General features: G+C 60.2%; 81 protein-coding genes, 1 other RNA gene and 1 pseudogene (1 of these 83 only partly in view). 55 read left to right on the top strand and 28 right to left on the bottom strand.

Going from position 1 to position 92,492, the window contains the following annotated elements; all coding sequences use genetic code 11:
- Nucleotides 1-309: 309 nt before the first annotated feature.
- Together ssrA and D0T11_RS08060 are read right to left on the bottom strand one after the other, a co-directional pair.
- Nucleotides 310-681: a transfer-messenger RNA gene (gene ssrA, locus D0T11_RS08065) on the bottom strand.
- Nucleotides 682-851: 170 nt separating this feature from the next.
- Nucleotides 852-3,017 (bottom strand): prolyl oligopeptidase family serine peptidase, encoded by a 2,166-nt coding sequence (locus tag D0T11_RS08060; RefSeq protein ID WP_119655267.1) that lies wholly within the window; start codon nucleotides 3,015-3,017, stop codon nucleotides 852-854.
- A 255-nt stretch (nucleotides 3,018-3,272) separates the two neighbouring features.
- On the opposite strand from D0T11_RS08060, the gene dnaX reads away from it, so the two are divergent.
- From dnaX to D0T11_RS08040, 4 genes are all read left to right on the top strand, one after another.
- On the top strand, nucleotides 3,273-5,435 hold the full coding sequence (dnaX, locus tag D0T11_RS08055; RefSeq protein WP_119655266.1) for a DNA polymerase III subunit gamma/tau: 2,163 nt from the start codon (nucleotides 3,273-3,275) through the stop codon (nucleotides 5,433-5,435).
- Between the two features lie 277 nt (nucleotides 5,436-5,712).
- The gene (locus tag D0T11_RS08050; RefSeq protein ID WP_245990675.1) at nucleotides 5,713-8,745 is read left to right on the top strand and encodes a M16 family metallopeptidase; all 3,033 of its coding nucleotides are present in this window, start codon (nucleotides 5,713-5,715) and stop codon (nucleotides 8,743-8,745) included.
- 243 nt (nucleotides 8,746-8,988) lie between these two features.
- Nucleotides 8,989-10,251, top strand: a complete 1,263-nt coding sequence (gene icd / locus D0T11_RS08045) for an NADP-dependent isocitrate dehydrogenase (protein WP_119655265.1) — start codon at nucleotides 8,989-8,991, stop codon at nucleotides 10,249-10,251.
- Nucleotides 10,252-10,334: 83 nt separating this feature from the next.
- Nucleotides 10,335-11,984 carry a P-loop ATPase, Sll1717 family gene (locus D0T11_RS08040; protein ID WP_182888306.1) on the top strand — a complete coding sequence of 550 codons (1,650 nt, stop codon included), beginning with the start codon at nucleotides 10,335-10,337 and terminating at the stop codon, nucleotides 11,982-11,984.
- A 182-nt stretch (nucleotides 11,985-12,166) separates the two neighbouring features.
- Here D0T11_RS08040 and D0T11_RS08035 read toward each other — a convergent pair whose 3' ends face one another.
- Entirely contained in the window at nucleotides 12,167-13,213 is a 1,047-nt protein-coding gene (locus tag D0T11_RS08035; protein WP_119655263.1) for a mechanosensitive ion channel family protein, read from the bottom strand.
- 140 nt (nucleotides 13,214-13,353) lie between these two features.
- Here D0T11_RS08035 and D0T11_RS08030 point away from each other — a divergent pair, with 140 nt between their 5' ends.
- The 3 genes from D0T11_RS08030 to D0T11_RS08020 all read left to right on the top strand — a co-directional run bounded on the left by D0T11_RS08030 (nucleotide 13,354) and on the right by D0T11_RS08020 (nucleotide 15,855).
- Nucleotides 13,354-13,650 carry a DUF202 domain-containing protein gene (locus D0T11_RS08030; RefSeq protein WP_119655262.1) on the top strand — a complete coding sequence of 99 codons (297 nt, stop codon included), beginning with the start codon at nucleotides 13,354-13,356 and terminating at the stop codon, nucleotides 13,648-13,650.
- A gap of 298 nt (nucleotides 13,651-13,948) precedes the next feature.
- Entirely contained in the window at nucleotides 13,949-14,800 is an 852-nt protein-coding gene (locus tag D0T11_RS08025) for a M12 family metallopeptidase (RefSeq protein WP_119655274.1), read from the top strand.
- A gap of 152 nt (nucleotides 14,801-14,952) precedes the next feature.
- Complete coding sequence (locus tag D0T11_RS08020) at nucleotides 14,953-15,855, top strand: glycoside hydrolase family 16 protein (protein ID WP_182888305.1); 903 nt, start codon at nucleotides 14,953-14,955, stop codon at nucleotides 15,853-15,855.
- Nucleotides 15,856-15,865: 10 nt separating this feature from the next.
- On the opposite strand, the gene D0T11_RS08015 is transcribed toward D0T11_RS08020, so the two are convergent.
- Nucleotides 15,866-16,387, bottom strand: a complete 522-nt coding sequence (locus D0T11_RS08015) for a DinB family protein (protein ID WP_119655260.1) — start codon at nucleotides 16,385-16,387, stop codon at nucleotides 15,866-15,868.
- Between the two features lie 120 nt (nucleotides 16,388-16,507).
- Here D0T11_RS08015 and D0T11_RS08010 point away from each other — a divergent pair, with 120 nt between their 5' ends.
- The 3 genes from D0T11_RS08010 (at nucleotide 16,508) to D0T11_RS08000 (ending at nucleotide 20,053) form a co-directional block, all read left to right on the top strand.
- Nucleotides 16,508-17,707 (top strand): pyridoxal phosphate-dependent aminotransferase, encoded by a 1,200-nt coding sequence (locus D0T11_RS08010; RefSeq protein ID WP_119655259.1) that lies wholly within the window; start codon nucleotides 16,508-16,510, stop codon nucleotides 17,705-17,707.
- 135 nt (nucleotides 17,708-17,842) lie between these two features.
- Nucleotides 17,843-18,337, top strand: a complete 495-nt coding sequence (locus D0T11_RS08005; protein WP_147374572.1) for a hypothetical protein — start codon at nucleotides 17,843-17,845, stop codon at nucleotides 18,335-18,337.
- Nucleotides 18,338-18,508: 171 nt separating this feature from the next.
- Nucleotides 18,509-20,053 (top strand): serine hydrolase, encoded by a 1,545-nt coding sequence (locus D0T11_RS08000; RefSeq protein ID WP_119655257.1) that lies wholly within the window; start codon nucleotides 18,509-18,511, stop codon nucleotides 20,051-20,053.
- 194 nt (nucleotides 20,054-20,247) lie between these two features.
- On the opposite strand, the gene D0T11_RS07995 is transcribed toward D0T11_RS08000, so the two are convergent.
- A complete protein-coding gene (locus tag D0T11_RS07995) occupies nucleotides 20,248-21,294 on the bottom strand; it encodes an NAD(P)-dependent alcohol dehydrogenase (RefSeq protein ID WP_119655256.1) in 1,047 nt (348 codons plus the stop codon).
- A 170-nt stretch (nucleotides 21,295-21,464) separates the two neighbouring features.
- Between D0T11_RS07995 and D0T11_RS07990 the strand changes: the two genes are divergently transcribed.
- Entirely contained in the window at nucleotides 21,465-22,127 is a 663-nt protein-coding gene (locus D0T11_RS07990; RefSeq protein ID WP_119655255.1) for a cytochrome b/b6 domain-containing protein, read from the top strand.
- A 117-nt stretch (nucleotides 22,128-22,244) separates the two neighbouring features.
- On the opposite strand, the gene D0T11_RS07985 is transcribed toward D0T11_RS07990, so the two are convergent.
- Nucleotides 22,245-22,976, bottom strand: coding sequence for a DUF1990 domain-containing protein (locus tag D0T11_RS07985; protein WP_119655254.1), 732 nt, complete (start codon nucleotides 22,974-22,976; stop codon nucleotides 22,245-22,247).
- The gene (locus D0T11_RS07980; protein ID WP_119655253.1) at nucleotides 22,966-23,535 is read right to left on the bottom strand and encodes a DUF1990 domain-containing protein; all 570 of its coding nucleotides are present in this window, start codon (nucleotides 23,533-23,535) and stop codon (nucleotides 22,966-22,968) included. The genes D0T11_RS07985 and D0T11_RS07980 overlap by 11 nt, the downstream gene beginning before the upstream one ends.
- A gap of 113 nt (nucleotides 23,536-23,648) precedes the next feature.
- Between D0T11_RS07980 and nfi the strand changes: the two genes are divergently transcribed.
- Nucleotides 23,649-24,335, top strand: a complete 687-nt coding sequence (gene nfi, locus D0T11_RS07975; RefSeq protein ID WP_119655252.1) for a deoxyribonuclease V — start codon at nucleotides 23,649-23,651, stop codon at nucleotides 24,333-24,335.
- Between the two features lie 14 nt (nucleotides 24,336-24,349).
- Here the strand turns inward: nfi and D0T11_RS07970 are convergent, their stop codons facing one another.
- The gene (locus D0T11_RS07970) at nucleotides 24,350-25,288 is read right to left on the bottom strand and encodes a glutamate--tRNA ligase family protein (protein ID WP_119655251.1); all 939 of its coding nucleotides are present in this window, start codon (nucleotides 25,286-25,288) and stop codon (nucleotides 24,350-24,352) included.
- Nucleotides 25,289-25,455: 167 nt separating this feature from the next.
- On the opposite strand from D0T11_RS07970, the gene D0T11_RS07965 reads away from it, so the two are divergent.
- From D0T11_RS07965 to D0T11_RS07955, 3 genes are all read left to right on the top strand, one after another.
- The gene (locus D0T11_RS07965) at nucleotides 25,456-26,169 is read left to right on the top strand and encodes a pirin family protein (RefSeq protein WP_119655250.1); all 714 of its coding nucleotides are present in this window, start codon (nucleotides 25,456-25,458) and stop codon (nucleotides 26,167-26,169) included.
- A gap of 901 nt (nucleotides 26,170-27,070) precedes the next feature.
- Nucleotides 27,071-29,596: a S9 family peptidase gene (locus D0T11_RS07960; protein ID WP_119655249.1), complete on the top strand. Its 2,526-nt coding sequence runs from the start codon at nucleotides 27,071-27,073 to the stop codon at nucleotides 29,594-29,596.
- A gap of 355 nt (nucleotides 29,597-29,951) precedes the next feature.
- Nucleotides 29,952-30,551 (top strand): HupE/UreJ family protein, encoded by a 600-nt coding sequence (locus D0T11_RS07955; protein WP_119655248.1) that lies wholly within the window; start codon nucleotides 29,952-29,954, stop codon nucleotides 30,549-30,551.
- A gap of 96 nt (nucleotides 30,552-30,647) precedes the next feature.
- On the opposite strand, the gene D0T11_RS07950 is transcribed toward D0T11_RS07955, so the two are convergent.
- Complete coding sequence (locus D0T11_RS07950; protein WP_119655247.1) at nucleotides 30,648-31,796, bottom strand: hypothetical protein; 1,149 nt, start codon at nucleotides 31,794-31,796, stop codon at nucleotides 30,648-30,650.
- Nucleotides 31,797-32,289: 493 nt separating this feature from the next.
- On the opposite strand from D0T11_RS07950, the gene D0T11_RS07945 reads away from it, so the two are divergent.
- The 3 genes from D0T11_RS07945 to D0T11_RS07935 all read left to right on the top strand — a co-directional run bounded on the left by D0T11_RS07945 (nucleotide 32,290) and on the right by D0T11_RS07935 (nucleotide 35,650).
- Nucleotides 32,290-34,653 (top strand): M1 family metallopeptidase, encoded by a 2,364-nt coding sequence (locus D0T11_RS07945; protein WP_119655246.1) that lies wholly within the window; start codon nucleotides 32,290-32,292, stop codon nucleotides 34,651-34,653.
- Between the two features lie 66 nt (nucleotides 34,654-34,719).
- Nucleotides 34,720-35,238 carry a HEAT repeat domain-containing protein gene (locus D0T11_RS07940; protein ID WP_119655245.1) on the top strand — a complete coding sequence of 173 codons (519 nt, stop codon included), beginning with the start codon at nucleotides 34,720-34,722 and terminating at the stop codon, nucleotides 35,236-35,238.
- 37 nt (nucleotides 35,239-35,275) lie between these two features.
- A complete protein-coding gene (locus tag D0T11_RS07935; protein WP_119655244.1) occupies nucleotides 35,276-35,650 on the top strand; it encodes a PH domain-containing protein in 375 nt (124 codons plus the stop codon).
- Nucleotides 35,651-35,683: 33 nt separating this feature from the next.
- Here D0T11_RS07935 and D0T11_RS07930 read toward each other — a convergent pair whose 3' ends face one another.
- Together D0T11_RS07930 and D0T11_RS07925 are read right to left on the bottom strand one after the other, a co-directional pair.
- Nucleotides 35,684-37,066: an NAD(P)/FAD-dependent oxidoreductase gene (locus D0T11_RS07930; protein WP_119655243.1), complete on the bottom strand. Its 1,383-nt coding sequence runs from the start codon at nucleotides 37,064-37,066 to the stop codon at nucleotides 35,684-35,686.
- 89 nt (nucleotides 37,067-37,155) lie between these two features.
- Nucleotides 37,156-37,824: a carboxypeptidase-like regulatory domain-containing protein gene (locus D0T11_RS07925; RefSeq protein ID WP_182888304.1), complete on the bottom strand. Its 669-nt coding sequence runs from the start codon at nucleotides 37,822-37,824 to the stop codon at nucleotides 37,156-37,158.
- Nucleotides 37,825-37,956: 132 nt separating this feature from the next.
- On the opposite strand from D0T11_RS07925, the gene D0T11_RS07920 reads away from it, so the two are divergent.
- The 4 genes from D0T11_RS07920 to D0T11_RS07905 all read left to right on the top strand — a co-directional run bounded on the left by D0T11_RS07920 (nucleotide 37,957) and on the right by D0T11_RS07905 (nucleotide 40,147).
- Entirely contained in the window at nucleotides 37,957-38,346 is a 390-nt protein-coding gene (locus tag D0T11_RS07920; RefSeq protein ID WP_119655241.1) for an ArsR/SmtB family transcription factor, read from the top strand.
- A gap of 77 nt (nucleotides 38,347-38,423) precedes the next feature.
- Nucleotides 38,424-38,750: a (2Fe-2S) ferredoxin domain-containing protein gene (locus D0T11_RS07915; protein ID WP_147374571.1), complete on the top strand. Its 327-nt coding sequence runs from the start codon at nucleotides 38,424-38,426 to the stop codon at nucleotides 38,748-38,750.
- Nucleotide 38,751: 1 nt separating this feature from the next.
- A complete protein-coding gene (locus D0T11_RS07910; protein ID WP_147374570.1) occupies nucleotides 38,752-39,429 on the top strand; it encodes a hypothetical protein in 678 nt (225 codons plus the stop codon).
- Between the two features lie 19 nt (nucleotides 39,430-39,448).
- Nucleotides 39,449-40,147 (top strand): YjjG family noncanonical pyrimidine nucleotidase, encoded by a 699-nt coding sequence (locus D0T11_RS07905; RefSeq protein WP_119655273.1) that lies wholly within the window; start codon nucleotides 39,449-39,451, stop codon nucleotides 40,145-40,147.
- A gap of 253 nt (nucleotides 40,148-40,400) precedes the next feature.
- Here the strand turns inward: D0T11_RS07905 and D0T11_RS07900 are convergent, their stop codons facing one another.
- On the bottom strand, nucleotides 40,401-40,859 hold the full coding sequence (locus tag D0T11_RS07900) for an SIMPL domain-containing protein (RefSeq protein ID WP_119655238.1): 459 nt from the start codon (nucleotides 40,857-40,859) through the stop codon (nucleotides 40,401-40,403).
- 86 nt (nucleotides 40,860-40,945) lie between these two features.
- On the opposite strand from D0T11_RS07900, the gene D0T11_RS07895 reads away from it, so the two are divergent.
- Nucleotides 40,946-41,497 (top strand): hypothetical protein, encoded by a 552-nt coding sequence (locus D0T11_RS07895; protein WP_119655237.1) that lies wholly within the window; start codon nucleotides 40,946-40,948, stop codon nucleotides 41,495-41,497.
- A gap of 89 nt (nucleotides 41,498-41,586) precedes the next feature.
- Here D0T11_RS07895 and D0T11_RS07890 read toward each other — a convergent pair whose 3' ends face one another.
- Nucleotides 41,587-43,785, bottom strand: coding sequence for a T9SS type A sorting domain-containing protein (locus D0T11_RS07890; protein ID WP_119655236.1), 2,199 nt, complete (start codon nucleotides 43,783-43,785; stop codon nucleotides 41,587-41,589).
- A 446-nt stretch (nucleotides 43,786-44,231) separates the two neighbouring features.
- Here D0T11_RS07890 and D0T11_RS07885 point away from each other — a divergent pair, with 446 nt between their 5' ends.
- Together D0T11_RS07885 and pruA are read left to right on the top strand one after the other, a co-directional pair.
- On the top strand, nucleotides 44,232-44,909 hold the full coding sequence (locus D0T11_RS07885; RefSeq protein ID WP_119655235.1) for an SOS response-associated peptidase: 678 nt from the start codon (nucleotides 44,232-44,234) through the stop codon (nucleotides 44,907-44,909).
- 171 nt (nucleotides 44,910-45,080) lie between these two features.
- Nucleotides 45,081-46,745 (top strand): L-glutamate gamma-semialdehyde dehydrogenase, encoded by a 1,665-nt coding sequence (gene pruA / locus D0T11_RS07880; RefSeq protein WP_119655234.1) that lies wholly within the window; start codon nucleotides 45,081-45,083, stop codon nucleotides 46,743-46,745.
- A 100-nt stretch (nucleotides 46,746-46,845) separates the two neighbouring features.
- Here pruA and D0T11_RS07875 read toward each other — a convergent pair whose 3' ends face one another.
- From D0T11_RS07875 to D0T11_RS07865, 3 genes are all read right to left on the bottom strand, one after another.
- Nucleotides 46,846-47,451 (bottom strand): Uma2 family endonuclease, encoded by a 606-nt coding sequence (locus tag D0T11_RS07875; protein WP_119655233.1) that lies wholly within the window; start codon nucleotides 47,449-47,451, stop codon nucleotides 46,846-46,848.
- A gap of 103 nt (nucleotides 47,452-47,554) precedes the next feature.
- A complete protein-coding gene (locus D0T11_RS07870; RefSeq protein WP_119655232.1) occupies nucleotides 47,555-48,283 on the bottom strand; it encodes a LytR/AlgR family response regulator transcription factor in 729 nt (242 codons plus the stop codon).
- Between the two features lie 111 nt (nucleotides 48,284-48,394).
- The gene (locus D0T11_RS07865; protein WP_119655231.1) at nucleotides 48,395-49,435 is read right to left on the bottom strand and encodes a sensor histidine kinase; all 1,041 of its coding nucleotides are present in this window, start codon (nucleotides 49,433-49,435) and stop codon (nucleotides 48,395-48,397) included.
- Between the two features lie 205 nt (nucleotides 49,436-49,640).
- Here D0T11_RS07865 and D0T11_RS07860 point away from each other — a divergent pair, with 205 nt between their 5' ends.
- Complete coding sequence (locus D0T11_RS07860) at nucleotides 49,641-52,058, top strand: TonB-dependent receptor (protein ID WP_119655230.1); 2,418 nt, start codon at nucleotides 49,641-49,643, stop codon at nucleotides 52,056-52,058.
- A gap of 42 nt (nucleotides 52,059-52,100) precedes the next feature.
- Here D0T11_RS07860 and D0T11_RS07855 read toward each other — a convergent pair whose 3' ends face one another.
- Entirely contained in the window at nucleotides 52,101-52,727 is a 627-nt protein-coding gene (locus tag D0T11_RS07855) for a Uma2 family endonuclease (RefSeq protein WP_119655229.1), read from the bottom strand.
- Between the two features lie 132 nt (nucleotides 52,728-52,859).
- Between D0T11_RS07855 and D0T11_RS07850 the strand changes: the two genes are divergently transcribed.
- From D0T11_RS07850 to D0T11_RS07800, 11 genes are all read left to right on the top strand, one after another.
- A complete protein-coding gene (locus tag D0T11_RS07850; protein ID WP_119655228.1) occupies nucleotides 52,860-53,252 on the top strand; it encodes an NADH-quinone oxidoreductase subunit A in 393 nt (130 codons plus the stop codon).
- A 77-nt stretch (nucleotides 53,253-53,329) separates the two neighbouring features.
- Nucleotides 53,330-53,884, top strand: a complete 555-nt coding sequence (locus D0T11_RS07845; RefSeq protein ID WP_088465376.1) for an NADH-quinone oxidoreductase subunit B — start codon at nucleotides 53,330-53,332, stop codon at nucleotides 53,882-53,884.
- A 92-nt stretch (nucleotides 53,885-53,976) separates the two neighbouring features.
- Nucleotides 53,977-54,540: an NADH-quinone oxidoreductase subunit C gene (locus D0T11_RS07840; protein WP_119655227.1), complete on the top strand. Its 564-nt coding sequence runs from the start codon at nucleotides 53,977-53,979 to the stop codon at nucleotides 54,538-54,540.
- A 114-nt stretch (nucleotides 54,541-54,654) separates the two neighbouring features.
- Nucleotides 54,655-55,923, top strand: a complete 1,269-nt coding sequence (locus D0T11_RS07835; RefSeq protein ID WP_119655226.1) for an NADH-quinone oxidoreductase subunit D — start codon at nucleotides 54,655-54,657, stop codon at nucleotides 55,921-55,923.
- A gap of 19 nt (nucleotides 55,924-55,942) precedes the next feature.
- A complete protein-coding gene (locus D0T11_RS07830; RefSeq protein WP_119655225.1) occupies nucleotides 55,943-56,512 on the top strand; it encodes an NADH-quinone oxidoreductase subunit NuoE family protein in 570 nt (189 codons plus the stop codon).
- Nucleotides 56,513-56,636: 124 nt separating this feature from the next.
- Complete coding sequence (gene nuoF / locus D0T11_RS07825) at nucleotides 56,637-57,977, top strand: NADH-quinone oxidoreductase subunit NuoF (protein WP_119655224.1); 1,341 nt, start codon at nucleotides 56,637-56,639, stop codon at nucleotides 57,975-57,977.
- 121 nt (nucleotides 57,978-58,098) lie between these two features.
- Nucleotides 58,099-59,103: a 2Fe-2S iron-sulfur cluster-binding protein gene (locus tag D0T11_RS07820; RefSeq protein ID WP_119655223.1), complete on the top strand. Its 1,005-nt coding sequence runs from the start codon at nucleotides 58,099-58,101 to the stop codon at nucleotides 59,101-59,103.
- Between the two features lie 87 nt (nucleotides 59,104-59,190).
- Nucleotides 59,191-60,270 (top strand): NADH-quinone oxidoreductase subunit NuoH, encoded by a 1,080-nt coding sequence (nuoH, locus tag D0T11_RS07815; RefSeq protein ID WP_119655222.1) that lies wholly within the window; start codon nucleotides 59,191-59,193, stop codon nucleotides 60,268-60,270.
- A gap of 60 nt (nucleotides 60,271-60,330) precedes the next feature.
- The gene (locus D0T11_RS07810) at nucleotides 60,331-60,894 is read left to right on the top strand and encodes a NuoI/complex I 23 kDa subunit family protein (protein ID WP_119655221.1); all 564 of its coding nucleotides are present in this window, start codon (nucleotides 60,331-60,333) and stop codon (nucleotides 60,892-60,894) included.
- Between the two features lie 99 nt (nucleotides 60,895-60,993).
- Nucleotides 60,994-61,506 (top strand): NADH-quinone oxidoreductase subunit J family protein, encoded by a 513-nt coding sequence (locus tag D0T11_RS07805; protein WP_119655220.1) that lies wholly within the window; start codon nucleotides 60,994-60,996, stop codon nucleotides 61,504-61,506.
- A gap of 11 nt (nucleotides 61,507-61,517) precedes the next feature.
- Nucleotides 61,518-62,051: a YegJ family protein gene (locus D0T11_RS07800; RefSeq protein ID WP_147374569.1), complete on the top strand. Its 534-nt coding sequence runs from the start codon at nucleotides 61,518-61,520 to the stop codon at nucleotides 62,049-62,051.
- 46 nt (nucleotides 62,052-62,097) lie between these two features.
- Here the strand turns inward: D0T11_RS07800 and D0T11_RS07795 are convergent, their stop codons facing one another.
- The 3 genes from D0T11_RS07795 to D0T11_RS07785 form a co-directional block, all read right to left on the bottom strand.
- Nucleotides 62,098-62,481, bottom strand: coding sequence for a hypothetical protein (locus tag D0T11_RS07795; protein ID WP_182888303.1), 384 nt, complete (start codon nucleotides 62,479-62,481; stop codon nucleotides 62,098-62,100).
- A 99-nt stretch (nucleotides 62,482-62,580) separates the two neighbouring features.
- The gene (locus D0T11_RS07790) at nucleotides 62,581-63,189 is read right to left on the bottom strand and encodes an RNA polymerase sigma factor (RefSeq protein WP_245990670.1); all 609 of its coding nucleotides are present in this window, start codon (nucleotides 63,187-63,189) and stop codon (nucleotides 62,581-62,583) included.
- Between the two features lie 366 nt (nucleotides 63,190-63,555).
- A complete protein-coding gene (locus D0T11_RS07785; RefSeq protein ID WP_119655217.1) occupies nucleotides 63,556-64,017 on the bottom strand; it encodes a MaoC family dehydratase in 462 nt (153 codons plus the stop codon).
- A gap of 248 nt (nucleotides 64,018-64,265) precedes the next feature.
- Here D0T11_RS07785 and nuoK point away from each other — a divergent pair, with 248 nt between their 5' ends.
- The 6 genes from nuoK (at nucleotide 64,266) to D0T11_RS07760 (ending at nucleotide 71,690) form a co-directional block, all read left to right on the top strand.
- Nucleotides 64,266-64,598, top strand: a complete 333-nt coding sequence (gene nuoK, locus D0T11_RS07780) for an NADH-quinone oxidoreductase subunit NuoK (protein ID WP_119655272.1) — start codon at nucleotides 64,266-64,268, stop codon at nucleotides 64,596-64,598.
- A 166-nt stretch (nucleotides 64,599-64,764) separates the two neighbouring features.
- Nucleotides 64,765-66,720, top strand: a complete 1,956-nt coding sequence (nuoL, locus tag D0T11_RS07775) for an NADH-quinone oxidoreductase subunit L (protein ID WP_119655216.1) — start codon at nucleotides 64,765-64,767, stop codon at nucleotides 66,718-66,720.
- Between the two features lie 14 nt (nucleotides 66,721-66,734).
- Complete coding sequence (locus tag D0T11_RS22055) at nucleotides 66,735-67,349, top strand: hypothetical protein (RefSeq protein ID WP_147374568.1); 615 nt, start codon at nucleotides 66,735-66,737, stop codon at nucleotides 67,347-67,349.
- 55 nt (nucleotides 67,350-67,404) lie between these two features.
- Nucleotides 67,405-68,874, top strand: coding sequence for a complex I subunit 4 family protein (locus D0T11_RS07770; RefSeq protein WP_119655215.1), 1,470 nt, complete (start codon nucleotides 67,405-67,407; stop codon nucleotides 68,872-68,874).
- Between the two features lie 97 nt (nucleotides 68,875-68,971).
- Nucleotides 68,972-70,381 carry an NADH-quinone oxidoreductase subunit N gene (locus D0T11_RS07765; RefSeq protein ID WP_119655214.1) on the top strand — a complete coding sequence of 470 codons (1,410 nt, stop codon included), beginning with the start codon at nucleotides 68,972-68,974 and terminating at the stop codon, nucleotides 70,379-70,381.
- Nucleotides 70,382-70,586: 205 nt separating this feature from the next.
- A complete protein-coding gene (locus D0T11_RS07760; RefSeq protein WP_119655213.1) occupies nucleotides 70,587-71,690 on the top strand; it encodes a S41 family peptidase in 1,104 nt (367 codons plus the stop codon).
- 166 nt (nucleotides 71,691-71,856) lie between these two features.
- Here the strand turns inward: D0T11_RS07760 and D0T11_RS07755 are convergent, their stop codons facing one another.
- On the bottom strand, nucleotides 71,857-73,179 hold the full coding sequence (locus D0T11_RS07755; RefSeq protein WP_182888302.1) for an OmpA family protein: 1,323 nt from the start codon (nucleotides 73,177-73,179) through the stop codon (nucleotides 71,857-71,859).
- A 157-nt stretch (nucleotides 73,180-73,336) separates the two neighbouring features.
- Entirely contained in the window at nucleotides 73,337-74,128 is a 792-nt protein-coding gene (locus tag D0T11_RS07750) for a 3'-5' exonuclease (protein ID WP_119655211.1), read from the bottom strand.
- Nucleotides 74,129-74,399: 271 nt separating this feature from the next.
- Here D0T11_RS07750 and D0T11_RS07745 point away from each other — a divergent pair, with 271 nt between their 5' ends.
- Nucleotides 74,400-75,434, top strand: a complete 1,035-nt coding sequence (locus D0T11_RS07745; protein WP_220473709.1) for a phytanoyl-CoA dioxygenase family protein — start codon at nucleotides 74,400-74,402, stop codon at nucleotides 75,432-75,434.
- Nucleotides 75,435-75,486: 52 nt separating this feature from the next.
- Here the strand turns inward: D0T11_RS07745 and D0T11_RS22050 are convergent, their stop codons facing one another.
- The 5 genes and pseudogenes from D0T11_RS22050 to aspS form a co-directional block, all read right to left on the bottom strand.
- Entirely contained in the window at nucleotides 75,487-75,912 is a 426-nt protein-coding gene (locus D0T11_RS22050) for a hypothetical protein (protein ID WP_147374567.1), read from the bottom strand.
- 10 nt (nucleotides 75,913-75,922) lie between these two features.
- Nucleotides 75,923-76,126, bottom strand: a pseudogene (locus D0T11_RS07735) (amino acid--tRNA ligase-related protein); the annotation flags it as partial.
- Nucleotides 76,127-76,132: 6 nt separating this feature from the next.
- Complete coding sequence (locus tag D0T11_RS07730) at nucleotides 76,133-76,597, bottom strand: hypothetical protein (protein ID WP_119655208.1); 465 nt, start codon at nucleotides 76,595-76,597, stop codon at nucleotides 76,133-76,135.
- A gap of 1 nt (nucleotide 76,598) precedes the next feature.
- Nucleotides 76,599-76,802, bottom strand: coding sequence for a hypothetical protein (locus D0T11_RS07725; protein WP_119655207.1), 204 nt, complete (start codon nucleotides 76,800-76,802; stop codon nucleotides 76,599-76,601).
- A gap of 92 nt (nucleotides 76,803-76,894) precedes the next feature.
- Nucleotides 76,895-78,658 carry an aspartate--tRNA ligase gene (aspS, locus tag D0T11_RS07720; protein ID WP_119655206.1) on the bottom strand — a complete coding sequence of 588 codons (1,764 nt, stop codon included), beginning with the start codon at nucleotides 78,656-78,658 and terminating at the stop codon, nucleotides 76,895-76,897.
- A gap of 247 nt (nucleotides 78,659-78,905) precedes the next feature.
- Here aspS and D0T11_RS07715 point away from each other — a divergent pair, with 247 nt between their 5' ends.
- The 8 genes from D0T11_RS07715 to D0T11_RS07680 all read left to right on the top strand — a co-directional run bounded on the left by D0T11_RS07715 (nucleotide 78,906) and on the right by D0T11_RS07680 (nucleotide 89,114).
- A complete protein-coding gene (locus tag D0T11_RS07715; protein ID WP_119655205.1) occupies nucleotides 78,906-79,805 on the top strand; it encodes an ABC transporter ATP-binding protein in 900 nt (299 codons plus the stop codon).
- A gap of 198 nt (nucleotides 79,806-80,003) precedes the next feature.
- Nucleotides 80,004-83,621 (top strand): ABC transporter permease/M1 family aminopeptidase, encoded by a 3,618-nt coding sequence (locus tag D0T11_RS07710; RefSeq protein WP_119655204.1) that lies wholly within the window; start codon nucleotides 80,004-80,006, stop codon nucleotides 83,619-83,621.
- A 231-nt stretch (nucleotides 83,622-83,852) separates the two neighbouring features.
- Nucleotides 83,853-84,311, top strand: a complete 459-nt coding sequence (locus D0T11_RS07705; RefSeq protein ID WP_119655203.1) for a T9SS type A sorting domain-containing protein — start codon at nucleotides 83,853-83,855, stop codon at nucleotides 84,309-84,311.
- A 144-nt stretch (nucleotides 84,312-84,455) separates the two neighbouring features.
- Nucleotides 84,456-85,025, top strand: coding sequence for a hypothetical protein (locus D0T11_RS07700; protein ID WP_147374566.1), 570 nt, complete (start codon nucleotides 84,456-84,458; stop codon nucleotides 85,023-85,025).
- A 143-nt stretch (nucleotides 85,026-85,168) separates the two neighbouring features.
- Nucleotides 85,169-85,615 carry a nucleoside deaminase gene (locus tag D0T11_RS07695; protein WP_182888301.1) on the top strand — a complete coding sequence of 149 codons (447 nt, stop codon included), beginning with the start codon at nucleotides 85,169-85,171 and terminating at the stop codon, nucleotides 85,613-85,615.
- A 120-nt stretch (nucleotides 85,616-85,735) separates the two neighbouring features.
- Nucleotides 85,736-86,341, top strand: coding sequence for a superoxide dismutase (locus D0T11_RS07690; protein WP_119655201.1), 606 nt, complete (start codon nucleotides 85,736-85,738; stop codon nucleotides 86,339-86,341).
- Between the two features lie 169 nt (nucleotides 86,342-86,510).
- Nucleotides 86,511-87,620: an alkene reductase gene (locus D0T11_RS07685; RefSeq protein WP_119655200.1), complete on the top strand. Its 1,110-nt coding sequence runs from the start codon at nucleotides 86,511-86,513 to the stop codon at nucleotides 87,618-87,620.
- A gap of 204 nt (nucleotides 87,621-87,824) precedes the next feature.
- Nucleotides 87,825-89,114 carry a nucleoside permease gene (locus tag D0T11_RS07680; protein WP_119655199.1) on the top strand — a complete coding sequence of 430 codons (1,290 nt, stop codon included), beginning with the start codon at nucleotides 87,825-87,827 and terminating at the stop codon, nucleotides 89,112-89,114.
- Between the two features lie 280 nt (nucleotides 89,115-89,394).
- On the opposite strand, the gene D0T11_RS07675 is transcribed toward D0T11_RS07680, so the two are convergent.
- The gene (locus D0T11_RS07675; protein ID WP_119655198.1) at nucleotides 89,395-89,814 is read right to left on the bottom strand and encodes a nucleoside-diphosphate kinase; all 420 of its coding nucleotides are present in this window, start codon (nucleotides 89,812-89,814) and stop codon (nucleotides 89,395-89,397) included.
- 235 nt (nucleotides 89,815-90,049) lie between these two features.
- On the opposite strand from D0T11_RS07675, the gene D0T11_RS07670 reads away from it, so the two are divergent.
- From D0T11_RS07670 to D0T11_RS07660, 3 genes are all read left to right on the top strand, one after another.
- Complete coding sequence (locus D0T11_RS07670) at nucleotides 90,050-91,093, top strand: DHH family phosphoesterase (RefSeq protein WP_119655197.1); 1,044 nt, start codon at nucleotides 90,050-90,052, stop codon at nucleotides 91,091-91,093.
- Between the two features lie 51 nt (nucleotides 91,094-91,144).
- Nucleotides 91,145-92,197 carry an FKBP-type peptidyl-prolyl cis-trans isomerase gene (locus tag D0T11_RS07665; protein WP_119655196.1) on the top strand — a complete coding sequence of 351 codons (1,053 nt, stop codon included), beginning with the start codon at nucleotides 91,145-91,147 and terminating at the stop codon, nucleotides 92,195-92,197.
- A gap of 113 nt (nucleotides 92,198-92,310) precedes the next feature.
- On the top strand, nucleotides 92,311-92,492 hold the 5' end (the start) of the coding sequence (locus tag D0T11_RS07660) for an FKBP-type peptidyl-prolyl cis-trans isomerase (protein WP_119655195.1). 328 nt of this gene lie beyond the right edge of the window; 182 of the gene's 510 nt are visible here — the first part of the coding sequence; its start codon is at nucleotides 92,311-92,313; its stop codon lies beyond the right edge, outside the window.

Below are 92,492 nucleotides of genomic sequence, written 5' to 3'. Positions count from 1 at the left end.
GGAAAACCTGGCCACCTTACGCAAGCTCACCCTGCAAGTGCTCACCCAACAACGCGACGGCTTAAGTCTGGCTAAACGGCGCGTGAAAGCGGCCTACGACATTCACTACCTCAAACAAATCCTCACGTAGGCTTCATGCGTTTGCCCTGGCGGTCAATCAGAGAAACGCCAAATTTTAAACATCTGCAAATACTTATTTTTCAGCCATTTACTCAAGCTCAACCTCCATCGGGCTTGCTGGCTTGGCCCGGCGGATGGGCAACAAAAAACCCCGCCGGCCGGGGCCGACGGGGTTTTTGCATCGTTCAGAAGTGGAGCTGCAGAGATTCGAACTCTGGTCCAGACAAGGAAGGCGTCGAGTTTTCTACGTGTGTATCTATGCTTGGATTTTCGTGGGAAGCCAGGCGCACATCAGGCCCTTGATTTCCCCTTATCTGTTTGAGTTTCGCCCGTGGGTCACAGTGCCCCACGAACTATCCCAACTCTTACGACGCCCCGAACTCACCCGTGAGCAGGATTACGGGTGCGGGACGATGGCAATTACTTAGTACCTAGACTAAGCAGCCATGGCGTAGCTATACTCGCCAGTTATTGTTTGGACAACTTTTTTTACGGGAGATTCATCCAACTCCCGACACGCTTACTCGCGACATGCACAAGCTGTCAATTCCGGTCAGCCCCAGTTGTGAAAGAACGATACCCGCCACCAATAGCGGGGTGCGAATGTACGCACGCTGCCGGAGAAACGTTGCGTGGGACCAAAAATGTTCCGGTGCGGGTTCGCGGTGAAATAGAAAGTATGGCAGAACGCACAGCCGCCCCAGCTGTGGTTTCTGCTTTCCCCGCCCGGCCTACTTCGCGGCTATGGTGCGGGGCTGGAAGGAGGGATGACCTGCTTGCCAGAGCGCGAAAGCGTACATATTGGCGAAGTTGCGGAACGTAACCTGCTTGTCTTCGGTGAAGTGGCCGTTATCGTAGTTGACCTGAAGGAGTACGGGCCGGCCGGAGGTGCTGGCCGCCTGCAACGCAGCCGCAAACTTGCCGGGCTGCCACACAATCACGCGCGGATCATTCATTCCCCCCACGCACAGCACGGCGGGGTAGCGGGTGCCCGGTTTTACGTGCTGAAAGGCATCCATTTCGTAGAGGCCCATGCACTGCACCGAGTCCTTCACGGTTCCGAACTCGGGGGCATTCACGGGGCCGTTGGGCGAGTTTTCCATGCGCAGGGCGTTGGAGCAGCTCACGTTGCTGATGGCGGCGGCGAACAAATCGGGGCGCTCGGTGATGGCGCGGCCAATGAGGATGCCACCCGCGCTGGTTCCCTCGCCAATGAGGTGGCGGGGGCTGGTGTAGCGGTTCTTCACCAGGTATTCGCCACAGGCAATGAAGTCCCGCCAAGTATTGGGCTTGGTGGTCTGGTAGCCGGCCCGGTACCAGGCCTGGCCCTTTTCGGAGCCCCCGCGCGGGTGGGTTGCGGCCAGCACTACCCCCTGATTGAGCAGAGCCAGCATCCGGCGGCTGAAATAAGGCGTGGCGGAGATACCGTAGGCCCCGTAGCCCGTCATGAAGCACACCGCCTTGCCATCCTTCTTGAGGTCCTTGCGGTAAATCAACGACAGGGGCACTAGGGTGCCGTCGTGGCCGGGCACTTCCAGCTCTTCCACCACCAAGTCGTCGGTGCCGGGGTAGCGGGCTTTCATATCGAAGGGGCTGAGCACCATTTTGCGGGTTTCCGGTGCGTAGTCGTACACCGTTTCGGGGCGGTTCCAGGTAGAAACGTAGGTAAACAGCTCGTTGCTGTGGGCCGCGTCGTAGGGCTCCAGGCCGGCAGTACCGGTGCTGGGCATGGGCATCTGCACCCACTGCTGAATGCGCGGGTCATACTGCCGCACCGTTTCGTTTATTCCGTCGCTGAGCACCACAAACAAGTAGTCCTTGGTGGAGAGCAGCCGCGTGATGTTGCCCTCCCCTTCGGGTAGCAGTACGGTGGCCGTAGCGGGGTTGGGGTTAGCAGCATCCGTGACCAGGATGCGTCCTTTGGGGGCTCCTTTCACACTGTGCAGGTAGAGGCGGCTGCCCAGTTTGCGGAAGTCATACACACTGTCGGTGGGTGCGGACAGCCGTTTCCAGGCAATGGTGGGCTTTGCCAGGTCGGCGGGGTCGGCCAGCCAGGCATCGGCGCGCCGGTCCACGGAGGCGAGCAGGCCGTACACCTGGGTGTGGTCGTCGGCAAAGAACATGACGGGGTACTGGTCTGGTCGGATGCCCATGTCCGGGTTTTTGGCCCTCGACCACAGGTCGGGGTCGGCGGCCACGGGCTGGCCCAGGCGGTGCAGGCGGGCTTTGGTATCCAAGTTGCCCTTGGGGTCCTGGGGGTCGGTGGAGTTGTTGGGGGTGTAGAGGAAGCCGCTGCCATCGGGCAGCCAGTCGATTCCACCGCCAAATACGGCCGGAATGCTCTCGGCCCCAAGCGCCCGGGTTGCCACGGTCAGGATGCGCAGCGTGGACAGCTCGACCCCGCCCTCCTGTAGGCCAATGGCAATCAGCTGGCCGTTGGGGCTGGGCGTGAAGGCCGTCATAGCATAGGTTGTAGACTTGTCATAGGCCGTGGGGTCGAAGAGCAGCCTTTCAGGACCGGTTTTGCCCTCCCGCACGAAAAGCCGGCCCACGGTTTCGGAGGGCAGGGTTTTGCGGTAGAAGTAGCGGTTACCACGCTTTTTCACTTCCCCGTAGCGCACGGTCAGGAGCCGGTCGTAGGCCTGGAAAGTGCTGATCAGACTGTCGCGGCCCGGAATGCGGTCAAGGATCTGTTTGGTGTAGTCGGCCTGGGCCTGAAACCAGGCTTTCACTTCGGGGTTGTTCACATCTTCGAGCCAGCGGTAGTTGTCTACCACCTGTCGGCCGAAATACGTATCGGTAACCGGACGCTGCGGCGTGGCCGGGAGTGCGCGCTGGGCCCGTAGGGGGCCGGCGGCCAGCCCACCGGCCAGCAGCAACAGAACAGTGTGTTTCATAGAAGAATGAAGACTGAAGGTGAAACTCAGACCGGTCCCTCGCCCCACCTGACCCATCCGCCGGCGCTGCCCGCCGCGTGGCGCCACTTGCCAGCAGAGCCGCAGCAACTGAACGATAAATTCATATTAAATATACACAAAATTATATATAATACAAGCATATTGATTTAGCTCCGGCCGCCGCCGCCAGGGCGTTATTGGCCGGATCAGAGGCGGAATCGGGCGGGCGGTTACGTATCTTTGCCCCTAGCTCGTATGGAAAATTTCGTTGTTTCGGCCCGTAAGTACCGCCCGGCCACGTTTCGCAGCGTGGTGGGGCAGCAGCACGTCACCACCACCCTCCAGAATGCCATTGCATCGCAGCACCTGGCCCAGGCCTTCCTGTTCTGCGGCCCCCGGGGCGTGGGCAAAACCACCTGCGCCCGCATTCTGGCCAAAACCATCAACTGCGAGTTTGTGGAGGAGCACGTCCGCCAGGGCCGTAAAGTGTCGGAGCTGATTGCCGCTCAGCCCACCATCGTGCCCGACGCGCTGCTGACCGCCGCTGACCCCGACAACACGCCCTTCGAGCTGGAGGCTTGCGGCAAGTGCAGCTCCTGCCGGGCCTTCCAGGAAAACGCCTCGTTCAACGTCCACGAGCTGGACGCGGCTTCCAACAACTCCGTCGAGGACATCCGCAGTCTCGTGGAGCAGGTGCGCTACGCTCCCCAGCAGGGCCGTTACAAGGTGTACATCATCGATGAGGTGCACATGCTCTCGAATGCGGCCTTCAACGCGTTTCTGAAAACGCTGGAGGAGCCGCCGGGCTACGCCATCTTCATCCTGGCCACCACCGAGCGCCACAAAATCATCCCCACCATCCTCTCGCGCTGCCAGGTCTTCGACTTCAACCGCATCAAGGTGGATGACATCCGGGGGCATTTGCGCTATGTGGCTACCGAGGAGCAGATTCAGGCCGAGGACGACGCCCTGCACCTGCTGGCCCAGAAGGCCGACGGTGGCCTGCGCGACGCGCTGAGTATGTTCGACCAGATGGTGACCTTCTCGGGCCAGCACCTGCGCTACCAGGACGTAATTCAGAACCTGCACATTCTGGATTACGAGTACTATTTCCGGCTGATTGACGCGTTGCTGACCGAAAACCTGAGCGCCACGCTACTGCTGCTGGAAGAAGTGATGCAGAACGGGTTCGACCTGCACAACTTCGTGGTGGGCACCGCCGAGCATCTGCGCGGCCTGCTCGTGTGCAAAGACCCCGTGACGGTGCAGCTGCTGGAAGTGTCGGACAACATCCGGGCGCGCTATGTGCAACAGGCCCAGGCGGCTTCGCTGGCCTTTTTGCTATCTTCCCTGAACCTGGTCAGCCTTTGCGACCGGGAGTTCAAGCAGGCCAAAAACCAGCGCCTGCACGTCGAGCTCATGCTCATGAAGCTGGCCTACCTCAACGGGGCCGTGCAGTTTGCCCGCGACCTGAACGCCGGCCCCGCCTCCGCCAGTAACGGCGAGGCGAAAAAAAAAAGTAGCGTAAGTCCGGCCGCCACCCCAAACACCGTGGCCCCAGCACCCAACGGCCAGCTGGTAGCCGATGGCACGGCCGAAACCCCGGCCACTTACGCCAAGTCTTCATCCCAAGCCCCGGAGCCGCTGAAAAGCGAAAAACAGGAAACGAAAAACCTGGCCCACGCTCCGGCCGACCCCGAACCCATTGTGCCGGTGGAAAGCGGCGTGGAGGAGCTCCACGATACGCCCAGCATCGAGGACGAAACGGCCACCCAGGTGCCCACCACCGGCCAGCTCCGCGACACGGTGCCGCACATTGAAACCGGCCGGCCCAGCATTGCCGGCCACGAGCCGGGCCAGACGCCCGTAACGGCCGCCCCCCTGCCCCCGCCCGTTCCCAAACCCGGGATGCCGCCGCCGGGCAAGCCGCTGGGTTTGGGTACCAAGCTGCCCGGTTTGGGTCAGATGAGCGCCATGAAAGCCCAGTTGGCCCAGCAGGCGGCTGCCAATAAAGTTACAACCGAGGCCGAGCCCAGCGGCCCCGCCACGGGCCTGCCGGCCATCGACGATGCCACTTTGCAGCGCGTGTGGCAGGAGCTGACCGAGGAGCGCAAGGCCGTGAGCATGATGCACTATAGCATCCTCAAGCGCCCGGTACAGGCCAACGACCAGCACCTGATTCTGCTGCAGGTGGATAACCCGGTACAGGAAGACCAGTTCAACGAGTTCCGGGCCGATTTTCTGGGTGAACTGCGCCGCCGCTCCGGCTATCCGCGCCTCAGTGTGCAGGTGAGCGTGGTGGAGCGCCAGGAAACCGGCCGCAAGCTCTATACCGCCACCGACAAGCTGGAGTACCTGACCGAAAAGTACCCCATGCTGGCCGAGATGAAGCAGCGCCTGGGGCTGGATGCCGACTAAATCGCAGATGTTGCAGATGAAGAGGATTCGTGCTGACGGAGGATTCGTTCGGTAGGCAGATTCGTGCTGAGAACGGATTAGCGAACTGAACGCCGGCCCTTAAAACCCTATTGAACGAATCATTTTTCATCCGCAGCATCTGCAGCATCTGCGATTCTATAAGCATTTTTTCGGACTTGGGAGCCGCACGGGTGTGGCGGGGCTTTTTATTCCCGGGGGGGTCGCCTATCTTTGACGTTCTACTTCCCTTCTGCCCGCTCTCCGACCTGGTTTTCCTGTGAAAAAACCCCTTCTGCTCCTCGTTCCGGCCTTGGCTACCCTGGGCCTGACCCAGTGCCAATCCAGCAAGCCCGTTGCTTCTACCGCTCCTGCCACCGAAGCCGCCGCTACGCCTCAGCAGAAGGAGTACAAGTACCAGACCGTTGCCGGCGACCCGCTCCAGGCCCGCATCTACACCCTCGATAACGGCCTGACCGTCTATTTGTCGGATTACAAGGATGCCCCGCGCATCCAGACATACCTGGCCGTGCGGGCGGGCTCCAAGAACGACCCGGCCACCGCTACTGGTCTGGCCCACTACCTGGAGCACATGGTGTTCAAGGGCACCTCGCACCTGGGCACCCAGAACTGGGCCCAGGAAAAGCCCGAGCTGGCCAAGATTGAAGCCCTCTACGAGCAGTACCGCAGCCAGCGCGACAACCCCGTGGCCCGCCAGAAAACCTACCACCAGATCGACTCCATTTCGGGCGTCGCGGCCACTTATGCCGTGGCCAACGAGTACGACAAGGTGATGGGGGCCATCGGCTCGAAGGGCTCCAACGCCTACACGTCGGTCGAGCAGACGGTGTACCAGGAGGACATTCCGAGCAACCAGATTGAGAAGTGGGCCGCCATTCAGAGCGAGCGGCTGGGCGAAATGGTGCCCCGCCTGTTTCATACGGAGCTGGAAGCGGTGTACGAGGAGAAAAACCGCGGCCTCGATAACGACTTCAGCAAAGAGTACGAGGCGCTGAACCGCACGCTGTACAAGCAGCACCAGTACGGCACCCAGACTACCATCGGGACCATCGAGCACCTGCAAAACCCGTCGATTACGGAAATCAAGGCGTATTTCGACAAGTATTACGTGCCCAACAATGTAGCCCTGACGCTGAGCGGCGACCTGGACTACGACCAGACCATCCGGGTCATCGACAAGTACTTCGGGCAGTTGAAAGCCAAGCCGGTGCCCGCGTTTACCGTGGCCCAGGAGGCCCTGCTGACGGCCCCGGTAGTAACCAAAATCGTGGGTCCCAGCGCCGAGAACGTGATGCTGGGCTTCCGGTTTCCGGGCACCAACACGCCCGACGCGCTGGCGCTGCGCATGATCGACAAGATCCTGACCAACGGCCAGGCCGGTTTGATTGACCTCAACCTCAATCAGCAGCAGAAGGTGTTACAGGCTGCCTCGTTCACCGACCTTAACAACGACTACTCCTCCCACGTGCTCTACGCTACGCCCCGCCAGGGCCAGAAGCTGGAGGAAGTGCGCGACCTGCTGCTGGGCCAGTTGGAGAAGGTGAAGAAGGGCAACTTTCCGGAATGGCTGATTCCGGCCATCATCAACAACGAGCAACTCCAGCGCACCAAAAGCTACGAAAGCAACGAGGCCCGCGCCGGCGCGTTCGTGGCCGCCTTCGTGGCCCGCACCGACTGGAAGGACTACTTGCAGCAGTTCGAGGATTTCGGTAAACTGACCAAGGCCGATGTGATGCGCGTGGCCCAACAGTACTACGGCCCCGGCTACGCCGTGATTTACAAGCGCACCGGCGAAGACCCCAACAAGGTGAAAGTGGTGAAGCCCGCCATTACGCCCGTGCCCGTGAACCGCGAGGTAGCTTCCGACTTCTACAAGCAGGTAACGGCGCTGCCCAACCCCGAGCTGAAGCCGGTCTTCATCGACTACAAGCAGGACATCAAGGAATTCAAGCTGAATTCGGGCATCCCGGTCTACTACACCCACAACGAGGAAAACAACCTCTTCAACCTGTACTACGTGCTCGATATGGGCACTAACACCGACCCGCGCCTGGGCCTGGCCACCGACTACCTGCAATACCTGGGCACCGGCAAGTACTCAGCCGCCGAGTTGCAGCAGGAGTTTTACAAGCTCGGCTGCTCGTTCTCGGTGAGCAGCGGCCAGGACCGCACGTTCGTGAGCCTGAGCGGCCTCGACAGCAACATGGAGCCGGCCCTGCAACTGTTCGAGCAGCTCCTGCACGCCCCTAAGCCCGATGCCGCCGCCCTCAAAAACATGGTGGCCGGCGTGCTCAAGGGCCGGGCCGATGCCAAGCTCAACAAGGGCGTGATTTTGCAGCAGGCCATGGTGAACTACGCCAAGTACGGCGCGCAAAACCCCTTCACCACCCAGCTCAGCGAGAAAGAGCTCAAGGCCCTGAAGCCCGAGCAGCTCACCGCCGTCATTCAGAAGCTGCCCACGTTCCAGCACCGGGTGCTGTACTACGGGCCACGACCAGTGGATGGGTTTGCGACAGTCACGGTCAACAGTCACCCAACTGGCACGCAGCCTCACCAAACCCTAACGGCGACGGGTATAATTAATGTACTGAAACTCCACAAAACGCCCGCCACCCTTACCCCTACTCCCGCCAGCAAGGATTTCGCCGAGAAGTCGCTCGACAAGGCTAAGGTGTATTGGGTGGATTACAACATGGTGCAGGCAGAAATCCTGTTTCTGACCAAAGGACCGCTGTTTGACAAGGGCCTCGTGCCCACCACCAGCCTCTACAACGAGTACTTCGGGGGCAGCATGGGCAGCATCGTGTTTCAGGAGCTGCGCGAGAGCAAGGCCCTGGCCTACTCCGCGTCGTCGCGCTTCTCCAACGCCGATAAGGTGGGCCGCAGCTCCTACAACATGAGCTACATCGGTACCCAGGCCGACAAGCTGCCCGAGGCCATGGCCGGCATGAACACCCTGCTCAACGACATGCCCACGGCCGAAGCCAACCTCCAGATTGCCAAGGCCGCCATCCGCAACAGCATCGCCACCGAGCGCATCACCAAGTCTGATATCCTCTTCAGCTACGAGCGCGCCAAGCGCCTCGGCCTCGACTACGACCTGCGCCGCGACGTGTACGAGCAAACCGCCAACATGAGCTTCGCCGACCTGCTCCAGTTTCAGCAGGCCCGCGTGAAAGGCCAGCCCCAGACCATCCTGGTTATCGGTTCCAAAGACCGCCTCAATTTCAAGGAGCTGGCCAAGTACGGCCAGGTTCAGCAGCTTACCCTGAAAGAGATTTTCGGGTACTAGGGATGGGGTGAACGGGTAAAAAAAAGCACGTCATGCTGAGCGCAGCGGAGCGAAGTCGAAGCAGCTCTACCGCTTCGTTGTAACGCTAACCAATCGAGAGAATTACTGCTGCGGTAGAGCTGGTTCAACTTCGCTCCGCTACGCCCAGCATGACGTACTGATTTATCAAAACACCGCCCACAACCAATCAAGCAATAACCTCAAAATACCTGTCAATTAACACCTGACACCTTCTTTTCGACAATGGCAGAGAGAATCACCATCAAAAACGGCAAGCTGAATGTGCCCGATCAACCTATCATCCCCTTCATTGAGGGCGACGGCACGGGTCCGGATATTTGGGCGGCTTCCGTGCGCGTGTTCGACGCGGCAGTAGAAAAAGCCTACAACGGCAAGCGCAAGCTCCAGTGGAAAGAAGTGCTGGCCGGCGAAAAGGCCTTCAAACAAGTCAATAACTGGCTGCCCAACGAAACCCTGGACGCCTTCCGCGACTACCTGGTGGGCATCAAAGGTCCCCTGACCACGCCCGTAGGCGGCGGCATCCGGAGCCTGAACGTGGCCCTGCGCCAGGAACTCGACCTCTACGCCTGCGTGCGCCCCGTGCGCTGGTTTGAGGGCGTACCTTCCCCCGTGAAGCACCCCGAGCTGACCGATATGGTCATCTTCCGCGAAAACACCGAGGACATCTACGCCGGCATCGAGTACATGAACGGCACGCCCCAGGCCCAGAAAATGCTGGAATTCCTCCAGGATGAGATGGGCGTGAAGAAAATCCGCTTCCCCGAAACTTCTTCCTTCGGCATCAAGCCCGTGAGCAAGGAAGGCACTGAGCGCCTCGTGCGCGCGGCCATCGAGTACGCCATCGAGCACAAAAAGCCCTCCGTGACCATCGTGCACAAGGGCAACATCATGAAGTTCACCGAGGGCGCGTTCAAAACCTGGGGCTACGAGCTGGCCGAAAAGGAATTCGGCGACAAGGTGTACACCTGGGCCCAGTACGACAAAGTACTGGCCAAGCAGGGCCAGGAAGTAGCCGATGCCCAGCAGAAGCTGGCCCTCGACAGCGGTAAAATCCTCATCAAGGACAGTATCGCCGACGCCTTCTTGCAGCAAATCCTACTCCGCCCCGCCGATTACTCGGTGGTGGCTACCCTCAACCTGAACGGCGACTACATCTCCGACGCGCTGGCCGCCATCGTGGGCGGTATCGGCATTGCGCCGGGCGCCAACATCAACTACGTCACCGGCCACGCCATCTTCGAGGCCACCCACGGCACGGCCCCCAAGTACGCTGGCCTCGACAAAGTGAACCCCGGCTCGGTTATCCTCTCCGGCGCCCTTATGCTGGAGCACCTGGGCTGGAACGAAGCCGCCGACCTCATCTACAAAGGCCTCGAAGCCGCCATTGCCGCCAAGCGCGTCACCTACGACTTCGAACGCCAGATGGACGGCGCCACCCTGCTCAAATGCAGCGAATTCGCCGACGAGATTATCCAGGATATGTAGTAGCTTGGTGCAAGCCAACTACCTCAACCGGAACCCCCGCGTTGGCTGCAAGGCCGGCGCGGGGGTTTTACTTCAATACATATATGACTAAAAAATCTTTCGTCCCGAAAAAATTCCGATTCACTAAATACCAGATAATTGGATCCCCAGATGCAGAATCAGACAACAACTTCGACAAAGTTTTTATTGAACACGGTGAATTAGAAGTACTCAGAGATACAGAGAACCCAAAATGTGTAATTATAGGCCGTACTGGATCTGGCAAGTCAGCATTGATAAGACGCTTAGAAGAGTCTACAAAAAACTTAACCCGTATTCAACCCGAATCAATGTCTGTAAAATATTTAACCAACTCTAATGTACTTGGATATTTCAGAAGCATGGATGTTAATTTAAATTTTTTCTACAAAGTACTTTGGAAGCATGTTTTTATTGTAGAATTATTGAAACTTCATTTTTCGGAAGACATCAATAAGAAGGAAAATATCATAGAATCATTATACAATAAAGCCAGAAATAAGTTTGGTAAAGTCAATCCAGCTAAAGAAAGAGGGATTCAATACTTAGATAATTGGTCAAATGAATTTTGGCAAAAGACGGAGCACAGAATTAAGGAATTAGAAAAACAAGCAGAAGATAAGTTTTTAGTATCTACTGGTTTAGATAAGGCTGTATTTAATCTAAAAGGAGAAAGCACAAAAATTTTTAGCACAAAAACTACTGAAGAAATAAAATACAAAGCCGAGAAAATAATAAGTGAAATACAAGCAGAAGAATTATATGAAGTAATCAATATAATGAAGGATCTTTTGTCAACATCACAAAAGAAATATTATATAGTGATTGATGATCTAGACAAAGAATGGGCATCTCCTCAAATAGTTTATGATTTAATAACTTCAATGATTGAAGTTATTAAAGAGTTTCAAATTTTCAAAAACGCTAAAATTATTATTGCTCTCAGAGACAACCTACATCAAATGCTTTTTTCAGCAAAAGAACATAGAGGTGGACAAAGGGAAAAATTCAATATTTTATACTTAGACTTAACTTGGTCTAAACAATCTTTAAGAGAGCTTATAGACAAGAGATTAAAAATAATATCTGGTGATGTATTATCCTCTTCAAATGCTTTTGAACCCATTGGAAAAACCAAAGAATCTGGTTTTGACTATATAATTGATAGAACATTTTTAAGACCTAGAGACTTAATAACATACCTTAACAAGGTGATTCCATTAATAGATCAGAAGAGCAATATACCTAGTAGTGCAATAAAGAAGGCGGAAGCAAGATATTCTTCAGATAGACTCAATGCGCTAGAGGATGAATGGAGCGAAAATTACGGAGACATTAAAAAGTCATGTGATTTCTTAATCGGAATGTATAATGGATTTAGAATAAAAAATATAGACGAGGAACGTTTTTACAGTTTGTATACAGATGAAAGCTACGAGAAATCTTTCAAAGGAGAATTATATAGAATAACTCATTTATGGCGTCTCAATAAAATGAGATATAGCACTTTTGTTTCTGAATTATCATATATTTTATACACTGTCGGAATAATTGGAATAAAAAAATCATCTAAACATTCAATCTACTTTTTTTACAATTCAGATGAAGATATTTCTATTTCTGATTTCAATTCAGAAGCTAGGTTATATGTACATAAAGCTTTCTACTCTGTATTGAAGATAAATGTAAAAGCATTAGAAGACACTTATGTATAAATTAAATAAATTTATACATATTAGCCGACCAAATTCACTCTCTTCAGTTTACTTCTGTGTGACTTCATACTAGGTGGTTGAATGTCTCATAGGCTTCATCGGCAACACAGCCAAATTAAATCAAGAAAGGCCGCACCTTCCCACACAGGAAGGTGCGGCCTTTTCTAATTTCACCGACTAACCTAACTAACCGAATCAGCCTGCGGCTGCCGTGGCTCAGGCTGCAACTTCTCGGTTGATTTGGTCAGTTGGCGCGGCTCGGGTTTGTTGCTGGCCAGCTGCTGCCGCTGTTCCTCCGCTTCCGCCCGCACCTGGGCGCGGGACCGGGGCACCTCACCCTTGCCGGCGGGCCAGCCTTCGCGCTGGGTTTGGCGGTTGCCGTCGGTTTCCTCGGTCTGGTCGTGCCACAGGATTTGCTGGGTGGGGAAGGGCAGGTCGATGCCGGCGGCGGTGAGCTTGTTCTTGATGAGCTCGAGCACCTCGTTCTGAGAGTCCATGAAGTCGGCGCGGCGGGGGGGCTTAATCCACCAGCGGGCCCGGATATTCACGCTGCTACCGGCTAAATCCACAATCAGGGCTTCCGGGACCGGGTCGTTGAGCACGTTGGGCGCTTCCTGCATGGCCTCGATGATGAGCTTGCGGGCCGCGGCAATATCGTCGCCGTAGCCGATGCCGATATCGTATTGCAGGCGGCGCTGGTCGTAAGCCGTGTTCACCGTCACGGCGTTGATGAACAGTTCGGCGTTGGGGATAACGACGCGGCGGCCATCGTAGGTTTTGATGGTGGTAGCCCGGGTCTGGATGTTCTCCACGGTGCCCTCGAAGTCCTTGTACTTAATCTGGTCGTTGATGCGGAAAGGCTCGGTGAGCAGCAGCAGCACTCCGGCCAGGAAGTTCTGGAAGATATCCTTGAACGCAAAGCCAATAGCTACGCCGCCCACCCCGAGGGCACTCAGCAGGCTGGTAGGCGTGAAGCTGGGAATCATGATGGTGAACATCACCAGTATCCCGAAAATGAGCACGAACACGTAGGCCAGCCGGCTCAGCAGTAAGGTCAGGCTCTGGCTCTGGTGGCGGTTCTGGGCCACCCGCAACACCAGTGACCGAATCCCCCGGGCAATGAAGATGAACACCACGAGCACGACCAGCCCGATAAGCAGGTTGGGCAGTACGGCCATAAAGCTGCGGCCCATGCCGTTGAGCTTCTGCCAGGCAATAGAGAAATCCATACAGTATGAAAAAGGGGAAAAGAAGGCCGGTAGGGAAAGGCTGGTAGCATAGAACACGTAATTGCCCGGCCAATGGTTGTAGCAGCCGCTGGCTGCCGCCGCCGGGCGGCGTTGCGGCCCCCGTCTGCGTAAGAGCAGCCATGACGACTCTGCACACGGCTACGCCCCACTCTCCCCTTGAATTGCGCGACCGCCTGGCCATGGAACGCACCCGCCTGGCCAACGAACGAACCCTGCTGGCCTACCTGCGCACCGGCATGACGCTGGTTATTGCCGGTTTCTCGCTCATCAACTTCTTTCGCAACAACGTGTATGTGTGGGTGGGCGTGCTGTTTGTGCCGATGGGCGTGGTGATTTCGGTAGTGGGTTGGTTTCGCTACCGGGTACGTGCCCGCCACATCGAGCAGTACGTGGCCGCCGCCGACGCGCTGGCCTGAGTTGGGCGAGTCTGTTGCACTCCTTTTAGGTTATAGGATTTTGGCATTGCCGAGGACCGGTCGTGGACGCCTGCTTTTGATGAACCGAAGTGGCTCCCGACTGAAAAAGCCCCTTTCACCTTTGCCAGGCCGCTTTTTGGCGGTCAGAATCCTGAATTGCCCGCCGCGGAATTCATTGGGCAGGGGTCTGGAACGGGACTGAAGCCGGGCGGCAGGGAAAGATTTTTCGCCGCGATACAAAATATTCTTTTTCTTGCTGACGTTCTTTCCATACTCCACCACCAAAACCCTCTACGTCATGCAAGTACCTTCTTTTTCCATCTTGGCCTACTCGGCCTTATTTGGCACTATTTCCTTAACCAGTTGCAGCAAGGACCAGCAGGCCCGGCCGGCCCAGCCGGAGCAGCAAGCCCAGGCCCAGGCCGAGCTGGCGTACCCCAACCAGACCGGAGAATTGAAAACCGGCGAGTGGGGCGGACAGCCCGTCAGCTACCAGGAAATCAACGGCGACAAAGTGTACGAAGGCGATATTCTGCTCACCAGTGAGCAGCTGGCGACCAGCGCCGGCGGCCAGCAGCGCCCGGGCAGCGCCGGCCGCACGACCGGCCGCTGGCCCTCGGGCGTGGTGTACTACGCCATCGACCCCGCCCTGCCCAACCAGGCCCGCGTGACCGGTGCCATTGCCCATTGGCAGGCCAATTCCCCCGTGCGCTTCGTGCAGCGCACCACCCAAACCGCTTTTGTTACGTTCCGGGTGGGCTCGGGCTGCTCCTCCAACATCGGGCGCACTGGCAGTCAGCAGTACATCAACCTGGCCTCGGGCTGTAGCACGGGCAACACCATCCACGAAATCGGCCACGCTCTGGGCCTGTTTCACGAGCAGACCCGGGCCGACCGCGACGCTTTCGTCAACATCCTCACCCAGAATATTCAGTCGGGCTACGAGGGCAACTTCACCAAGTACACCGACCTGGGCTACGGCGGCACCGATTTCGGTGCCCTCGATTTCGGCTCCATCATGATGTACGGCTCTTTCTCGTTCTCCTCGAACGGCCAGCCTACCATCGTGAAGAAGGACGGTTCCACCTTCAACATTCAGCGCACCGGCCTCTCAGCCGGCGACAAGAGCGGCATCGACGTCATGTACTAGCCAGCATGAGCCGGTCGGCGCCGGCTACGTCTTCCGACGGGCGGCTTTCCTGCGGGAAGGCCGCCCGTTTTTTTTGCACCCCGCCGCCGCCGCGGTATCGGAAGCCGGTTGTTTTACGTTTAGCGCACCAGCTTTCCGTTACCCGCTCCTCAATGTTCAGCCATTACCTACCGGCCGCTGGCCGATTATTATTCCCGTGCCTCTCGCTGCTGCTACTGGCGGCCCCGGCAAGCGCTCAGAAGCGCCTGCGCTACCGCGACTGGCAGCTCGTCTGGCTCGAAGACTTCGACACCTACCGCGACGTGGCCGATATGCAGGTCCGCTCGCCCTGGAAATTTACCCCCGATACCTACCGCACCCTTATCGGCAACGCCAGGGAGGACGAATACTACGACCAGCGCGCCCTGGAGCTGCACGAGGGCAACCTCCACCTGGTGGCCCGCCCCTTGCCCGAGCCCCTGGCCTACCGGTACTCCGTGGCCGGCCGCGACACGGTCAAAATACTACACTTTGAGTCGGGCTGGCTTAGCCTGAAACCAGCACTCCAGCCCCGCCGCGACTGGGGCGATACGGCCCGCTGGCCCGGCAACCGGGGTGTGCAGTACGGACTGTTTGAAATCCGGTGCCGGCTGGGGGGCGGGGCAGGCACCTGGCCGGCCTTCTGGCTCTACAGTGGCCCCACTGAAATCGATGTGCTGGAAAGCATCAGTAGCCGCAGTTTTTCCAACAACGTGCACTGGAACCCCAGCAACGGGCCGGCCCGCTCCCGACAAGCCGAGTTTCAGGCCCGGGGCGGGGCCGACCTCACCGCCGACTTTCACACCTACGCCGTCAGCTGGACGGCCGCCGCCGTAACGTTTTACCTGGATGGCCGCCGCCTCCGGACCGTGCCTGCCACCGAACTACCCACCTTCCCCGCCCCGGCCGATATTATCGTCAACCAGGCCGTTGTTGCCGGAGCGCCTTTTAACACCTGGCCGGGCCTGCCCGGCCAGCGGCAGAGTGCCCTCATTGTGGATTACATTAAGGTGTATAAGCCCCGGACGGCCCGCTGAAGGCCATTGGTTACCGTAGACCAGCCTGCACCACCCGGGCCGTCACCAGCAGCTGGCCCACGTGGCGGGTGGTGTGCTCGGCGGCGTGTACCAGCAGCCCGATCAGGGTGCTGGGCAGCGCCTGCCGGCCCACCGGCCGGAAATCGGGCAGCGTCCTTTCGGGCGTAGCGCGCAGCAGGCCCAGCAGTTGCTCCACCGCGGCGCTGAAGCGCCCGAGCAGGACCGCCGTCGATTCGGGTGGGGTAGGGCCATTGTGTTCGGCGGCCAGGTAGGCCAGCTGAGCTTCGTTCAGGGGCTGGGCGCGGGCGTAGGTCTGCATCCGGTCGAGGACGCCGCTGAGGTGGCGCAGGTGAAAGCCCACGGAAGCCACTCCGGCCGGGCGGGCGGGCAGCAGCGCGTCAGGAAATTCGTGGAGGGCGGCGGAAAGTTCTTCGCGGGCCTGGAGCAGCGCATGGGCTATGGGCTGAAGCAGGGGCGGCACCCCGGGCAGGGGGCCACGCAGCCAGACTTCGGGTTGGGCGGGAGCCATCATGCAGCACTAACCGTTCGGGAGCCGGCAGGTTATGGCCGTGGGGGGCCGGACTACGGCGGCGGAAGGGCTTTGGTGGCCGATGCGCTGGGTTTGTGGCGGCCCCCGCCTATCTTTAAGCCCATGCTGCCACTTTCCGAGCGTGGGCTGACGCTGCCCCCCTCCCCCTACCGCAAACTCACGCCCTTCGCCGAAGCCGCCCGCCGGCGCGGCCTCACGGTGCATCCCCTCAACATCGGTCAGCCCGACATCGAAACACCCCCGCAAATGCTGGCGGCCGTGCAGCAGGCCGACATCCGGGTGCTGGAGTACGGCCCCACGGCCGGCACCGACAGCTACCGCCAGGTGCTGGCCGATTACTACCAGCAGCAGGGCCTGAAGGTAGCCGCCGACGACATTCTGGTGACGGCCGGAGGCAGCGAAGCCATTTCGTTCGCCCTGCTGGCCTGCCTCAACCCCGGCGACGAGTTCATTGTGCCCGAGCCGTTTTACGGGCCTTACGCGGGCTTCGCGGTGGCCACCGGTACCCACCTGGTGCCGGTAGCCTCTTACCTGGCAGATGACTTCGCCCTGCCGCCCATCAGCGAATTCGAGGCGAAGATTACGCCCCGCACCCGCGCCATCCTCATTTGCAGCCCCAACAACCCCACCGGCTACGTGTATAGCCGCGCCGAGCTGGAGCAGCTCCGCGACCTGTGCCTGCGCCACAACCTGTACCTGCTCTCCGACGAAGCCTACCGCGAATTTTGCTACGACGGCCGCTTCACCAGCGCCCTGGAGCTGGCCGGCGCCGAGCAGCACGTGGTCTTGCTCGACACCATTTCCAAGCGCTACAGCGCCTGCGGAGCCCGCATAGGAGCACTGGTAACGAAAAATCAGGCCCTGCGCGACGTGGTATTCAAGCTGGCGCAGCTGCGGGTGTGCCCGCCCGGCCTGGGCCAGCTGCTGGCCCAGGCCGCCGCCGACCTCCCCGCCGACTATTTCGACTACACCAAAGCCGAGTACCTGGCCCGCCGCGACCTGATGGTGCGCCGCCTGCGGGCCATGCCCGGGGTGCGCTGCCCCCTGCCGCGCGGGGCTTTCTACGTGCTCTGCCACCTGCCCGTGGACGATGCCGGCCGCTTCTGCCAATGGCTGCTGGAGGAATTCGACCTGAACGGGGAAACCCTGATGGCCTCCCCGGCGGCCGGCTTCTATGCCACTGCCGAACTGGGGCGCCAGCAGGTGCGCCTGGCCTACGTGATCCATCACGACCTCATCAACCGGGCCATGGACTGCCTGGAAATGGCCCTACATCAGTATCCGGGCCGGCAAAACGACTAGGGGCAGCACTTGCTCCCACCCGCCGTCGAACGCAAACCGGGCGCCTTGCCTAACGGCGGGGTGGGGCAGTGCCGTTTCTGCCCGTTTTGCTCCCTTTTTCGTAGTTTCTGGGCTGATTCTTGTTCCCCTTCGCCCATGAAACGACTTCTCCCCCTGCTTTTGCTGCCCCTGTTGGGGGCCGCGCCAAAGTCCTCGTTCGCCCCGCTTCGCTCCGAAACCGTCCGCCGGCTCACGCTGCGCATCGACGGCAAAACCGTGCCCGCCGACACCATCAGCTCCCGGTTCTTTCTCAGCGCCGACCGCGCCCTCCGCCTGAACATCGTGCGCGCCGACGACCCCGACGGCCAGGGCCTGAACATCATCATCGACCGGTTTCCCATCGAAACCGGCACCTACAAATTTCAGGAAATCCTGAGCGGCCGCAACCGCGACGCGTCCTACCGCTACGGCAACACGTCGGCCTACTCCAAATCCTGCTCCGACAACCCCGGGGTGGTGACCATTACGGGCGTCAACAGCGACAGGCACTGGCTGCGCGGCACCTACCGCTGCCAGGTCTGCGAGGTGGGCCGCGGGGCACGCCGGTTCACGCTGGAAGGCGAGTTCGAGTATCCGGTGGAGAAGGAGTAGCTGGAAGGCTGCGTACACATCTGTTATCCTGAGCAGCGCGAAGGAACTCATCACGTTAGTCCGAGTCGTTGCTACGATGTCGTTTTAGCGTGAGAAGCGCCTTCGCTCTGCTCAGGATGACCGTTCTTTGTTACCGCCTTTCTGCATCATCAACCTGCCTTTTCAAACCCCATGCGCTTTCCCTCCTTTCGAATAACCGCCGCTGCCGCCCTGCTGCTGGGCGCGGGCACGGCCGCCCAGGCCCAGACCACCGCCCCCAACCGCTTTATTACCGACAGCCTCGACAGCTACGTGCGGCGCGGCATGCGTCTCTGGGATATTCCGGGCCTGGCCGTGGTGGTGGTGAAGGATGGGCAGGTGGTAGCCCAGAAGGGCTTTGGCGTGCGCGAAGTGGGCAAGCCGGCCCCCGTGGATGCCCAGACGCTGTTCATGATTGCCTCCAACACCAAGCTGTTCACGGGCACGGCCCTGGCTAAGCTTGATGGGGAGAAGAAAATCAGCCTCGACGACCGGGTAACCAAATACCTGCCCGATTTCCGCCTCTACGACACCCTCAGCACCCGCCTCGTGACGGTGCGCGACCTGATGAGCCACCACCTAGGCTTCAAAACGTTTCAGGGCGACTTCACCTTCTTCAAATCCAACTTGGAGCGGGCCGACATTGTGCGCCGCATGCGCCTGATGCAGCCCACCCGTGAATTCCGCCGGGATTATGGCTACTGCAACGCGGGCTTCGTAACGGCCGGCGAAATCATTCCGGCCGCTACCGGGGGCACGAGTTGGGAAATCTACGTGCAGCAGAACCTATTGCAACCGCTGGGCATGAGCCGCACGTTCGTTTCGTCGCTTGAATTCGCCAAGCAGCCCAACATTGCGGCGGCCTACTCCAACACCTTCGGGCCGCTGGCCAAAGTGCAGTTCGATAACTGGGACAACATGGGCCCCTGCGCCAGCATGGCCTCCAACGTAACCGACCTGGCCCACTGGCTCCGCTTCCAGCTCGACAGCGGCCGCTACGAGGGCCGGCAGGTGCTACCCTGGGCGGCCCTGCGCAAAACCCGCGACGCCAACACCATCATCACCAGCCGTAAGTCGCCGGTGCTGCCTACCCATTTCGTGTCCTACGCCCTGGGCACCGAAACGGCCGACTACAACGGCCGCCAGATTTTCTGGCACACCGGCGGCGCTTCGGGGCAGGTGAGCAACGTCTGCTTCGTACCCGAAGCGGGCCTGGGCCTGGCCGTGCTCACCAACAACGACAACCAGAGCTTCTTCGAGGCCCTGCGCTACCAGATCCTCGACAGCTACCTCGGTGTGCCCTACGTCGACCGCAGCGCCCAGGCCCTGGCTCGGCGCCGCGCCGGCGAACTAGCGGCCGGCCCCGACCCCACGCTGGCCCTGGCCGCCCGCGTGGCCAAAAAGAACAAGGTCCCCCTGCCCCTCAAAGCCTACGTGGGCGAGTTCGAGAACCCACTCTTCGGCCGCATCCAGGTCACCCAGAAAGGCCAGCAGTTGCTCGTAGTCATCCCCAACCACCCCGGCCTCACCGCCACCCTCGACTACATGGACGGCCAGGAGTTCCGCGCCACTTACTCCGACCTCGTGTTCGGCGTGCTGCCCGCCAAATTTGAAGTCGAAAACGGCCAGGCAAAAAACCTGGAGCTGCGCGTGAACGACTACGTGGAGCAGGACCCTTACGTGTTCGTGAAGCGGTAAGCCTCCGCCGCTCCGTTTGCGCAATATGATGCCGTAAATTTGTAGCGCGAAGCTGGAGTTTCGCTGTCCTGCGGTTCGCGCTACAACAACCAAATAAAGGAGCCCTACGCCACCTGAACGGCTTGTTCAGGTGGCGTAGGGCTCCTTTATTATTCAGACAGTCAACTTGAAGCTGGCTGCTTACAGCTCAGAGATTACCCTTTCAGGCTCTCCATGTCGATAACGAAGCGGTACTTCACGTCGGACTTCATCATGCGCTCGTAGGCCTCGTTGATGTAGTCGATGTTGATAACTTCCACGTCGCTCATCACGTTGTGCTCGGCGCAGAAATCCAGCATTTCCTGGGTTTCCTGGATGCCGCCAATCAGCGAGCCAGCGATGCGGCGGCGCTTGGCAATCAGGTTGAAGGCGTGCAGTTGGGCCGCTTCGGGCGGAACGCCGAGCAGCACCATCGTGCCGTCGAGGCGCAGGCTGGCTACGTAGGGCATCAGGTCGATGGGGGCCGATACGGTGTTGATGATCAGGTCGAAGTAGTTACTGATGCCTTCCATCGCGCCTTTTTCCTTGGTCACCACGAACTTGTGGGCGCCGAGTTCTTTGGCATCGGCTTCCTTGCCGGGCGAGGTGCTGAGCACGGTTACTTCGCAGCCCATGGCGGCGGCGAATTTCACGGCCATGTGGCCCAACCCGCCGAGGCCGATTACAGCTACCCGGTCGCCCTTTTTGGCGTTCCACTGGCGCAGCGGCGACCAGGTGGTGATGCCGGCGCACAGCAGCGGCGCCACGCGCGACAAATCGAGCTTCTTGGACACGCGGAGCACGAATTTCTCGGTCACCACGATGTTGTTGGAGTAGCCGCCCTGGGTGGTGGAGCCGTCCTTGTCCTTGGCGCTGTAGGTGCCCACGAAGCCGTTGTCGCAGTACTGCTCCAGGCCCTCGTTGCACTCGGCGCAGTGCTGGCAGGAGTCCACCATGCAGCCCACGCCGGCCAGATCGCCCACTTTAAAGTTCTTGACGTGGGCACCCACTTCCGTTACGCGACCTACGATTTCATGGCCCGGCACCATCGGGAACATGGAGCTGCCCCACTCGTTGCGGGCCTGGTGAATGTCGGAGTGGCAAACGCCGCAGAACAGAATATCCATGCGTACGTCGTGGGGACCCACATCGCGGCGCTCGAAGCTGAAAGGAACAAGGGGTTGGTCGGCGGCGGGGGCGGCATAGCCTTGGGCTGCAATCATAATAGGCGAATTTTAAGTAGCGCACCGATCGTCCGGCACGGAACCAGCATAACCCGGCCCGGTCCCGTTTGTTCAGGCCCGGTCCCGGCCCGTTTCTTCCCGAGCCCCCGTTTGCCGCGCCCGCCGTACCTTGCTCCCCCGAATCGTTTCCCCGTTTTTCTGCTCCCCCCATGGCTCCCCAAACCTCTTCTGCCCCCCGCCCCGTTGCCGACGGACCCAAGCACAACTCGCTGGGTCTGCGCATCTGGCACTGGGCCAACTCGGGCCTCGTGCTGGCCCAGCTGATCACGATTCTATTTCTGTTCGTGATTGTGAAGGTGAAAACGCTGGCCCCCGAGTTCAGCCAAGTGTTGGCCGAAAAGGGCGTAAACCTGCCGGCCCAGGAGCTGCGCGGCCTCACCCGCATCGTGGCCCACCGCATCTGGGACTGGCATATCTGGATCGGCATCACCATCTCGTGCCTGCTGGCCTACCGCGTGCTGGTGAGTTTCCGGCAGCGCGGCGGCCAGCGCACGGCGGCCAAAATCGGAGCCATTAAGGCCCGGGCGGCGGCCGGTGAAGCCGGGGCCACCAAGGCCCTGTGGGTGCGCTACAGCTACCGCGCGTTCTACGTTGTGCTGGGCGTGATGGTGGTTACGGGCCTGATTCTGGTGTTCGAGGACTACTTCCGCAGCATTGAGCACTGGGCCAAGGAAGTGCACGAGTACACGATGTACGCCGTTATTGCCTTCGTGGTAGCCCACATCGTGGGCGTTTTCCGGGCCGAAGTAACCGAGGAGCCCGGCGTGGTATCGGCCATGATTAATGGCGGCGAGCCAGCGGAAGGCGTTTAGGATTTGACCAAGCTGTTAACCAGAACCCGGTCATCGGGAGCGGGGCGCAGGATTTTTGAACCACCTTACCTTATGGTTCACGGTCCTGCGCTCCGCTCCGGATGACCGGGTTTCTGGCTATTTCCTGTTCTTGTCCAGCTGGGCCTGCGCGTCTTCGTGGGCGGAAACAGGCTGAACGGCCGGGCCGTCGGCCGCCGGGGCCTGCCAGCCCTCACGCAGCATCCGCTCCACCTGCTGCCTAAGCCGCTTTAGCGACTGTTGGGAGAAGCGTACCTGCAACCGGCGGCCAAACAGCTTAAAGCCCAGCCAATAGAACGGGTTACGGATGCGGCCGGTCTGCGATACGGCGTGGATGTGGCACCAGACCCGGCCGGTCGTGCAGTTTTTGTGCACGATGAACTCGATCTGGCCCCGCTCGAAATGACCTTCGAGGGTGCGGTAGTTATAGCCCCACACCTGCTCTGGCCCGCCGCCGTCCGGCAGTGCCCGGGTTTCATCGGTTACGCGCCCGATGCGCACGCCAAACCAGAACGAAACGCCCAGAAACTGCGCCCGCAGCACCATCACGCGCTGGCTCAGGGGCTGGTCGGGCAGGAAGATGCCGCTGATCAGGCCCGGCGGCGGAAAAGAATAGCGGCTCAGCACCTCGCAAGCGGCAGCCCAGGAGCCCCGGGGTTCGGGCGGGCCGGGCGCTTCGGGCGGCAGCTCGGTTTCGTAGTCGTCGACGCGCCAGCCGGTGGCGGCGGTGTAGTCGGTCAGCCGGTCGGGGTCGAAATTGTAGCCGGCGCGGGTAAAGGCGTCGAGGCGGGCTTTCTGTCGTTCGTAAAGAGGAGCGGGCTTAGGCATCATGCGTAATTTGAGTACCCGATTGGCTTTGTTTTATGGTTTCCACCTGCACCGGCCCCAGCCAGAGGCCGCCGCTGAACTCGCCTACCCGCTCGCAGAAGGTTTGCCAGGTTTGCTGCTGCACCAGCCGGCCCAGGCCCAGCGTGTCGTAGGTGAAGGCGACCAACCCGTCGCGGGAGCGGGCCCAGGAGTGGATTTCGAACCGGATGGTGGCGGGCAGCGTGGCGTGGGGCCGCAGCGAGAAGCGGATGCGGCCGGCCTCGGGGTGGTTTTGCAAAGTCGCCAGCTCGAAGAAATCGGGACCCAGCTCGGTTACCCGCACGTCGCCGTTCCAGGGGCCCAGAATTTTGATGCGGAACTCGTCATCGGTTTCCAGGCAGTCGGCCGCCCCCCGCGACTTCTCAAAATCAGCCAGCAAATCGGGCGAGAAGTCGGGCAGATGGCACTTTATATGCTCGAACAGCGCCGGGGCCGACTGGCGCGGGTGCTGCACATCGAGCCAGTAGCGGCGCTCAAAAAACGGGCCGCTGCCAGTATCGGCGGGTTGTTCGGGTTTGGGCATCAGGCGGGAAAGAAAAGGTACTGCCGGCATTAACGCAGCCTGCGGCGGCGGGTTATCAGCAACCCCGCACCCGCGCTGGCAGTACACCCGGTTCACCCCGGCACCTCCCTCCTATGGCTTACTTCCGCCCTCCCGGCCCCGCGCCCGACCCGCAGCTGGTGCGCGAGTTCACCCAACTGCAAGACCAACTGCGCACCCAGGTTCGACTGGAGCCGCCCAGCAGCGAGCTGCGCTACATTGCCGGCTGCGACTCCTCGTTTCCCACGCCCGATACGGTGCTCTCAGTGTTTATCGTGTTGGAGCTGCCCTCGCTGGGCTTTATTGAGAAGGTCTACCACGTTGGGCCTGTGCCGCTGCCCTACATTCCGGGGCTGCTCTCGTTCCGCGAAGCGCCCAACCTGCTGCACGCCTACGCCAAGCTGCGCCGCCAGCCCGACATCATCATGGTCGACGGCCACGGCATTGCCCACCCGCGCCGCATGGGCATTGCCGCTCATCTGGGCGTTGAGCTCGATGTGCCCACGTTCGGGGTAGCCAAGGAGCGTCTCACGGGCGTTTACGAGGAGCCCGCCCTCACCAAAGGCAGTATCACGCCGCTCACCGACAAAAACGGCGAGCGGCTGGGCCAGGTTATCCGCAGCAAAGACAAGGTGAAGCCGCTGTTTGTGAGCCCCGGCCACCGCTGCGACCAGGCCACCGCCACCCGCCTCACCCTGGCCTGCCTGCGCGGCTACAAGCTCCCCGAGCCCACCCGCCTCGCCGACCACTGGGCCGAGGAGTTCAAAAAGGAGCTGAAGTAGGGCGCTGTTAGCTGTTAGCTGTTAGCTGTTAGCTGACTGAACGAAAGCGGTCGGCTAACAGCTAACAGCTCAGACAACGACTCGCCTGCTTCCGGCGGCAGGCTCAGCAGCCGGGCCACGGCGCGGTACACGACCTGGGGCGTACCGGCTTCGGCCAGGATACCGCGTTGCTGGCCGGTTTGGGTTGATTTGGAGAGCTTTTGACCGGCTTCGTCGAGCAACAGGCCGTGGTGCAGAAATTGGGTTTGGGCGAAGCCAGCCTGGCCGGGCAGCATCTCGGCCAGCCAGAGCTGGGCCGCTGTGCTGGGCAGCAAGTCCAGCCCCCGGACGATGAAGTTGACGCCCAGCCGCCCGTCGTCGAGCACCGAAGCTACCTGGTAGGCGGGCGTGCCGTCCTTTTTGCGCACCACGAAGTCGCCCAACTCCCGGGCCAGCGCTATGGTTTGAGAACCCTGGGCCAGGTCGGGAAACCTGACGGCGGCGGCCGGGGGCACGCGGGCACGCCAGGCGGTATCGAGCGTTTCGAGGGGCAGCGCCAGCGCCCGGCAGGTACCGGGGTAGCAGCCATCAGGCCGGTCGGCGCGGGCCAGCGCGGCGCGGGAGCAGCGGCAGGCATAGAGTCGGCCGGGGTAGGCGGCGCGGGCGGCTTGCAAAACGGTTTCGTACTCAGGCAGGCGGTGTTGCTGGGAGAAGTGCCGCTCAAAATCATCGGGGCCGGCGGGGCCGTGGTCGTAATCGAGGCCCAGCCAGTCGAGGGTCTGGAAGATATTGGTCAGGTAAGCGAGCCGAAACCGGGCGCGGTCCAGATCGTCGATGCGCAGGTGCAGCGTGCCGCCCGCCCGGCGCGTGTGCAACCAGGTAAGCGTGAAGTTGACCGCGTTGCCCAGGTGCAGAAACCCGCTGGGCGTGGGCGCAAGCCGCGCAACGACGGGAGTAGTGGATAAAAGCATCATGGCATCGGGCGAGGCTGAGAGGGCAAATTACGGCGGCCGGCCAGATTAGCCCGACCAGGCACTTGGTCCCGGCCACAACGGCCGAAGCCTGGTATTGAAAGAATCTTTTTGCACCGATTGATGTATGTACATATATTTGTCGTACCAATCACTAAATTTCTTCCGCCATGCAGACCGTTCTTCATACTGCCGACTCCCGGGGCCACGCCAACCACGGTTGGCTCAACTCTCACCACAGCTTCAGCTTCGCCGGCTACCACAACCCGGCCCGCATGCACTTCGGGGCTTTGCGGGTGCTCAATGACGATACCGTGGCCGGGGGCATGGGCTTCGGCACCCACCCGCACGACAACATGGAAATCATCAGCATCCCGCTCAGCGGCACGCTGGAGCACCAGGATAACGCCGGCAACCACGGCCTCATCCGCAGCGGCGACGTGCAGATGATGAGCGCCGGCACGGGCATCGCGCACAGCGAGAAAAACCATAGCAGCTCCGAGCAGGTGAAGTTCCTGCAAATCTGGATTATCCCGAATAAGCGCAGCGTAACGCCCCGCTACGACCAGCAGAGCTTCCGGGCTGAAGACCGGCACAACCAGTTTCAGCAGGTACTCTCGCCCTCGCCCACCGATGCAGGCGTCTGGATTCAGCAGGATGCCTGGTTTCACCTGGCCGATTTCGATGCCGGCCACGCTGCGCAGTACGAGCTAAAGAAGGCCGGCAACGGCGTGTTCGTGTTCGTGCTCGAGGGCCAGGCCACCGTGGCCGGCCAGCCCCTGGACCGCCGCGACGGCCTGGGCATCTGGGAAACCGACCAGTTCACCGTGCAGGCCACCGCCGCTACCCGCCTGCTGCTCATGGAAGTACCGATGCAGTTCTAGCCCCGGCCAGTTACAACGGCTACCTTACCAGCACAGCCCGGTTCAGGGCAGAGTGGAGTAGTTGCTTGCCCTGCGACGCCTTGCTTCAGCAAGGTTAGCGAATTGTCCGTGAAAGCATCCTACCCAATACAAATCAGCGGGTTATGAAACCTACCCGTGCTGCTTTTCCCGTGCCCTTCGTCGTCCGGCCGTGCTGGATTACCTCCGACCAGCGCCCCGTGACTCCCGGAGCGCTGGAGCGGATTTTCGAGGCCGCCTCCCTGCCAGGGCCACGAATGAGCGTCCCTGGCGCTATAATCTCCGCTCACTGACTCCGATCCGGGAGTACCCCGCGAAGTAAGGGTTGGGCACTGACCAGGGGCAGACGATGGTAATCTAGGGCCGACGGCAGGAGCAACAGGATACCGGCAGTGAAGCAGTAGGTTTCCGGCAAATCCGGGTTACGGCGATGCGCCGCCACTGACCCATCGCCGCCGTACTCACCACGAGTTGCTCCGGCCTGGCCATTTCCGGGGCGGACGGGTTGCGTCCCACTGAAGCCGTTGAATAAGTGTGGGTTCGTGTTGATACCGGAAGACGGAGTAGCGGCCCGGGTGGGTGCACCGGATACCCGGCAAGGCGTGCGTTGGCGGGTTTTTGCTACTCTGGCCATCCAGCATGAGCCGACCACCCGACATCTGCTGATGGACATTTCGCTTCCTTACTGATTCGGAGTATTAATATGATTATTCTCATAAATTAAAACAAACACCCTGGGCCTAACGCGCTTTTTCGTCCTCCGGATTCACGCTGCTTCCTGTATGATAGGAGGCTATGGATGAATAAGTTGACCCAAACAGTAGTGTTTTTGCCGGATTGTTTCGACTTTTGTGGTTGATTTTCTACCGAATACCCTTTTTCTATGAAAATACGTTGTCTCACGCTCGCCCTGTGCGCTGGCTTGGTTCGCCTGACGGTAGCGCAGGATCTTCCTTATCAGCTTCCTCCCCGGGCTCTGGTGGCTCTGGCCGACGCACCCGCATTACCCCGCGTCAGCTTCTCCTCGGACGGGGACTGGATGTTGCAGATGGACGTGCGCGAGATGCCCTCCATTTCGGAATTGAGCCAACCCGAGCTACGGCTGGCCGGTCTGCGCATCAACCCCACCACCAACGGCCCCAGCCGCGTCACCTACATTTCGGCGCTGCGCCTGCGGCAACTGCCCAACGGCAAGGAACTGCTGGTGCAGGGCCTGCCCGCCAACCCCCGCATCAGCAACGTGCAATGGTCGCCGGACAACTCCAAGCTGGCCTTCACGCACACCTCCAACACCCATGTGGAGTTGTGGATCGTGGATGTTCCCTCGGCCTCGGCGCGGCTGGTGCCCAACCTGTTTCTGAACGACGTGTTCGGGATGCCCTACGAGTGGGTATCGGACAACAAAACCATCATTGCCCGCGCCGTAGTGGGGGGGCGCGGGGCGGCCCCCAAGCCCGACGAAGCCCCTACCGGCCCGAGTGTGCAGCAGAACGTGGGCAAGGCGGCCCCCGCCCGCACTTACCAGGACCTGTTGAAAACGCCCATTGACGAGCACCTGTTCGATTATTATACCCTCACGCAGGTGGTGAAAGTAGGCCTTGATGGCCGGATGGCGCCGCTGGGGCAGCCAGGCGTGATCCAGCAGGCGACCCCTTCGCCCAACGGGCAGTACGTGCTGGTGCGCACCCGCCACCGCCCCTACTCCTATTCGCTGCCCGTGAGCCGGTTTCCGGTACGCACCCAGATTCTGAACCTGGAAGGATTGGTAGTGAAAGAAGTGGCCGATTCGCCCCTGGCCGACCAGGTGCCCACCAATTTCGATGCCGTACCCGGTGGCCCCCGCGAGTTCAGCTGGCGCGAGGATGCCCCGTCCACCCTGTTTTGGGTGGAAGCCCAGGACGGCGGCGACCCCCGCTCCGAAGCCACCGTGCGCGACAAGCTCTTCGCGCTGCCCGCCCCCTTCGACGAAAAGCCCCAGGAATTGGCTGCCCTGCCCCTGCGCTTCCGCACCATTCACTGGTCGAGCAATAAGCTGGCCCTGGTGGAAGGGTACCGCTGGGCCGACCGCAAGGAAACCACCTGGACCCTGGACCTGGCAACCAAAACGTCCTTGCTGCCGCTCTTCGAGCACTCCACCCAGGACACGTACACCCACCCGGGCAAGCCCGTGGAGCAGCGCAACGCCCAGGGCCGCCCGGTACTGCTGACCAACGCCAGCGGCGACGCTATCTACCTGATCGGCAACGGGGCCTCCCCCGAAGGTGACCGGCCGTTCGTGGATGAGCTGAACGTGCGCACCAAGAAGAGCCTGCGCTGGTGGCGTTCCGAAGCGCCGTACTACGAAATGCCCGTGGCCATCCTGGATGTCGGCAAGAACCTGTTCGTTACCCGCCGCGAGTCTCCCACCGAAGCACCCAACTACTTTTCGCGACGGGGTTCCAATCCCAAAATCACGGCCCTCAGCAGAATGTCCAACCCGTACGCGGGCCTGGGCACCTTCCAGAAGCAAGTGCTCCGCTACAAACGGGCCGATGGTGTGGAACTGACGGCCAACCTCTACCTGCCGGCCAACTACAAAAAAGAAACTGGCCCCCTGCCGACCCTGATGGAAGCCTACCCGGTGGAGTTCAAGGACAAGAAGGACGCGGGCCAGGTAAAAGGCTCCCCCTACTCGTTTCCGCGCCTGAGCTGGGGTTCGCCCATCTACTGGGTCACGCAGGGCTACGCCGTGCTTCAGGGCACGAGCATACCCATCGTGGGCGAAGGCAATCAGCAGCCCAACGACACGTACGTGGAGCAGCTCACCGCCTCCGCCAAAGCCGCCCTCGAGGAAGGGCGCCGGCTGGGAGTGGTGGATACGGCCCGGGTGGCCGTAATGGGCCACAGCTACGGCGCATTTATGACGGCCAACCTGCTGGCGCACACTAAACTTTTCAAGGCAGGCATTGCCCGCAGCGGGGCCTACAACCGCAGCCTCACACCCTTCGGCTTTCAGGGCGAGGAGCGCACCTACTGGCAGGCTCCGGAAGTGTACAGCGCCATGTCGCCGTTCAACTTCGCCCCGGCCATTACCACGCCCCTGCTGCTCATTCATGGAGAAGCCGACAACAACTCGGGTACGTTTCCGATGCAGAGCGAGCGGTTTTACGAGGCCCTGAAGGGCAACGGAGCCACCGTCCGGTACGTAACGCTGCCCGCCGAATCGCACGGCTACCAGGCCCGCGAGTCCATCATGCACATGCTGTGGGAGATGAATACCTGGCTCACTACCTACGTGAAGCAGCCGGGGGCCGCCGCTTCCGGGCCGGCCGCAGCACCGGCTCCGGCCGCTCCGGAGCAAGTGGGCCTGCCCGTAGCCACGCCCGTTGCCGTTCCGGCCAGCTTACCCGGCACTTCCCAGAACAACTAGCCCCATCCCGGCCTCACGCCGACTACGGGATATATCGTCTGACAGAGCGTTTCTCCCCCGCAGCCACCAGCGAACTGGTGGCTGCGGGGGAGAAACTTTTTTTCGGGCGTTGCCCAACCAGCCGGTTCCTGGGGCGCCGCAGCGGTGGCCGGTTCCGCTGGCATGTAGATCGATAGGACTGCCCCCCTCCCTGCTGCGGCCGCTGGCCGTTTTTCGGTGCTGGCTCGGGCACTTCAAGCGAAGATTCAGACCTTTATCCGACTTCTGCCAAAGCAGGCCGGCGACTTGTAGCGCACTGCTTCAGCCGTTGTGCGGAAGTGCTGATCTACCTTGCCCGCCCTTTGCTGCCGTTTCCATGTCCGTTTTCAGTACCTACCTCCAACTCGGCTTCCACCACATCTTCAACCTGCGCGCCTACGACCACCTGGTGTTTCTGCTGGCCCTGTGCGCGCCTTATGCATGGACGGACTGGCGGCGGGTGGTGGCCCTGGTGACGAGCTTCACCCTGGGCCACTCCGCTACGCTGGCCCTGGCCACGCTGGAAGTGGTACCGTATTCGCCCCGCCTGGTTGAGGTGCTGATTCCGGTGACCATTCTGCTGACCAGCCTGCTGAACCTGCTCCGGGCTGGCCGCAGCCCGGCCTCCAACGTGGCCCCGCCCCTCGTGCTGACCTTGCCCAACTTGTTGGCTGCTGTTTTCGGGCTGATCCACGGTTTGGGCTTTTCCAGCTATCTGCGCGGGCTGCTGGGCCACCAGAGCCGGCCGGTGCTGGAGCTGCTCAGCTTCAACGTGGGCGTGGAGCTGGGCCAGCTGCTGATTGTGGGCCTGATTCTGGGGTTGGGCTGGCTGCTGCTGCGGGGCCTGCACGTGGCCCGCCGCGACTGGCTGCTGGTAACCAGCGGCGCGGCCCTGGGCATTGCGGCGGTGCTGCTGGCCGGCCAAACGCTACCTTGAACTACGGGCAGCCAAAAAGCGGGCGAGTTAGGTTGTAACACCTTTACCCGCCCGCTCTTACTTCTTACAAGAGGCCGTTACGCTTTACCGGGCGCACTAATAGCTGCCCCGGAAATAGTAAACTTCTCCTGGTCCGTAAGCATTCTGCTGGTTCTGGGGCCAATGTGGGTCATTGTAGTTCACGAATTGCTCGCCCATCCGCTCATCATTAGAGCCAATGGTCGGGTTGAACGTTATCACCACTCCTTTCGGCAACGTTACCGAGAGGTTCAGGCGAATGTTAGGTCCAGCGTCCCGCTCTACCCAGATGTCACGGAACGTTTGGCCGTAGGAATTCAGGTACCAGTAGTAAAGCAGGCTCTGCGAGTTAATCCACTGCCCGTTCTTCACCGAGTTACGACTAGGGTTCTGCGACCAGGTTCCCAGCTGATACGGGGGCGAAGCCGGCTGATATGGGTATGTGCTGTAATTGGGCATGGGCGCAACCCAGTACTGCATCTGTAGCTCAGGGCCGCCGAGCAGCCAATGCTCAATAGCGTTGATGTCCCGTATTTTATACCGCTCCAGCCGTTCCATTGCGCCGTTGTTGCGGTTAGCCGTGGTATAGCCAGCTTCTACCTCGCCCTTTTCATTCACCCGCTCATTGCTGCCAATTACCACTACTGGCTGCTCGGGTTCCACGGCGCCATCGAGTACTTCTTCCTTGCCATCCTGGTTGAAGCTCAGAATAGACTCCACCTTCATGTCGTCGAAATCGGTGGGCAGTGCAATGACCAAGGGAGCGTAAGAATTCTCCCATTTTTCGCAGTTCACCGGCACCGAGAACTGGCACAGCGGAATGCCGGCAATAGTGCGCTGTACCCAGCTGCGCGCTTCGTCCCCGGAAACGCTTTGGCCTCTGTTCTCCGCCTGGCGCACGAACTGCCGGGTGAAGATATCCTCCAGCGTTTCGTCCCCAATCCTCCTGTCTGCTACCCGCTGATACAGCACATCGTAGTCGCCGTCGAACTGGCTGAGCGCTTCTTCGCGCAGAAAGTCGCGCAGCTTTTCGTTGCTGCCCAGCTCAACGGCCAATAGCCGCGCCAGTTGGTTCCGATCTTCCGTGGAAGTAGTTTCTGCTTCTCCATTTACGGAGGAAGCAGCAATTGAAGCCTTGGCGGGGCTTACATCCTGCTGTTCGCAGGCGGCCAGGCTGAGCCCGATAGCAGCGAGGCAAGCCAGCTGCGCAACACGTTTCTTGTTCATAAAAAAAAGATAAAAGTGAGTGGAGGGGAAAGGAAGAAGAACAGCACACTACCCGCACAGCACAAAGAGGAGTCTGCGCGTCGGACGGCACCCTGTTTTAGTTAGTTCCGGCTGCTTCCGGCACCGGCATCCGGCTACCCGGAGCTGGGCAGACACCCTTTTGCTGCTTGGATAGAACAAACCTACCAGCGCGGGTAGCTACGTCGAAAAATAGTACACCAACTCCCTCTTTACCAGTACCAAACGGCACTTTCTCCGCTCCGCGAACCGTTGCTTTACCCGGCCATAAACATCAAAGCACGCGGATGTGTATGGCCGGCCTGTATCTTGTGAGAGCATTGGCTCCCGATGGGGTCAATCAACTGCCGGGCCTGTATCTGGTGCAACCCATAATCAGTGGCTTCGTCTTTCGTCGCACGCGAAGCTGGATTAGCAGCCTTTCGCTTTCTTATTCAGGCCTTTACTGCTCTCTTTCGCTCCCCTTTCACATCCTATGCTCAAACCTACTCTGCTGGCCGCCGGGCTGGTGGCGCTGCTGACCCTGCCCGTAGCCGCCCAAAGCACCAACTCCGGTACCGATAAATTTGCCCAGCTCGAAACCCTGCTGCCCACGCCCAACAGCTACCGCACGGCTTCCGGCGCCCCCGGTACCGACTACTGGCAGCAGCGGGCCGACTACAACATCCGCGTGCGCCTCGACGACGAGAAGCAGGCCATCAGCGGCGACGAGGACATCACCTACACCAACCTCTCGCCCGATGTGCTAACCTACCTCTGGGTGCAGCTCGACCAGAACATCCTCGACAAGACATCCATTGCTGCCGCTACCCAGGTAGGCGAAATTCAACCCCGGATGCCCTTTCAGGCCATGGACTACCTTCAGCGCGGCGGGTTCGACGGGGGCTTCGTGATTTCGGAGGTGAAGCTGAAAGGCGGCCGGGGCCTGCCCTACGTCATCAACAACACCATGATGCGGGTGGACCTGCCCACGCCCCTCAAGCCCAAGCAAAGCGTTACGTTCAGCATCGGCTGGCGCTATAATATCAACGACCAGACGAAAATCAACCAGCGCAGCGGCTACGAGTATTTCCCCGAGGATAAAAACTACCTCTACGAAATTGCCCAGTTCTACCCGCGCATGGCCGTGTACTCCGACAACCAGGGCTGGCAGCACAAACAGTTTCTGGGCAACGGCGAGTTCGCTCTGCCCTTCGGCGACTACCGGGTGAGCATCACGGCCCCCGCCGACCATGTGGTGGGCGCGACGGGCGTACTCCAGAACCCCAACGACGTGCTCAGCAGCAGCCAGCGCCAGCGCCTGTCGCAGGCCGTGGGGGCCAGCAGCCCGGTCCTGATTGTGTCGCCCCAGGAGGCGGAGAAGGCCGAGCAGAGCCGCGCCAAGGGCACCAAAACCTGGACCTACGCCGCCAAAAATGTGCGTGACTTCGCCTGGGCTTCCTCGCGCAAGTTCATCTGGGATGCCATGGGCGTGAAGCAGGACGGCGTGCCGGTGCTGTGCATGAGCTACTACCCCAAGGAGGGCAACCCGCTCTGGGGCAAGTACTCCACCGAAGTCATTGCCCACACCATCAAAACCTACTCCAAGTACACCATTCCTTACGCCTACCCGGTGGCCATTTCGGTGCACGGGCCGGTGGGCGGCATGGAGTACCCGATGCTGAGCTTTAATGGCGGCCGCCCCGAAAAGGACGGCACCTACTCGGCGGAGCGCAAATACGGGATGATTTCGGTGATTATCCACGAGGTGGGCCACAACTTCTTCCCCATGATTATCAACTCCGACGAGCGGCAGTGGTCGTGGATGGATGAGGGCCTGAACTCGTTTGTGCAGTACCTCACGGAGCAGGAATGGGAGCGGGACTACCCCTCCCGCCGCGGCGACCCGGCCCAGATCGTGGCTTATATGCGCACCGATAAATCGTTGCAGACCCCGATCATGACCAATTCGGAGTCGGTGCTCCAATTCGGCAACAACGCCTACGCCAAGCCCGCCATCGGCCTCAACATGCTGCGCGAGACGATTATGGGCCGCGAGCTGTTCGACTACGCCTTCAAGGAGTACGCCCGCCGCTGGGCCTACAAGCACCCCACCCCCGCCGACTTCTTCCGCACCATGGAAGACGCCTCGGGCGTGGACCTGGACTGGTTCTGGCGCGGCTGGTTCTACTCCGTGGAGTACACCGACCTGGCCATTGCCGGCGTCAAGCAGTACCGCGTCGACTCGAAGAACCCCGACATCGAAAACGCCCGCCAGCGCGAGCTGACCAGCAAAACGCCCAAAACCATTTCGCAGCAGCGCAACGTGGCAGCCATTCCGCAGCCCCTGGTAGACCAGAAACCCCAGCTCAAGGACTTCTACAACCAGTACGACCCGCTGGCGACCACGCCCGCCGACCAGCAGCGCTACCAGCAACTGGTGAAGGGCCTGAGTGCCGAGCAGCAGCAGCGCCTGAACGGGGGCCTGAACTTCTACGAGGTGAGCCTCAAAAACCTGGGTGGCCTCACGATGCCCGTCATCGTGCAGATGACTTATGCCGACGGCCAGCAGGAAATCATGAACATCCCGGCTGAAATCTGGCGTAAGAACAACGCCGAGGTGACCAAGGTGTTCATCACCGAAAAGCCGGTGGTCAGCTTCGTGCTCGACCCCTACCAGCAGACCGCCGACACCGACCTGAGCAACAACGCCTGGCCTCAGCAGGCCGCGCCCTCGCGCTTCGAGCTGTACGAGTACCAGCAGCGCCAGCAGCCCAACCCCATGCAGCAGCAGTCGGCCCTGCAACAGAAGGAGCAGAAGCCGCTGACCACGCCCACCTCCACGGGCGGCACGAAGTAACCGGCCGTTTTTCCGTAGTTTTAGAGCAGCCGAACCCGGTGGGTCCGGCTGCTTTTTTTTATAGCTATGCCCCACTCATCTTCCAGCCTGGAAGCACTCAAGCACCAGGCCCTCGGCCCCGATCCGGAGGCGGCTTACGAAGCCTTCGAGGTGCTAACTGCTATTGGCACTGAGGAGGTAGCGCAGTTTTACCTGGGCCTGCTGGAAACAGCGGAGCGCGGGTGGCGCAACCGGGCTGCTATGGGCTTGGCGTACCTGGGCGATGAGCGCGCCGTGGCGCCGCTTTTGCAAGCCATTCAGCGGCCGGAAACCCGCGGCTACAACGGCACGATGGTGTATGCCCTCACGCAGTTTGCTTGTCGGCACTTATTGAAAGAGCTCTTCCAGATGGTCTTTCAACAGGGCTACGAAGCGCAGCTGATGGCGCTGATGGCGCTGATGGCCATTGAGGACCAGGATTTCGAATATTCCATCGAAGATGTGGCTTTCATTGAGCAGCAATGGGCCGTGGCGCAGCTGGCGCCGAGCACCTCGTTGCTAGAGTTGGGTCTGGAAAACATCGGGGAACTGGTGGAAGAGTTGTAGCTTTTCAACTTCTTTTCCACCATCCTATCCATCTACTATGGGACTTTTCGACGGTATTCTCGGCAACGCATCAGAAACTGATGCCCAAGCCATTCAGCTGGAGCTGAGCCAGCTGCTGGCCCCCGGTGAGGAGGTGCGCAAGGCCTTCTCCATCATCCGCGACCTGCTCGTGTTCACCACCAAGCGCCTGATTCTGATTGACAAGCAGGGCGTGACGGGCAAGAAGCGGGAGTATCTGAGCGTACCCTACCGCAACATCGAACGCTACTCCACCGAAACCACCGGCCACTTCGACCTTGATGCGGAGCTCAAAATCTGGGTACGCGGCATGAATGAGCCCATCACCAAAACTTTCCGGGTCGATAAAAACATCTACGACGTGAGCCGGACGCTGAGCGAGTTCACGCTGTAAACAGGATGGCCGCTCGCCCCCAACGCCCCCGGGCTACCCGCCCACCACGGCCGCGTTGGGAGCGGGTACGGGCGGATGATACTCGGGCGTGGCGGCGTTGTGCATCGCCGTAGCCAAGCCTTTGTCCTCCTTGAAATCGTAGCGCTTATAGGGCCGGATGATGAGGCGCAGGGCTTTGTCGGAGCTGAAGTAGCTGATGCCCCAGCTGATGAGCGTGACAACCTTGTTGCGGAAGCCCACCAGCGTCATCAGGTGCACGAACAGCCAGGTGAGCCAGCCGAAGAAGCCCCCGAACTGCGTGTTGCCGGGCAAATCTACCACGGCGCGGTTGCGGCCCACGATGGCCATACTGCCCTTGTTGACGTACTTGAACGGCTTGAGCGGCTCGCCCCGCAGCAGGTGCCGGAAGTTATCGGCCAGCTGCTCGGCCTGCTGAATGGCCACGGGGGCCAGCATGGGGTAGCCGCGGGGCATTTCGTCGGTGGCCAGGTTGGCCACGTCGCCGATGGCGTACACGTTGGCCAGGCCCAGCACCCGATTCTGGGTGTCCACGTTGATGCGCTTGTTGCGGGCCACCACCGTTTCGGGCAGCCCTTCGACGGCCGCCCCGTTCACGCCAGCGGCCCAAATCAGGTTTTCGGTGCGGATAAACTCGGTTTCGGAGTAGTAGAGCTTACCGGCCTCGAAACGCTGGGCGTGGGTGTTGAGGCGCAGGTGGATTCCCATGTCCTCCAGGTACTTTTTGGCCTGTACCTGCGAGTCCTTACTCATCGGCCCCAGCACCTCTGCGCCCGACTCGATGAGGTAGATTTCCATCTGCTTCAGGTCCAGTTCGGGGTAATCCTGGGGCAGCACGTCCTTGCGCATTTCGGCCAGCGAACCGCAGATTTCCACGCCCGTGGGGCCACCACCCACCACCACCACGTTCAGCAGGGCCTGGCGCTGGGCGGGGTCGTCGGTGAGCAGGGCCTTCTCGAAATTCTGGAACAGGTAGCTGCGCAGGTTCAGAGCATTGGGGATGCTCTTGATCTGCATGGCGTTCTGCTCAATGCTGTCGAGGCCGAAGAAGTTGGTGAGCGAGCCGGTAGCCAGCACGAGGTGGTCGTAGCCGATTTCGCCGATGTTGGTAACGAGCGTATTGCGCCCGGCATCCACCCGCTGCACGTCGGCCATGCGGTAAAAGAAGTTCGGCTGGCCCGCGAAAATCTTACGAATCGGGTAGGCAATGCTGTCGGCTTCCAGGGCCCCGGTAGCCACCTGATACAGCAGGGGCTGGAAGTTGTGGTAGTTGTTGCGGTCGATAACCACCACCTGAACGGGGGCGTCGGCCAGATCTTTAGCCAGCCGCAGCCCGGCAAAGCCGCAGCCAATAATTACGATACGGGGCTGGGAGGTACGCGGCAGGTTGGTGTCCATAGCAAAATCAGCAGGTCAAACAGTAGCTGTACTGCATATAGCGGCGAATGGTTGAAAGGTTGGGGTTGAGCAGTTCTTTTTTCAGCCCCTCAGTAATCCACGCCTTCTTTCTTCTTAAACTCGCCGTCTTTCACCTGCTTGATGAGCTGGAGCCAGCTGAAGGGGTTAAGCAGGGGGTTGTTGGTGGCCGGGGTGGCCCCGAAGCCCATGCGCCGCTGCTGGTCGTACTGCTGGTTTTGCAGGGTCTGGCGGTAGTTGCCCATGCTGGTGACGGGCAGGTTGTTGAACATGCGGCGCATGACCTGCTCGTTGAGCTTGTCGGCGGGGGTGCGGTCCTTTTCCGAAGGCACTTTCATGGCCAGGAAGGCTTCCTTGAACGCCCGCTCGGTGGCGTAGGGGAAAATGCGCACTTCGGGCAGGATGGTGGCGTCTTCCTTAAGCTGCACAATCACGGAGTAGCTCTGGCGCGGGTAGGCCTCGGGAATGATGACGTACTGGTTACGGTAGCCCAGGCTGCGGATGATGATACTGTCGCCGGTCAGCACGGGCAGTGAGAAGTAGCCGTACTCGTTGGTGGTAGTGCCCCGACCAGCTTTAGGCACGAAGATGGCCGCCCCGGGCACGCCCAGCAGCGAGTCGCCGGAGGCCACGATGCCCGTGAACTGCACCACCGGGCGCTGACCCTGCGCCCGGCTCCGGCCGGGCAGCAGCAGCGCCACCAGCAGGAGCAGTAAAGCAGGTAAAAAAGAAATACGCATTCGAGCCACGGAGAACATACAAGCCATTACAGACGACAAAGATACGGCACTTTCGGGGGCCGCTGCCGGGTTTCCCCTAAATTGGAGGCCCACCACCCCATTTCGGGCTCTCTTATCTGCTTTTGCCTAAAGATGCGTCTCAAACACTTTACCGTTGCATTCGGCCAGCAATTATTCAAAGCCCTCGGCGACGAGAGCCGGGTGCGCATCCTGCATTTGCTGTGGCGCAATCAGGAAATGTGCATCTCCGACCTGGAGCAGATTCTGGATTTCACCCAGACCAAAACCTCCCGGCAACTAACGTACCTGAAAAACGCGGGCCTCGTCAACTTCCGCCGCCTCGACAATTGGGTGTTCTACTTCATCAAGGATGAAGCCCAGGACTTTGTGCACCAGTTGCTGGGCTACATGGAGCGCGACCCCCAACTCACGCAAGACCAGAAAATCTACCAGACGCTCTGGTCGAACCGGGAGCTGGCCGCGTATAAGCTCCAGAACCGCCGCTGGCACGGGAATCATTGATTGGCGTTGATTCATCGTGAGTCCGTTGATTCAGCTGGCCGCTGGTTTCCTTTTTTTAGCTCTGATTAGTTGATAGCGTGAAGTCAGTAGAGAACATGACGCGCCTGTTCGTGTGTGCCGCTCAGAAGGATGAAGTGGGCCGCGACGTAGCCCGGGCCCTGAAAATAGAAGTAAAGAAGCAGGGCCTGAAAAAGCTGCTGCTGGGCGGTGAAAAGCGCAAAGTGCGCATTCAGACCTGTAGCTGCCTCGACCTGTGTAAGCAGTGCAAAAAAGGCCCCGGGGCCGCCCTGCTCATCTATCCCCACGGGACGGCCTACGGCAACGTGCGCCCCCGCGACGCGGCCGAAATCGTACACGAACATCTGGGCGAGGGCCGGGTTGTGGAAAGACTGCGCATTGATTAACATGTACTATACAGCTGGTTACTATCTGGTTATTCCCAAGCACGAGCGTGGCACGGTCAATGGGCATACTTACACTAGCCGGGTATGGTCGGTAAGCACATTCATTAGCCAACTGTATCCCGGCAATTGGGGATTTAGTTGGCAGTACAGCAAACGGCAGGTTCCCAAAAACTTTCCGCTTGTCGAGCCAGCATTAGGCAGGTTGCATGCCAGTACAACAGCACTGTTCGAACAGAATAAATATGGCGCGCCAGGGTTTTTCTTCGAGCGAAAAGATGCCCTTACGTTTCAGGAGCAGTTTTTAGTTGATCTACCTCAAGTGAAGCTGTTAGGCATTTTTCTACATGAATCGCACTTGTCAGCTGCTACCGCTGAAGTTGAACAACATTCTGCCCCTAACTGGCCGAATCTGGCGACCCTCCTGCAACAGCAAGTCCCCGAGCCTGAAGCCGGTCAGACAATTGGTTTTGACTTGCTGGGCCTATTTGATGACGGTAGTTATGAGCCTTCTTCCTACCACATTCTGGAAGAAGAATATCGCACTTTATTTGGCATCGGATTGAATGACTACGGGTTATTCACCAACGAAGCCGACTGCCAGCGTGCGGCTCCTCACACGGATAAAGTGGCCGACGAACCTGCTACCTGGTTACCTTTTAAAGTGAAACTGTTCGCCTGATTTTCCTGACATGCGCCAAATGAAAACCTACCGCCACCTCTTCTTCGACCTCGACCATACGCTCTGGGATTTCGAAACCAACGCCGACGAAACCCTGCGCCACCTGTTCGACCAGCACGATTTGAGCCGCTACGGCGCGTTTTCGGTGGAGGAGTTTATCCGGGTCTATTCCGATATCAACCACGGGTTGTGGCGGCTCTACCAGAACGGCAAAATCGGGCAGCAGCAGCTGCGCGCCACCCGCTTCCCGCGCACCTTCCTGAAGCTGGGCCTCACGGAGGCTGATTCGCCGCCCACCCTCTCGGACGAGTTTACCGATCTGCTGCCCCACAAAACGGCCGTGTTCCCCTACACCCACGAGGTACTCGACTACCTGCGCGCCAAGGGTTACCAGCTGCACCTGATTACCAACGGCTTCCGCGACATTCAGCACCTCAAGCTCCGGGCCTCCAACCTGACCGACTACTTCCAGGAAATCGTGACCTCCGAGTGTTGCGGCCACCTCAAGCCCGACACCCGCATTTTCCGGCACGCGCTGGAACGCACCGGGGCTCGGGCCGCCGAGAGCCTGATGGTGGGCGACAACCTGGAGTGCGACGTGCTCGGGGCTTACAATGCCGGCCTCGATCAGGTATACTTCAACCCCGAAAAGCGCCGCCACTTCAACGAGGTAACCTACGAAATCAGCTGCCTGAGCGAGTTGAAAGCATTCTTGTAACTCTTGTTCCTTACTCCAGACTCCAGCGCCACGGTGGTGTGCACCTGGCCGCTGAACGTCATCAGGTCGGGGGTGAGGCGGAAGCTGTGGCCCCCCATGCTTTTGCTGTACACTTCCATATTCACGTTGCCGCCCCAGCCTGATTCCGACCGCTGGCTTCCTCCCTCCTCGGTTACGGCTAATACCCGGCCGCGCTTTTGCCCTAGCTCGGCGCAGAGTTTGTCGGCTGCCCTGAGTGAGTTGCGCAGCGCAATCAGGTTAGCTTGTTGCTGAAGGCTGTCGGCCTGGGCTGGATTCGGCTGACGCGGGTGCCCAGGAGCTTCTCGATAAATTCTTCGAGCCGCGTCAGGTCCTGGAGCTTTACCGTGAGCGACTGGGTGGCCTGATAGCCCGCAAAAACTTCCTTCTCGTTGCGGTAGGGGTACTCTTTGTTGGTGGAACCGAAGCTGGTGCGAATGTCCTGATCGGTGCGTACAAACGGCCGAATGGCGGTCATTACGTCGCCGATAACGGTCTGCACTTCGACCACCGATTCCTTGAGCCGGGGCTTGGTAAACGAGACTTCGACCGTTATTTCGGCTTGGTTGGGGTAGGAAGTAACTCCCCCCAGGCCCGCCACTTTCAGGTGGGGCTGCTGGTCGTTGGGCACCAGTGAGGAAGGCACGGCGCAGCTTGCCAGCAGTAAGGCACCCAGCCAGAGAGGGAATCGCATACAAGGAAGGAATAAGGGGGAGATACCGAGAAGACCGTCGGCCGCTGTTAACGTAGCCAAAACATCTGGTAGTATACCTTTGCCCGATGATTCGACTGATTGGATTTTCGGGCCGCCGGGGCAGCGGCAAAGACACCGTTGCCCGGTTGCTGCAACAGCTCCAGCCGGAACGCCGGTGGCATATCCGCTCGGTGGGCGAACCCATCAAGGCCGTGTGCGCGGCGCTGGCCGGTGAGGGCACGGCCCCTTATTTTTCGCAGGCCGGCAAGGCCGAGCTGCTGCCCACGTTCGGGCGCACCCGGGGCGAAATGCTCCAGCAGGTGGGCCTGGCCCTGCGCCACTGGGAGCCCGCCATCTGGGTGCAGGCTTTCTTCTCGCAACTGCCCACCGACCAGCACACGCTCATTCCCGACGTACGCTTCCCCAACGAGGCCGACCTCATCCGGAGCCGCAGCGGCCTGATGCTGCGCGTGGAGGGCGACCCGCTCGGCCAGCGCGGCGACGGCACCCGCGACGACGACCATCCCAGCGAGACGGCCCTCGACGCTTATCCCCACTTCGACGCCGTGCTGCACAACTCCGGCTCCCTCCCCGACCTGGAGCGGCAGGTGCGGGAGCTGCTGGCGCGGCTCTCGTAGGTGGCGCTCAACTCGTTCCCGGCCCCTGAAATCAGGAAAGCCAACCCGCTCGCGCAGATTGGCTTTTCTGATTTCAGCAACCCGTTGGGCTAGTGCAGAACCTGCACCCGCTTATGGAACGTTTTGCCGTTGAGCGAGCAGGAGAGCGAATATATCCCCGCCGTCAGGGCACGCGTGTCAATCTGGATGCTGGTGTTGCTGCTGGTTCCTTCCTTCATGACGCGGCCCAGGTTGTCGCGTAGCGTGTAATGGAGGGTCAGTAGCTTGCCGTTCGGGCCTTTGGCGAACAAGGCGGCGGGCGGCACCACTAACTCAAAGCCCATGTTGCTGGGGTTGGGGAAAACCGACACCTCATCTTTCTCGTTCCCGATGGCCATCTGCGGCGAGTTGCTGGCGTCGAGGGCGCTATTATTCCCATCCGGCTTGTTGGTCGTATCCGTTGTTCTGTAGTAGCCCCCGGAGTTGTAAACGCCCCCCGGATTGGTATTATCGCAGGGAACGCGCAGCTTATCTCCCTTTTGTTTAGTGGAAGTAAAGTAGCTGCCATTGGGATTGGCGGTGGTGTAATACAGGTTTAGGGTCGACGACAATCCGCAGGCATTGGTCATGGTACAGGACACCGATACCGGCACGTCGTAGCGGTTGGGCGCAATAACGCTGTACGTCGCGCTGGTGCCGGTACTACTGCCCGGCAACGAGCAGCTCCATTGGTAGGTGATGGGGCCTTCCAGACTGGGCCGCGCTACGCCGGCTTCGAAATAGGCCGTTATGCCGGGGCATATGAGTTCGGTAGCCGGGGCTTTTTTCAGCACCATATTCGGTGCTCCCACCCATACCTGCCGTTGCAGGGCAACCGGCCCGGAATAGCAGCCGTCGTTGCTGGTGTAGGAGGCCTTTACGGTTACCAGGCCCTGCGCCCCGCCGTTGGCCGTCAGATTCAGAACCGGGCGGTTCATTGGGCCGGTAAACGTGCTGGTTGTAACCAGATGAGCAGGTTCTGCCGTCCATTGAACATCCGTCCCGGATGGGGCACTGTTCACATCAAAGAAAGCGTTGGTGCAAATCATATCCGACCCCGAGTAGTTGGCAATCTGCTGATTTTTCAGGTCCCGGGTGATGCCGGCCTCAAATGCAAACCACTGAAACAGCGTGGCAACGGCCCGGATGCTGAAGTTGAAGGTCACGTTGGCAATCTGGGTGGTGTTGATGCTCGTGGGGGGAACCCAGCCGTAGGAGCTGTACATGCCCGTAATGTACGGGTTTGAACCCTGCGACAAATCGTTGTCACCCCGCATGAAAGACTGGTCGCCTCCACGGTTGAAGGTTCCCATATCGCCGTAGTTCACGCCGCTAGGGAAAAAGTCTGCCAGCTGGTTCATCGTATAAAACAGGTACTTGGCCTTGTCGCGGGCGCTGGGCAGACAATGAATATCAGTCAGCAGGCCTCCCTGCTGGGCCGCCGTGGCCGCCGTCCAGCTCTGGGCCGGATAGGCCCCGCCGGGGTCGTCCTCGCACTTCCCCAGGTTGTTGTTCGAGTAGTAGGTGTTGCCCATGTCCTGCTCGTAATGGTCAGGCCGGTTGGCGGGGCACGGATGCAGGTGCGAATGGGTGTGGGCCGGCACGCTCATGTCGCCCAGCAGGTGAGCCACCCGGCCCAGCAACTGCAACGCCACGGGCTGGCCAAAGCCGGGGTTGAACTGCGGCAGGTAGTAATTGACGCGGCCACTACCGTCGGCATTGCTGATGCCTTCCAGGAAATAATTTCCTTTGTAGAGCTCGGGCAACGACGTATAGGTGATGATGTAATTGCGCACGGAGGCCTCGCCGGGCATCACAAAGGGAATGGTAACGTCGTGCGCCCCATTGCGGTCCTGGCAAAACAGGTACACGCGGGCTTTCTCCCAGGCATTGGGCGCTTTCGACGTGTAGCCAATGTTCAGCGGCGTCGACTCATAGTTCTCATTGGGGTTGTCAGCGTCCCAGAAGTGGGTAATGGACGGCGTGAAGCCTCTGGTGCCTCCGTAGCCATACACCGGGTCCTCGGAGTCTTCGCGCCAGGCCCCGATACCGATAGGATAGCTGTTGTTGAAGGGGCGGCTGTCGAGGCCCCGGCCGCGGAAGTTAAGCCCAATAGCGTCGCGCAGGGCCGGAACAGGACCGATCTGCTGCTCTAAATACAGATACGACTGTTGCACCATGTACTGATGGACCCACTCTTTGTGGGCAAACGCGGGTCGTTGGCTGAACCACAGACCGAGAAACGTCATCAGGAATAGTTTTTTTTTCATGGAGGTGAGAGGAAGTAAGTATGATAAGATGGAAGTGACTGAGCCACCCGAAATACCAGCCCAGAGCAGACTGGCTTGATCGGCTTTCGGCTCGAAAAGTAGGTAGCGAGTATCACGCCCCTATTTTTATTACACCAATCAGCGAATTCGCAGTATCACCCCCTCGCAACTGGTCATGCAACAGGCCTTACACGTTTGGGAAAGCCGCCCTTTCGCGCTGAGTTACCCGAGCACCCGCGTAGCGGAGCTCCGCCTCAGAGCGTTCTTCCCTATTGCCCCCCTGGTTTTCCTGTTCCCTCCGTAACTCCGGCCCTTTGCCCAAGCAGTGGTCAGTTGCCAGGGCGGATTGGTCAGTTGAACTGCCTGGCAACTCCGCCCTGGCAACTGATAACACCCTTCCGCCTTGGCGCGTAAAACAACGCCTCACGTTTTACCCTCCTTCCATTATGTGCGGCCGTTACTCCCTCATTTCCTCGCCGGGCCTGGTAAAAGAACGGTTCGGGGCCGATTTCACTGCCGATTTCGCCCCGACCTACAACGCCGCGCCCTCCCAACACCTGCCCGTGATTACCAACGCCGCCCCCCAGCAGGTGCGGCTCATGCAGTGGGGCTTGGTGCCGGCCTGGGTGAAGGACCGCAGCAGCGGCCCCCAGCCCATCAACGCCCGAGCCGAAACGCTGGCCGAGAAACCCTCGTTCCGGCAGCTACTCCAACGCCGCCGCTGCCTGGTACTGGCCGACAGCTTTTATGAGTGGCAGCAGAAGGAAGCCCACGGCCTGCCGCCCAAAACGCCCCACCGTATCCTGCTCACCTCGGGGCAACCCTACGCCTTCGCCGGCCTCTGGGACGAGTGGCTCGACCGCGCCACCGGCGAAATCCTGCCCACGTTCACCATCGTCACCACCGAACCTAACGCCCTGATGGCCCCGCTGCACCACCGGATGCCCGTGCTACTGGAAGGGCCCGAAGCTGAGCAAAGCTGGCTGAGCGACGCCGTTTCGGCCGCCGACCACCAAGCCCTACTCCGCCCCTACCCCGCCGAATTGATGCGCGAGTACGTTATCAGTAAGCTGGTAAATTCGCCGGCCCACAACGAGCCGGCGGTGCTGGAGCCGGCAAGTTGAGCCTGAAACCATCTGTCATTCTGAGCGGAGCGAAGGATCTTGTCCCACTTTGCATTTAATGGGATAAGGTCCTTCGCTCCGCTCAGGATGACAGACGGTTTACGCACTAACCTTGAAGCCCTACCTTTGTAGTCTAGCCTTCCACCCCACCACTCAAAACCTCTTCGTTCTATGGCCAACGCCTTTTTCAACGTTCCGCTGCCGATTAACGAGCCCGTAAAGGGTTACGCACCCGATTCGCCCGAGCGGATTGAGTTGCTCAAGACGCTCAAGGAGTTCAAGCAGCAGGAGCGCGACATTGCCATGCACATTGGCGGCCAGGAAGTACGCACGGGCAAACTTGTGCGCATGAGCCCGCCCCACGACCATAAGCACACGCTGGGCCACTTCCACCGCGGCGACGCCTCGCACGTGCAGCAGGCCATTGATGCCGCCCTGGCCGCCCGCACCGAGTGGGCCGAGCTGCCCTGGGAGCAACGCGCCGCCATTTTCCTGAAAGCCGCCGATTTGCTGGCCGGCCCCTACCGCGCCCGCCTCAATGCGGCCACCATGCTGGGCCAGAGCAAAAACGCTTTCCAGGCCGAAATTGACGCTGCCTGCGAGTTTATTGACTTCCTGCGCTTCAATGTGCACTACATGAGCGAGCTGTACAAGCAGCAGCCCGCCTCATCGCCCGGCATGTGGAACCGCCTGGAACACCGCCCTTTGGAGGGCTTCATCTTCGCCCTCACGCCCTTCAACTTCACGGCCATTGCTGGCAACCTGCCCACTTCGGCGGCCATGCTCGGCAACGTAATCGTCTGGAAGCCCGCCGACACCCAGATTTACTCGGCCCAGGTGCTGATGGAGCTGTTCAAGGAGGCTGGCGTGCCCGATGGCGTCATCAACTTAGTGTACGTGGACGGCCCGACGGCCGGCAACGTCATTTTCCAGCACCCCGACTTCGCCGGCATCCACTTCACGGGCTCGACCGGCGTGTTCCAGCACATCTGGAAAACGATTGGCGAGAACATCAGCAAGTACAAGACCTACCCGCGCATTGTGGGTGAAACCGGCGGCAAGGACTTCATTGTGGCCCACAAATCGGCCAAAGCGAAGGCGGTGGCCGTGGGAATTTCGCGCGGTGCGTTTGAATACCAGGGCCAGAAGTGCTCGGCGGCTTCGCGGGTGTACCTGCCCTCGAACCTGGCCGACGAAATCCTCGGCTACGTGAAGGAAGATCTCGCCTCATTCAAAATGGGCGACGTGGAGGACCTTTCCAACTTCATCAATGCCGTTATCGACGAGAAGTCGTTCGATAAGCTGGCCAAGTATCTCGACGCCGCTAAGGCCGACAGCAGTGTAGAAATCATTGCCGGCGGCGGCTACGACAAGTCGAAGGGCTACTTCATCGAGCCCACCGTCATCGTGACCAAGGACCCCAAGTACGTGACGATGTGCGAGGAGCTGTTCGGACCGGTAGTAACGGTATATGTGTACGAGGCCGACAAGTTCGAGGAAACCCTGGAGGTAGTCGACCAGACTTCGCCCTACGCCCTCACCGGCGCTGTTTTCTCCCAGGACCGTTACGCCATCGACCTGGCCACGCGCAAGCTGGTGCAGGCCGCTGGCAACTTCTACATCAACGACAAGCCTACCGGCGCAGTCGTGGGCCAACAGCCTTTCGGCGGCGCCCGCGCTTCCGGCACCAACGACAAGGCCGGTTCTATCCTGAACCTGCTCCGCTGGGTGTCGCCGCGCACCATCAAGGAAACCTTCGTGCCCGTGGTGGACTACCGCTACCCCTTCCTGGGAGCCGCCCCGGCCGAGGATTTAAACCGCGACAAAGGCATTTAGAACGAAGCGTTGCTTCTTCTCAGCCTGAATTGAAAACGGCCGCCCTATTTGGGGCGGTCGTTTTGCTTTCAATCCTACGTTCGCTTATCTGAGCAACAGCTTACTGTGCCGCAGGTGGCTGCGCCTGCATAGGCGTGATGTCCAGTTCGTCGTAGATGTCCGCCACCTGCATCGTCAGGCCCAGCTCGGGAATTTCCAGCACGTCGGTCAGCTCCGCCAGCGGCGTGAAGGACCACACGCCGCTTTCCTCCCGCCGGAACCACTCCACTAGACAAGTGTGCTGCGTGATGAGCACGTAGTGTTGCAACGAGGGCAGTTGCTTGTACTGGTTGAATTTCCAGCTCCGGTCGCGGTCGGCGGTGGAAGGCGACAGGATTTCGATGAGGAGCACCGGGTGGCGCACGACAAAGGGCTCGTCCACATCATCAGCATGGCCGGTCACGAGCACATCTGGATACGTGTAGTACCGGCCTTCCTGCACGGCCAGCTTCATTCCCTCGTCATACACCTTGCAGCCCCGCCCGCGCAGCCCCGCCCGCAAACTGATAACGCAGTTCTGGCGGATGGTGTGGTGCGTGGCCGATGCGCCCGACATGGCGTACACTTCGCCCTCAAAGTATTCGTGGCGCTGGTCGGCGGTTTCTTCCAGCGCCAGATATTCTTCGACCGTATAGCGGGCGGGCGCGACAGTTTGGGGCTGAGCCATTGAAGCAATGCTTGGTTTATTCCAAAGATACGCCTTTCCCTTCCGCCCCCTTTCGCCTGTGTGGCTGGCCACGAAGCGACCTTTTGTGCACCCTTTGCCCGGCTCACCGAATCAGCTGGTACAGTTGCTCGCGGTAGGTTTCGCTGACCGGAATTTCCTTCTCGCCGATGTAAATGGTGTTGCCGTCGACCATCCGGATTTTGCTCAGCGACACGATGTAGGACTTGTGCACCCGCAGAAACGGCGGCTGAGGCAGGGTTTCGGTCAGGTCCTTGAGCGTGTGGTAGGTCACCAGCCGCAGTTCGGGCAGCTGGATGGCCACGTAGTTGCTCAGGCCCTCAATGTAGAGGATATCGGCATACTCGACCCGCAGAAACTTGTTCTTGCTTTCGCCCTTCACGAACATGTGGTCGGCCGGCGCGGGCGCGGGCAGCACCGGGGCGGCGGGCGGCGGCAGGAGCACGGCGGCCACCGGGCCGGGCAGCAGGGCCAGCGCCTTTTGGGCCGCCTTGAAGAACCGCTCGAACGACACGGGCTTGAGCAGGTAGTCGACCACGTCGTTTTCGTAGCCTTCGAGGGCGTACTCGGGGTAGGCCGTGGTGAGGATGACGCGGCACTTGTTGCCCGCGAGCTTGAGGAATTGCAGGCCCGTCAGGCGGGGCATCTGGATGTCGAGAAACACCAGATCCACCCCGCCCTGCTGCACCAGCGTGAGGGCCTCGATGGGCTTGGTGGTGGTGCCCACCAGCGTCAGGAAGGGCACCTGGCTGATGTAATCGGCCAGAATAGCCAGGGCCGGCGCTTCATCATCAACAACCAGGCAACGAATCATAGGGAGCAGTGCGTGAAAAAAAAGGGGGGGGGGGGGGCAGGTAATCTAAGGCGGAAGCCAGAAACTAGTTCCTTTCCAAGGAGGGGAACTAGTTTCTGGCTTCCGCCGCACTTAGCCGGCAAGTTGCAGGGAAGTAACGAATTGTTCCTGCTCGCCTGTTTCCACGCGCAGGGTGTGGCGGCCGGGGTAGAGCAGTGCCAGCCGCCGGCGCAGGTTGGGCAGGCCCACACCGGTAGTAGCATCCTTGTGGTCGGTGGGGTCGAGGGGCTGATTACGAACTTCAAACCGCACCTCGCCGGGGCTCAGGGCCAGGTTGATGCGGACGGGATGGGCGGGGTCGTCGAGGGTACCGTGTTTGAGGGCATTTTCTACGAACGGGATGAGCAGCAGCGGCGCGATGCGGTGGCCAGCGGGGTCGCCGGCGAGTTGGAAATCCACGAAAAACTGGTCGGCGAAGCGCAGGCGGTACAGGTCGAGGTAGTTGCGCAGGTAATCGATTTCCTCGGTTAGCAGCACCTGGCCGTCCGGCGTGTCGCGGAGCATGTAGCGCATCAGGTCAGCCAGTTGGAGGATGGCGGCGGCCAGCGGCTTGGCCACGGGGTAGGCCATACTATAGAGCATATTGAGCGTGTTGTAGAGAAAGTGTGGGTTGATCTGGGTTTTGAGGAAAGCCACTTCGGCGGCCCGCTTCTCGCCCCGTAGCACCCGGTTTTCGCGCTCTTGCAGCAGCGTGGCCCGCCCGGCCCACAGCGCGGCGCTGATAACTATCATAGGAACAGCGAAATACATATTGTCGAGGACATAATACCAGACCTTGGTATCGGGCGTGTAGTTGCGGAAGCCCAGTACGGCCGGGAATATAACCTCTTCGATAAGCGCGCGCAGCCCGATAAACAGGGCCACCACGCCCAGCAGCGCCCCCGCCAACGACCATCCCCGCCCGGGCCGCAGCAGCCGCGGATACACCACGCGGTAGCACAGGTAAAACTCCAGGATGCGGATAAACAGCATGGACCCATTAAACCACACGGCCTTGGACGTGGGCGAGTTGCGGCCGATAACCAAGCCCAGCAGATTGTAGCCGCCGTAGAAAAACCAGCCCAGTAGATGCCAGTAAACTGCAGGAATGTTCGGTAATCGGGAAGAAGCCATACGGGTAGCAGATTGAGCGTTAAAACTACACCGGCCCAACCAGCGGCCCTACTTTTTTATGCCACTGCCCCGGTTTGGGATGTGAAACCAAAAAACTGCCTTTTCGGGCAGTGGCAACGGGTTTTCGGGGATTGGAATAATCTTTTTTCACGAATCGGCGCGGAAGTTCACCTTTGAACCACTCCTTTACCAAACCCGCTGCCCGATGCGCTCTGCTCCTCTCCTGCTGCCCCTGCTGCTGCTCTGCGGCCTCGCCGCCGCCCAAACTGCCCCGACTAGCGCCACTGTTACGGGCCGCGTGACGGACCCTGCAACCCGGCCGCTGAGCTTCGCTACCGCCGTACTGCTGCACCTGCCCGACTCGACCATAGCCGCCTCGCTGGCTACCACCGAGCAGGGCAGCTACACGTTTGGAAGCGTGCAGCCCGGCCGCTACTGCGTGAAAGTCTTGATGATGAGCTACCAGCCGGCCCGGAGCGCCGCCTTCGCGGTGGCTGCTGGCCAGCCCGTAACCGTGCCGCCGCTGCGGCTGGCGGCGGCGGCTACGGCCCTGGGCGAAGTGGTAGTGGCTGGCCTGCCGCCCCGGCTGGAGCAGCGCGCCGACCGTACCGTCATCAATGTGGCCCGCCTGAATACGGCCGGCACCAACGCGCTGGAAGTGCTGCAACAGGCCCCCGGCATCCGGCTCGACAAGGACGAAAACATCGTGTACCGGGGCAGCACGGGCATCAACGTGCTCATCGACGGCAAGCTTACCTATATGTCGGGTGAGGTGCTCAAAAACTACCTCAAGTCGCTGCCGGCCTCGGCCATCAGCCAGATTGAGCTACTGCCCAACCCGCCGGCCTCGATGGACGCGGCCGGTACGGCCGGGGTGCTCAACATAAAGCTGCGGCGCAACCAGTTGCCGGGCCTAAGCGGCACGGCTAACGTGGGCGGCGGTTACGGGCGCTTCGAGAAAAGCTGGGCCGGCACCAACCTGGCCTACAACGTGGGCAAAGTGCGCCTGTACGCCCGCCTTGATGGGGGCCGCTACAACTCGTTCAACCGCCTCACCATGCGCCGCCTCATCCGCGACACGCTCTTCAGCCAAGAGAACTACTGGCGGCCCCTGACCTACACCGGCAACTACGCCGCCGGGGCCGATCTGGCCCTGAACGCCCACCACAGCCTGGGTTTTGGCTTGCGCGGGTCGGGCGACCAGACCACCGCCTTGAGTACCGCCAACTCGGTGACCACCGACGAAGCCGGCCGCTTCATCGGCCGCCGCCAGCTCTTCAACCCCCAGGACGGTCACGGCTCGTCGCGGGCCCTGAACCTGAACTACCGCTGGGCCATCGATAGCACCGGCCGCGAGCTAGGGGCCGATGCCGATTTCGTGCGCTACGCCAGTGCCCAGGACCAGCAGTTTCGCAACCTAGCTTTCCGACAGGAAAACGAAGGTTCGGGCCAGGATGCCGGGCAGCTGCGGAGTACCAACTCGTCGGAAACCTCCATCCGGGCCGTTAAAATCGACTACGCGCACCCGTTCGCGGGCACCAGGTGGCGGGCTGAAACCGGGGCCAAAACCAGTTGGGTGACCTCCCGCAGCGCCATTCAGTTTGACCAGCTGGCCGGCCAGCAGTGGTTGCTTGATACGCTGCGCACCAACTCGTTTCAGTACGACGAGCACATCAGCGCCGGCTACGTCACGCTGAGCACCACGCTGGGCAAGCTGGAGCTGAAGGGCGGTCTGCGGGGCGAGCTGACCCAATCGACGGGTAATTCGCCCACCACCGGCCAGCGCGTGGCGCGGCGTTACTTTCAGCTGTTTCCGAGCGCCTTCGCCGCCTATAAAATCGATGACAACAACCAGCTCAGCGCCTCCGTCAGCCGCCGCATCACCCGGCCGGGCTACCAGGACCTCAACCCCTTCCTGCGCTACACCGACTTCTACACCGCCCACCGGGGCAATCCGTTCCTGGCGCCTTCGCTTTCGCAGTCGTTGGTGGCAAATTATATCCACAAAGATTTTCAGGTATTGAGCCTGAGCTACCTGCGCGAAACCAACGCCATGAACGAGGTGGTTACCCAAAACGACCAGACCAAAGTATCGACCACCATGCCCCGCAACCTGGGCCGGGCCAGCACCCTCACGCTCAGTTCGGGCGGCCACACCAAGCTCACCGACTGGTGGGGCATGGACAATGAGCTCGGCGGTAGCTACAACGTGGTTTCTACCGAGTTGGAGGGCCAGCGCATACGGCTGGCCCGCTTCGGCTGGTCGGCCAGCTCCAACCACACCTTCACGCTGCCCCGGCAGTACAAGCTGCTGCTAGGCGGCTACTACAACTCTCCCTCGGTACAAGGCTTGTTCTACACCCGCTCGGCGGGGCAGCTCAACCTGGGCCTCAAAAAGCAGCTGTGGGCCGAAAAAGCCAGCTTGAGCCTGCGCGTCAGCGACGTATTCGCCACCAACCGCTTCCGCAGCGACCTGCGCTACAACAACGTCAACCAGACCTGGACCAACCAGTGGGAAAGCCGCCGGGTAACGCTGACGTTCACGACCAAGCTGGGCAGCGGCAAAACCCGTAGCCAGCGCAGCGCCGGCAGCCAGGACGAGGAAGGCCGCGTGGGCCGGTAGATGGGCAGGGTGATGCGTTGAGGTTTTTGTAAAACGGCCGCCCTACCCGGGGCGGCCGTACTGCTTTTCCCGCCCGGCGTTGTCGTCCGTTACCAGCGGAATATTCAGGGTGGCGTAGATGTCGGCCAGCAGCAGCCGGGTAGCCAGTTCTGGAATTTCGGCGGCTTCCTCGGGCATCGTTAGCAGCTGGTGCTGCCAGTCGACGGTGTCGGTGGCGCGGTGGTACCAATCGACTGCCTGGTATTGCTGCGAGACTAACAGGTAATGCCGTAACGAAGGCAGTTGCTGGTAACGGAACCGCTTCCAGACCCGGTCGTAGTCGGCGGTGGAAGGCGATAGTACCTCCAGCAGCAGCACAGGATTCCGCATCGTGCGCTCGGCCTGCACGTCCTCGTCGTGGCAGGTGGCCATTACATCGGGGTAGGTGTAAAACCGCCCGTCGGCTACGGCCAGCTGCACGTTTTCGGTAAACACGCGGCAACCCCGCGTTTCAGCCGACAACAGTTGAAAGGCGCAGCGCAGAACTAGTGTGTTATGATTAGCCGTAGCTCCGGCCATTGCCCGTACTTCGCCCTGGTAAAACTCGTGCCGCTGGTCGGCGGTGGCTTCGAGGGCCATGTACTCCTCTACCGTGTAGCGGGCGGGCGACGTCGTTTGGGGCTGGACCATTTCGGGCGGGGTTGGATTCAACCAAAGATACGCCTTTGCGCCCCTACCGGCTTTCATCTTTGTTCCCAACTCCGAAGGGCCTACCTTTGCCTCCCATGCCGTCGAAAAACGGCCTTTTACCCCGTTGCTGCCATGCTGCTCGCCGCTCCCGTTCAATACCAGCCCCAGGATTTTCTGCCCATCATCGTCCAGTTCGTGCTGGCCATTGCCTTCGTGGCGTTTGCCATGACGGTTTCCCACCTCGTGGGGCCGCGCCGCAAGAGCGTGGTGAAGGATGAGGCCTTCGAGTGCGGCATCGAGTCGGTGGGCAACGCCCGCACCCCGATTTCGGTCAAATACTTCCTCACGGCCATCCTGTTCGTGCTTTTTGATGTCGAGGTAATCTTCATGTACCCCTGGGCCGTGAATTTTCGCGCCCTCGGCACCACGGGTTTCTACCAGATGCTCGTGTTCCTGACCCTGCTGATGGCCGGCTTCGGCTACGTCATCAAAAAGGGCGTTTTGCGCTGGAACGAAAGCGCTTAGGCCAAACTTTTGCCCGCCGGCCCCTGTTGGCTACCAGTGGATTCAGTCCGCTTTTTCTTCTCTGATTTTCTGTTGTTATGGATACCCGGGTTCCCGAAATTAAAACGGTAGATGCCCCCGACGGCCTCGAAGGCGCGGGCTTCTTCGCCACGTCGATGGAGAAGGTCGTGGGTATGGCCCGCGCCAACTCGCTCTGGCCTTTGCCCTTCGCCACCTCCTGCTGCGGCATCGAGTTCATGGCTACCATGGGCTCGCGCTACGACATCTCGCGTTTCGGCTCCGAGCGGCCCTCTTTCTCGCCCCGGCAGGCCGATCTGCTGATGGTGATGGGCACGATTGCCAAGAAGATGGCCCCCATCGTGAAGCAGGTGTACGAGCAGATGGCTGAACCCCGCTGGGTGCTGGCCATGGGCGCTTGCGCTTCCTCGGGCGGTATTTTTGACACTTACTCGGTGCTCCAGGGCATCGACCGCATCATCCCGGTCGATGTGTACGTGCCCGGCTGCCCGCCCCGCCCCGAGCAGGTCATCGACGGCCTGATGCGCATCCAGGACCTGGCCCGCAACGAATCCATCCGCCGCCGCAACTCGCCCGAATATCAGGCCCTGCTGGCATCGTACAACATCAAATAAGCTGCTAGCTGTCAGCTATTAGCTGTTAGCTTCCGTTGGGAGGCTCAGCACGAAAGCTAACAGCTAACAGCCAACAGCTAATAGCTTAAAACATGGCTGACCAAAACGAATCCATCCCGGCGCAGGAACAGGCCGCCGCCCAGGACCCGGCCGCGCAGCAGAACGCGCAACTGCTGGCCCTGCTGAACCGCCTGTTCGGCGAGGCGGCCTTCACCGATGTGGAAGAGTCGTATGGATTGCTGACGGTGACCACGACCCGGGAGCAGATTCACGGCATTATTGCGGGCCTGCAAAAGGACGAGGAGTTGCAGCTTAACTTCCTGACCACCCTATGCGGCATGCACTGGCCCGCGCAGGAAGGCCGCGAGTTGGGCATCGTGTACCATTTGCACAGCCTCACGCGCAACATTCGGCTGCGCCTGAAAATATTCTTCCCCATCGCCGACCCGGTAGCCCCCACCCTGACTGACCTGTACGCGGCCGCCAACTGGATGGAGCGCGAGGCCTTCGACTTCTACGGCATCATCTTCCCCGGCCACCCCAACCTGATGCGCATCCTCAACGTGGAGGACATGGACTACCACCCGATGCGCAAGGAATACGCCCTCGAAGACGGCACCCGCGAAGACAAAACCGACCAGTTCTTTGGCCGGTAACCTAGTTGTCATGCTGACGAAGGAAGCATCTTATCACGGCTTCCCTTGTCAGATTCAGCAACCCCGCTTGCGCGAACGTGAGAAGATCCTTCGCAAGCTCAGGATGACAATACAATGGCAGTAAACGACACGCTGGAAAGCACCCATAAGATAATCGAGTCGGCGCGGGAGCAGCAGCCCAACCTGAACCCGCTGGCGCCCACCGTCAACGACTTCAACCAGGAGCTCACGACCCTTAACCTGGGTCCGACGCACCCGGCTACGCACGGTATTTTCCAGAACATCCTGCAAATGGATGGGGAGCGGATTATTTCCGGCGTGCCCACCATCGGCTACATTCACCGCGCCTTCGAGAAGATTGCCGAACGCCGGCCCTTCTATCAGATTACCACGCTCACCGACCGGATGAACTACTGTTCGTCGCCCATCAACAATTTCGGGTGGCACATGACGGTGGAGAAGCTGCTGGGCGTGGAAGTGCCTAAGCGGGCCCAGTACATCCGCGTCATTCTGATGGAGCTGGCCCGCATCACCGACCACCTCATCTGCAACGGCATTCTGGGCGTGGATACGGGCGCTTTCACCGGCTTCCTGTATTTGATGGACGAGCGGGAGAAGGTGTATGAGATTTACGAGGAAGTGAGCGGCGCCCGCCTCACCACCAACATGGGCCGCGTGGGCGGTATGGAGCGCGACTTCTCCGACATTGCCATTGCTAAGCTGCGCGCTTGGCTGAAGACCTTCCCGGCCGTAATGCGCGAGTTCGAGACGATGTTCAACCGCAACCGCATCTTCATGGACCGGATTGTAGACGTGGGCGCCATTTCGGCCGAACGCGCCCTCAACTACGGCTTCACGGGTCCCAACCTGCGGGCTGCCGGCGTCGATTACGACGTGCGGGTGATGAACCCCTACTCCAGCTACCAGGACTTCGACTTTGAAATTCCGGTGGGCACCAAGGGCGACACCTACGACCGGTTCATGGTGCGCAACGAGGAAATCTGGCAGAGCCTGCGCATCATCGAGCAGGCGCTGGAAAATCTGCCCGCCGGCCCCTACCACGCCGATGCGCCCCACTTCTACCTGCCCCCCAAGCAGGCCGTGTACCAGAACATGGAGGCCCTCATCTATCACTTCAAAATTGTGATGGGTGAGATTGACGCGCCCGTGGGCGAAGTCTACCACTCGGTGGAAGGCGGTAACGGCGAGCTAGGCTTCTACCTGGTATCCGACGGTGGCCGCACGCCCTACCGCCTGCACTTCCGCCGCCCCTGCTTCATCTACTACCAGGCCTACACCGAAATGGTGGTCGGCCAGACCCTCTCCGACGCCATCGTGACGCTAAGCTCGATGAACGTAATTGCCGGGGAGCTCGACGCGTAGTTTTTCTGAATTGACTGATATGGAATCGACTGCCGTTAAGCCGCAATTTTCCGAAGCCGCCCAGGCCGAGATTGCGCGCATCTGTAAGCAATACCCCGACGACCGCCGCAAGTCGGCCATGCTGCCGGTGCTGCACATTGCCCAGGCCGAATTTGGCGGCTGGGTGAGTCCCGAAGTGCAGGACTTAGTGGCCGACGTGCTGGGCGTGAAGCCGATTGAGGTGTACGAGGTGTCGTCGTTCTACACCATGTTCAACCTCAAGCCGGTCGGCAGGCATGTGCTGGAAATTTGCCGCACGGGTCCCTGCATGCTGCGCGGTTCCGATGAGCTGACGGCCCAGCTGGAGCGCATTACGGGGGCTAAAGTAGGCGGCCCGGCTTCTGAGGATGGTCTGTTTACCTTAAAAGAAGTGGAGTGCCTGGCCGCCTGCGGCTTTGCCCCCATCGTGCAGGTGCGCGAGCAGTACTACGAGCAGCTCGACACGCCCGCAGCCGTGGACGCCATGCTGGCCGAACTGCGCAATCAGGTGCATCGCCCCGCCCTGCCCTGGGAAGAAAACGGCCTCCCGAACGCGGTAGCGCGGAATTGAGCTGTTGGCTATTAGCTGTTAGCTGTTAGCCGATTTGAAAGAGAACATTGTTCATCAGAGAATTTCTGATTGCCTACATACCTAGCTAACAGCTAAAAGCTAGCAGCTAACAGCTTAGAAAAAGATGGGACGCAAACTGCTGACCGAACATATCAACGTTGAAGGCATCGATACCCTGGACGTGTACCGCAAACACGGCGGCTACCGCTCGGTGGAGAAGGCCCTCAAGACCATGACGCCCGAGGAAGTGGTGGAGGAGGTCAAGAAGTCGGGCCTGCGGGGCCGCGGCGGCGCGGGCTTCCCAACGGGCCTTAAGTGGAGCTTCCTGGCCAAGCCCGAGGGCGTGCCGCGCCACCTGGTCTGCAACGCCGACGAATCGGAGCCGGGCACTTTCAAGGACCGGCAGCTGATGGCCAAACTGCCCCACCTGCTGATTGAGGGCATGATTACGGGTTCGTACGCGCTGGGCGCGAACACCTCGTACATCTACATCCGCGGCGAGTTGTTGTACGTGCTGCGCATCCTCGAAAAAGCCATTGCTGAAGCCTACGCGGCCGGTTTGCTGGGCAAGAACATCCTGGGTTCGGGTTACGACCTCGACCTGTATGTGCACCCCGGTGGCGGCGCGTACATCTGCGGCGAGGAAACGGCGCTGCTCGAAAGCCTGGAGGGCAAGCGGGGCAACCCGCGCAACAAGCCGCCTTTCCCGGCCGTGCAGGGCCTGTGGGCTCGCCCCACGGTAGTCAACAACGTGGAATCCATTGCCGCCGTGCCGGTGATTGTGAATGAGGGCGGCGACGAGTACGCTAAAATCGGGGTTGGCAAAAGCACCGGCACCAAGCTGATTTCGGCCTGTGGCCACCTCAACAACCCTGGCATCTACGAAATCGAGCTGGGCCTGCCCGTCGAGGAATTCATCTACTCCGATGAGTATTGCGGCGGCATCTGGAAGGGCCGCGAGTTGAAGGCCGTCGTGGCCGGCGGCTCGTCCGTGCCGATTCTGCCCAAGGAGCTCATCCTGAAAACCGCGGCCGGCGCAAACCGCCTGATGACTTACGAGTCGCTGAGCGACGGGGGCTTTGTAACGGGCACTATGCTCGGCTCGGGTGGCTTCATTGCCATGGATGAAACAACCTGCATCGTGCGCAACACCTGGAACTTCTCGCGCTTCTACCACCACGAAAGCTGCGGGCAATGCTCGCCCTGCCGTGAGGGTACGGGCTGGATGGAAAAGGTGCTCCACCGCCTCGAACACGGCCACGGCCGCATGGAGGACATCGACCTGCTGGTAAGCGTAGCCAAACAGATTGAGGGCAACACCATCTGCCCCCTCGGCGAAGCCGCCGCCTGGCCCGTAGCCGCCGCCGTGCGCCACTTCCGCGACGAGTTCGAGTGGCACGTAACCCACGCCAAGGCCGCCGCCCAGCCCGGCGCGGTGTACCCGGGGACGCTGGTAACAGTTTAAATTTACCTGTCATGCTGAGGAACGAAGCATCTTATCACCGCCGCGTTCTTCAGGATTAGTACATATCGGAGCGCGGACGTGATAAGATCCTTCGCTCTGCTCAGGATGACAAGAGAATCAAATGGCTAAAATAACCTTCGACGGCATCGAAATTGAAGTTCCCGATGGCACAACCATCCTGAACGCGGCCCGCCTGATTGGCGGCCCCATCGTGCCCCCGGCCATGTGCTACTACACGCCCCTGAAAGGCTCGGGCGGCAAGTGCCGCGCCTGCCTCGTAAAAGTGGCGGCTGGCTCGACCAAAGACCCGCGCCCCATGCCCAAGCTGGTGGCCTCGTGCATCACGACGGTGCAGGACGGCATGGTGGTGGAAAACACCATCAACGACAGTGTGCTCGACGTCCGCAAGGGTATTGTGGAGATGCTGCTCATCAACCACCCGCTCGACTGCCCGGTCTGCGACCAGGCCGGCGAGTGCGACTTGCAGAACTTCGCCTTCGAGCACGGCGTGAGTACGACCCGCTACCAGGAGGAGCGCCGCACGTTCGAAAAAATCGACATCGGCCCGCTGATTCAACTGCACATGACGCGCTGCATCCTGTGCTACCGCTGCGTGTACACCGCCGACCAGATTGCCAAGGGCGACCGGGTACACGGTGTGCTGGGCCGCGGCGACGCCGCCGAAATCGGCACCTACATCGAGAACATCATCGATAACGACTTCTCGGGCAACGTGATTGACGTGTGCCCGGTGGGCGCGCTGACCGATAAAACCTGGCGCTTTAAGTCGCGGGTGTGGTTTACGAAGCCCGTGAATGCCCACCGCGACTGCCCCAAGTGCGCGGGCAACGTGGTGCTTTGGTACAAGGGCAACGAGGTATTGCGCACCACCGCCCGCAAGGACCAGTATGGCGAGGTGAAGGAGTGGATTTGCAACGAGTGCCGCTTCGAAAAGAAGGAAACCAGCGACTGGACCATCGAAGGACCGGCCCACATCGACCGTTCTTCCGTAATTTCGGCCAACCACTACGAACTGCCCGTGCTGAACCAGTCCGTCATCGACGACCTGCCCGCCAGCACCCAGCGCGAACTGGAACAGAATCCGCCGCTGAAACTAGGTAATTAGTTGTTGGCTATTAGTTGTCGGTTGTTAGTCATTTGAAAGACCAACCTACACTAACAACTGACAACCAGCAACTGACAACTACCCCACATGCTTGAACTACCCGCCCTCGGCTGGCAATCCATCGTCATCTTCGTCGTTTTCGCGCTTTCGCTGCTGATTGCGACCTATTGCACCTACGCTGAGCGCGTAATTGCCGCGTTTCTGCAAGACCGCGTGGGGCCTGACCGGGCCGGCCCTTATGGCCTGCTCCAGCCATTGGCCGACGCTGTGAAGATGTTCACGAAGGAAGAATTCTTCCCCGGTGGTGCCAACAAGGTGCTGTTCGTGGTGGGTCCTTGCCTGGCGATGATTACGGCCTTGATGTCGTCGGCCGTGATTCCGTTCGGCAACACGATGAGCTTCGGCAACAACGCCTTTTTCCTCCAGGGAATTGAAGTGAACATCGGGATGCTCTGGATTTTTGGCGTCGTGTCGCTGGGCGTTTATGGGGTGATGATTGGCGGCTGGGCTTCCAACAATAAGTTCTCGTTGCTCGGTGCTATCCGGGCCGCTTCGCAAAACATCAGCTACGAGCTGGCCATGGGCATGTCGCTGATTGCGGTGCTCATGATTTCGGGCACGCTGAGTTTGCGCGAAATTACGCTGCAACAGTCGGTGGCCGGCGAGTGGCAGATGTGGAATATCGTGAAACAGCCAATCGGCTTCCTTATTTTCCTGGTTTGCGCTTTCGCCGAAACCAACCGCACGCCCTTCGACTTGCCCGAGTGCGAAACCGAACTGGTAGGCGGCTACCACACCGAATATTCATCGATGAAGCTGGGCTTGTACCTGTTTTCGGAGTACGTGAACATCTTCGTGGTGTCGGCCGTGATGAGCGTGCTGTACTTCGGCGGCTTCAACTTCCCCTTCCAGTACGAGTTGCGCGACTGGTTCATCAACAGCCAGAGCTGGGAGCTGAATTCGGCCCAGAACCTGATTACGCTGCTGGGCACCGTAGGCCTGTTCCTGAAGATTTTCGCCTTCATCTTTTTCTTCATGTGGATTCGCTGGACTTTGCCGCGCTTCCGCTACGACCAGCTTATGCGCCTGGGCTGGACCATTCTCATCCCGCTGGCCGTTTTCAACATCGTGCTCACCGGCGCCCTCATCCTGTTTGGGGTGATTTAAGTAATAACTCCCTCACTTTGCCGGCCTGAGCCCGCTCATACCAGCAGAAGGACCCATAGTATGCAACTCACCAACCGAGCCAAGGTATTAGAAAAGAAGCCCATGACGCTGGCTGAGCGGGCCTACCTGCCGGCCATCTTCCAGGGTCTGAGCATCACGATGCGCCACTTCTTCATGAAGAAAGCTACCGTGCGCTACCCCGAGGAAGTGCGGCCGTTTTCGGCCTTCTTCCGGGGCCTGCACGTGCTCAAGCGCGACGAGCAGGGCCGGGAGCGGTGCACCGCCTGCGGCCTGTGCGCCGTATCGTGCCCCGCCGAAGCCATTACGATGGTGGCCGGGGAGCGAAAAAAAGGCGAGGAAGGCCTCTACCGCGAGGAGAAGTACGCCATCAGCTACGAAATCAACATGCTGCGGTGCATTTTCTGCGGCCTCTGCGAGGAAGCCTGCCCCAAAGCGGCCATCTACCTGCAGGCCGACAAAATGGCCCCGCCCCGTTACGAGCGCGACGAGTTCATCTACGGCAAAGACCGCCTCGTGGAGCCCGTATCGCCCGACGAGCGGAGTGTACGCGGCATCCAGCTCACGCCCGAGCAGGCCGATACGCTGCGCGCGCGCATTGTGTAGTTGTTCGTTTTTAGTTGTCAGTTGTCGGCTCATTTGGGCTACTGCTGGCTGCTAGCACGTCACCAACAACTGACAACCAACAACTGACAACTTCTCTTCATGCATCCTCTCTTTCTCTTCCTTTCGTTCGTGGCGCTGCTGAGCGCGCTGGGCGTGGTGTTCGCCAAGAACCCGGTGCACAGCGTGCTGTTCCTGATTCTGACGTTCTTCTCGCTCTCGGGGCACTACCTGTTGCTGAACGCGCAGTTTCTGGCGGCCGTGAACATCATCGTGTATGCGGGGGCCATCATGGTGCTGTTCCTGTTCGTGATTATGTTCCTGAACCTGAACGTGGACACGGAGCCGCACAAACCGGCCCTGGCCAAAGTAGCCGCCGCCGTGGCCGGGGGTTCCCTGCTGCTCATCCTGGTGGCCGCCCTCAAGGATGTGCAGCCGACTGGCGTACCGGCCGGCACGGTCTTCAACTCCCAGATCGGCATGGTCGACCAGCTCGGCATGAAGCTCTACACCGATTTCCTGCTGCCCTTCGAGCTGGCCTCGGTGCTGTTTCTGGTGGCGATGGTAGGTGCCGTAATGCTCGGCAAGCGCGAAGCCGGCGAACGGAACTTCTAGCGGAAGTTTAGGTGAAGAACCTAGTTGAAAGGCGGCCATCTTCGAGATATCACGCAGTGATTCTCGGGATAGCCGCCTTTCTTTTGAGTAACTGTCAGCCTACTGACGATGCAGTCGGCTGGAATGCTGACAAGCAAATGTATTTCGCCAAATCCGATGATCCGGAAATGGCTGAAGCAATGCACAAAAGCCGCAAGACTGTAAACCAGTTCTTGGCTGCTCTATCCAGCGGTGATACGATTGCTTACAATTTTGGTGTTAAAGCAGCCTTTCCGATTCCAGATGGCACGAATGAGCATATCTGGTTAACGGATGTGAAAGCTAGTGGAGATTCTATTTTCGGAATTATAGACAATGAGCCTGACTTTACTACTGCAGTAAAATTCGGCCAGCAGGTAGCAGTTCACAAAGACTCTATCACGGATTGGAACTACACGAGAAAGGGCAAGATGGTAGGAGGTTATTCCATTCGGCTTATGCGCAGCAGAATGACCAAAGAGGAACGGGTACAATTTGACCAGCAGCTAAAACTGGTTATTGAATAAAGCAACAGCGGCACCTGATTCCTCAGGTGCCGCTGTTGCTTTACTGTTATACCGAAGCCGATTGGTCCGGTTCCGGGGTACGGCGGCGCAGCCAGGCGGGCGGGCCGGTGCAGGCGCCTTCCATCTTCTGGCGGAACTTCTCCTTTTCCTCGGGCGAGAGGCAGTCCAGGCGGGATTCTACCTTGTCCTTCCACTGGCGGCGGTGCCTGGCCCACCTGGCGCGCCCCCCCCGGCTGCCCCAGCCCCCGAACAGGAGGCGGGAGAGCACCAGCAGCCCCAGTGCCTGCCAGATGCTGATGAGCGGCAGCCGAAAGAGGTCGGGCAGCAGCCAGTTCCAGAGCCACATGGTTACGTAGCCGGCCAGAGCCACGAACAGCGTTCCGAAGAGCAGTACTTTGAGGCCGCGCAGCAGCCAGAAGGAGGGTTTCATTGCAGTTGTCGGTTAATAGTTAGTAGTTGTCGGTAAATGGCTGGTAGCCTCGTCACCAGTTAGTAGCCAACTGACAACTGACAACCAGCAACGAACAACTTAATCCGTAAACAGCTCGGTGTAGAGCGTGCGCAGACGCTTGCGCAGGTGCAGGACGGCGTAGTGCTTGCGCGAAATCAGGGTTTTGAGCGGGACGCCGGTTTCTTCGGCCATTTCGCGGAAGGTTTTGTCTTCCAGCTCGTGCCAGATGAATACCTGGCGCTGGGCCGCGGGTAGCTCAGCCAGAGCCTCGGTGAGGGCCTCCATGAGCGTTTCGCGTAGCAGCCGGTTTTCGGGGGCGTCGTCGGGGGCGGGCAGCAGGTCGGCCAGCAGCAGGGTATTTTCGTCGCCGTCGGCAGCGTAGCCAGCCAGCTCGTTCTCCAGGGAAACGGGCTTCTTGCGGCGGTAGAGGTCCGTAATTTTGTTGCGCGCCACCCGGAAAAGCCAGGCGGCGGCCTGCTCCACGGGTTTCAGCAGCCGGTAGCTTTCTACCAGCTCGGCAAACACGTCCTGGAGCACATCTTCGGCCTCCTCCTCATTGGGGATGCGGCGCCGGATAAAGGCCAGCAGACGCTTGCGCTGGGTGCGGACGGCTTCCTGAATTTGCAGGTCCTGGTGGCCGGCCGTCATCCGCGCAGCATCGTCGAGTGAGAGAACAAGAGTTTCCATTCTGCACCAACAGACGCAAAGCCCCGGAAGATACTTTACTGAGGGCGGGAAATTTCCTGGGCCAGCCTTAGAGAATCGACGTTGCGGACTGCAAGGCAGAGGCTTCGGATCTGCTGCGCTGCGCTCCGCAGGATAGTCAGATCGATTCAAGGCACGTGTTCAACAGCTTCTTCAGCAATTTTGCGCGGCTTCCGATGAGGTAGGTTATTTTTCTACGATAAAAAAATAACCTACCTCATCGGAAGCCGCGCAAAACGGAAAACTACTGCGGAAAATAGTTCGCAACCTGGGTTTGTTACGCTTATCGTTCCGGCGTGGAAAGATCCTTCCTTCGTCAGGATGACACTTTTTTCTACAGTTTCCGATCTACAAAAAGTGGTACAGGAACGTAATGACGCCGGTGTAGGCGGGCTTCTTGTTGCCTTCGATTTCCATTTTCACGCCGATGTTGGCCTTGGCAATGCCGCGCAGATCCTTCACGGCCAGCAGCGTGGCGTGCAGGCGCACGGGCGTGTTCACGAGCACGGGCTGGTTGAAGCGAAAGTCGCTGATTTCGTAATTCACCTGCATTTTCAGGTTCTCTACCTGCACCAGCTGATGCCAGAAATAGGGCAGCAACGAGAGCGTGAGGTAGCCGTGGGCAATAGTGCCCCCGAACGGCGACTCGGCCGTAGCCCGCGCCGGGTCGGTGTGAATCCACTGGAAGTCGAGGGTGGCGGCCGCGAACTGGTTGATCTGCTCCTGGGTGATGGTGTGCCAGGCGGTGATGCCCAGTTCCTGGCCTTCGTGCTGCTGCAACTCGGCTAAGCTGCCAATAGTGATGCTCATGCGGGGGAATGGATTGCGGTGGTAGAAGTGCTAAAGTACGATTTGCCCGCCGGAGCAGCCGCATCAAGGATCAAATAGGCCCGCAAGTGGCTCTGCGGGAAGCCCGGGCAGCGAATCTTCGCCCCAAAACCAGCCCGGAAAGGCCAATTTAAAGGGTGGCGTTTTCCGATTTTCAGGATACCTTTGCCCCCTACTTGCCCCTGCCCGTTTCGCAGGTGGGGGCTTTGCTTCGCCGTCAGCCTCACCGCATGGACCAGAACATACCGCAGGTTATCCAAACGGTTCCTCTCCAGTACTACGTTTTCTTCGCCGCCACGCTCTTCAGTATCGGCGTGGTGGGCGTACTCACCCGGCGCAACGCCATCATCATCTTTATGTGCGTGGAGCTGATGCTCAACGCCGTGAACGTGCTGCTGACGGCCTTCTCGGCCTACCGCGCCGACCCCAACGGGCAGGTATTCGTGTTTTTCATCATGGCCGTGGCCGCTGCCGAAGTGGCCGTGGGCCTGGCCATCATCGTGATGATCTACCGCAACCTGCAAAACACCGACGTCACGCTGCTGAACCGCCTGAAATTCTGATTTGCCATGTCATCCTGAACATTCCGCGAATTGAGTGGCGACGAAGGACCTGAGCACGCGGGAACGAAAATCGTTCTGCTCTTATCCTGACGGGATAAGGCCCTTCGTCGCCCCTCAATTCGTGGAATGCTCAGGATGACATCTGTGCTTCTGCATCCCTGAACTTATGCAAGAAACTGTTATCCCTGCTGCCGGCGCACCGTTTTCCACGTTTCTGTACGTGCTGATTCCGCTGTTGCCGTTTTTGGGTTTTCTGATTAACGGGCTGCTCAACCGCCGCCTCTCGGCCCCGGTGGCCGGGGCCATTGGCAGCCTCGCGGTGCTGGGCTCCTTCCTGATTTCGGGGTTCCTGTTCCTGAACTTCCAGTACCAGTACACCGTCACGCTGTTCGACTGGATTTCGGTGGGCTCGATGCAGATTCCCTTCTCCTACCAGATCGACCAGCTCAGCCTGATTATGCTGCTGCTCGTGACGGGCGTGGGTTTCCTGATTCACGTGTACAGCATCGGCTACATGGCCCACGACGAGAACGTGGGCAAGTTTTTCAGCTTCCTGAACCTGTTCGTGTTCTCGATGCTGGTACTGGTGCTGGGGGCCAACTTCGTGATTCTGTTCATCGGCTGGGAAGGCGTGGGGCTGTGCTCCTACCTGCTCATCGGCTTCTGGAACCAGAACACCAGCTACAACAACGCCGCCAAGAAAGCCTTCATCATCAACCGCGTCGGCGACCTGGGCTTTCTGCTCGGCATCTTCCTGATTTACCTGACCTTCAACTCGGTGCAGTTCGGGGAAGTGTTCCAGAAGGCTTCGCTCGGGCAGTTCGGCCCCTACGGCGTGGGCGTGGTCACGTTTATCACCCTGCTGCTGTTCGTGGGCGCCACCGGTAAATCGGCCCAGCTGCCGCTCTACACCTGGCTGCCCGACGCCATGGCCGGCCCCACCCCCGTTTCGGCCCTGATTCACGCCGCGACGATGGTAACGGCCGGTATCTACATGATTCTGCGCGCCAACGTGCTCTTCACGCTGGCTCCCCACACGCTGGAGGTTATTGCCATTATCGGCGCGGCCACGGCCCTGTTCGCGGCTACCATTGGTTTGGCTCAGAACGACATCAAGAAGGTGCTGGCTTACTCCACCGTTTCGCAGCTGGGCTACATGTTCCTGGCCCTGGGCGTGATGGGCTACAGCACCTCCCTGTTCCACGTACTCACCCACGCCTTCTTCAAGGCCCTGATGTTCCTGGGCGCGGGCTCCGTGATTCATGCCATGAGCAACGAGCAGGACATGCGCCGCATGGGCGGTTTGCGCAAGGCGTTGCCCATCACGTTCATCACCTTCCTGGTCGGCTGTTTGGCCATTGCCGGCATCCCGCCCTTCGCGGGCTTCTTCTCCAAGGATGAAATTCTGCTGCACGCCTTCGAGCACAGCAAAGTACTGTACGCGGTGGGCCTGTTCACGGCCTTCCTGACGGCCTTCTACATGTTCCGCCTACTGTTCCTGACCTTCTTCGGCGAGTTCCGGGGCACCGCGGAGCAGAAGCACCACCTGCACGAGTCGCCCGCTTCCATGACCCTGCCGCTTGTCGTGCTGGCCATCCTGGCCGCCGTGGGAGGCTTCATGAACGCGCCGTTCTTCCTGGGTGAGGAAAACGCCTACCTCTCGAACTACCTCGCGCCCCTGTTCACCTACTCGCAGAAAGTGAACCCCGCCGCCTTTGGGGGCGAGGTTGACCACGCCACCGAGCTCATGCTTATCGGCCTTTCGGTGGGCGCGGGCGTGCTGGGCATCGTCTTCGCCTACGTGCAGTACGTGAGCCGCGGGGTGCGCCCGGTAGAAGAAGGCGCCCCGCGCGGCTTCCTCGAAAACCTGGTCTACCACAAATACTACATCGACGAGCTGTACAACGCCCTGCTGGTGCGCCCCATCATGTGGCTCTCGCGCGGCCTGTTCCGCTACGTGGAAAACGGCATCATCGACCCCATCGTGAACGGCTTTGGCCGCGTGACGATGGGCGGCGGCCAGCTCCTGCGCTACGTGCAAACCGGCTCCGTGGAAACCTACCTCATCCTGATGGTCGTCGGCATCGTGCTGGTCATGGCGCTGAACTTCGGGAAGTTTTAGGATACTAAGTCGTTATGGAGCAGGATTTTAGAATTGAACAGTTTACTGCTAGAGTAATCTCTTCGCAAAAACACACTCAGTCTCATGTCCAAAGTTCAGGTGGCGGTGGATATGTTGGAAAATATGGTGGATATGTTAAATCATCAACCGTTTCGTCGTACAACACAACTCAGCATGAAATATTTTTACTTTTAGAAAACGGCGAAGAAAAATGCGTTTCGCTTCCTTTTGACAATATTCAGCTTAGAGATCAGCACACAATAACGCTATTTTCAGCATTTAATGGCAACGAGCAGCATGGATGGTATGTTGGTCTATATAATCACAACACAAAGGACACTTTCAACCTTCTGAATGATTTCGTCTATAAAAAATTGATAAAATTCAACATAGACACTAAAAAAGCACTATCTACTCTAATACCATCCTTTATTATAGCTGTGCCTTTATTAATAATAGCAATGTTTAGTTCTGAATTTAGTTTTATGGGAGGATTTTTAGGTGTGTTACAAACTAATATATTTTTCTCTTTAATATATTTTTTAATTAAAAGTCATTTTTCAAACAAAAAATCTAAAAAGGTTTTGAAATCGCTTGTTGAAGGCACCATATACAGTAGTTCATTATAGAGCAATTATCGCTAATCCTTCTTAGCTATAACGACACGCACCCTCACAGTAAAGCATGCTGACTGTCCTTCTCTTACTCTGGCCCGTGGCGGCCGCCCTGCTGCTGCACTTCTTCAAAGGCGGCGCTGCCCGGGTGGCGGCCTTTGGCGCGGCCCTCGTTGAATTTGCGCTGGCGGTCTTCGCGGCCGTGACCTTCAACGCCAACCACACCGGCCAATTTGCCTACGACCTGAACTGGATTCCTTCGGCCGGTATCCGCTTCGCCGTGGGCATGGACGGGCTGAGTTTGTCGCTGGTGCTGCTGACGGCCCTGCTGGTGCCCATCATCCTGCTCAGCGCCTTCCGCCGCAAATTCGAGAACGAGTCGGTGTTCTACGCGCTGGTGCTGTTCATGCAAACCGGCCTGATTGGCGTATTCACGGCCCAGGATGCCTTCCTGTTCTACTTCATGTGGGAAGTGGCCCTGATTCCGATTTACTTCCTGGCCGGCGTGTGGGGCGGCGTGAACCGCGCCCGCATCACGTTCAAGTTCTTCCTCTACACCATCGTCGGCTCGCTGTTCATGCTGGCCGGCTTCGTGTACCTCTACTTCCAGACCGGCCCCTCATTGGATGGTCTGTCGGCCCACAACGCGGCCCTGGCTTCGTTCTACAGCCTCAACCTGCCGGTGGAAACCCAGCTCTGGCTGTTCTGGCTGATTTTCGCGGCCTTCGCCGTGAAGATGCCCATCTTCCCCTTCCACACCTGGCAGCCCGATACCTACACCGAGGCCCCGGCCCCGGCCACCATGCTGCTCGCGGGCATCATGCTGAAAATGGGCATCTACGGCTGCATGCGCTGGCTGATTCCGGTGGTGCCCGCCGGTACTGATTACTGGCAGAACCTGGTGATTATTCTGGCCATCATCGGCATCATCTACGGGGCCATCATCGCCATTCGCCAGCAGGATGTGAAGCGGCTCATCGCCTACTCCTCCCTCTCCCACGTGGGCCTGATGATTGCCGGCGTGTTCTCGCTCACCCAACTGGGCATGCAGGGCGCCAGCATTCAGATGCTGGCCCACGGCATCAACGTGGTGGGTATGTTCTTCATTGCCGACGCCATTGAGCGCCGCACCGGCACCCGCAACATCGCCGATCTGGGCGGCCTGACCCGCAAAGCGCCCGTGCTCACGGTGTGCTTCCTGGTGCTGCTGCTGGGCACGGTGGCGCTGCCGCTCACCAACGGGTTCGTGGGGGAGTTCCTGCTGCTGGCCGGCGTGTACCAGTTCAACGCCTGGATGGGCGCGGTGGCCGGTATCACCATCATCCTGGGCGCGGTGTACCTGCTACGCATGTTCCAGCGCGTGATGCTCGGCCCCGACTCGTCCTTCACCGCCACCTTCACCGACCTCACCGGCGCCGAGCTGGCCCTGCTCGTGCCGCTCATCGTGCTCGTGTTCTGGATCGGCCTGTTCCCCAACTTCTTCCTGCACCTGTCGGAAGGCAGCGTGATGAACATTCTGGGCGAAGTAGTAAAACGGTAGCACCCCACGCGTCCCTGCTTCTACATTTAGAATAAGGACCCATTTGAAAAACGCTCCATAGCCCAGGGTTTCAACCCTGGGAAATTCGGCTGACGATATGAATTCAATCATTCTGCTTTCCGTACTGGGCCTGGGCAACCTGTTTCTCGGGTTCCGCCGCTCCAACCGGCTGCTGCTGCCCGTGATGATGCTCATCCTGGGCCTCGTGCTCACGGTGAACTTCATCGACTGGAACGAGGGCACCCAGCCGTTCTTCAACGGCATGCTCACCATCGACAACTTCTCGGTGGCCTTCACCGGCATCCTGCTGCTAACGGCCCTGGTGCTGGTGCCCTTCTCCCAGAAATACGTCCTCGACGGCGAGGCCAACCTGGCCGAGTACTACTCGCTGCTGCTGTTTTCGCTGGTGGGCGCCATTATGCTGGTGAGCTACAACCACCTGCTGATGCTGTTTCTGGGCATCGAAATCCTGAGCGTGGCCATGTACGTGCTGGCCGGCTCCGACAAGCGCAACCTGCGCTCCAACGAGGCTGCCCTCAAGTACTTCCTCATGGGCGCGTTCTTTACCGGCGTGCTGCTCTTCGGCATGGCGCTGGTGTACGGGGCCACCGGCACGTTTGAGCTGAGCCAGATCAGCTTCGCGGTGCAGAACCCGGTGAATGCCTCGCTCACGCCCATGCTCTACATCGGCATGCTCATGATGCTGCTGGGCATCGGTTTCAAGGTTTCGGCCGCGCCCTTCCACTTCTGGACGCCCGACGTGTACGAGGGTACGCCCACGTTCTTCACGGCCTTCATGAGCACCATAGTGAAAACGGCCGGCTTTGCTGCCTTCCTCAAGTTGCTGGTGCAGGCCTTCCCGGCCGCCTCGGCCCAGGGAATCTGGCTGCCTACGCTCACGGCCATGTGCGTGCTCACCCTGCTCATCGGCAACGTGGGCGCGGTGGCCCAAACCAGCCTCAAACGGATGCTGGCCTACTCCAGCATCTCCCACGCCGGCTACCTGCTCATTGCCCTGGTAGCTTTCAACGGCCAGCTCGAAGGCGCTTCGGCCAACGCCATTCTGTTTTATTCGCTGGCCTACTCGGTGGCTACGGTATCCGCCTTCGGGGTGCTGAAACTGGTGGCCGACGCCCGCCACCGCGAGGACTACGACGGTTTCAACGGCCTGGCTAAAACCAACCCGCTGCTGGCCTTCGCCCTCACGGTATCCATGCTGAGTCTGGCCGGCATTCCGCTCACGGGCGGCTTCTTCGGCAAGTTCTTCGTGTTCTCGGCCGCCGTGGAAAACGGCTACATCGGCCTCGTGGTGTTTGCCGTGGTTATGTCGATGGTGAGCATCTACTACTACCTGCGCCCCATCATGGCCCTGTACATGCGCGACGCCGACGACGCCACCGCCGAAGCCGTGCCCGTCACCGCCTTCCAGTCGGGGGCGCTGCTGGTGCTGGCTTTGCTGACGGTGCTGCTGGGCGTGCTGCCCGGGCTGGTGGCCGGGGTGCTGTAGGGTTGCCGCGCCGTTCCGGACCCGCCGACCTTTCCCACGCCCCTGCCATCCGGTGGGGGCGTTTTGCATTCCGGCCGTCGTTGTACCCTATTCGCAGAAAAATTTCGGATAAGGTACAGAGGTGTACCCTACCCGAGAAAAAATAAAAAATAAGGTACACTTGCCGCAGACAACCCATTCTCTCGCTATCCCGCTTATCCCGCTGATGAAACTACCCGCCCTCCTGACGGCCGCCCTGCTGAGCATCGTGCTGCCGGGCTGCACCCAGCCCGCCACCCTAAGCCCACCGGAGCAGAACTTCGAGCACTTCTGGCAGGCCTTCCGCGACAACTACGCCTTCTTCCCGCTGAAAAAAGTGGACTGGGATTCCACTTACCGCGCCTTCCGCCCCCGGGTAACGGCCCAGACGCCGCCCGATTCGCTGGTGGCCCTGCTGGGCCGGATGGTGGAACCGCTGCACGACGGGCACGTGACCATTTCGCGGGGCGACACGATAGTGTTCAAGGGGGAGAGCGTCCGCGACTCGTTCAAGCAGCACTTCCGGGCAGTGCAGGCGGAGTTCTGGCAGGTGGCCTACGGGCAGCTGCGGGCGGCGGGCTTTTCGGCCGTTCAGGGGTTCGGCCCCGAGTTCCGGGACAAGCACGTGCTCTACGTGAGCCGCTCCGGCCCCATCGGCTACCTGCACCTCACCCGCAACTTCGCCGACCTCTCGGGGGCCATGGGGAATGAGGCCCAGGAGCAGCAGGACCACCTGAAGCTGGAGCAGCTCTTCTCGCAAGCGTTGCGCAAACTGGCGGGCTGCCAGGTACTGCTGCTGGATGTCCGCGACGACGGTGGAGGGCATAGTGGCCTTGATCTGGCGGGCCATTTCGCTACTGAGCGCTACCTGGCCAGCTACAAAGCCCTGCGCCAACCCGGCGGCTACGACCACTTCACCGAGCCCCTGCCCTGCTACGTAACGCCCGCTACCGGCCCGCGTTTCCTGGGTCCGGTAGTCCTGCTCACCTCCAACCAGACGGCCAGCGCCGCCGAGGACCTGACCATTTCCTTGTCTCAGCTGCCGCAGGTAACCGTCGTGGGTACGGCCACCAAGGGTATGCTCTCGGATATGCACAGCGTGCGCCTGCCCAACGGCCTCGACGTGACCCTCTCCAACCAGCGCTATACCACGCCCACCGGCCAGCTGCTGGAAGACGTGGGCGTAGCCCCGGATGTGCTCATCGAAAACACGCCCGCCGCCCTGGCGCAACAGCAGGACCCGGTGCTGCAAAAGGCGCTGAAAGTAGCCCGGCAGAAACTGCGTCCCTGACCACCGCAGGGTTCCAGGGCTGAAGCCCTGGGCTATTGAGTGAATTCTCTTACAAACAGAACGTCATTCCGAGCGGAGCCGAGGAATGACGTTCTCTTTCTACTTAATTCACCTGCTGCGTACTACGTAGCCCAGGGCTTCAGCCCTGGGGACTCCAGCGAAACAACTACTTTTTCAGGACCCGGATGCTGATGCGGCGGTTGAGGGCGCGGCCTTCGGCGGTGGTGTTGGGCGTGATGAAGTATTTACCCCCGTAGCCCTTGGCCTGCACCCGGTTGAGGTCGACGCCCATGCCGGCAATGGCCAGCATGGCTATTTTGGCCCGCTCCTCGCTGAGCTGAAAGTTCTTCAGGGGCGCGCCCGTACTATCAGTATAGCCCCCTATTTTCACTACTGAGCCGGGGAAAGTGTTGAGGATGCTGGCTATGTTGCGCAGCTGCATAAACGATTCGTCGGTGAGCGTGGTGGCCCCGGGGTCGAAGTAGACCCGGTCGAAATTGATCCAGCCCTTGGTGCGGTTGATGGAGTCGACCTGTTGGGTCGGATCGGCCAGGAACATATACAGGCGGTTTTCCGTGGAGTTGGCCCCCACTTTCTGGGTCGTGCCATCGGCCAGGCGCAGGATCAGGGGCTGGCCGGTATCGTAGATGTAATTGCCGCTGGCATCGTCGTAGCGGCCGGTGGTGGTTGCCGCCACCGGAGCCGGAGCGGAAGCGGCAACCCGGTCCGGCGGCGGCGTCAGACTCAGCGCGGCAGCCGGCCCGGACTCGCGCTGATGGCCGAACAAATACCCCAACACCACGGCCAGCAGCAGCAGCAACCCCCAAGGCCAGCGAACCGCACCACGGCCGGTTGCGGTAGCTTCCGGCGTGTAGGCGCGGCCACCGCCCATCGGAACCCAGGCTCCGGCCGCCGCCCCGGGCACCGGTACAACCGCATCGACAGGCGGCGCGCTGGCGGACGATGCGGCCGCCGGTGCCAGCACCGCCGCCGGCTGGGGCGCGGCCGGGGCATTCAGGGCAGTTCCTTCCTGCTGCAGCCAGGCGGCCAGGGCGGCAGGGCTGAAATTGTGTTCCTGGCTATGCTCCCCGATAACGCCCAGCGTGGCCACGGCGGCCGCACTCAGCACGCGCTCGGCCGCTGGCAGGGCTATCCCACCCGCCGTTGCCAGCCGGAGCGCCGTGAAGTGAAACGATTCGCCCAGCAGCCCCCGCATCAGCGCGTCGCCGCGCCGGGCCCAAGCCTGCTCGTTTTCGGGAGTGGTGGGCTCCAGCACGCTGGCCCCATAGGCCTCCCGGCTCAGCTGCCAGACGGCTTCCGGCCCATCGGGGCCACTCACCCGGCCGGTGAGGGCCTGCACCACCACCGGAATGGCCCGTTGAAAGGTGAGCCGCAACGCCATGGCCGCTTCATCTGTTTCGTGGGCCAGGTGGTCCAGCGTTTCGTCGCGAAACGCGACCTGGATACTGTTTGCTAATGTATGTTCCATTATTTCCTCCCGCTTAGGTCCAACATAAATAAAACTACATTTTTTATTTGAATTATTATTATAAAAAATACACGAAAAAGCCAGCCCCTCGTGGGGCTGGCTTTTTCGGTTTGAACAGCAGGGACAACCTACCGGAGCCGCGCCTTCCGGGGCCGGTTCAGGCGCGGCGCAGGGCCGCGGTTTCGGCATCGGCGTACACCACGGCCTCGTCGGGGAAGGGCTCGTCGCCCCGGAATTTCTGGAGCAGCCGGGCCGTCGTGATGATGTCCTTCTGGCAGTAGCGGGCAATGCGGGGCAGGTCATTTTCCTCATAGTACACCCGGGCCACGTCCTTGCCCTGGATGTCGTCTTTGGGCGTAGGAATACCGAACATGGCCGCCAGCAGGCTCAGCGACGTGAACGATTTCCGGTCGCCGAATTTCCAGAGCTCCATCGTGTCGAGGTGGGGCACTTCCCAGGGCTTCTGGCCGGCCGTATCGAGGTGGGGTGGCAGCGGCAGCCCGTTGATGAGCAGGCGGCGCGAGAGGTAGGGGAAGTCGAACTCCTTGCCGTTGTGCCCGCAGAGCCGAAACCGGGGCCGGTGGCTGATAACGGCGCTGAACTCGCGCAGCAGCTCCCGCTCGTCGTGCCCGTAAAACGACTTCACGCTGAAGCGCAACGCTCCATCGGCGGCGTACCGGAACCGGCCCACCGAAATGCACACCACCCGCCCGAACTCGGCGTAGATGCCGGCCTGCCCGAACAGTTCGGCGGCGTGCAGCTCATCGGGCAGGGGGGCAATGTGGCCGTGGTGCGAAATCCAGCCTTTCTCGCGGCGCAGCGCGTGGCACTTGTGCTCCCAGAGCTCCTTGAGCATCTCGTGCAAATCGTCGTGGCAGCCCACGCAGGGCACGGTTTCGATGTCGAGCACGAATATCTCATCGAGTTTCAGGTCGCGGAGCAGGCGCATGGCGGGGTGGGAATGGGGGTACGGATGGTGGAATGTAGGTTTTTGACCGGATATCCACTTCCATTGCCGGATACCAGCGGGCTTGCGCAGCCATCCGGGCATTTGAATATCTTGCACCATTCCCGCATTCCGCCCCGGAGTGTACGGACAGTTGGCCCAAGTCCCGGAAGAGAACAGCCTTCCCAGTTGGCGGAGAATTCTCAAACTAACCGCCTTGTGCCCTACTTGCTCACTTATCCCAGTCAACCAGAACATTCTATTCTACCTCTCGATGCCCGAACCAGCTACTCAGGTCAGCTCTACCGAAACCGGCCAGCTTGGCGTCTATCACCTCAAACGATTTTGGGCCCGGATGCTGGCCAAGCGGGCGGGATGGGCCGTTGAGAACACGGCCAGCGACTGGCGCCACGACAATCTGGTGCTCAACGGCCTGGGCCTGGCCCTCGAAGAAAGCATGCGCTACCTGATGCAGACCGGACCCGACTTCAGCGAGTTCGAGCGCTGGGTGCTGCACAAAAACGGGGGCACTCTGCCTCCGCTGCAAATCGAGCGGCTCAACAGCGTGCTCAGCGCACAACCCTACGGGGAAGAGTTGCAGGCCAATCTGCGCGCTATTGCAGAGGCCGAAAACGTGCTCAGTGCCGACGACCTGGCTTTTTGGGCTGAAAACGGCTACGTAGTATTGCGCGGGGCTATTTCCGGCGAACAGGCGCGGGCCACCGAGCAAGCGGTTTGGGAAGCGCTGGGCATGTCGCCCCACGAGCCCGCCTCTTGGTACGAAAAGCCGATTGGCAAAGGGATTATGATGGACTTTTACCATCATCCGGCCCTGCTGGAGAACCGCCGCTCGGCGCGCATTCAGAAAGCATTTGCCCAGCTATGGCAGACGCCCGACCTGTGGACGACAACCGACCGGACCAGCTTTAATCCGCCCGAAACCGCCGGCTACCCGTTTCAGGGACCCCACCTGCACTGGGATATGAGTCTGCACCCGCCGTTTCATTTCGGCACCCAGGGGTTGCTTTACCTCTGCGATACGCCCGCCGAACAGGGAGCGTTCTGCTGCGTGCCGGGCTTTCATCGCCACTTGCCAAGCTGGCTGGCCAACCTGCCCGCCGGCACCGATCCGCGGCAGATCGACCTGACGCCCCAGGCCGTGCCCATTGCCGCCCAGGCCGGCGACCTGATTATCTGGCACCACTTCCTTCCCCACGGCAGCAGCCCGAACCGGGGCACTTACCCCCGCATCGTGCAATACCTGAACCTGTATCCGGTCGATTTCAAGGAAAATATGGACTGGCTTTAGGCCCTTAACCCAGCACGGCGGCCCCCGAGGAATCAGGGACCGCCGTGCTGGGTTAAGGGCGCACGAATTCTTTGATGTAGAACGGTAATGACCTCGGATCCACATCGAGCTCATCTACACGAAACCGGGCTAGTTCCTGGCTTTGCTTCTTTCGTTTCAGGAGAACTACATAGGCTGCACTCATTCCTTGGTGCGTTGATTCATGCTTAAGCTTCACCATTGCCTCAGCCCATCTAAGGGCACCTGTGCTTACCGTCCAGACTCCTTGTTGGCCGATCTTCAACTGAGGGCCGCTGGCGAGACGACGCAACATGACACGCCACACCATAACACCACCACCTAACACACAAACAATACCCACCCAACTCTTCAACCAGAAGCATAAACCGGCACCTATGAAAAGCACAAATGCTCCAAGCACCAGATCAGCGAAAATAGAGCTGCGCGAATAATAAAATTGGTATTTGTAGGGTTCCACTACACTTAGTCTATTTCCCCGCCGCCACATCCGTTTTAATACTCAACTCCTTGAGCTGGGCGCCGGAAATCTGCGAGGGCGAGTCAATCATCACGTCGCGGCCGGAGTTGTTTTTGGGGAAGGCGATGAAGTCGCGAATGGAATCGGCACCGCCGAAGAGGCTACAGAGGCGGTCGAAGCCGAAGGCGATGCCGCCGTGAGGCGAGAGATAGAAGCGTGGTTATTCTTCGCGCCGCCGCAGGTTCTCAATATCGTTGTAGTCCCGCGGGCGGCCGGCGGCTCGCTTAGCTTCAAGCAGCTGCTGATACTGAATCAGGCGCACCGTGACATTCTCCACTTCCCGAATGGAGGCGACGGCGTACGCTTCCTCAAAGGCTACTCCTTTCAATTCCGTAATGATATCGATGGCTACCGGCGGCCGGCCAAACGTAAAAACGTCCATTGCTGGGTTATCCAGAAAGTTGTGGCTTGTCATGTCGAAAGTGGGCATTCCGAATTGCTGGAAAGCCCGCACCAACCGCCCATAGTTGTCGGCCGACCGCTCCACCCAAATATCCAGGTCGCCGGTGGTGCGGCTGTAGCCGTGCAGGATAACTGAATAGCCTCCTACCAACACATACCGCACTTCAGTGGCCCACAGTGCCCGCAGGAAATCCTGGAAGTCAACGTTGAATAGGTTTCCCATTTCAGCTGTTGTGCTTGCGCGTGGAAAACGCTGTACGGTCTAATCGGGGCGGATTTGTAAGGTCGTAACCGTAAGCTACACTGTTCAGATAGGCCGCCGCCCGCAACCGTTCCTCCATCGTGGCGGGCTGGTTTTGGGCGTGGTAGCGGGCGTTTTCTTCGTGGGTGCCCGCGTGGAAAGCGGTGCGGTCGAGACGGAAGGACATATCGTGAATATACCAAGTAAAGCAGTTGAAACCACCACGGCGGCCCCTGATTCCTCAGAGGCCGCCGCTATAATTCCTGAAACAGGAAACGCTTATTTCGTCACTACATCCGTCTTAATGCTCAGTTCCTTCAGCTGCGCGCCGGAAATCTGTGAAGGCGAGTCTATCATCACGTCGCGGCCGGAGTTGTTTTTGGGGAAGGCGATGAAGTCGCGGATGGAGTCGGCGCCGCCGAAGAGGCTGCAGAGGCGGTCAAAGCCGAAGGCGATGCCGCCGTGGGGGGGCGCGCCGTACTCGAAAGCGTCGAGCAGGAAGCCGAACTGGGCTTTGGCTTCTTCATCACTAAAGCCCAGCAGGCTGAACATACGGGCCTGCACCGTGCGGTCGTGGATGCGGATGGAGCCGCCCCCTACTTCCACGCCGTTAATCACCATATCATAGGCGTTGGCGCGGACCTGGCCGATGGTGTCGGGCGAGTCAAGCAGGGCCATGTCCTCGGGTTTGGGCGAGGTGAAGGGGTGGTGCATGGCGAAGTAGCGGTTTTCCTCCTCGCTGAATTCGAGCAGCGGGAAATCGACCACCCATAGGGCCGAGAAGGTGTCCTTGTCGCGCAGACCGAGGCGCTGGCCCATTTCGAGCCGTAGCTCCGAGAGGGCCTTGCGGGTTTTGTCGGCCGGGCCGGCCAGCACCAGCAGCAAGTCGCCGGGCTGGGCGTTGAAGGCGGCTTTCCACTGTTGCAGGGCCTCCTGGTCGTAGAACTTATCCACCGACGACTTCACGTTGCCGTCGGCTTCCACGCGGGCGTACACGAGGCCGGTGGCCCCAATCTGGGGGCGCTTCACGTACTCGGTCAGCTCGTCGAGTTGCTTGCGGGTGTAGCTGGCGGCACCGGTGGCGCAGATGCCCACCACCAGCTCGGCGGCCTCAAACACCGGGAAGTTGTGGCCCTTGGCGACGTCGTTGAGCTCCGTGAACTTCATTTCGAAGCGCGTATCGGGCTTGTCGTTGCCGTAGAAGCGCATGGCGTCCTGGTAGGTCATGCGGGGCAGGGTCCCGATTTCCAGGTTCTTCACCTCCCGGAACAGGTACTGCACCAGCCCCTCGAAGGTGTTGAGGATGTCCTCCTGCTCCACAAACGACATTTCGCAGTCGATCTGGGTGAATTCGGGTTGGCGGTCGGCGCGCAGGTCTTCGTCGCGGAAGCATTTCACGATCTGGAAATACCGATCAAACCCCGACACCATCAGCAGCTGCTTGAAGGTTTGGGGGCTCTGGGGCAGGGCGTAGAACTCGCCGGGGTTCATGCGGGAAGGCACCACGAAGTCGCGGGCGCCTTCGGGCGTACTCTTGATGAGCACTGGCGTTTCCACTTCGATGAACTCCTGGCCGTCGAGGAAGCGGCGGGTGGCCTGGGCCACGCGGTGGCGCAGCATCAGGTTCTGGCGGACGGGGTTGCGGCGCAAATCGAGGTAGCGGTATTTCATGCGCAGATCGTCGCCGCCGTCGGTGTCGTCCTCAATCAGGAAGGGCGGCAGCTTGGCGGGGTTGAGCACCTGGATGCTTTCGACCCGGATTTCAATGGCCCCGGTGGGCATTTTGTCGTTTTTGGAGTGGCGCTCGGCCACGGTGCCGGTTACGCTGAGCACGAACTCACGGCCCAACTGGCGGGCCTGCTCGCGTACCTCGGCCGTTTCCACGCCTTCTTCGAGGGCCAATTGCGTCAGGCCATACCGGTCGCGCAAATCCACCCACAGAATGCCGCCTTTGTCGCGGGTGCGCTGTACCCAGCCGCAGAGCGTAACGGTTTGGCCAATATGAGAGGGGCGCAGTTCGCCGCAGGTGTGGGTTCGGAGCATACGTCTATATTTTGGGCGAAGATACTGGATTGGTAGATGTCAGTTCCCGCAGAGGAACGCAGAGGGTTTCGCAGAGGTCCGCAGAGAACGACCTGCGCGCTGCACTGCGGGAAGCAACCACCCCAGCGCCCGTTGCCTCCTCAGCAGGGCCGGTTCGTTGAAAAGCGCCGGCGGCCTATGCAGGTTTTCCTATGTTTGTTGGCACCTCTTCCAGTCGCACCAATCATCTGCCTCTCATCTTCTTTCTATGGAACTTCGCATTGAGCACCTCTCCAAAACCTACGCCAACGGCACCCAGGCCCTGCGCGACGTTACGCTCACCATCCCGACCGGCATGTTCGGGCTGCTGGGACCCAACGGGGCGGGTAAATCGAGCTTGATGCGCACCATTGCCACGTTGCAGGAGGCCGACAGCGGCAGCATTCAGTTGGGCGACCTAGACGTGCTGCAAAACAAGGACGCCGTGCGCCGGGTACTGGGCTACCTGCCCCAGGAGTTCGGGGTGTATCCCAAAATTTCGGCCGAGGAGCTGCTCGACCATTTCGCCGTGCTCAAGGGCATCAGCAACAGCAAGCAGCGCCGCGACGTGGTGGCTGGCCTGCTGCACCGCACCAACTTGTATGAGGTGCGCAAGAAGAACCTGGGCGGCTACTCGGGCGGCATGAAGCAGCGGTTCGGCATTGCCCAGGCGCTGTTGGGCAACCCCCGCCTGATTATCGTAGATGAGCCCACGGCCGGCCTCGACCCGGCCGAGCGCAACCGTTTTCACAACCTGCTGGCCGAAATTGGGGAGAACATCATCGTGATTCTGAGCACCCATATTGTGGGCGACGTGAGCGACCTGTGCCGCAACATGGCCATCATCAACAAGGGCCAGGTGCTGCTCACCGGCGACCCGCTGGTGGTGATGCAGGAGCTGCGGGGCCAGGTATGGCGGCGCGAAATTGACAAGGAGCAACTGCCCGCGCTGCAACAGGAGCAGCAGGTAATTTCCACCCGCCTGTTTGCCGGGCGCACCATCGTGCACGTGGTGGCCGGCAGCCAGCCCGGCCCGGGGTACGACGGCGTGGAACCAACGCTGGAAGACGTGTACTTCGCCCGCATCAAGCAGGCGGAAATGGTGAATGCAGTAGCGGTAGAGAGCTAGAAACCAGCTCCCCTCCTCAGATGAGGAGGGGTTGGGGGTGGTTGATGCCAGCAGAACGGCGACTAGAATTAGCTCTGGTTCTAAAGAATGTTCAAGCGTCGTCAACCACCCCCAACCCCTCCTCATCTGAGGAGGGGAGCTATGTTCTGCTCTCCTCCTCCTAACTCCCTAACCTTCTCTCCCCTAGCATCTTCCTACATGTTTCTACAGATATTCAAGTTTGAAATTTGGTACCGGCTGCGGCGGCCGGCGACGTACATCTACTTCGGCATTCTGCTGGTACTCTCGGTGCTGATGGCCCTCGTAACGGGGGGCTTCTTTGAGAGCATTTCGGCGGTGGTGGGCAGCGGTAAGGTGCACCTGAACTCCCCCTTCACCATCAACGGCCTGACCAATGCGCTGACGCTGCTGCCGGGGATTCTGCTGGTGTCGGCTATGTTCGGGCCGGCGGTATTGCGCGACTTCGACTCCCAGATGCACCCGCTGCTCTACACGGCCCCCATCAGCAAGTGGGGTTACCTGGGCGGGCGGTTTTTTGGTACGCTGGTCGTTACGCTGCTCGTGATGGGCGGCATCGGGGTGGGGCTGTTCATCGGGGCCTTGTTTCCGGGCATTGCCGCCGACCGGCTGGGGCCGTTTCACCTCAGCTACTACCTGGCGCCCTACCTGACGTTCGTGCTGCCCAACGTGCTGCTGACGGGCGCTATCTTCTTCGCCCTGGCTACGCTCACGCGCCAGGCCTTGAGCACCTACGTGGGCAGCATCGTGTTTCTGGTGCTCTACTTCGTGGCCCAGGCCCAGCTCTCCGACCTCGACAACCAAACCGTGGCGGCCCTGCTCGACCCGATGGGCAACGGGGCGCTGGTGCTACTGACCAAGTACTGGACGCCGGTAGAAAAGAACGTGCGCCTGCTTTGGCCCACCGGGCTGCTGGGCCTCAACCGGCTGCTGTGGCTGGGCGTGGGTTTGCTGCTGTTCGCCTTCTGCTACCTGCGCTTCCGCTTCGAGCAGGGCGCTACGGGCAGTGCTAAGCGCAGCCGGCCCCAGGCCGCGCCCGGCGTAGTGGCGGCCCCGGTGGCCGTGGCCCTACCGGCCGTGAGCCAGCAGTTCGGCTTCGCCCAGTACTTCCGCCAGTATCTGCGCCTGACCTGGCTGAGCCTGCGCGACGTGCTGCGCAGCCCCTACTTTATCGCCATTGTGGCGGCCGGGCTGGCATTTCTGCTGGCCGCGGCCCTGCAAATCGGGAAGATTTTCGACACCAGCACCTACCCGGTTACGGCCCAGGTGATTCAGATTCTGTCGGGCTCATTCTCGCTGTTCGTGCTGGCCATCGTCACGTTTTACGCCGGGGAGCTGGTGTGGAAGGAGCGCGACGCCCGCCTCCACCAGATGCACGACGCGCTGCCTATTCCTAACTGGGTGCCGTTTGCCAGCAAGCTCACGGCCCTGCTGCTGGTACCGGTAGTGCTGCTGTTCATCGTGCTGGTGTTCGGCATCGGCACCCAACTCGTGTCGGGCTACACCCACCTCGAAATCGGGCTGTACCTGCGCTGGCTGTTCGGGCTGAAGCTGGTGGATTACTGGCTGGTGGTGGTACTGGCCGTGGTGGTGCAGGTCGTCGTCAACAACAAGTACCTGGGTCACTTCGTGATGGTGCTCTACTACGTATTCACGATTTTTGCCGGGCAAATGGGGCTGGAGCACAACCTGCTGATTTATGGCGCCGATTCCGGTATCCGCTACTCCGACATGAACGGGTTCGGCCATTTCGTGGGACCCTACCTATGGTTCAAGCTCTATTGGGGTCTGCTGGCCGTGGCCCTGGCCGTGGTGGCCAACCTGCTGTGGGTGCGCGGCTCGGAAACCGACTGGCATACCCGCCGCGCACTGGCCGGGCGCCGCTTTACCGGCCCCGCCCGGGCGGCCCTGCTGGTGGCGCTATTGGGCTTCGGGGCTGTGGGCACCTGGATTTTCTACAACACCAACGTGCTCAACACCTACCGCGGCAGCAAGGCGCGCCAGCAGCTCACCGTGCAGTACGAGCAGCAGTACGGCCGCTACCACCGCACGCCCCAGCCCCGCATTGTGGCCGTGGATGTGCAGGTAGACCTGTTTCCGGCGCAGCAGGAAGCCCGGGTGCGGGGCCAGTACTGGCTGCGCAACAAAACCGCCGCCGCCCTCGACACCGTGATTCTGAACCTGCCCGAAGACGTGCGCATCCGCAAAATGCAGCTCGGGGCGGGCGGCACTATCGCCGTGGTGGCCGATTCCGTGCTGGGCTTCTACGTGCAGCGCCTGCCCCGGCCCCTGGCCCCCGGCGACTCGCTGGCGCTGGATTTCGATTTGTACTACGATGCGCCCGGGTTCGAGCAGAACACCCAACGCACGGGCATTGTGGCCAACGGCACGTTCGTGAATAATGGCACCCTGCCCCACATCGGCTACAACAAAGAGGCGGAGCTGAGCGAGGAAAGCGCCCGCAAGAAGTTCGGCCTTAAACCCAAGCTGCGCATGGCCCGCCTCGAAGACACCACCGCCCGCGCCAACACCTACATTGCCGCCGACGCCGATTGGGTGCGCTTTGCCGCCACCGTGAGCACCGTGCCCGACCAGCTGGCCCTGGCTCCCGGCTACCTGCAAAAGGAGTGGACCGCCAACGGCCGCCGCTACTTCCGCTACACCATGGACGCGCCCATCCTGGATTTCTACTCGTTTCAGTCGGCCCGCTATGCCGAGCACCACGCCAAGTGGCAGAACGTGGCCATCACGATTTACTACCAGCCCGGCCACGAGTACAACCTGAACCGGATGGTGCGCGGGGTGCAGGACGCGCTGAGCTACTACACCAAAAATTTTGGCCCCTACCAGCACCGGCAGGTACGCATCGTGGAGTTTCCGGGCTACTCGGCCTTCGCTCAGGCCTTCCCGAACACCATTCCGTTCTCAGAAAACATCGGTTTCATTGCCAAAGTAGACACCACCGACCCCAAAGACGTGGACTACCCCTACTACGTAACGGCCCACGAGGTGGCGCACCAGTGGTGGGCGCACCAGGTGATTGGGGCCGCCGCCCAGGGCTCCACGCTGCTATCGGAAACCCTTTCGCAATACTCGGCCCTGATGGTGATGAAGCAGAAGTACGGGGCGGAGCGCATGCGCAAGTTCCTCAAGTACGAGCTCGATGCCTACCTGCGCGGCCGCAGCACCGAGCGCGTGGCCGAGCAGCCCCTCTACCGGGTCGAAAACCAGCAGTACATCCACTACCGCAAGGGCTCGGTGGTGATGTATGCCCTCGCCGACTACCTCGGCGAAGCCCAGGTGAACCAGGCCCTGAGCACTTACCTGAACAAGGTAAAGTTCCAGCCGCCGCCCTACACCACGTCGCTGGATTTGCTGCGCGAGTTCCGCCAGGTAACGCCCGATTCGTTGCAGTACCTGCTCCCGGATATGTTCGAGCGCATCACGCTCTACGAGAACAAGGCTGACTCCGTAACCGCCCGCCAGCTGCCCGACGGCCGCTACCGCGTGGATATGGTACTGAGCGCCAAGAAAGTGTACGCCGACAGCGCCGGCAACGAACGCCCGGCCCAACAGATGAACGACCTGGTTGATGTGGCCGTGCTGGCCCGCCGGAAAATCAACGGCCAGTGGCAGGATGTGCCCTTGTACCGCCAGAAGCGGCGGTTTCGGGCCGGTACCACCCGCGTCAGCTTGGTCGTCTCCGGGAAGCCCGAAAAGGCCGGCATCGACCCCTACAACTTGCTCATCGACCGCACCCCCGACGACAACCTGAAAACGGTGACCATAGAGAAGTAGCGCGCAGGAAGCAGCCAGCAGCCCGTGGGCAATAATAAGAGCGTGTCATGCGGAGCGAAGTCGCAGCATCACACGCTCTTTTTGTCGTTGTTTTCCTGTATCCATTCTCTTGTAACCCTTACACGCCCCGAATCCGGCCTTTCTCTGGGAAGTCAACATATTTGGCCTGACTTCTGTAAAGGGAAGGGCAGCACCGATTTTTTTCCTGACTTTCTGCCTTCTTCCTTCGATATGAAACGTTCCGTTCTACTCGCCCTCTCCGCCACGCTGCTCTCCTTCTCGGCCGCTCAGGCCCAGACCAAAATCAAGACTAAAACCAAAGCTGCCGACGGCACCGAGGTAAAGGCCAAGAGCGACGTGGAGCCCATCGTGCTCAACGGCCCCATCAAGCGCGTGGAAACGCTGTCGGGCATTGATGTTTTCCCGGCTTCGGGGGGCAAGAGCATCATGCTCAGCTTCACCCAGCAGTTCACCAAACCCGGCACGCTCACCGTTACCAACTACAAGAAGCAGGCAGTGTACAGCACCGAGCTGGACCCGCAGAACAACACCGGTGAGCCCGTGGACCTGGGCCGCATTCCGGCCGGCACGTACCTGGTAGAGGCCAAAACCGGCAACTATGTGTACTGGAAGAAGGTGATGATCAAATACCCCTCGGTAGCCACCACCAGCCGCAAAAAGCGGCGCTAGGCTCCCGGGCCGGCGGCTTCAGCCCGGCTTTTCGGGTGGGCAACCCGGTTTTCGGCTCCGGAGTCGTTCTGACTTCGGAGCTTTGTGTTTTCTGCCGGCTGCTTTTCGGGCCGGTTTCGTTTCCTGTTTACCCTGCTATCTGCCATGTCCGCTGCTTTCCGCTTTTTCCGCTTCGCCCCGCTGTTGCTGTTGCTGGCCGCCCTGGTTGCTTTCGCCGACGGCCCCAAGCTCAGGAAGACTACTGTAGCCAAGAACCTCACGATTGGGGTACCCGAAGGTTTCGCGGCCCTGCCCGACGACGGCATTGCGGCCAAATACCCCGCCCAGCGCCGGCCGCTGGCCGTGTTCACCAGCCTCAACGGCCGCGTGGATATGAGCGTGGCCCAGAAACCCACCACCTTCAGCAACCGCGACTATGCCCTGCTGCTCAAGATTTACAAGGCCAGCATTCAGAATATGTACGGCAAGGTGAAGTTCCTGCGCGAAGACATCCAGACCATCAACAAGCGCGACTTCGTGGTACTCGAATTCGTGTCGAGCGTAACCGACAACCGCCGCGGCGGCACACTGGCCCCCATCCGCAAGTATCAGTTCGTGCAGTATGCCATTGAGGGCGACCAGCTCTACGTGTTTACCTTCGATGCGCCTGCCGATGAGCAGGCCCAGTGGCAGCCCACGGCCCGCGAAATTATGAGCAGCGTGGTGTTGAAGTGACGGAGTTTATAAGTTGGGAAGTCAGAAAGTCGGGAAGTTGAAGAGCAGCCCGAATTCAAAGACCGTCATGCTTCGACAAGCTCACTATGACGGTCTTTTAACTTTCTAACTTCTAGACTTGCCCACTTTCCAACCCCTGCCGAATGACCCTTTCCCTGTATTCCGACGAGCAGTATATGCGGGAGGCGCTCAAGCAGGCGCGCTACGCATTTGAGGAGGACGAAATTCCGATTGGGGCCGTGGTGGTGCTCGACAAGCGCATCATCGCCCGGGCCTACAACCAGACCGAGAAGCTCCAGGACGTGACGGCCCACGCCGAAATGCTGGCCCTGACGGCCGCCGCCAACCACCTCGGCAACAAATACCTGCACGACTGCACCCTCTACGTAACGGTGGAGCCCTGCGTGATGTGCGCCGGAGCCAGCGCCTGGGCCCAGGTGCGGCGGGTGGTATACGGCGCGGCCGAGCCCAAATTCGGCTACCGCCGCCACGGCCGCCTGCTGCACCCCAGGGCCGAGGTAGTCAGCGGGATTCTGGCCCCCGAGAGCGAGGAGCTGATGCGGGAGTTCTTCGCCCAGAAGCGGAAATAGGCTACTTTTAGGCGGCTACCGTAACCCTGCACCGGCTGCGGCGGTTGTATATAGTCGGGAGGCCTGAGGCTTACCGACGCCCTGTCTCTCTCCCTCATTCACCAATCAACCCTTTCTACTATGGCTTTCGAACTGCCCCAACTGCCCTACGACTACTCCGCCCTGGAACCGCATATTGATGCCCAGACCATGGAGATTCACCATAGCAAACACCACCAGGCCTACGTTACCAACCTTAACAATGCCGTAGCCGGCACCGAGCTGGAAGGCAAGAGCCTCGAGGACCTGATGCAAAATATTGCCTCGGCTCCGGCGGCGGTGCGCAACAATGGCGGTGGCCACTTCAACCATTCGCTGTTCTGGACGGTACTCGGCCCCAACGGCGGCGGCGAGGCCACCGGAGCCGTGGGCGAGGCCATCACCGAGTCGTTCGGCAGCTATGAGAAGTTCAAGGAAGAATTCGCCAAGGCCGCTGCCACCCGCTTCGGCTCCGGCTGGGCCTGGCTCTGCAAGCAGGCCGATGGATCGGTGCAGATTTGCTCCACGCCCAACCAGGACAACCCGCTGATGCCCGACACCGGCTGCAAAGGCACTCCCGTGCTGGGCCTCGATGTGTGGGAGCACGCTTACTACCTCAAGTACCAGAACAAGCGTCCCGACTATATTGCTGCCTTCTTTAACCTCATCAACTGGGCGGAAGTGAACAAGCGCTTCCAGGCGGCTTAGCCTGCCGATTTTCACATTCAAAAAGCCTCCGTCTGGATAAGATGGGGGCTTTTTGCTGTTTACTGGCACCTGTTGGCCGGGGCAACTGCCTTCGGGGCGAAACATTTTGCGGGGCGGAAGGCTTTACCCCAGTTCGTGTACCTACACAGAATTTAATTCACTCCGACTCATGTCTGCTACCCTTCTTTCTTCGGCCCCACTCGGCCCGCTTACCCTCCGCAACCACCTCGCCATGGCCCCCATGACGCGCGCCCGCGCGCTGGCCAACGTGCCCGGCCCGCTGATGGCCGAGTACTACGCCCAGCGGGCCACGGCCGGCCTCATCATCACCGAAGGCACTTCGCCCTCCGCCAACGGCCTGGGCTACGCCCGCATTCCCGGCCTGTTCAACCAAGAGCAGGTAGCCGGCTGGAAACTGGTAACCGACGCCGTGCACGCCCAGGAGGGCCGGATTTTCGTGCAGTTTATGCACACCGGCCGGGTATCGCACCCCCTGAACATGCCCGAGGGCACCGAAATGGTGGCCCCTTCGGCCATTGCCGCCGCCGGCGACATGTGGACCGACCAGCAGCAGATGCAGCCCCAGCCCACGCCCCGCGCCCTGACCACGGCCGAAGTAAAGGCACTGGTCCAGGATTTCGTGCAGGCCGCCAAGCTGGCCATCGAGGCCGGTTTTGATGGTGTGGAGCTGCACGCTGCCAACGGCTACCTGCTCGAACAGTTCCTGAATCCCCACTCCAACCAGCGCACCGACGAGTACGGGGGCAGCCTGGAAAACCGCGCCCGCTTCGTGCTGGAAGTAGCCGAGGCCACGGCCGCCGCCATCGGGGCCGAGCGCACCGGTATCCGCCTCTCGCCCTGGAGCACGTTCAACGATATGGCCCTCTACGACGACATCGACGCGCTGTATGAGCACCTGGCCACCGAACTACAAAAGCTCGATCTGGTCTACCTGCACCTCATCAACCAGCAGAGCCCGGAGGTAGCCGCCAAGTGCGTCGCCACCATCGACGGCCTCCGCGCCAAGTTTACCAACACGCTCATCCTGTGCGGCGAATACAACGCCGAGCAGGCCCAGGCCGAGCTGCAAAAAGGCCGCGCCGACCTCGTGGCCTTCGGCCGCGACTACATTAGTAACCCCGATCTGGCGGCTCGTTTTGAGCAGCAGGTCCCCCTGGCCAAAGGCGACGAAAGCACGTTCTACGCCCCCGGCCCCGAGGGTTTCCACCAAGGCTACACCGATTACCCGGCCCTGGCCGAAACTTCGGTTCAGGCGTAACCGCGGCGGCCCACGCCGCCGGTATCACCGCCCCCCGGTCAGTCTGGCCGGGGGGCGTTTTGCGTTTACGCATCGGGCTTCTGCTCATTTTCGGCACGGTGTGAGGGGGGCGGAAACTCAACTAAGCACCTATTTCGCCCGCTAGATTTCTCTATCTTTAGGGTCCCAATTGTGTTCCCCCCACTTTTCTCAACCCGAACCCGCATGAGCACCAAGCTGCGTCTCATTATTCTGAGCTTTTTACAGTTTTTTATCTGGGGCTCGTGGCTGATTACCATCGGGGCCTACTGGTTCCAGACCAAGCAGTGGTCGGGGTCCGAGTTCGGGGCCATTTTCTCCACCATGGGCATTGCCTCCATCTTCATGCCCTCGCTCATGGGCATCGTGGCCGATAAGTGGATCAATGCCGAGAAGCTCTACGGGGTGCTGCATATTCTGGGCGGCGTGGTGCTGTGCACCATTCCGATGGTGGCCGACCCCAGCACCTTCTTCTGGGTGATTCTGCTGAACATGATTTTCTATATGCCCACGCTGGCCCTGTCCATTGCCGTGTCGTATTCGGTGCTCAAGCGCGAGGGGCTCGATGTGGTGAAGGATTACCCGCCCATCCGGGTGTGGGGCACCATCGGCTTCATCGTGGCCATGTGGACGGTGAGTTTGCTGGGCTTCGAGAAGTCGGCCAGCCAGTTCTACATCGCGGCCGGCGCGGCCTTCCTGCTGGGCTTCTACTCCTTCACGCTGCCCAAGTGCCCCCCCACTGCCCGCGACACCCCAAGTCGCTCGTTGGTGGATGTGCTGGGCCTGAAGTCGTTTGCCCTGCTGCGCGACCCCAAAATGCTCGTTTTCTTCCTGTTCGCCCTGCTACTAGGCGCGGCCTTGCAGCTCACCAACGCCTACGGCGACACCTTCCTGCACGATTTCGACCAGAATCCGGCTTACCAGGGCACCCTGGCCGTGCGCTATCCGGCCATCATCATGTCCATCTCCCAGATTTCGGAAACGCTCTTCATTCTGGCTATTCCGTTCTTTCTGCGCCGCTTCGGTATCAAGCAGGTCATGTTTTTCAGCATGGTGGCCTGGGTGCTGCGCTTTGGCCTGTTTGCCTACGGCGACCCGGGCTCGGGCCTTTGGATGATCATTATGTCCTGCATCGTGTACGGCATGGCCTTCGACTTCTTCAACATCTCGGGCTCGCTGTTCGTGGAAACCCAGACGGCTTCCTCCATCCGGGCCAGCGCCCAGGGCCTGTTCATGATGATGACCAACGGCTTCGGTGCGGTGCTGGGCAGCTCCGTGAGCGGCATCGTGATTGAGCGCTACTTCACCGCTGCCAACGGCGTGAAGGACTGGCACAGCATCTGGCTGGCTTTCGCGGCCTACGCCCTCATCATTGCCGTGCTGTTCGTCATCCTCTTCAAGCACAAGCACAACCCCCAGCTGGTAGCCGACCATGTAGAGGAAGTGGAACCCCTGCTCAGCATCGAGCAAGCTTAGTGCTGAGCTGCTGGCTGTTAGCTTTTTCAGTACTCATCCTCATTTCAAAAAAGAACCCGCCGTGCTGGTGCACGGCGGGTTCTTTTTTGGTTCAGACCGGAAAGCTGCTGGCTAACCAGGGCAAACGCATGAACAAATCGTCGAATACATTTGCCGCGTTTGAAGGCCCTTCAGGAAGGAGCGAGCCTAAGAATGGATTGCGCAAAAGTACCCTCACTCATCAGAAACGCCAGGGCTTCCTGTTCATGCGTTTGCCCTGCTGGCTAACAGCTCCGGAAACCTAGAACTGCTCGTCGGCCGAGAAGTAGAAGTCGCCTTCAATCTGGGCGTTCTCGTCGGAATCGGAACCGTGCACGGCGTTGGCTTCGATGCTCTTGGCATACTTCTTCCGGATGGTGCCTTCGGCGGCCTGGGCGGGGTTGGTAGCGCCAATCAGGGTGCGGAAATCCGCCACGGCGTTGTCCTTCTCCAGGATGGCGGCTACAATAGGACCCGACGACATGTACGACACCAGGTCGTTGTAGAAGGGACGCTCGCTGTGTACTTCGTAGAATTTGCCGGCGCGCTCGGCCGTCAGCTGTACTTTTTTCAGGGCAACGATGCGGAAGCCACCTGCTTCAATCATGCTCAGGATGCCACCAATGTGGTTGTCCTGGGTAGCATCGGGCTTAATCATCGTGAACGTGCGGTTCGTGGCCATTGGGCAGTATATTAGTTGAAGTGAAATTGCGCGGAGTTTGCGGCCGCAAAAGTAGCGGGAATTAGTTGAATGTGCTGGTGGTGCTTAGTTGTTGGTTGAAGGGCTGGCAACTCACATTCCCGTACCTTGCGCACCTTTCCGGAAGCGGGTTTGTTGGAGAGCGGAATATTTCCGAATTTTGCCGCCCTTGTACCCGGCCTAACCAGCCTACATTCAGTCACCTACCCCGTAGGCAATGTCCACAATAGTTGAGTTGAAGGAGCTGCTGGCCCAGCCCCGACAGATTTTTATCACCACCCACCACAAGCCCGACGCCGACGCGCTGGGCTCTTCGCTGGGCCTGGCCGGCTACCTGCGCAAGAAGGGCCACAGCGTGACGGTAGTGACGCCCTCCGACTACCCCGACTTTCTGGCCTGGATGCCCGGCAACGACGAAGTAGTGGTGTACGAGCCCCGCCAGAACGACGCCCAGGTCCGCGACATCATCCGCCGGGCCGAGGTGCTGTTCTGCCTCGATTTCTCCTGCCTCAACCGCATCAGCGAGCTGGGCGAGTACGTGCGGGCGGCGGGCGGCACCAAGGTGCTCATCGACCACCACCAGGAGCCCGAGGATTTTGCCCAGCTCGACTTCTCCAACCCCAAAGCAGCGGCCACGGCCGAGCTGGTGTTCGAAGTCATCCGCGACCTGGGCGACCAGGACCTGATTGATACCGGCATCGGGGAGTGCCTCTACGCGGGCATCATGACCGATACGGGCTCGTTCCGCCACCCCAGCACTTCGCGCAACGTGCACCTCATTATTGCCGAACTGCTCAGCGCCGGCATCAACCTCTCCGATGTGCACCGGCGCATCTACGATTCGCACTCCGAGGAGCGGCTGCGCTTCCTGGGCTTCGTGCTCAAGGACAAGCTCACGGTACTGCGCGAATACAACACGGCCTACATTGCCATTACGGCCGAGGAGCTGCGCCAGTACCACTCCAAAACCGGTGATACGGAAGGCCTGGTGAACTTCGCGCTCAGCATTGAGGGCATCGTGTTTGCCGCCATCCTCATCGACCGCTCCCAGGCCGTCAAGATTTCCTTCCGCTCGGTGGGCAGCTTCTCGGTCAGCGAGTTCTCGCGCCGCAACTTCAGCGGCGGCGGCCACCACAACGCGGCCGGCGGCATCAGCCACGACTCGCTGGACGCCACCGTGACGCGTTTCCTGGGTCTGCTGCCCGAATACCAGGCCCAATTAGTAGCCGCGCCGCTGGCCGCCGTGCCGCCAACGGTATAATTCGGTGTAACTTGGCCGCTCTTTCCGTGTCTTAACCTCCTAACCCCCTTCATGTTCCTCCAACGCAACTTTCTGAGCCTGGCCCTGGTAGCCGGCATTCTGGGTCTGGCCTCCTGCAACAAAGGCGGCGAATTCGGCAAGACACCCTCGGGGATTGAATACAAGATTTTCAAGAGCACCAGCGCCGGCAAGTACGACGCCCGCGACGTAAGCGCCGACGGCGACGCGACCTACAAGGACCGCATCGGCAAAATCATGGCCCTGCACGTGGAGTACCGCACCGGCAAGGACTCGATTCTGTTCAACTCGCGCAAGCAGCAGATGGGATTCCCGGTGCGCGTGCCGCTCGATACCGTACGGAAAGCCCAGAAAGGCGGCCTCGAAGAAGCCATCAGCCTGCTCCAGCCCGGCGACTCGGCCGTGTTCCGCTTCAACGTGGATACCATCTTTGCCAAGTCGTTCCGCCAGCCGGTGCCGCCTTTCATGAGCAAAGCCGGCAAAACCATGACCATGTTTGTGAAAGTGGACAAGGTGCAGAGCCGCGAGGAAGCCATGGCCGACGTGCAGAAGGCCCAGGTGGAGCAGCAGCAGAAAACGGAGGCCCACGCCGCCGACCAGCTCAAGAAGGATGACGTAGTCATTCAGGAATACATCAAGAAGAACAACCTGAAGGCCACCAAGGACGAGTCGGGCGTGTACTACGTGATTACCAACGCCGGCTCCAGCGTGAAGCCCAAAGCGGGCCAGGTGGTATCGGTGCTCTACAAAGGCACCCTGCTCGAAAACGGCAAGGAGTTCGATTCCTCGGCCAAGATGGGCAACAAGCCCTTCGACTTCCCGTTGGGCCAGGGCCAGGTGATTCCGGGCTGGGATAAGGGCATTGCCCAGTTCACGAAGGGTGCTAAGGGGATGCTGCTGGTGCCTTCGTCGCTGGCCTACGGGCAGCGCGGGGCCGGAGCCGATATCCCGGCCGATGCTATCCTGCGCTTCGACGTGGAGCTGGTCGACATCAAGAACGCGCCCGCCCAGCCGGCCGGGGGCCAGATGAACGAAGCCGATATCCGTCGCCAGATTGAGGCTATGCAGCAGCAGCAGGGCAAATAAGTCCGGGCCGCAGTTCCGTTAACTCCTAAGCCCCCGGTCCGGTGCAACCTGGCCGGGGGCTTTTGTCTCTTCGGGGTAACCCGGTTTTTCTTTTCCCCCAGTTTTTCGCGCTTATGCTCCGCTCACTTCCCCCCTTCCGGTTGCCCGCTAGTCTGGCAACGCTGCTGCTGCTGCTGACCGTGCTCTTTTCGGCCTGCCAGAAGGAGGACACGGATACGACCGACTACCCCGCCCGCGACGAGACCATCATCACGGCCTACATCAAGGACAACAACCTGCCCGGCTTCCAGCAACA

The sequence above is a fragment of the Hymenobacter rubripertinctus genome, assembly GCF_003583925.1.
GTDB lineage: Bacteria > Bacteroidota > Bacteroidia > Cytophagales > Hymenobacteraceae > Hymenobacter > Hymenobacter rubripertinctus.
This window is presented reverse-complemented; position numbering and strand designations above follow the sequence as displayed.

Coding starts and splice junctions, on each gene's coding strand:
- D0T11_RS08060 (WP_119655267.1), bottom strand. CDS start 3,017: ATGAAACACACTGTTCTGTTGCTGCTGGCCGGTGGGCTGGCCGCCGGC.
- dnaX (WP_119655266.1), top strand. CDS start 3,273: ATGGAAAATTTCGTTGTTTCGGCCCGTAAGTACCGCCCGGCCACGTTT.
- icd (WP_119655265.1), top strand. CDS start 8,989: ATGGCAGAGAGAATCACCATCAAAAACGGCAAGCTGAATGTGCCCGAT.
- D0T11_RS08040 (WP_182888306.1), top strand. CDS start 10,335: ATGACTAAAAAATCTTTCGTCCCGAAAAAATTCCGATTCACTAAATAC.
- D0T11_RS08035 (WP_119655263.1), bottom strand. CDS start 13,213: ATGGATTTCTCTATTGCCTGGCAGAAGCTCAACGGCATGGGCCGCAGC.
- D0T11_RS08030 (WP_119655262.1), top strand. CDS start 13,354: ATGACGACTCTGCACACGGCTACGCCCCACTCTCCCCTTGAATTGCGC.
- D0T11_RS08025 (WP_119655274.1), top strand. CDS start 13,949: ATGCAAGTACCTTCTTTTTCCATCTTGGCCTACTCGGCCTTATTTGGC.
- D0T11_RS08020 (WP_182888305.1), top strand. CDS start 14,953: ATGTTCAGCCATTACCTACCGGCCGCTGGCCGATTATTATTCCCGTGC.
- D0T11_RS08015 (WP_119655260.1), bottom strand. CDS start 16,387: ATGATGGCTCCCGCCCAACCCGAAGTCTGGCTGCGTGGCCCCCTGCCC.
- D0T11_RS08010 (WP_119655259.1), top strand. CDS start 16,508: ATGCTGCCACTTTCCGAGCGTGGGCTGACGCTGCCCCCCTCCCCCTAC.
- D0T11_RS08005 (WP_147374572.1), top strand. CDS start 17,843: ATGAAACGACTTCTCCCCCTGCTTTTGCTGCCCCTGTTGGGGGCCGCG.
- D0T11_RS08000 (WP_119655257.1), top strand. CDS start 18,509: ATGCGCTTTCCCTCCTTTCGAATAACCGCCGCTGCCGCCCTGCTGCTG.
- D0T11_RS07995 (WP_119655256.1), bottom strand. CDS start 21,294: ATGATTGCAGCCCAAGGCTATGCCGCCCCCGCCGCCGACCAACCCCTT.
- D0T11_RS07990 (WP_119655255.1), top strand. CDS start 21,465: ATGGCTCCCCAAACCTCTTCTGCCCCCCGCCCCGTTGCCGACGGACCC.
- D0T11_RS07985 (WP_119655254.1), bottom strand. CDS start 22,976: ATGATGCCTAAGCCCGCTCCTCTTTACGAACGACAGAAAGCCCGCCTC.
- D0T11_RS07980 (WP_119655253.1), bottom strand. CDS start 23,535: ATGCCCAAACCCGAACAACCCGCCGATACTGGCAGCGGCCCGTTTTTT.
- nfi (WP_119655252.1), top strand. CDS start 23,649: ATGGCTTACTTCCGCCCTCCCGGCCCCGCGCCCGACCCGCAGCTGGTG.
- D0T11_RS07970 (WP_119655251.1), bottom strand. CDS start 25,288: ATGATGCTTTTATCCACTACTCCCGTCGTTGCGCGGCTTGCGCCCACG.
- D0T11_RS07965 (WP_119655250.1), top strand. CDS start 25,456: ATGCAGACCGTTCTTCATACTGCCGACTCCCGGGGCCACGCCAACCAC.
- D0T11_RS07960 (WP_119655249.1), top strand. CDS start 27,071: ATGAAAATACGTTGTCTCACGCTCGCCCTGTGCGCTGGCTTGGTTCGC.
- D0T11_RS07955 (WP_119655248.1), top strand. CDS start 29,952: ATGTCCGTTTTCAGTACCTACCTCCAACTCGGCTTCCACCACATCTTC.
- D0T11_RS07950 (WP_119655247.1), bottom strand. CDS start 31,796: ATGAACAAGAAACGTGTTGCGCAGCTGGCTTGCCTCGCTGCTATCGGG.
- D0T11_RS07945 (WP_119655246.1), top strand. CDS start 32,290: ATGCTCAAACCTACTCTGCTGGCCGCCGGGCTGGTGGCGCTGCTGACC.
- D0T11_RS07940 (WP_119655245.1), top strand. CDS start 34,720: ATGCCCCACTCATCTTCCAGCCTGGAAGCACTCAAGCACCAGGCCCTC.
- D0T11_RS07935 (WP_119655244.1), top strand. CDS start 35,276: ATGGGACTTTTCGACGGTATTCTCGGCAACGCATCAGAAACTGATGCC.
- D0T11_RS07930 (WP_119655243.1), bottom strand. CDS start 37,066: ATGGACACCAACCTGCCGCGTACCTCCCAGCCCCGTATCGTAATTATT.
- D0T11_RS07925 (WP_182888304.1), bottom strand. CDS start 37,824: ATGCGTATTTCTTTTTTACCTGCTTTACTGCTCCTGCTGGTGGCGCTG.
- D0T11_RS07920 (WP_119655241.1), top strand. CDS start 37,957: ATGCGTCTCAAACACTTTACCGTTGCATTCGGCCAGCAATTATTCAAA.
- D0T11_RS07910 (WP_147374570.1), top strand. CDS start 38,752: ATGTACTATACAGCTGGTTACTATCTGGTTATTCCCAAGCACGAGCGT.
- D0T11_RS07905 (WP_119655273.1), top strand. CDS start 39,449: ATGAAAACCTACCGCCACCTCTTCTTCGACCTCGACCATACGCTCTGG.
- D0T11_RS07900 (WP_119655238.1), bottom strand. CDS start 40,859: ATGCGATTCCCTCTCTGGCTGGGTGCCTTACTGCTGGCAAGCTGCGCC.
- D0T11_RS07895 (WP_119655237.1), top strand. CDS start 40,946: ATGATTCGACTGATTGGATTTTCGGGCCGCCGGGGCAGCGGCAAAGAC.
- D0T11_RS07890 (WP_119655236.1), bottom strand. CDS start 43,785: ATGAAAAAAAAACTATTCCTGATGACGTTTCTCGGTCTGTGGTTCAGC.
- D0T11_RS07885 (WP_119655235.1), top strand. CDS start 44,232: ATGTGCGGCCGTTACTCCCTCATTTCCTCGCCGGGCCTGGTAAAAGAA.
- pruA (WP_119655234.1), top strand. CDS start 45,081: ATGGCCAACGCCTTTTTCAACGTTCCGCTGCCGATTAACGAGCCCGTA.
- D0T11_RS07875 (WP_119655233.1), bottom strand. CDS start 47,451: ATGGCTCAGCCCCAAACTGTCGCGCCCGCCCGCTATACGGTCGAAGAA.
- D0T11_RS07870 (WP_119655232.1), bottom strand. CDS start 48,283: ATGATTCGTTGCCTGGTTGTTGATGATGAAGCGCCGGCCCTGGCTATT.
- D0T11_RS07865 (WP_119655231.1), bottom strand. CDS start 49,435: ATGGCTTCTTCCCGATTACCGAACATTCCTGCAGTTTACTGGCATCTA.
- D0T11_RS07860 (WP_119655230.1), top strand. CDS start 49,641: ATGCGCTCTGCTCCTCTCCTGCTGCCCCTGCTGCTGCTCTGCGGCCTC.
- D0T11_RS07855 (WP_119655229.1), bottom strand. CDS start 52,727: ATGGTCCAGCCCCAAACGACGTCGCCCGCCCGCTACACGGTAGAGGAG.
- D0T11_RS07850 (WP_119655228.1), top strand. CDS start 52,860: ATGCTGCTCGCCGCTCCCGTTCAATACCAGCCCCAGGATTTTCTGCCC.
- D0T11_RS07845 (WP_088465376.1), top strand. CDS start 53,330: ATGGATACCCGGGTTCCCGAAATTAAAACGGTAGATGCCCCCGACGGC.
- D0T11_RS07840 (WP_119655227.1), top strand. CDS start 53,977: ATGGCTGACCAAAACGAATCCATCCCGGCGCAGGAACAGGCCGCCGCC.
- D0T11_RS07835 (WP_119655226.1), top strand. CDS start 54,655: ATGGCAGTAAACGACACGCTGGAAAGCACCCATAAGATAATCGAGTCG.
- D0T11_RS07830 (WP_119655225.1), top strand. CDS start 55,943: ATGGAATCGACTGCCGTTAAGCCGCAATTTTCCGAAGCCGCCCAGGCC.
- nuoF (WP_119655224.1), top strand. CDS start 56,637: ATGGGACGCAAACTGCTGACCGAACATATCAACGTTGAAGGCATCGAT.
- D0T11_RS07820 (WP_119655223.1), top strand. CDS start 58,099: ATGGCTAAAATAACCTTCGACGGCATCGAAATTGAAGTTCCCGATGGC.
- nuoH (WP_119655222.1), top strand. CDS start 59,191: ATGCTTGAACTACCCGCCCTCGGCTGGCAATCCATCGTCATCTTCGTC.
- D0T11_RS07810 (WP_119655221.1), top strand. CDS start 60,331: ATGCAACTCACCAACCGAGCCAAGGTATTAGAAAAGAAGCCCATGACG.
- D0T11_RS07805 (WP_119655220.1), top strand. CDS start 60,994: ATGCATCCTCTCTTTCTCTTCCTTTCGTTCGTGGCGCTGCTGAGCGCG.
- D0T11_RS07795 (WP_182888303.1), bottom strand. CDS start 62,481: ATGAAACCCTCCTTCTGGCTGCTGCGCGGCCTCAAAGTACTGCTCTTC.
- D0T11_RS07790 (WP_245990670.1), bottom strand. CDS start 63,189: ATGGAAACTCTTGTTCTCTCACTCGACGATGCTGCGCGGATGACGGCC.
- D0T11_RS07785 (WP_119655217.1), bottom strand. CDS start 64,017: ATGAGCATCACTATTGGCAGCTTAGCCGAGTTGCAGCAGCACGAAGGC.
- nuoK (WP_119655272.1), top strand. CDS start 64,266: ATGGACCAGAACATACCGCAGGTTATCCAAACGGTTCCTCTCCAGTAC.
- nuoL (WP_119655216.1), top strand. CDS start 64,765: ATGCAAGAAACTGTTATCCCTGCTGCCGGCGCACCGTTTTCCACGTTT.
- D0T11_RS22055 (WP_147374568.1), top strand. CDS start 66,735: ATGGAGCAGGATTTTAGAATTGAACAGTTTACTGCTAGAGTAATCTCT.
- D0T11_RS07770 (WP_119655215.1), top strand. CDS start 67,405: ATGCTGACTGTCCTTCTCTTACTCTGGCCCGTGGCGGCCGCCCTGCTG.
- D0T11_RS07765 (WP_119655214.1), top strand. CDS start 68,972: ATGAATTCAATCATTCTGCTTTCCGTACTGGGCCTGGGCAACCTGTTT.
- D0T11_RS07760 (WP_119655213.1), top strand. CDS start 70,587: ATGAAACTACCCGCCCTCCTGACGGCCGCCCTGCTGAGCATCGTGCTG.
- D0T11_RS07755 (WP_182888302.1), bottom strand. CDS start 73,179: ATGGAACATACATTAGCAAACAGTATCCAGGTCGCGTTTCGCGACGAA.
- D0T11_RS07750 (WP_119655211.1), bottom strand. CDS start 74,128: ATGCGCCTGCTCCGCGACCTGAAACTCGATGAGATATTCGTGCTCGAC.
- D0T11_RS07745 (WP_220473709.1), top strand. CDS start 74,400: ATGCCCGAACCAGCTACTCAGGTCAGCTCTACCGAAACCGGCCAGCTT.
- D0T11_RS07730 (WP_119655208.1), bottom strand. CDS start 76,597: ATGGGAAACCTATTCAACGTTGACTTCCAGGATTTCCTGCGGGCACTG.
- D0T11_RS07725 (WP_119655207.1), bottom strand. CDS start 76,802: ATGTCCTTCCGTCTCGACCGCACCGCTTTCCACGCGGGCACCCACGAA.
- aspS (WP_119655206.1), bottom strand. CDS start 78,658: ATGCTCCGAACCCACACCTGCGGCGAACTGCGCCCCTCTCATATTGGC.
- D0T11_RS07715 (WP_119655205.1), top strand. CDS start 78,906: ATGGAACTTCGCATTGAGCACCTCTCCAAAACCTACGCCAACGGCACC.
- D0T11_RS07710 (WP_119655204.1), top strand. CDS start 80,004: ATGTTTCTACAGATATTCAAGTTTGAAATTTGGTACCGGCTGCGGCGG.
- D0T11_RS07705 (WP_119655203.1), top strand. CDS start 83,853: ATGAAACGTTCCGTTCTACTCGCCCTCTCCGCCACGCTGCTCTCCTTC.
- D0T11_RS07700 (WP_147374566.1), top strand. CDS start 84,456: ATGTCCGCTGCTTTCCGCTTTTTCCGCTTCGCCCCGCTGTTGCTGTTG.
- D0T11_RS07695 (WP_182888301.1), top strand. CDS start 85,169: ATGACCCTTTCCCTGTATTCCGACGAGCAGTATATGCGGGAGGCGCTC.
- D0T11_RS07690 (WP_119655201.1), top strand. CDS start 85,736: ATGGCTTTCGAACTGCCCCAACTGCCCTACGACTACTCCGCCCTGGAA.
- D0T11_RS07685 (WP_119655200.1), top strand. CDS start 86,511: ATGTCTGCTACCCTTCTTTCTTCGGCCCCACTCGGCCCGCTTACCCTC.
- D0T11_RS07680 (WP_119655199.1), top strand. CDS start 87,825: ATGAGCACCAAGCTGCGTCTCATTATTCTGAGCTTTTTACAGTTTTTT.
- D0T11_RS07675 (WP_119655198.1), bottom strand. CDS start 89,814: ATGGCCACGAACCGCACGTTCACGATGATTAAGCCCGATGCTACCCAG.
- D0T11_RS07670 (WP_119655197.1), top strand. CDS start 90,050: ATGTCCACAATAGTTGAGTTGAAGGAGCTGCTGGCCCAGCCCCGACAG.
- D0T11_RS07665 (WP_119655196.1), top strand. CDS start 91,145: ATGTTCCTCCAACGCAACTTTCTGAGCCTGGCCCTGGTAGCCGGCATT.